This is a genomic window from Mucilaginibacter sp. (genome assembly GCF_041088075.1).
Lineage (GTDB): Bacteria > Bacteroidota > Bacteroidia > Sphingobacteriales > Sphingobacteriaceae > Mucilaginibacter_A.
This window is the reverse complement of record NZ_JBGCVY010000014.1, coordinates 53955-155545: the sequence shown is the minus strand read 5'-3', so window position 1 is coordinate 155545 and position 101591 is coordinate 53955. Positions and strand designations below refer to the sequence as shown.

General features: G+C 41.7%; 92 protein-coding genes, 1 tRNA gene and 1 pseudogene (1 of these 94 only partly in view). 35 read left to right on the top strand and 59 right to left on the bottom strand.

Annotation, left to right across the window (positions count from 1 at the left end; all coding sequences use genetic code 11):
* From V5804_RS02735 to V5804_RS02720, 4 genes and pseudogenes are all read right to left on the bottom strand, one after another.
* Positions 1–264, bottom strand: a pseudogene (locus tag V5804_RS02735) (hypothetical protein); the annotation flags it as partial.
* A gap of 158 nt (positions 265–422) precedes the next feature.
* Entirely contained in the window at positions 423–1439 is a 1017-nt protein-coding gene (locus tag V5804_RS02730) for a LamG domain-containing protein (protein ID WP_369589832.1), read from the bottom strand.
* Between the two features lie 15 nt (positions 1440–1454).
* Positions 1455–2957, bottom strand: coding sequence for a RagB/SusD family nutrient uptake outer membrane protein (locus tag V5804_RS02725; protein WP_369589831.1), 1503 nt, complete (start codon positions 2955–2957; stop codon positions 1455–1457).
* A gap of 18 nt (positions 2958–2975) precedes the next feature.
* Positions 2976–6074, bottom strand: coding sequence for a SusC/RagA family TonB-linked outer membrane protein (locus V5804_RS02720; protein ID WP_369589830.1), 3099 nt, complete (start codon positions 6072–6074; stop codon positions 2976–2978).
* A gap of 851 nt (positions 6075–6925) precedes the next feature.
* Between V5804_RS02720 and purH the strand changes: the two genes are divergently transcribed.
* The 6 genes from purH (at position 6926) to rodA (ending at position 14234) form a co-directional block, all read left to right on the top strand.
* Positions 6926–8452 (top strand): bifunctional phosphoribosylaminoimidazolecarboxamide formyltransferase/IMP cyclohydrolase, encoded by a 1527-nt coding sequence (gene purH / locus V5804_RS02715; RefSeq protein WP_369589829.1) that lies wholly within the window; start codon positions 6926–6928, stop codon positions 8450–8452.
* An 81-nt stretch (positions 8453–8533) separates the two neighbouring features.
* Positions 8534–9556, top strand: a complete 1023-nt coding sequence (locus V5804_RS02710) for a rod shape-determining protein (RefSeq protein WP_157565918.1) — start codon at positions 8534–8536, stop codon at positions 9554–9556.
* Between the two features lie 95 nt (positions 9557–9651).
* A complete protein-coding gene (gene mreC, locus V5804_RS02705; RefSeq protein ID WP_369589828.1) occupies positions 9652–10479 on the top strand; it encodes a rod shape-determining protein MreC in 828 nt (275 codons plus the stop codon).
* Complete coding sequence (locus tag V5804_RS02700; RefSeq protein ID WP_369589827.1) at positions 10476–10991, top strand: rod shape-determining protein MreD; 516 nt, start codon at positions 10476–10478, stop codon at positions 10989–10991. Before mreC ends, V5804_RS02700 begins: the two co-directional genes overlap by 4 nt.
* Entirely contained in the window at positions 10991–12979 is a 1989-nt protein-coding gene (gene mrdA / locus V5804_RS02695) for a penicillin-binding protein 2 (protein ID WP_369589826.1), read from the top strand. The genes V5804_RS02700 and mrdA overlap by 1 nt, the downstream gene beginning before the upstream one ends.
* Positions 12972–14234, top strand: coding sequence for a rod shape-determining protein RodA (gene rodA / locus V5804_RS02690; RefSeq protein WP_369589825.1), 1263 nt, complete (start codon positions 12972–12974; stop codon positions 14232–14234). Before mrdA ends, rodA begins: the two co-directional genes overlap by 8 nt.
* Positions 14235–14373: 139 nt before the next feature.
* Here the strand turns inward: rodA and V5804_RS02685 are convergent, their stop codons facing one another.
* Complete coding sequence (locus V5804_RS02685; RefSeq protein WP_369589824.1) at positions 14374–15393, bottom strand: hypothetical protein; 1020 nt, start codon at positions 15391–15393, stop codon at positions 14374–14376.
* Positions 15394–15445: 52 nt separating this feature from the next.
* Here V5804_RS02685 and V5804_RS02680 point away from each other — a divergent pair, with 52 nt between their 5' ends.
* Positions 15446–16036, top strand: a complete 591-nt coding sequence (locus tag V5804_RS02680; protein ID WP_369589823.1) for a thymidine kinase — start codon at positions 15446–15448, stop codon at positions 16034–16036.
* Positions 16037–16180: 144 nt separating this feature from the next.
* On the opposite strand, the gene V5804_RS02675 is transcribed toward V5804_RS02680, so the two are convergent.
* The 3 genes from V5804_RS02675 to mutS form a co-directional block, all read right to left on the bottom strand.
* Positions 16181–16630, bottom strand: coding sequence for a PA2169 family four-helix-bundle protein (locus tag V5804_RS02675; RefSeq protein WP_369589822.1), 450 nt, complete (start codon positions 16628–16630; stop codon positions 16181–16183).
* A gap of 234 nt (positions 16631–16864) precedes the next feature.
* Positions 16865–18001, bottom strand: coding sequence for a glycosyltransferase (locus tag V5804_RS02670; protein ID WP_369589821.1), 1137 nt, complete (start codon positions 17999–18001; stop codon positions 16865–16867).
* 419 nt (positions 18002–18420) lie between these two features.
* Entirely contained in the window at positions 18421–21006 is a 2586-nt protein-coding gene (mutS, locus tag V5804_RS02665) for a DNA mismatch repair protein MutS (protein ID WP_369589837.1), read from the bottom strand.
* Between the two features lie 253 nt (positions 21007–21259).
* On the opposite strand from mutS, the gene V5804_RS02660 reads away from it, so the two are divergent.
* Positions 21260–22411, top strand: coding sequence for a galactokinase (locus V5804_RS02660; RefSeq protein WP_369589820.1), 1152 nt, complete (start codon positions 21260–21262; stop codon positions 22409–22411).
* 37 nt (positions 22412–22448) lie between these two features.
* Positions 22449–23015 (top strand): RNA methyltransferase, encoded by a 567-nt coding sequence (locus tag V5804_RS02655; RefSeq protein ID WP_369589819.1) that lies wholly within the window; start codon positions 22449–22451, stop codon positions 23013–23015.
* 31 nt (positions 23016–23046) lie between these two features.
* On the opposite strand, the gene V5804_RS02650 is transcribed toward V5804_RS02655, so the two are convergent.
* Complete coding sequence (locus V5804_RS02650) at positions 23047–24231, bottom strand: DUF1624 domain-containing protein (RefSeq protein ID WP_369589818.1); 1185 nt, start codon at positions 24229–24231, stop codon at positions 23047–23049.
* Positions 24232–24535: 304 nt separating this feature from the next.
* Between V5804_RS02650 and V5804_RS02645 the strand changes: the two genes are divergently transcribed.
* Entirely contained in the window at positions 24536–25408 is an 873-nt protein-coding gene (locus V5804_RS02645) for an Rpn family recombination-promoting nuclease/putative transposase (RefSeq protein ID WP_369589817.1), read from the top strand.
* A gap of 23 nt (positions 25409–25431) precedes the next feature.
* Here V5804_RS02645 and V5804_RS02640 read toward each other — a convergent pair whose 3' ends face one another.
* The 4 genes from V5804_RS02640 to V5804_RS02625 all read right to left on the bottom strand — a co-directional run bounded on the left by V5804_RS02640 (position 25432) and on the right by V5804_RS02625 (position 28747).
* Entirely contained in the window at positions 25432–26088 is a 657-nt protein-coding gene (locus tag V5804_RS02640) for a hypothetical protein (RefSeq protein ID WP_369589816.1), read from the bottom strand.
* Between the two features lie 38 nt (positions 26089–26126).
* On the bottom strand, positions 26127–26795 hold the full coding sequence (locus V5804_RS02635; protein ID WP_369589815.1) for a porin family protein: 669 nt from the start codon (positions 26793–26795) through the stop codon (positions 26127–26129).
* 28 nt (positions 26796–26823) lie between these two features.
* A complete protein-coding gene (locus V5804_RS02630) occupies positions 26824–27456 on the bottom strand; it encodes a hypothetical protein (protein WP_369589814.1) in 633 nt (210 codons plus the stop codon).
* Positions 27457–27517: 61 nt separating this feature from the next.
* A complete protein-coding gene (locus V5804_RS02625) occupies positions 27518–28747 on the bottom strand; it encodes a hypothetical protein (RefSeq protein ID WP_369589813.1) in 1230 nt (409 codons plus the stop codon).
* 536 nt (positions 28748–29283) lie between these two features.
* On the opposite strand from V5804_RS02625, the gene V5804_RS02620 reads away from it, so the two are divergent.
* From V5804_RS02620 to V5804_RS02605, 4 genes are all read left to right on the top strand, one after another.
* A complete protein-coding gene (locus V5804_RS02620) occupies positions 29284–29418 on the top strand; it encodes a YdeI/OmpD-associated family protein (protein ID WP_369589812.1) in 135 nt (44 codons plus the stop codon).
* 309 nt (positions 29419–29727) lie between these two features.
* A complete protein-coding gene (locus tag V5804_RS02615; protein WP_369589811.1) occupies positions 29728–30105 on the top strand; it encodes a BlaI/MecI/CopY family transcriptional regulator in 378 nt (125 codons plus the stop codon).
* 7 nt (positions 30106–30112) lie between these two features.
* Positions 30113–31864: a M56 family metallopeptidase gene (locus tag V5804_RS02610; RefSeq protein WP_369589810.1), complete on the top strand. Its 1752-nt coding sequence runs from the start codon at positions 30113–30115 to the stop codon at positions 31862–31864.
* 149 nt (positions 31865–32013) lie between these two features.
* Complete coding sequence (locus tag V5804_RS02605) at positions 32014–33432, top strand: alpha/beta hydrolase-fold protein (protein WP_369589809.1); 1419 nt, start codon at positions 32014–32016, stop codon at positions 33430–33432.
* Positions 33433–33756: 324 nt separating this feature from the next.
* Here the strand turns inward: V5804_RS02605 and V5804_RS02600 are convergent, their stop codons facing one another.
* The 8 genes from V5804_RS02600 to V5804_RS02565 form a co-directional block, all read right to left on the bottom strand.
* Entirely contained in the window at positions 33757–34257 is a 501-nt protein-coding gene (locus V5804_RS02600; protein WP_369589808.1) for a peptidylprolyl isomerase, read from the bottom strand.
* 79 nt (positions 34258–34336) lie between these two features.
* Positions 34337–36331 carry a thioredoxin domain-containing protein gene (locus tag V5804_RS02595; protein WP_369589807.1) on the bottom strand — a complete coding sequence of 665 codons (1995 nt, stop codon included), beginning with the start codon at positions 36329–36331 and terminating at the stop codon, positions 34337–34339.
* Positions 36332–36765: 434 nt separating this feature from the next.
* Complete coding sequence (locus V5804_RS02590; protein ID WP_369589806.1) at positions 36766–37107, bottom strand: YMGG-like glycine zipper-containing protein; 342 nt, start codon at positions 37105–37107, stop codon at positions 36766–36768.
* Positions 37108–37234: 127 nt separating this feature from the next.
* Positions 37235–37957: a hypothetical protein gene (locus V5804_RS02585; protein WP_369589805.1), complete on the bottom strand. Its 723-nt coding sequence runs from the start codon at positions 37955–37957 to the stop codon at positions 37235–37237.
* 25 nt (positions 37958–37982) lie between these two features.
* Positions 37983–38702 (bottom strand): dienelactone hydrolase family protein, encoded by a 720-nt coding sequence (locus V5804_RS02580; RefSeq protein WP_369589804.1) that lies wholly within the window; start codon positions 38700–38702, stop codon positions 37983–37985.
* 90 nt (positions 38703–38792) lie between these two features.
* Entirely contained in the window at positions 38793–39092 is a 300-nt protein-coding gene (locus V5804_RS02575) for a HigA family addiction module antitoxin (protein ID WP_369589803.1), read from the bottom strand.
* A 69-nt stretch (positions 39093–39161) separates the two neighbouring features.
* Entirely contained in the window at positions 39162–40070 is a 909-nt protein-coding gene (locus tag V5804_RS02570; RefSeq protein WP_369589802.1) for a beta-1,6-N-acetylglucosaminyltransferase, read from the bottom strand.
* 382 nt (positions 40071–40452) lie between these two features.
* Complete coding sequence (locus tag V5804_RS02565; RefSeq protein WP_369589801.1) at positions 40453–41697, bottom strand: alpha/beta hydrolase family protein; 1245 nt, start codon at positions 41695–41697, stop codon at positions 40453–40455.
* A gap of 221 nt (positions 41698–41918) precedes the next feature.
* On the opposite strand from V5804_RS02565, the gene V5804_RS02560 reads away from it, so the two are divergent.
* The 3 genes from V5804_RS02560 (at position 41919) to V5804_RS02550 (ending at position 45484) form a co-directional block, all read left to right on the top strand.
* Positions 41919–42824 carry an ABC transporter ATP-binding protein gene (locus V5804_RS02560; RefSeq protein ID WP_369589800.1) on the top strand — a complete coding sequence of 302 codons (906 nt, stop codon included), beginning with the start codon at positions 41919–41921 and terminating at the stop codon, positions 42822–42824.
* An 11-nt stretch (positions 42825–42835) separates the two neighbouring features.
* On the top strand, positions 42836–44164 hold the full coding sequence (locus V5804_RS02555; protein ID WP_369589799.1) for an ABC transporter permease: 1329 nt from the start codon (positions 42836–42838) through the stop codon (positions 44162–44164).
* Between the two features lie 396 nt (positions 44165–44560).
* Positions 44561–45484: an exopolyphosphatase gene (locus V5804_RS02550; RefSeq protein WP_369589798.1), complete on the top strand. Its 924-nt coding sequence runs from the start codon at positions 44561–44563 to the stop codon at positions 45482–45484.
* Between the two features lie 50 nt (positions 45485–45534).
* On the opposite strand, the gene V5804_RS02545 is transcribed toward V5804_RS02550, so the two are convergent.
* The 13 genes from V5804_RS02545 to V5804_RS02485 all read right to left on the bottom strand — a co-directional run bounded on the left by V5804_RS02545 (position 45535) and on the right by V5804_RS02485 (position 55266).
* Complete coding sequence (locus tag V5804_RS02545) at positions 45535–46107, bottom strand: nucleoside triphosphate pyrophosphatase (RefSeq protein ID WP_369589797.1); 573 nt, start codon at positions 46105–46107, stop codon at positions 45535–45537.
* Between the two features lie 123 nt (positions 46108–46230).
* Entirely contained in the window at positions 46231–46746 is a 516-nt protein-coding gene (locus V5804_RS02540) for a KdsC family phosphatase (protein ID WP_369589796.1), read from the bottom strand.
* 117 nt (positions 46747–46863) lie between these two features.
* Positions 46864–47106 (bottom strand): Fe-S cluster assembly protein IscX, encoded by a 243-nt coding sequence (gene iscX / locus V5804_RS02535; RefSeq protein WP_299289765.1) that lies wholly within the window; start codon positions 47104–47106, stop codon positions 46864–46866.
* Positions 47107–47120: 14 nt separating this feature from the next.
* Positions 47121–47453 carry a 2Fe-2S iron-sulfur cluster-binding protein gene (locus V5804_RS02530; protein ID WP_369589795.1) on the bottom strand — a complete coding sequence of 111 codons (333 nt, stop codon included), beginning with the start codon at positions 47451–47453 and terminating at the stop codon, positions 47121–47123.
* 25 nt (positions 47454–47478) lie between these two features.
* A complete protein-coding gene (locus V5804_RS02525; protein ID WP_369589794.1) occupies positions 47479–48255 on the bottom strand; it encodes a Rossmann-like and DUF2520 domain-containing protein in 777 nt (258 codons plus the stop codon).
* Positions 48256–48300: 45 nt separating this feature from the next.
* Complete coding sequence (locus V5804_RS02520; RefSeq protein ID WP_369589793.1) at positions 48301–48750, bottom strand: RES family NAD+ phosphorylase; 450 nt, start codon at positions 48748–48750, stop codon at positions 48301–48303.
* Positions 48751–48752: 2 nt separating this feature from the next.
* The gene (locus V5804_RS02515) at positions 48753–49220 is read right to left on the bottom strand and encodes an antitoxin Xre/MbcA/ParS toxin-binding domain-containing protein (protein WP_369589792.1); all 468 of its coding nucleotides are present in this window, start codon (positions 49218–49220) and stop codon (positions 48753–48755) included.
* A 95-nt stretch (positions 49221–49315) separates the two neighbouring features.
* On the bottom strand, positions 49316–49735 hold the full coding sequence (locus V5804_RS02510) for a nuclear transport factor 2 family protein (RefSeq protein WP_369589836.1): 420 nt from the start codon (positions 49733–49735) through the stop codon (positions 49316–49318).
* Between the two features lie 32 nt (positions 49736–49767).
* A complete protein-coding gene (locus tag V5804_RS02505) occupies positions 49768–52230 on the bottom strand; it encodes a heme lyase CcmF/NrfE family subunit (RefSeq protein ID WP_369589791.1) in 2463 nt (820 codons plus the stop codon).
* Positions 52231–52239: 9 nt separating this feature from the next.
* Positions 52240–52653 (bottom strand): cytochrome c maturation protein CcmE, encoded by a 414-nt coding sequence (locus tag V5804_RS02500; RefSeq protein ID WP_369589790.1) that lies wholly within the window; start codon positions 52651–52653, stop codon positions 52240–52242.
* A 157-nt stretch (positions 52654–52810) separates the two neighbouring features.
* Entirely contained in the window at positions 52811–54247 is a 1437-nt protein-coding gene (locus tag V5804_RS02495; protein WP_369589789.1) for a Glu/Leu/Phe/Val dehydrogenase, read from the bottom strand.
* A 137-nt stretch (positions 54248–54384) separates the two neighbouring features.
* The gene (locus V5804_RS02490) at positions 54385–54594 is read right to left on the bottom strand and encodes a CcmD family protein (protein ID WP_369589788.1); all 210 of its coding nucleotides are present in this window, start codon (positions 54592–54594) and stop codon (positions 54385–54387) included.
* A gap of 9 nt (positions 54595–54603) precedes the next feature.
* Positions 54604–55266, bottom strand: coding sequence for a cytochrome c biogenesis protein (locus V5804_RS02485; protein ID WP_369589835.1), 663 nt, complete (start codon positions 55264–55266; stop codon positions 54604–54606).
* A gap of 288 nt (positions 55267–55554) precedes the next feature.
* Between V5804_RS02485 and V5804_RS02480 the strand changes: the two genes are divergently transcribed.
* From V5804_RS02480 to V5804_RS02460, 5 genes are read left to right on the top strand one after another with little or no spacing between them, the layout of a single operon-like run.
* Complete coding sequence (locus V5804_RS02480; RefSeq protein ID WP_369589787.1) at positions 55555–56487, top strand: glycosyltransferase; 933 nt, start codon at positions 55555–55557, stop codon at positions 56485–56487.
* A gap of 23 nt (positions 56488–56510) precedes the next feature.
* On the top strand, positions 56511–58385 hold the full coding sequence (locus tag V5804_RS02475) for a glycosyltransferase (protein WP_369589786.1): 1875 nt from the start codon (positions 56511–56513) through the stop codon (positions 58383–58385).
* A gap of 17 nt (positions 58386–58402) precedes the next feature.
* Entirely contained in the window at positions 58403–58573 is a 171-nt protein-coding gene (locus tag V5804_RS02470; RefSeq protein ID WP_369589785.1) for a hypothetical protein, read from the top strand.
* A complete protein-coding gene (locus V5804_RS02465; protein WP_369589784.1) occupies positions 58551–59126 on the top strand; it encodes a D-glycero-alpha-D-manno-heptose-1,7-bisphosphate 7-phosphatase in 576 nt (191 codons plus the stop codon). Before V5804_RS02470 ends, V5804_RS02465 begins: the two co-directional genes overlap by 23 nt.
* A gap of 3 nt (positions 59127–59129) precedes the next feature.
* Positions 59130–60197, top strand: coding sequence for a glycosyltransferase family 9 protein (locus tag V5804_RS02460; RefSeq protein WP_369589783.1), 1068 nt, complete (start codon positions 59130–59132; stop codon positions 60195–60197).
* 142 nt (positions 60198–60339) lie between these two features.
* Here V5804_RS02460 and V5804_RS02455 read toward each other — a convergent pair whose 3' ends face one another.
* The 8 genes from V5804_RS02455 to V5804_RS02420 all read right to left on the bottom strand — a co-directional run bounded on the left by V5804_RS02455 (position 60340) and on the right by V5804_RS02420 (position 66812).
* Positions 60340–60651: a hypothetical protein gene (locus V5804_RS02455; RefSeq protein ID WP_369589782.1), complete on the bottom strand. Its 312-nt coding sequence runs from the start codon at positions 60649–60651 to the stop codon at positions 60340–60342.
* Between the two features lie 85 nt (positions 60652–60736).
* Complete coding sequence (locus V5804_RS02450) at positions 60737–61456, bottom strand: pirin family protein (protein ID WP_369589781.1); 720 nt, start codon at positions 61454–61456, stop codon at positions 60737–60739.
* 113 nt (positions 61457–61569) lie between these two features.
* Entirely contained in the window at positions 61570–62151 is a 582-nt protein-coding gene (locus tag V5804_RS02445; protein ID WP_369589780.1) for a Crp/Fnr family transcriptional regulator, read from the bottom strand.
* Positions 62152–62300: 149 nt separating this feature from the next.
* Entirely contained in the window at positions 62301–62582 is a 282-nt protein-coding gene (locus V5804_RS02440; protein WP_369589779.1) for a GNAT family N-acetyltransferase, read from the bottom strand.
* Positions 62583–62634: 52 nt separating this feature from the next.
* Positions 62635–63501 carry a glucose-1-phosphate thymidylyltransferase RfbA gene (rfbA, locus tag V5804_RS02435; RefSeq protein WP_369589778.1) on the bottom strand — a complete coding sequence of 289 codons (867 nt, stop codon included), beginning with the start codon at positions 63499–63501 and terminating at the stop codon, positions 62635–62637.
* A gap of 30 nt (positions 63502–63531) precedes the next feature.
* A complete protein-coding gene (rfbD, locus tag V5804_RS02430; RefSeq protein ID WP_369589777.1) occupies positions 63532–64392 on the bottom strand; it encodes a dTDP-4-dehydrorhamnose reductase in 861 nt (286 codons plus the stop codon).
* Between the two features lie 145 nt (positions 64393–64537).
* Complete coding sequence (locus V5804_RS02425; RefSeq protein WP_369589776.1) at positions 64538–65344, bottom strand: SDR family NAD(P)-dependent oxidoreductase; 807 nt, start codon at positions 65342–65344, stop codon at positions 64538–64540.
* Positions 65345–65435: 91 nt separating this feature from the next.
* On the bottom strand, positions 65436–66812 hold the full coding sequence (locus V5804_RS02420; RefSeq protein ID WP_369589775.1) for a dipeptidase: 1377 nt from the start codon (positions 66810–66812) through the stop codon (positions 65436–65438).
* A gap of 278 nt (positions 66813–67090) precedes the next feature.
* Between V5804_RS02420 and V5804_RS02415 the strand changes: the two genes are divergently transcribed.
* Complete coding sequence (locus V5804_RS02415) at positions 67091–68050, top strand: GDSL-type esterase/lipase family protein (RefSeq protein ID WP_369589774.1); 960 nt, start codon at positions 67091–67093, stop codon at positions 68048–68050.
* Between the two features lie 52 nt (positions 68051–68102).
* Here V5804_RS02415 and V5804_RS02410 read toward each other — a convergent pair whose 3' ends face one another.
* Positions 68103–68255, bottom strand: a complete 153-nt coding sequence (locus tag V5804_RS02410; RefSeq protein ID WP_369589773.1) for a hypothetical protein — start codon at positions 68253–68255, stop codon at positions 68103–68105.
* 138 nt (positions 68256–68393) lie between these two features.
* Here V5804_RS02410 and V5804_RS02405 point away from each other — a divergent pair, with 138 nt between their 5' ends.
* The 4 genes from V5804_RS02405 to murA all read left to right on the top strand — a co-directional run bounded on the left by V5804_RS02405 (position 68394) and on the right by murA (position 74331).
* Positions 68394–69845, top strand: coding sequence for a tetratricopeptide repeat protein (locus tag V5804_RS02405; RefSeq protein ID WP_369589772.1), 1452 nt, complete (start codon positions 68394–68396; stop codon positions 69843–69845).
* Between the two features lie 82 nt (positions 69846–69927).
* Positions 69928–72201, top strand: coding sequence for an ATP-dependent helicase (locus tag V5804_RS02400; protein ID WP_369589771.1), 2274 nt, complete (start codon positions 69928–69930; stop codon positions 72199–72201).
* Between the two features lie 88 nt (positions 72202–72289).
* Complete coding sequence (locus V5804_RS02395) at positions 72290–72997, top strand: DUF4290 domain-containing protein (RefSeq protein WP_369589770.1); 708 nt, start codon at positions 72290–72292, stop codon at positions 72995–72997.
* A 29-nt stretch (positions 72998–73026) separates the two neighbouring features.
* Positions 73027–74331, top strand: coding sequence for a UDP-N-acetylglucosamine 1-carboxyvinyltransferase (gene murA / locus V5804_RS02390; RefSeq protein ID WP_369589769.1), 1305 nt, complete (start codon positions 73027–73029; stop codon positions 74329–74331).
* A gap of 144 nt (positions 74332–74475) precedes the next feature.
* Here murA and V5804_RS02385 read toward each other — a convergent pair whose 3' ends face one another.
* From V5804_RS02385 to V5804_RS02335, 11 genes are all read right to left on the bottom strand, one after another.
* The gene (locus tag V5804_RS02385; RefSeq protein ID WP_369589768.1) at positions 74476–75837 is read right to left on the bottom strand and encodes a pyridoxal-phosphate dependent enzyme; all 1362 of its coding nucleotides are present in this window, start codon (positions 75835–75837) and stop codon (positions 74476–74478) included.
* Positions 75838–75983: 146 nt separating this feature from the next.
* Positions 75984–76823 (bottom strand): GIY-YIG nuclease family protein, encoded by an 840-nt coding sequence (locus V5804_RS02380; RefSeq protein WP_369589767.1) that lies wholly within the window; start codon positions 76821–76823, stop codon positions 75984–75986.
* 139 nt (positions 76824–76962) lie between these two features.
* Positions 76963–77826 (bottom strand): AMP nucleosidase, encoded by an 864-nt coding sequence (locus V5804_RS02375; RefSeq protein WP_369589766.1) that lies wholly within the window; start codon positions 77824–77826, stop codon positions 76963–76965.
* 71 nt (positions 77827–77897) lie between these two features.
* Positions 77898–79142: an ATP-dependent Clp protease ATP-binding subunit ClpX gene (clpX, locus tag V5804_RS02370; protein ID WP_369589765.1), complete on the bottom strand. Its 1245-nt coding sequence runs from the start codon at positions 79140–79142 to the stop codon at positions 77898–77900.
* A 12-nt stretch (positions 79143–79154) separates the two neighbouring features.
* The gene (gene clpP, locus V5804_RS02365) at positions 79155–79856 is read right to left on the bottom strand and encodes an ATP-dependent Clp endopeptidase proteolytic subunit ClpP (RefSeq protein ID WP_369589764.1); all 702 of its coding nucleotides are present in this window, start codon (positions 79854–79856) and stop codon (positions 79155–79157) included.
* A gap of 75 nt (positions 79857–79931) precedes the next feature.
* Positions 79932–81278: a trigger factor gene (gene tig / locus V5804_RS02360; protein ID WP_369589763.1), complete on the bottom strand. Its 1347-nt coding sequence runs from the start codon at positions 81276–81278 to the stop codon at positions 79932–79934.
* Positions 81279–81348: 70 nt separating this feature from the next.
* Positions 81349–81430, bottom strand: a tRNA-Leu gene (locus V5804_RS02355).
* A gap of 425 nt (positions 81431–81855) precedes the next feature.
* A complete protein-coding gene (bshA, locus tag V5804_RS02350; protein ID WP_369589762.1) occupies positions 81856–82995 on the bottom strand; it encodes an N-acetyl-alpha-D-glucosaminyl L-malate synthase BshA in 1140 nt (379 codons plus the stop codon).
* Positions 82996–83058: 63 nt separating this feature from the next.
* Complete coding sequence (locus V5804_RS02345; protein WP_369589761.1) at positions 83059–83544, bottom strand: hypothetical protein; 486 nt, start codon at positions 83542–83544, stop codon at positions 83059–83061.
* Between the two features lie 211 nt (positions 83545–83755).
* Complete coding sequence (locus V5804_RS02340; RefSeq protein ID WP_369589760.1) at positions 83756–85585, bottom strand: serine hydrolase domain-containing protein; 1830 nt, start codon at positions 85583–85585, stop codon at positions 83756–83758.
* Positions 85566–87242, bottom strand: a complete 1677-nt coding sequence (locus V5804_RS02335) for an amidohydrolase (protein ID WP_369589759.1) — start codon at positions 87240–87242, stop codon at positions 85566–85568. The genes V5804_RS02340 and V5804_RS02335 overlap by 20 nt, the downstream gene beginning before the upstream one ends.
* Positions 87243–87415: 173 nt before the next feature.
* On the opposite strand from V5804_RS02335, the gene mutL reads away from it, so the two are divergent.
* From mutL to V5804_RS02305, 6 genes are all read left to right on the top strand, one after another.
* A complete protein-coding gene (mutL, locus tag V5804_RS02330; protein WP_369589758.1) occupies positions 87416–89275 on the top strand; it encodes a DNA mismatch repair endonuclease MutL in 1860 nt (619 codons plus the stop codon).
* 30 nt (positions 89276–89305) lie between these two features.
* Entirely contained in the window at positions 89306–90019 is a 714-nt protein-coding gene (locus tag V5804_RS02325; RefSeq protein ID WP_369589757.1) for a rhomboid family intramembrane serine protease, read from the top strand.
* A gap of 199 nt (positions 90020–90218) precedes the next feature.
* On the top strand, positions 90219–91073 hold the full coding sequence (locus V5804_RS02320; protein ID WP_369589756.1) for a rhomboid family intramembrane serine protease: 855 nt from the start codon (positions 90219–90221) through the stop codon (positions 91071–91073).
* A complete protein-coding gene (locus V5804_RS02315; RefSeq protein ID WP_369589755.1) occupies positions 91048–92175 on the top strand; it encodes an endonuclease/exonuclease/phosphatase family protein in 1128 nt (375 codons plus the stop codon). The genes V5804_RS02320 and V5804_RS02315 overlap by 26 nt, the downstream gene beginning before the upstream one ends.
* A gap of 33 nt (positions 92176–92208) precedes the next feature.
* Positions 92209–93669: a cysteine--tRNA ligase gene (gene cysS / locus V5804_RS02310; RefSeq protein WP_369589754.1), complete on the top strand. Its 1461-nt coding sequence runs from the start codon at positions 92209–92211 to the stop codon at positions 93667–93669.
* Positions 93670–93899: 230 nt separating this feature from the next.
* Complete coding sequence (locus tag V5804_RS02305) at positions 93900–94754, top strand: hypothetical protein (protein WP_369589753.1); 855 nt, start codon at positions 93900–93902, stop codon at positions 94752–94754.
* Positions 94755–94825: 71 nt separating this feature from the next.
* Here the strand turns inward: V5804_RS02305 and V5804_RS02300 are convergent, their stop codons facing one another.
* Together V5804_RS02300 and V5804_RS02295 are read right to left on the bottom strand one after the other, a co-directional pair.
* The gene (locus V5804_RS02300) at positions 94826–95788 is read right to left on the bottom strand and encodes an AAA family ATPase (protein ID WP_369589752.1); all 963 of its coding nucleotides are present in this window, start codon (positions 95786–95788) and stop codon (positions 94826–94828) included.
* Position 95789: 1 nt separating this feature from the next.
* Positions 95790–97154 carry a peptidylprolyl isomerase gene (locus tag V5804_RS02295; RefSeq protein WP_369589751.1) on the bottom strand — a complete coding sequence of 455 codons (1365 nt, stop codon included), beginning with the start codon at positions 97152–97154 and terminating at the stop codon, positions 95790–95792.
* A gap of 169 nt (positions 97155–97323) precedes the next feature.
* Between V5804_RS02295 and V5804_RS02290 the strand changes: the two genes are divergently transcribed.
* Together V5804_RS02290 and rdgB are read left to right on the top strand one after the other, a co-directional pair.
* The gene (locus V5804_RS02290; RefSeq protein WP_369589750.1) at positions 97324–97839 is read left to right on the top strand and encodes a hypothetical protein; all 516 of its coding nucleotides are present in this window, start codon (positions 97324–97326) and stop codon (positions 97837–97839) included.
* A gap of 8 nt (positions 97840–97847) precedes the next feature.
* Positions 97848–98429, top strand: a complete 582-nt coding sequence (gene rdgB, locus V5804_RS02285) for an RdgB/HAM1 family non-canonical purine NTP pyrophosphatase (protein WP_369589749.1) — start codon at positions 97848–97850, stop codon at positions 98427–98429.
* An 83-nt stretch (positions 98430–98512) separates the two neighbouring features.
* On the opposite strand, the gene dnaK is transcribed toward rdgB, so the two are convergent.
* From dnaK to V5804_RS02270, 3 genes are all read right to left on the bottom strand, one after another.
* On the bottom strand, positions 98513–100432 hold the full coding sequence (gene dnaK / locus V5804_RS02280) for a molecular chaperone DnaK (protein ID WP_369589748.1): 1920 nt from the start codon (positions 100430–100432) through the stop codon (positions 98513–98515).
* A gap of 303 nt (positions 100433–100735) precedes the next feature.
* On the bottom strand, positions 100736–101296 hold the full coding sequence (gene rplQ, locus V5804_RS02275; protein ID WP_369589747.1) for a 50S ribosomal protein L17: 561 nt from the start codon (positions 101294–101296) through the stop codon (positions 100736–100738).
* 101 nt (positions 101297–101397) lie between these two features.
* On the bottom strand, positions 101398–101591 hold the 3' portion of the coding sequence (locus tag V5804_RS02270) for a DNA-directed RNA polymerase subunit alpha (RefSeq protein WP_369589746.1). The gene runs 799 nt beyond the window's last position; only the last 194 of its 993 coding nucleotides appear in the window; the start codon falls outside the window, past its right edge; it ends in the stop codon at positions 101398–101400.

Genomic DNA, 101591 nt, shown 5'->3' with positions numbered 1-101591 from the left:
GTATAAAACCACAACTTTACCATTGATAATTGCTGCTGCCGGGTTAAAAGTATCGTTGGATTCCCAGGCAACGGCTTTTTTCAGGATCGGGTCCATAAACATGGCGCCGGGATCAGGGGAGATTATCGGGTTTATGCCGGCCGGCCTTTTAAAACCGCCAAAAGCCCAAGCCGGCAAAACATTAGCCTTTTGGTTTTGGGCAAATGCAGTTACAGCGGTAAACAACAGGAATAAAATTTCGATTGCTGCAATCTTTTTTTTCATCAACATTTGTTTCTTTATTATTATCCGGTCAATTTATAACTTAAAGTGATACTTCTTTTATCACCTAAAAATCAGTCTCTGTAAAATAAAAAATATTCCTTGATTGTGGATGAATATTTTATTGTAGATAGCAAAATGCTTCTTTTACCACATAAAAATCAAGGTTGCTCGGTAGTGTAAATGGAAAGTACTTCGGCATCGGTTAAAGCGCGGCTGTAAAAACGGATATCATCCATCGAACCTTTAAAATAAGAGGAACCAAACTGGCTTTTTGGTAAACTTTGCCCGATAACCAGGTTTACCGGAGAATCTAAAGTAACAGGTGTACCGGTTACGGCGGCAGTTTTTACTAATTTATCATTTACATAAAATTTCATGGTGCCGTTGGTGTAAGATGCAGCAATAAAAGTCCATACATCTGCCGGTACTACGCCTGGGTTGCTGTCCACATCATGATAACCGTTATCTGCATGGATGGTTAAAAACAGGAAGTTGGCGCCTTGCAACTGAAATTTAAACCCATTGTAAGTGTTTAGGGAAAACATGTAATTATCAGGATTGGTTTCATGGCGTTTTACCCACATGCTTATCGTAAACTCTTTAGGGTTTAGATCTATGGTGTAAGGCACTTCAATGTTGGCACCGTTTTGAAAATTGTAAGCGCTGTTGGCCTGGTTAAACCGGTCATTAATTAATTGCGGAAGCGTATTGCCATCAACAGGTGAAGAACCACTGCTGGTATAGCCGGTCATCAAAGTTCCGTTGTGGCCGTGGCCGGATGCGTCGTTTGCATTTCCGGAAAATTTCCATTGTGCAATCAGGTTAGCGGCAGAAACATCCTGTATCAGCCTGGATTGAAAAGCTATGATTGCACGGCGCAGGTTAGCGGTTGCGTTATCTACTTCCTGCTGACTGTATTGAGCCGAACCTTTTACAGCAGTGGCCAGATCAATAGCTGTTTTTAGGTCTGTACGGGAACCTACAGAATAATTGCCGGCCCTTTTACCTTCTACAGAACTGGTATAAAATGTAGTGGCCGAATCAACAGTTTTACTGATACTGCTTTTATCGGCATTAAAACTTACCTGGTTGGTGCTTTTTTTACAGGCAAAAAAACTGAATGAAAGCACGGCCGCCAACATTAAAAAACTTAAATATTTGATATCAATCTTCATGGCTTATGAGTTTAATTATTTGCCTAATAACTTGTTTGTAGAACGCTCGCTTTGCGGGATAGGGAAAAACTTGTTGTTGCTGAAGTTGAAGTTAGGCTGGTCTTTTAAAGCGGTTGCCGCATAAGCACTGCCATAACGGATGATATCAAAGAAACGCCCAAACTCTAACGCCAATTCAGATCGTCTTTCCCGGCGGATAATATCCCGAAGCAGGGTTTGGCTGGTAGTTGTGATATCCGGCAGCAAACCAGTGGGCACAGTACCAAACCCGGTTAAAGAATTATCATACAAATAACTTTCGCGCGCGCGTTTTCTGATCCTGTTTAAAGGGGTTAAAGCTGCTGCACTATTGCCAGCTTCGTTAAGTGCTTCGGCTTCTATCAGTAATACATCAGCAAACCGGATGGCTTCAACATTTAAGTTGCCATCGCCTTTAACAGATGTAGGGATTTCAGAAATCGGTTGTATCTGTTTTTTGGTGAGATATCCGGTAGCGGTCCAACTTGGGTCAAACTGACTATCGAAGTACGGGTGGCCGGAACGGGCAACGGTATAATACAACCTTGGATCATCAACCCCTGCTGCTGATTTTTCAAAGTTATCAACCAAACTTTGCGTAGGCTGAAAAAAACCATAACCATTTAGCGTTCCTCGTGGCGCAAATGCCTGGTTCATGGCATTTCCTTGTTTAGGGCTTAAACCTGTAGTATGCCAGATGGAAAAGATGGCTTCTTTATTTGTTTTTGTACCGGCATTAAAGTTATCGGTAAATTTAGGCGTCAGGTCATAAATACCTAATGCCTCAACCTGTTGTGCTGTTTGCGCAGCTAATGCATATTTTGCTTCAAACAAATAAGTTTTGGCAAGTAAAGCTAATGCAGCACCTTTTGTGGCACGGCCGAGATCTGCACCAGTCCAGGTTACGGGAAGTGCCGCTGCCGCATCTGTACAATCTTTTTCTATCTGTGCAAAAATTTGTGCCTGCGGTACTGCCGGTGCCTGCAAATTATCAGCAGTGGCAACGGCTAAGCGTAAGGGAATATCGCCGTAACTAATAGTAAGCTGAAAATAATAGTACGCCCTTAAAAACTTAGCCTGCCCGTTGATAGCCGCTTTATTTGCATCCGGTACTGCTTTGTTTTCATCAGTTAATCCGCTCAGTACAAAATTAGCTTTAGAGACACCATCGTAATACCTGCCCCAAACGGCTTCAACAGCAGCATTACTGGTCAGGATATTAAACTTGTCAATGTTATCAATATCTGCCTGGTCTCCGGGTAAACCGCCTTTAACAGCATCGTCAGAAGCAACATCGCCAAGCACCCAAATTTCGTTGGCAAAAGCATCTGTAAAAGTTAACGGAACATAGGCTGCGTTTACTGCCGCATTTGCATTTGCAACAGAAGTAAAATAATTACTTGCCTGATAAGTGCCAAGCACCGGTTGTACCAATGCTTTTTTGCAACCAACAAACAAAAAAAGTAAGCTGCCTGCTATCATTATATGTTTCTTTATCATTTTTTAAAGTTTTGGAGGTTAAAAATTTGCGCTGACACCGGCTGTAATGGTACGGGCAGAAGGATAAGTTCCCCAATCAATGCCCACAGCCCTCACACCATCGCCGCTGGAATTACTGTTGGTATATATTTCGGGGTCAATGCCTGTATATTTAGTTACGGTAAATACATTTTGAGCACTTATAAAAAACCTGACCGAAGAGATTTTTAACCTTTTTACAAGCTGGTCTCCGATAGTATAACCTAACTGAACGTTTTTCAAACGGAGATAAGAGCCATCTTCCAGAAACCGCGTTGAAGGCCGCTTATTATTAGTTGCTCCATTCCAGGACAGACGTGGGAATTCATTGGTACTGCCTTCTCCGTTCCAACTTTCGGTTGCTGCCCTCTCTGTAATATTAAAAGCCCGGTAAAACCCTTCGATATCCGTGTTGACCTGGTTATAAAGTTTGTTGCCATACACACCCTGAAAAAACAGGCTGATGTCAAATCCGGAATAGGAAAGATTTGTAGTTAGACCATAGGTAAGTTTTGGAATAGGGCTGCCAACATAAGTACGGTCATATTCATCAATTATACCGTCCGGTTTTCCATTCGGGCCGCTGATATCTTTAAACATTACATCGCCGGGTTTTATACCCGGGCCCTGATAGGCGTGGGTGAAAACCTGCTGCGGGTTTTGAAAGATCCCTTCCTGCTGCAACAAATAAAAAGAACCAACTGGCTGGCCAACAGCAGTTTGGGTAGCGTAATAATTATTATCTATACGGCCACCCACTAAAGGAGAACCGCCAGCCAAAGAAGTAACCCGGTTTTTGATAGTGGCCAGGTTGCCAATAATAGCGTATTTTAATTTTTTACTGATGCTGTTCCGGTAATTGACCTCTAACTCAAAACCCTGGTTGCGCATAGAGCCGGCATTAACAAAAGCACTTGCCGCGCTTCCTGCACTGGTTGGCTGGGCAGGTTGCAACAACATGCCCGAGGTGTTTTTTATAAAGTAATCAGCCGAAATTTGTAAAGCGCTGTTAAATAGGCCCAAGTCTAAACCAACATCTGTTTGTGTACTGGTTTCCCACCTCACGTTGGGGTTTCCTAATGTATTGATTGCATTGCCCTGATTACCGGTTCCGTTAAAAGGATAATAACCGGCACTTGATATTAAAGTAGCATAACTATAGTTCCCGATTTCCTGGTTGCCCAACTGGCCAATACCGGCCCTTAACTTCAACAGCGAGATTGGCTTAACATCTTTCATGAATTCTTCCTGGTCAATTCGCCAGCCTAACGATCCGCCATAAAAATTTCCATACTGGTTGTGCGGGTCTAACCGGGATGAGCCATCGCGCCTGAAATTTACGGTGGCAAGATATTTATCGTTAAAAGCATAGTTAATGCGGCCAAATAAAGAAAATAATGCCCAATGTGTTTGGTTGCCACCATTTTGCTGAATCCCCAAACCATTGTCTAAGTATTGAAAAGTAGAACTTTGATCTGAATATTGGGTACGGGAAGCACCAAACGCCTGGGTATTGCTTTTAACCAGTTCTGATCCTGCTAAAAAAGTAAATACATGTTTTTCTGCAAGGGTAAGGTTATAAGTTGCGGTGTTTGTCCAGTTGTAATCAAACTGGTTGGTATTGGATTGTGCCAAACTGTTTGGCGAATTTAAAAAACGGTCAATCCCCCAGGTAGCAAAAAATTGTTTGTAGTCAGAAATCAAAAAGTTGGTGCCAAAATCACTTCTTATTTTTAAGTTTTTGATGGGGTTGATTTCTAAATAAACATTTCCTAATAACGAATAATTGTTAAAGTTGCGGTTATAATTATCTGCAAAACCAACCGGGTTTAATCCGTCACCAAAAAACTCAGGATGATTCGGAATATCCACATATTGGCCGTTCTGGTTAAAAACAGGTGTTGCGGGGGTTCTGAACAAAGCATAACGAACTACACTTGCACCGGGGTTTCCTGCCCCAAAACCATCACCGGATGTACCGACCTGGCGGTTTTTAGAATAACCCAGGTTTATATTTGTGCCGACCGTAAATATTTTAGATATGTTACTGTTAATAGCTGTACGCAGGTTAAGGCGGTCAAAAGATGAATTTTTTATTAAACCGTTTTGTGCGAAATAATTTGCAGAAACAATGTAAGTTGTATTTTCACTTCCGCCGCTTATGCCAAACTGTATGTTGCTGATCGGAGCTGGTTTTAATACTTCTTTTTGCCAGTTTACATCAGGCAGGCCGGCTATTACACTTGCCGGTATTTGTGCCCTTCCGTCTGCTGTTGCAGCAGTATTATATGCGGCAACATACTGGCTGGTATTGGCCATTTTTATCAAATGCTGAGAAGTTTGCACACCCGAATAAGCGTTTAAAATTACTTTCGGCGGACCGGTTTTACCTTTTTTAGTGGTAATAATAACAACCCCGTTTGCCGCCCTTGCACCATAAATAGCTGCTGAAGATGCATCTTTTAGCACACTAATGTTTTCAATGTCATTAGGTGATATTTCGTTTATGCCATTTTGGGTAGGAATGCCATCAATAATATAAAGGGGATTATTGTTGTTGATGGTCCCAACACCACGTATCCGCACATTAATGGCATCGCCCGGCGCACCTGTGGATTGTGTAACCGCTACGCCTGCCGCCTTTCCCTGCAAAATCTGGTCGGCTCCTCCTACCGGTAAACTTGCAATATCACTGCTTTTTATGCTGGATACGGCACCTGTTAAATCTGCTTTCCGTTGCGTTGCATAACCCACAACCAATACTTCGTTTAAGGCAGTATTTGTTGGGCTTAATTTGATAAGCATTGGGCCACTCAAATCAACAGGTACTGTAACCGTTGTATAACCGATACTTTTAACTTCGAGCAAAGCGCCTTCACTTGCTTGGATCGAAAAGTTTCCATTCAAATCGGTAGCGGTGCCTGTTGTTGTACCTTTTATTTGTACAGTTGCACCGATAAGCGTTTCATTGCTTTTGCTGTCAATTATTTTACCGGTAACAGTTTTGCTCTGTGCATTGCTTCTAAATGTGATAAATAAAAAAAGGAAAATGCAGGTTGTTACAGCTTTCCATTTTGTAAATAATGTAAAATCTAGCATAAAAAATCATTTATAGTATGTTGAATATTAAATAGCGTTCAGGATATTGGACGCCGAACAGTCCCTTCCTTTTGCATCAATAACTATCCGGGAAATTTGAATTGAAACCTGAGGTGTAAGTTTTTGTAAATAATTAAGATACGGACAAGGTGCCCGATGGCAAAAACAGTAAATCATGGCTTAGAAATTAATTGGTTATCCAAACCTACAAACACTAAACTGTTTTAGCAAATTTTTTAATATTTTTTATGATGCTTTTCAAGTTCGGTTGACTCTTTTTCAATATTTTTTTCTAATACTTCAATAATCAATATTTAAGCTTAATAATCAGCTCGATGCTTTTTCCTTCTGTATTAAGGGCTTGTTTAAATTTTGTCATGTCAGGTTTATTTTCTATGCTTCTTTTACCACATAAAAAGCATCGAACCTCCATTTGCTTTTTGTATCAGTATAAAATGCAAACACAGATTTTATAGGCATAAAAGAAGTATTATAAATTTTTTTGGCAGAAATTCAAACTGGTCCTAATTGCTTTTCAGGCTATTATAGCCAGGAAAGCAAAATCATTAATTGTATCAGTATTACTTTAACTGATTAAACAGGTGTTGAAGAAGCCGAAGCAAGGCCATGCTGTTTTTAGGGTGATAAAAACAGTATGGTAAAACTAAGCTTTAGAATTTGTGATTAATCTTTTTGAATTATAGCTTAGCAAGCCTAAGAAGTCAAACGGTTCGCAGTTTTTTTCATCTATAAAAACCCCTGTACCAATCTCCCCCATACTTCTTTTATCGCCCTAAAACCTTTAACAAAACATTAAAATTTTTACCTTTGCGGCTCATTTTACTGTTTCCATGAGCCAGCCCGTTAAAATTAAAAATGCATTAATTTCTGTTTATTACAAGGATCACCTCGAACCGGTTATCCGGGAACTAAACCGTCTAAACGTACAGATTTACAGCACCGGCGGCACAGAAACTTTTATCAGAAATTTAGGTGTTGAGGTTGTTCCGGTAGAAGATTTAACCTCTTATCCATCCATTTTGGGCGGACGTGTAAAAACATTGCACCCTAAAATTTTTGGCGGCATTTTAACCCGGCGTGAACACGAAGGCGACCAGCAGCAAATCGCGGAATATGAAATCCCGGAGATTGATCTGGTGATTGTGGATCTGTACCCTTTTGAAGAAACCGTTGCTTCCGGCGCTTCCGAGGCCAACATTATCGAAAAGATTGACATCGGCGGCATTTCCCTTATCCGCGCAGCAGCAAAAAACTTTAAAGATGTTACGATCATCACCTCCAAAAACGACTACAACGAACTTGAAAATATTTTAAAAACACAAAACGGAGAAACGACTTTGGCACAACGTAAAGCGTTTGCACGCAAGGCTTTCCATATTTCTTCGCATTACGATTCGGCCATTTTCAATTATTTTAACAGGGAAGAACCGCTTCAAATTTTCAAACAAAGCATCGAACCGGCGCAAACGTTGCGCTACGGCGAAAACCCACACCAGCAAGGCGTTTTTTACGGCGATTTAAACCAGCTTTTTGATAAATTAGGCGGCAAAGAGCTATCGTACAATAATTTGGTAGATGTGGATGCCGCCGTTGCTTTGATTGATGAATTTGAAGAGCCAACCGTTGCCATTTTAAAACATACCAACGCTTGTGGAATTGCCAGTAAAAACAGCATTTCGGAAGCTTGGGAAGCTGCTTTGGCCTGCGATCCGGTTTCTGCTTTTGGCGGCGTGATTATTACCAATGGCGAAGTGGATGCGGCAACGGCAACAGAAATCAACAAATTATTTTTTGAAGTTTTAATTGCGCCGGCATACCAGGAAGAGGCTGTAAAAATCTTAACTTCAAAAAAAAATAGGATCATTTTGCTGCGTAAACCAATCGAACTTCCTTCAAAATTATTTAAAACACTTTTAAACGGTGTGATTGAGCAGGACAAAGATTTGGTGATTGAAGGCCCGCAACAAATGCAAACCGTTACCGAAATACAACCGACAGAACAGCAACTGAAAGATCTATTTTTCGCGAATAAAGTTGTGAAACACACCAAATCAAACACAATTGTACTGGCTAAAAACAGTATGCTGCTAACCAGCGGCGTTGGCCAGACATCGCGTGTGGATGCGTTGAAACAAGCGATTGCGAAGGCTGAAGCTTTTGGTTTTGATTTGCAAGGTTCTGTGATGGCTTCAGATGCGTTTTTTCCTTTTCCGGATTGTGTGGAAATTGCAGCCGATGCAGGGGTTGCAGCCATTTTACAACCCGGCGGTTCTATCAAAGACCAGGATTCGATCCAAATGGCCAATCAAAAGCACATTGCAATGGTAACTACGGGCGTACGTCATTTTAAACATTAATCCCCACGATAAAACTGTTCACACATTCTTTTATAGCACATTTTTTCGTAAACTTTGCAGCTAATACTGATTTAAAAACAAATGGGTCTATTTAACTTCTTTACGCAGGAAATTGCCATTGACTTGGGCACTGCAAATACCCTGATTATACACAACGACAAAGTGGTGGTGGACGAACCTTCCATCGTTGCTTTTGATCGAACCACCAACAAAATAATTGCTATCGGGCGCCAGGCCATGCAAATGGAAGGCAAAACCCACGATAATATCCGAACCGTCCGCCCGCTAAAAGACGGTGTAATTGCTGATTTTAATGCTTCGGAACACATGATCCGCGGTATGATCAAGATGATCAACAAAGGCAAAGGCTGGTTTTTTCCTTCATTGCGGATGGTGATCTGCATTCCTTCCGGAATTACCGAAGTGGAAAAACGTGCCGTACGCGACTCTGCTGAAATTGCAGGGGCAAAAGAAGTATACCTAATTTACGAACCGATGGCCGCAGCCGTTGGGATTGGGATTGACGTGGAAGAACCAATGGGCAATATGATTATTGACATCGGTGGCGGAACAACGGAAATTGCCGTGATTGCACTTTCGGGAATCGTTTGCGATCAATCTATCCGTGTTGCCGGAGATAACTTTGATTCAGACATCGTGCAATACATCCGCCGCCAGCACAACATCATGATTGGCGATCGTACAGCAGAAAAAATTAAAATTGAAGTTGGCGCCGCTTTACCGGAACTGGCAGATCCGCCGGCAGATTTCGCCGTTCAAGGCCGCGATTTAATGACCGGCGTGCCCAAACAAATCACCGTTTCTTATACCGAAATTGCACATTGTTTGGATAAATCAATTTCTAAAATTGAAGAAGCGATTTTAAAAGCTTTGGAAATTACGCCGCCAGAGCTTTCGGCAGATATTTACCAAACCGGCATTTATTTAACCGGCGGCGGTGCTTTGCTACGTGGATTGGACAAACGTGTGGCGGCCAAAACAAAACTGCCGGTACACGTTGCCGAAGACCCACTGCGTGCTGTAGTCCGCGGAACAGGAACGGCTTTAAAAAACATCGGAAGTTTTAAATTTTTAATGCAATAAAAGAAGTATTAAGTGATACGTTTTAAGTGATAAGTTGTCGGCTGCGTTCAACTTAAAACGTACAACTTAGAACTTAGAACTTAAAACTTATTTCCATGCGTAACCTCCTGATTTTTATTTCGAAGTACAACGCATTTTTTTTATTTATCATTTTTGAAGTTACTTCCCTGGTTATTTTTGTAAAGTACAACGACTTTCAAAAAGCTACTTTTATCAGTTCATCAAATGAAGTAATTGGCAATATTTACCTTAAAGCAGACCAGGTTACCGATTATTTTAAACTGGGCATCACCAATGATAGTTTGGCCAGGGAAAATGCCCGTTTGCGCAACCAGTTAAAATCCTCTTTTTATGTAGATTCTTCCTCGGTAAAAACAGTAGCGGATACCATTTACAAACAGCAGTACAGTTACATTGCGGCGCGGGTAATCAACAATTCTTTTAACCGAAGGAACAATTACCTCACCATCAACCGCGGCAGCAATGCCGGGATTACCAAAGGAATGGGCGTGATTAGCAGTTCGGGCGTGGTGGGTATCGTTATCAATACCGGCCCTAATTTATCAACCGTACAATCGCTGCTGCATGAAAATACCCGCATCAGTGCCATGCTTGCCGATTCTAACAACGTGGGTTCTTTAATTTGGGACAATAACCTCGACCCTACCAAAGCCATGCTGATTAACATTATGAAGCAGGTGAAAATAAAAGTTGGGATGCCGGTGGTTACGTCCGGTTACTCGCTTTTCCCGGAAGGGACGATGCTTGGCCATATCAGTAGGCTGGATGCCAAAAACAGCAGTAACGTAACAGGTTTTGAGGTCAACTTGTCTGTCAACTTTAGCAACTTGCAATACGTATATGTGGTTACCAATAAACTGGCGAAAGAACAAGAAGCATTGGAGGCGCAGGAAAAGCAATGAGCAGGACGATCATTTACAACCTGCTGCGTTTTATCGTGCTGGTATTTATACAGGTTTTTTTGCTGAAAAACATATCGCTTTATCAGGTGGTAACGCCCTATTTTTATATTTTGTTCATACTTCTTTTACCGTTCAATATTCCAAATTTCCTGTTGTATGCACTCGCTTTTATATTGGGCATTACCATTGATGCTTTTTACGATACGCCGGGCTTGCATGCGGCTTCCTGCGTGCTTCTGGCTTATGTCCGTATCATTTTTATCAGCATCACCGTACAAAAAGAAGGTTTTGACAACGAGCCGGAACCAACTTTAGGCTTAATGGGTTTCCGCTGGTTTTTTTTATATGCTTTGATCCTGACGTTTTTGCACCACTTTTTTCTGCTTAACCTCGAATCTTTTCATTTCTCGCAAATCCTGTTTACGTTGACGAGGGTTGTTTTCAGTACAATATTTACGGTACTTTTAATGTTAATATCCGGTTTAATGTTTTTCAAAAAGAAAGTACGTTAATGAATAGTTTTTTCGAAAGGCGCTACGTAGTTATGGGCATTTTCATCGTGGTTATGCTCATGCTGATTGGCCGTCTGTTTTACATCCAAATTATTGATGATAAATACCTTGCTTTTGCACAAAACAATGTGATCCGAAGGTTTGTAAAATTTCCGGAACGTGGGGTGATATTGGACAGGCACAACAAAATTTTAGTGCAAAACGAACACGTTTACGACATTTTGGTGATCCCGAAACAAGTACATGATTTGGATACGCTGCAATTTTGCAAGTTGCTGCAACTGGACAAAAAAGAATTTGACCAGCGCTGGGAAAAGGCTAAAACTTACTCTTATTTCCGGCCGTCAATTTTTGAAAAGCAGGTTTCGGCAAAATTGTACAATTCTTTTCAGGAACACTTATTTGAGTTTCCGGGATTTTTTGTGCAACAGCGTTCGGTTCGCACCTATCCTGATTCTTGTGCCGCACAATTTCTGGGTTACATCAGTGAGGTGAACGATAAGATCATCGAAAAATCCAACGGTTATTACAATCCCGGCGACTACATTGGTTTTAGCGGGGTAGAAAAAGCATACGAAAGTGTTTTGCGTGGACAGCGCGGTGTAGAAAATTTACTGGTTGATTCCCGGAATATACCTAAAGGGAAATACATGAACGGCCAATATGACACGGCAGCCGTGGCCGGAGAAAGGCTGATTTCTTCTTTGGATATCCGCATCCAAAAGCTGGGCGAAAAACTGATGCAAAACAAAGTAGGCAGTATTGTTGCGATTGAACCTTCAACCGGTGAAATCTTGGCTTTTGTAAGCAGTCCGACTTATGATCCAAATGAATTGGTAGGCCGCGAACGGGGAAACAACATTTCGGCAATGTACAAAAACCCTTATAGCCCGTTGTTGATCAGGCCGATCCAAGCTTACTATCCGCCCGGCTCTTCTTTTAAACCGTTAAGTGCTTTGATTGCCTTGCAGGAAGGGATCATCACGCCACAAACTACTTTTTTTTGTGCTGGCGGCTATCAGGCGGGCGGCCATTGGGTAGGTTGCACCCATCACCATGGTGTTACCAATTTAAGTTACGGGATCGAAGGTTCCTGCAACACTTACTTTTGTAATGTTTTTAACAAGCTGATCAATCAAAACGGTGCCAATAAAACTACGGCGACTTATTTAAGCTGGAAAAACGAGGTCAATAAATTTGGTTTTGGTGTAAAACTGGATGTTGACCTGCCAAATGAAAGAAAAGGATTGGTACCTGCCCCGGCACGTTACGACCGTATTTACGGTAAAAACCATTGGCGCGCAAACACCATTATTTCGCTGGCTATCGGCCAGGGCGAGTTGCTGGCAACGCCGCTGCAAATGGCCAATATCGAATGCACCATTGCCAACCGGGGTTTTTATTACCGCCCGCATTTAATTAAAGGTATTGGCGATAATGACGTTATCAAACCAGAGTTTAAAGAGAAAATTAACGTTGGTATAGATTCCATTTATTACGAACCGGTTATCAACGGGATGCAGGCCGTGGTAGATCGCGGAACAGCAGCAGCTTCACGCATTCCTGGAATTGTAATGTGCGGCAAAACCGGAACTGCGCAAAACCCGCATGGCGAAAACCACTCTGTTTTTGTTGCTTTTGCCCCGCGTGATCATCCTAAAATTGCCATTGCTGTGGTGGTAGAAAACGCCGGGCAAGGCGCCTCCTGGGCCGCACCCATTGCTTCTTTTATCGTAGAAAAATACCTGAAAGACACACTGAGCCGCCGCCCTTCCGGCATCAACCCTAAAAAATACATGGAAGCCAGTTTAATGCCCCCGCTCCCTGGCGCTATCCAAAAGCCAAATAATAAATTGCTGCCCAAAGATTCGCTGAAAAAGAACCAGATTGATAGCAATAAAAAAAGCATCAAACGCGACAGCGGCAAAAAACCATTGCCAAAAATCCATTTAGCCGCCCTGACCATCAAAAGAAAGGAAAATGAATAACCAGCGCAGCTTCTTTTTTAATGTTGATTGGTTTACGGTTGCGCTTTACCTTACCCTTTGCATCATCGGTTGGTTCAATATCCATTCGGCCATTTTTGATGAAACGCATCCCAGCATTGTTGACCTAAGCACCAACTACGGCAAGCAGTTTATTTACATCATTTCGGCTTTGGTGCTGGCTACCGTTATTTTGCTGATGGAAAGCCGCTTTTTTAGCGCCCTGGCCCCGGCTGTTTATGGCATTGTTGTGCTGTTGCTTGTTTTGGTTTTGGTGATTGGAAGAAACGTAGGCGGAAACCAGGCTTGGATTTCCCTCGGCGGAGGATTTCGTTTGCAGCCTTCCGAATTTGCCAAATTTGCCACCTGCCTGCTATTGGCACGTTACCTCAGCGGAACCAACATCCGCGTAACCGATCCCAAATCGTTTTTTGTTGCTGCCGCCATCATCGTTTTCCCGATGGTCCTCATCATTTTACAACCTGATGCCGGCTCAACTTTGGTTTTTTGTTCGCTTATTTTCGTACTGTACCGCGAAGGTGTTTCGCCGCTTTTTTTGATAACTGCCGCAGTGGTTATTGCTTTGTTTATCCTTACTTTATTGGTCAGCCCCACTTATTTAATCGGCGTTTTGGTCATCATTGCCGCTTTTTTGATTTATTTTTTTAAGCGGAACCAAACTATGATTATTACCGTTGCAGTCGGTTTTGTGCTGTCTGTTGTTCTCATTTTCAGCGTGAATTTTTTGTACCACAAAGTGCTGAAACAACACCAAACCGTACGTATTGATGAATGGCTGGGCATCACAACTGATCTGCGCGGCATTGGCTATAACGTAAACCAATCTAAAATTGCCATTGGTTCGGGCAAACTGTGGGGAAAAGGTTATTTAAAAGGCACGCAAACTAAGTTTTCTTTTGTGCCCGAACAAAGTACCGATTTTATTTTTTGTACCGTTGGCGAAGAATGGGGTTTTGCCGGAACCCTGACCGTTTTGCTGATTTACCTCACTTTACTTTTTCGGATTATTTTTATTGCCGAACGGCAGCGGTCCAACTTTTCCCGGATTTATGGCTACGGTGTGGCTTCCATCATCTTTTTCCACGTTTTTATCAATGTCGGCATGACGATTGGCCTGGTACCGGTTATCGGAATCCCTTTGCCATTAATCAGTTACGGCGGATCATCGTTGTGGAGTTTTACGATTTTGATTTTTATCCTGCTCAAACTGGATGCCAACCGGATGGGGATTATCTAATTTTTGCCTGGTAAAAGAAGCATTGAACTCTTATCCTGAACATGTTTCAGGATCTCTTATGAAGGTAAAACCAATCATGTGGGATGCCGAAACAAGTTCGGCATGACAAAACCGGCTCGAAGCATTGGGCTTAGTTTTTTTACGAAAACCTTTTCCGCAACAATTCATAAAACCTTTCCGAAGTTGCAGGTTTGTCTTTCCAGTTGTTTTTCCCGGCATAATTTGTTTTCAAAAACTGCTCCGCCTGCTCAAAATTAGTGTAACGGTTTAAAATGTTAATTGCTTCGGCATAAGCCAAATTGTATCCGTTAAACAATTCCTTTATAAAAAGCAATTTATCATTCAAACTAATTAACGCTGGCAAATCCTGAACTGGTTTTCCTGCAAAACCTGATTTTGCTGTTGGTTGTGTTATTCCGTTTTGGGCTGCAATGCGCTGTTTTAAAGTTAAAACTGGTTCTGGCTTTACAGGTTCTGGTTCGATAACTGCTTGCGGTATCGGTTCCGGTTTTGCAGGCTCCGGTTTTGCTTCTTCCGCAAAAAACAATTCGGGTTTTGGGCTTTCTGGATGTTGTTGGGTTTCCGGTTCGGTTTCTACCGCGTTTACCGGCTCAACTTCGGCTTCTGCAAAAGTATTTTCAACTTCTTCCTTTTCTACCGGCAATGATTTTTGTGTGGTAAAAGAAGTATCGGCAATCATAAAAGGTGCAGGTTTTTCCATTTCCGGTTGGGCTTCCGGTGCTAAAAAAGTTTCGGCCAGTTCTGTTTCTGTTTCTGGTGGCACTTGCTCCTGCCCTGCTTCTTTTATCGGCAAAAAATCGTTTAGTTTTTTTAACAACGGATCTTCCGCAAAAGGCAAATGTTCTTCTTCACTAAAATAATCCAGGACGATAGGCTTTGTCGGGTATAGTTTTTCCGGCGTTTCAACAATTGCCGCAGCAGGTTTTGCCTGGCCGTGTATCTTTTTCAAAATTTCAATATGGTCGGTCAAAAAATTGGCATTGGCCATAAAAAGCTCCAGTTCCAAATCATTAAAACTGCTGCCGTTTGCTTCGAGGTACGTGTGCTGCTCTTTCAACTCAGCAATAATCCCACCTATTTTTCTTAATATTTCCTGCTGTTTCATCGTCCGAATTCCATGAAGATGTTGATAAATCAACGTTCAAAAATAGGATTAAATTCTGATATTGGGCACCCAACCAAAGCGGCAGATGTTATTCAACGAAGATGTTTTTAAGCGAAAAAACGAACACGGCGGCAGTATTGAAGTAATTTGCGGTTCGATGTTTTCCGGAAAAACCGAAGAACTGATCAGAAGGCTTAAACGCGGACAAATCGCCAAGCTTTCCATCGAAATTTTTAAACCGAAAACAGATACCCGGTACGATGAAACCGCAATTGTATCGCACAATGCCAACTCGATCAAATCAACACCGGTAGAAAATTCTTCTTCTATTTTGCTGTTGGGCGGCAATGCTGATATTGTTGGCATTGATGAAGCACAATTTTTTGACGAAGGGTTGCCGGAAGTTTGCACCAAATTGGCCAACAAAGGCATCCGCGTCATTGTGGCAGGTTTGGATATGGATTATACCGGAAAACCTTTTGGGCCGCTGCCTGCAATTATGGCCATGGCCGAATCGGTAACGAAAGTGCATGCAGTTTGTGTAATTTGCGGAAACCCGGCCTTGTATTCGTACCGGTTGATTGAAAACGACACTAAAATCTTATTGGGCGAAAAAGAAAGCTACGAGCCGCGCTGCCGTAGATGCTTTCGTTTAGGCAAAAGCGTAAGTGCTTAAAACCAGTTCAAGGTTTTGCCATAAAATTCATAATGCTTCTTTTATGCCATCAAATTTTGTTTTGATATAAACACAACGGGTCAATGATTTTTATGTGGTAAAAGAAGCATTGAAGAATTTCCAATCAGACCATTAAGCTTACAATTATTTATCCTGTAAATAAAGTTCCAGGTTTTTCAAATCGGATTGAATAGCTTCCAAATGATCCGTCAATAATTTTCGCAAATCATGCGGCAGGTTGTCTTCTTTCAAAATATCCTGGTACGCCTCGATTGCAGAGCGATCGCCTCCAACACAACTGGAAACCACTACCGTATCGCTTCGGTTAGACAGCGTTCCTTTTATATCCAGCCAGGCCCGGTGCAAAGCACCACCAAAACCCCCTTCATGTTCCGGCTTTGCCACACCGTTATCGCCCAGGTAATTCCTAATGGCTTCTGCCTGTATATTTCGGCTGGTTGCAGCTTGCTCAAATTCTGTCATCAAATTTTTGCTGCTTACCATTTCTGCCGCTTTGGTATAACCCTCTTCCCCATCAACACCAATGGTAACTAAATGCTGTAAACTGCTAATTAACTTTTGATCTAAACTCATAATTTTTTATGTTGATAACGATTACAATATCCATTTCAACTACAAACAACCGTTTTGGTTTGGATAAGAAAAGATTTAATTTGTTATTTAAAATTGGATGCTAAATGTTCTGAAACCAAACAACAATTACGCATACTTCTTTTATGCCTATAAAATCAGAAAAGTTAAAACATAAAAAAAGTACCAATCATACAATTGGCACTTTTATAATTTAATATATTTATTTTACAAGTATCAACTTGCAATAGAAATTTTGTGTTTGTCTTTGATTGAATTTTTGATGCAAGTCAGCATACTTTCGCAAGTATTGTCCCAAGAATTTTTCAACAAGAAAGCATCAACTTTGGCCAACCATTCTTTTTTGTTCTTGTTGTTCAGTTCCAGTTCAATTGCATCAATAAAATCTTCGGCTGTATAACCAATATGTACCAATTTATTTTTGGCATAAGGGTTAACCACATCGCGGATCGCAGTTGATACAACCGGTTTGCCTGCCGATAAATATTCCGGTGTTTTTGTCGGGCTGATAAATTTAGTTGAATCATTCAACATAAAAGGAATTAAAGCAACATCCCAACCTGATAAATAAGCTGGCAGTTGTTCGTAACTTTTTTGTCCCAAGTAATGGATGTTTTTATTTTTTGGCAAATGTGCCTTGTTGATTTTTAGAACCGGACCAATCAGCATGAAATTCCATTCCGGCCTTGCATCTGCAACTGCTTTAATTAAATTGATATCAAAACGTTCATCAATAACACCATAAAATCCAAGTTTGATGCCTTCAACTTGTGCCTGGTCTGCTGGCTGTACTTTATTAGTCCGCGCTTTTACAAAGTGGCTTTTATCAATGCTGCTTGGAAAAGGGAACATATTGGCGTGTTGTTGTTTTTTTGCTTCGTACAAAGATTGTCCGCCGGTAAATACCACATCAGATTTTGCAATCAACCTTTTTTCAAGGTCTTTTAGCTCAGCGGGAGCGTTTTTGAACAACGAAAGCTCGTCCATGCAGTCGTAAACGGTTAAAGCAGGGCTTAACTGCTCTGTAAAAGACAAAGCCATGGGCGTATAATACCAGAAAAGAAAATCTTCGCTGTCTTCTTTTTCCATAAATTTATCCATCAATTGTTTCATCATCAGCTTTTCTTCAAGCTTGGACAAACCTTTTGGAATATGTGGCACAACTACCCAAAGATTAGGCAACCGGTTTGATAAATGCAGGTACGCGCCATCTGTTGCGTCTTGTATGGGCTCTTCTAAAAAATAAGTTTTAAACATTTCCGAAAACCTTGTTAACAAGTGTTGCGGACGCTGATAAACAAAATCCCATCTTAGATGTGAAAGACAAAGCAGTTTGGCGGGTAATTTTTTCATGTTGTGTATGGTGATAATGATAAGATTAACATATTTAAAATTCTATTGTTTTACATCCGGTAAAAAAAATTTACAGGCTGATTTAAACTACACAAAATATATGCATATCAAATATGCAAGTGAACAGGTTTGTGTACTGTTTTTAGCAATGAAAAATTTGCTTTTGCGATATATAAAAAACGCAAAAATTACAGAGTCGAACAATATACAACTTTTTTTTGAATTGTCGTATATTTCAAGGTTACACAACTATAATATTTGGATTTTTACAGCTATCCAATGTTTGTAATAATTTCAAGACAATTTTCAACTTTGTTTTGAGTTAAAAAAAATTGGATTAATTATTTTTGAAGAAAAGAATCAGGTGTTGCGCGAAGGAAAAATTGTCGGCTTTATTTTTTCAACTTGTTTAAACAGTTTTAACTTTTTCCGCCTTTAATCAAACGTTGGATTTCATCCAATTTCATCAAAGCTTCTACCGGTGTAAGCGTGTTTACATCCAAAGCATTCAGTACATCCCGAATTTTAATTAATACGGGATCGTCAATTGAAAACATCTGCAATTGCATGGCTTGCTTTTGCACTTTTTTGATGCTCTCTTTGATGTTTTCGCCGCCTGTTCGTTCTGCTTCCAGCTTCTTTAAAATTTCCTCTGCACGGGATAAAACTTTTGGCGGCATCCCGGCCAACTTGGCCACGTGGATCCCAAAACTATGCCCGCTTCCGCCCGGCACCAACTTCCGCAGAAAAATAATTTTTTGCCCGGTTTCTTTTACCGCCACATTGTAGTTTTTGATGCGGTAAAAAGAGCTTGCCAATTCGTTCAATTCGTGGTAATGCGTGGCAAACAAGGTTTTGGCTTTGGCCGAAGGATGGTTGTGCAAAAACTCGGCGATTGACCAGGCGATGGAAATGCCATCATAAGTGGAAGTGCCGCGGCCAATTTCATCCAGCAAAACCAAACTGCGGTCAGAAATATTGTTGAGGATGCTGGCCGTTTCGTTCATCTCTACCATAAAAGTTGATTCGCCGGAAGTGAGGTTGTCCGAAGCGCCAACGCGGGTAAAAATTTTATCCACCAAACCAATGCGTGCTTCTTTTGCAGGCACAAAACAACCCATTTGCGCCATTAAAACAATCAAGCCGGTTTGGCGGAGAATGGCAGATTTCCCGGCCATATTTGGGCCGGTTATCATGATGATTTGTTGACTGTCCGAATCCAAAAATACATCGTTGGTGATGTATTCTTCGCCCAAAGGCAAATTGCGCTCAATAACCGGATGGCGGCCGCCTTTGATGTCAATTTGTTCATCCAAACTAATGGTTGGTTTGCAATAGCTGTTTTTACGGGCAATTTTTGCGAAACAAAGCAGCACATCCAGCCTGGCCAAAATGCGCGCATTGAGCTGGATGGGTTTGATGTACGAACTGATGCCATGCAGCAAATCGTTGTACAAACGCGTTTCGATGGCGAAAATCTTTTCTTCCGCACCCAAAATCTGTTCTTCGTATTCTTTCAGTTCGGGCGTGATGTAGCGCTCGGCATTTACCAGCGTTTGCTTCCGGATCCAGCCCGAAGGAACTTTATCTTTGTGCGTGTGCGTAACTTCCAAATAATAACCAAAAACGCTGTTGAAAGCTACTTTTAACGACGGGATACCGGTTTCTTCGGCTTCGCGGCGTTGTATTTCCACCAAGAAATCTTTTCCGCCAAAAGCTATTTTCCGCAGATGGTCCAATTCTTCGTCCACGCCATCGGCAATTACTTCGCCTTTGGCCACTTGCACAGGCGGTTCCGGTCGCAATTCTTTTTCAATTTTTTCGCGGATCAACTGGCACGGGTTTAACTGTTCGGCCAATTGCTGCAAAAATAAATTTTCGGACTGGCCGCAAAGTTTTTGTGTTTCGGCCGTGGCCAGCAATGCTCTTTTTAGCTGTATAATTTCGCGCGGATTGGCTTTTTGCAAGGCAATTTTAGAAATTAATCTTTCCAAATCGCCAATCTGTTTTACCTGCTGCAAAAGCTGTTCGGCCAATGCTTCTTTTACCTGCAAAAAATCAACAACTTCCAGCCGTTCTTCAATCGGTTTCAATTCTTTCAGCGGCATTAAAATCCACTTCCGCAGCAAACGTGCGCCCATGGGCGAAGCGGTTTGATCGAGCACATGAAAAAGCGTAATGGCATTTTCATTCGCCGAATCCAGCAGTTCCAAATTCCTCACCGTAAACCGGTCCAGCCACATGTATTTTTGATGTTCAATCCGGCTCAAACCCGAAATATGCTGCAAGTTGCGGTGCTCCGTTTCGTTGATGTAATACAGCGTTACGCCGGCCGCAACAATCGCCAAAGGCAAACGGTCAACACCAAAACCTTTTAAGTTTTTCACTTCAAAATGTTTGAGCAAAGTTTCTGAAGCAAAATCGAAGGTAAAAGCCCAATCGTCCAACGTATAAGTGTAAAAGCCGCTGCCAAAAGTTTCGGCAAAATCTTTTTGCTTTTGTTTGGAAAAAACCACCTCGTTGGGCCGGTAACTTTGCAGCAACTGGTCAATGTATTCGGCATCGCCCTGCGCAGCCAAAAACTCGCCGGTAGAAATATCGAGCAAAGCCAGCCCGATCAAATTTTTGTCAAAATGCAGCGCGGCCACATAATTATTGGCTTTTTGGTTGAGGATGTTATCGTTGTAAGAAACGCCAGGCGTAACCAGTTCGGTAACGCCTCGTTTGACGATGGTTTTGGTGGCTTTTGGATCTTCTAACTGGTCGCAAATGGCCACACGCTGGCCGGCGCGGACTAATTTTGGCAGATAAGTATCCAAAGAATGGTGCGGAAAACCGGCCAGCTCGATGAAAGTGCCCGAACCGTTTGCGCGTTTCGTCAGGATAATCCCTAAAATGCGGGCAGTGGTAACGGCATCTTCGCCAAAAGTTTCATAAAAATCGCCCACCCGAAACAACAGCAGCGCGCCCGGATATTTGGCCTTGATCTGCCCGTGCTGCTGCATTAAAGGTGTTTCTGCCGAAATCTTCTTTCCCAAATCTAAATTTTTATTGAAAGGTAAAGTTAAGCGATGAAAAGGTTTTTACGGCAGATGTTAAAAAATAGGTGGTAAAAGAAGCATGGCCTGTACTTGGTTCAACCATACCAATTTTTACCCGATAAAAGAAGTATGCCGTATTTCTAAAAAGGACAAAACACTAGCCAAGAAAAACAAATTAACCATCAATCTAATCTATTATTATTATCATATTTGAACCATGAAACCTGACCTTTCACAAAAATTCTCTAAGCTGTTTGGCCAACCTGCAACGGCTGCTTTTTTTGCGCCCGGACGCGTAAACCTAATCGGCGAACATATTGATTACAACGGCGGCCTGGTTTTGCCTTGTGCCATCACTTTTGGCACCGATTTGCTGGTTGCCGAAAACAAGGAAGGAATTTTCCGTTTCAGAAGTTTGGATTTTGAGGATCAACTGGACATTCCCGTTCAGGACGGCTACACCAGAAAAGGCAAGGAATGGTACAATTATCCGCTTGGCGTGATGCAGCAGTTTTTGCTCAACAATAAAAAAATTATGGGTTTGGATATGCTGTTTAAAGGCGATGTGCCGGTTGCTTCCGGCCTTTCATCTTCGGCTTCCATCGAAATTGTTACGGCTTTTGCGTTGAACGAAACTTTTAATTCCGGCTTTACCAAACTTGAACTGGTGCAGTTGGGCAAAAAAGTGGAGAACGATTTTATTGGCGTGAACAGCGGCATTATGGACCAGTTTGCGGTTGCTTTTGGCGAAAAAGAAAAAGCCATCGAACTGAATTGCGATACGCTGAACTACAAAATTGTGGACTGTAAACTGCAGGATTACGTGCTGGCGATCATCAACACCAACAAACCGCGCCAACTATCCGAATCTAAATACAACGAGCGCGTGGCCGAATGCCAGACGGCTTTGAAAGATTTGCAAAAAGAACTCAAAATAGATTATCTGTGCGCAATTGATACGGCAACTTTTAACAAATACGAACATTTGATTGAAAACGAAACCGTAAAAAAACGCGCCCGCCACGTGATCGAAGAAAATGACCGGGTAAAAGAAGCAACGCAGGTTTTGGCCAGCGGCGATCTGACCCGTTTTGGCCAGTTGCTTTATGCTTCGCACGCTTCGCTAAAAGATTTGTATGAAGTAACCGGAAAAGAACTGGACACGATTGTTAATTTCTGCAAAACGCAAAAAACAGTAGCGGGCGCAAGGATGACGGGCGCAGGTTTTGGCGGTTGCGCCATTGCTTTGGTTAAGCACGATGCTTTTGATGATTTCTCAAAAAACCTCATAAAATATTATACCGAAAAAGTAGGTTACGAATGTGCCGTTTATAATTCTTTAATTGGCGATGGGGTGAAAAGGGTTTGAAGAACGGCAATCAGCTTTTAGCGATCAGCCTTCAGCCATGAACGATGAACTAAAACCTATGAGCACTCCTTTTACCAAACTCAAACTGGAAGAATTAGGTCGGGTTGATGTTGAAACTTTTCGGGAACAGGAAAAACTGCAGGTAACCGTTGTGTTGGATAATGTCCGGAGTATGCACAACATTGGTTCGGTTTTTCGCACTGCCGATGGTTTTGCAGTCGAGCAAATTATCCTTTGCGGCATCACGGCACAACCACCTCACCGCGAAATCGAGAAAACGGCGTTGGGCGCTACGCAGTCCATCAACTGGACTTATTTTAATGGCATAAAAGAAGCATTGCAGCATTTACGCAACCAAGGTTACCAGGTCATCGCTGTAGAGCAGGCGGAAAACAGCATCAACCTAAACCAATTTCAACCCAAAAACAACCAAAAATACGCTTTGATTTTTGGCAATGAAGTGAACGGCGTAAGCGAAGAAGCGATGGAAATGGTTGACGGCTGTATCGAAATCCCGCAGTTTGGCACCAAGCATTCTTTTAACATTGTGGTTTCGGCAGGTATTGTTTTGTGGGATTTTTTTGCAAAACTGAATTTCAAGTAGTTCTTTTTTCGACAATAAATTCCATTTTAAATTACAAATACTGAAGTATGCGGTTGCTTTTATGCTTCTGTTTGTATTTTCCGTACCACTTACAAACAGGGAATAAAAACAGCACAACAGCGATCCAAATTAGATAGACAGTTCCCAGTTCAACTCCCGTGCCTTCCGGCCTTCCGTTACGCAGCAGCCCAAATTTCAGGTCGGCAAAAGTATGTCCTTCCACAAAAACCATCAGCAGCGTTAACAGGTGGATAAGGTACAAGTGAACGATAAAATAGAACAACGGCACCTTGCCATAAACACGAAGAACCTTAATTAACGGATTGTTTTTGCCTTCCAAAAGCCAAAGAACGATAAATAGCACGCTCAGCATCAGCAGTATAAACAGCAGCGAAGGCGGATATTTGGTTACGTTGATAAAAGACAGAAAAGTGAACAGCGAATTTTTTTGTACCGACCAGGGCAAAGGATCGCCGTAAAAGTTTAAACCGCGTATTAAAACAAACAGGCAAAAAACGCCGGCCGCTATCTGCAAAAACCTTTTCTTTCGCACCGGTTCTGGCAATTTAAAAAGTTCGCCAAAACCAAAACCCGTTAAAATAACGCCCAGCCAAGGCAAAAGCGGGTAAGCCGTGATAAAAGCAAAGCCGGGTTTAGGCGTAAAAAGGCTTTGACGGAAAAACACGGCGAAAATAAAATCGAGTGTAGGATTATTTTTGAAAGTTAAGCCCTGGAACAAATTGTGGCTAAAAATAATCAGGATACCTGCCAGGCCAATAGCGCGTGCGGGCAGTTTTAGCAGCAAAGAAATGACCATTAAACCAAAACCGATGGCAAAAACCACTTCCATAATTACGGTATGTAGCTGTACATCAAACCACAGCGCAAAATTGATAACGGTAAGGTCAATGAACATCAGCCATAAACCGCGGTTAAACAAAAACTTTTTCCGGGATGAATCCGGAGAACTGTTGTAAAATAAATACGCGGAAACGCCTGATAAAAACACAAAAGTAGGCGCACACAAATGCGTAACCCATCGGGTGAGAAACAAAGCGGCAGTTGTGGTTTGTAAATTGGTTGGATCCTGGGTGAGCGAAGTAACGTGCATAAAATCGCGGACATGATCTAAAGCCATTACAATCATTACCAAGCCCCTGGCAGCATCAATACTGCCGATACGGTGGTTGTTTTCTTTGGTTTGAAGTTCTGCCATGTGTGTTAATTTTGGTTTGTAAAACAGTTGTATCTTCCTCAGCCTCTTTTTAGTCCATGCTTCTTTTAGCACATAAAAATCAGTGGCCAATTGTACTTTTTGTACTAATATAATAGCCAGGCACCAAATTTATAGGCATAAAAGAAGCATTATAAATTTTAATGGCCTAAATTTAAACAGGCCCAACTATTTTAAGGATATGAATTTGGAAGATACAAACCCAAAATAGGTGTTTTTACAGGAACTGTTAACCACTCTTCCGTCTTTTAAAATTTGTAAATTTGCTACCATTCCATTTTAAAAAATGAAAGCAAAATACATCAACCCGTTTACCGATTTTGGCTTTAAAAAGATTTTTGGCGAAGAAGCCAGCAAGCCTTTGCTGATTGATTTTTTGAATGCGCTTTTGCCTTTGCACAATCAGGTTGCCAGCCTTTCTTTTAAAAATACCGAACAGCTTGGGCAGACCGACTTAGACCGGAAAGCCATTTACGATATTTATTGCGAAACCGGTAAAGGCGAGAAATTTATTGTTGAACTGCAAAAGGCCAAGCAAAACTATTTTATCGAGCGCACGGTTTATTACTCTACTTTCCCAATCCGCGAGCAGGCCGAAAAAGGCCAGTGGAACTACAATTTAAACGCGGTTTATTGTATCGGCATTTTGGATTTTACTTTTGATGATTACGAAACCGTATCCGAAAAAAACGAAGTGGTGCATACCATCAAACTGAAAAACCAGCACGGCAAGGTTTTTTATGATAAGCTGACTTACATTTATTTAGAAATGCCCAACTTTAAAAAGCCTGAAAACGAACTGGAAACCCGTTTGGACCAATGGCTGTACTTCATCAAAAACCTGGAAGATTTTCAAAATATCCCAACCATATTTAAAGACGAAGTATTTGCCCAGGCCTTTGAAAAAGCCGAAATTGCCAACTTTAAACAAGACGAATTAGACCGCTACGAATACAGCCTGAAAGCCTTTCGGGACAACAAAGCAACTTATGATTACGCCATTGAAACAGCTTATGATGAAGGTAAATCCGAAGGCATAAACGAAGGGATATCTCAAGGAATTCTAAAAGTTGCAAAATCCCTAAAAGAAAGCGGGCTGTCCACAGATTTAATTGTAAAAGCAACTGGTCTTTCGGCAGAGGATATTGAAAAACTTTGATCTCGAGAATAGAAAAAACCTGTTTAAAATTTATAAGCAACGCTTGGTGTTAAGGTAACCGCTTCAAAACTCCCTAAAGATACCATGTAGTAAACCCGGGCTTTTATACCAAGTTCAAACCTCTTTTCAATTTGTTTAGTGTACGAAAACCCTCCAAAAACACCGCCTTCCATTAAACCAGAATTCCTACTGTTTCTCTCTTGGATGTTAATTTCATTTGCGTAGTTTTCAAGTGTTATTTCCTGTTGTTGCGATGTCATAATTGTTACGCCAAAATGGTAACGAAAGGCAGGTTTTGCTTTTATAAAATTCCGCTCATATCCTAATATAAAAAAATCATCGTTATGGCGGATATTAAAATCAGTAATATAAACATTTACGCCATTAAAATCCCCTTCAAAGTTTCTTGCCCTTTTATTGGTACTTCTGGCATAAGCTAAAAATAAATTGGCGTTTCTTCCATATCTGTATTTTAATTCAAGCCCGCTTATTGTGCCTAATAAATTCTTTTTGTACAAGTAAGTTTTAACTGGGGCCGGACTGTAATCTTCATCATAAGAACCCACAAAAAAATTAGCATTTAAACCAAAATTAGCTTCTAAACTAACCCTGCTTTGAGCTTGCGCACGAACAAATTCGACAGAAAAAACAATAACAAGTAAAAGAAGTATTCTTTTCATTTTTGGAATAATTAAGCTTTTGATTTAGAAAAGTAAGACTAATGCAGATAATAAGAAACCGTAACCAACGCATATTCATAATGATGGTCGTTTTTGTATTGCAACTGCGCTTCCAAAAAATGGTAGCGGTAGCCGGTTCCAAAACTAAAACCGGTCAGGTTTACTTCGCGATCATTAGCGAGGTATAAGCGTTGCTCATAAGGTTTTAAACCAGGCGTTGCCGGGTTAGGGAAAACAGTTTTACCGCTTAAAATAAAGGATTGGTACAAACCAGTTGACACAAACAAGCTATTCTCTGCTTTTTTAAAAAAACTATAACTAACAGAAACTGGTATATCCAAGTAATCTTTTCTAAATGTCGCTTGGTAAACTGCCGGCTGGGAAACCAATTGGGAACTTTTTTCTTTGTAGCCCTTTTGGTTATACAATAAACCGACTGTTACATTTATTTTGTTGCTAAAAACAGCATGTTGCACAAAGGCACCGACAGCAAAGTTATCAGTTTGAAAAGTTTCGCCATATATATCTCCGCCGGGACGTTTGATCCGGTTATAAGGATAAGGATCGTACAGATCGTAATACTTTGGGTCGGAAATTTGGAGGCTGGCAGTAAAGCCGTAATTAAACTTTTTAGATACTTGTGCTTTGGATATTTGACAAAGAAGAAATGAATACAAAAAAGCGGAAAGTAAAAGTTTTATTTTCATACAAAGAAGTTAAGTGTTGTCTAAACCTTTACAATTTAAAAACAGCATTGATGCCGGGCATAAAATGTTCTAAAAAGATTGCGTGTGAATAAGTATCCAAGAAAATACCTACTCTAAGCTTATCAGTTATTTTTGCATCAAAAGATACGCCGGCATAATAAGATATGTTGAAACCTTTCTCATAATAATATTGTACTGACCCTGGCATAACTTCGCTGTGTCCATCAGGATAAACACGCTCTTGATAAAACTTTAAAATTTTATCGTTTTGATACTTTAAGGAAGGCCCTATTTTAATGGAAGCATTTAAAAAAGACTTTTTGCTGCCAAACGTGTAATTTATATCTGGCGTTAAAAACACGGCATGATAATATCTGTCTTGCCCAACTAAACCTGTCGGCCTATCCTTATAAACATTATATAGAGCGGTAGTAAAAAGTGTAAGGCCGCCTTCTAAAAACAAATGCTTTTTTATAGGTTTTGATAGAGTTGCACCGCCAAAAAAAGCCGTGTTTCCCCAGTTATTTTCTGTACCATAACCAACGAAGGTATTTAAGTATAAGTTGTTTTTTGTTTTTACAGAATTTTTTTGTGCGAATAGAGAAGTATTAACAAATGTTAATATTATGATTAATATCTGTGAGGGGAAGTATAATTTCATGATTTCCGTAATTAGTAAATAAAGAAATAAGAGGGGGAAGTACTTCCCCCTCTTATTTCTATTATGGAATTAATGTTTTGTCTGGCATCGTAAAACTTACTCCACCATTTTCATCATATACTAACCATCCGTTATATGTTGTCCCTCCTCCTGCGCCTCTATTTAATGGGAAAAAAGAAGCGTATTTATGATTATTTTGTCTAATAATCTCATCAAGTGATTTGTAAGTTAATGTTCCCCCAACTGTGCCTGTTTGTTTTTGGCCGCCAACACTAACTGTTGTACCTATTGACAAAGATAAAGTTGAAGTAGCTGCATTATCATCTTCATATATAGCCAGGTTTTGTTCTAAGTTGGCTGGCTCCCAATCTCCATCCCATGTTGCGGTAAAGTCAACCCATTTTTTATTTTTAATATGCCACCTACTGATGTATGGATTGCCATTGATAACAAAAACATCTGCAGCTTGTACCTGTCCGTCAATCTGTTTTAGATAACCATCAGCACGGGTAAAACGTATTTCTAAACCTCCACCATTACCCGTAAAACTAACAAAATGATCATATTGATGACCATTAACTCTCACATCACCCACATAAACCTGTTTGACTTCCCTTGGAAGACCAGGAGCTTGAACAGGAGGTCCGGGAGGAAATGTTAAAATTGCAGGAATACTATAATCAACCGGTTCTATACCATTAATGCCAATAATAAGCGTAGGGTTTGCATAAGCATAATCATCGTTGATTACCACTTGTGTATAGCCCATGTTTCCGTTATTATCATAAACTGGTTGCCAACCGTAACCTTCGTCCGCTTCTGCAGTTGCAGTCATCACCGAAGTTGACGGCGAATAGTTGCCGGAATTGTCAAAAGGGCTGATGTATTGCTCAGCATAAGGATAGTACAGGCTTACATCACCATCAACACTTTGATATTGCTCCTGTAGAAGTTTGTTTGCTTTAACATTCTGTCCACGTTTTTGGTCTTGTTTCAAAGCTTCTGTTTTGCCAGGTTTTATCCCTGCTAAAAAAGTAGAAAAATCAGAATCATTTTTTTTGCTTACCAATGCCCAAAATTCATTAGAGAAGGTGCCTTGCTGGACATTTAGCTTAGTTGTTAATGCTTTAAAGGACTTGGATGCAGGCAACAAACCTTCGTTTGGATAGATCATGTCTTTTAGCAAAATGGACTGATCTGTATAAATTTTGGCAATAATGGCAGCATTTACCTCTTTTATTGCCTCTTTGTTTTTGTACACCTCTTTTACAATTTCTGTAACTTTTTCCAAATTGGCCACCAGCTTCTTTTCCTGATCGGTAGTAGGTTTATAAAAAACTAATTTTGGTTCAACTGTTGTTTTTTTAGTAGAAATTATTCCACCCCCCCAATTTACTTTCTTTTTTACATGAAGAGATAGAAAAAGCGACCAATAACGCCATCATTGCACCGGTAAAAATTTTAGATTTCATGTTTTTAAAAATTTAGTAGATTTTTTAATACGTTCTTTAATTTTTTGTTGTGGTTTTTTAGTTTTCTTTTATTGTCATACTTTTCCTCCTTTCTTTGGCAATTTATAACAGAAAAATTACAAATCAAATAATAATTAAAAATTTATTAAATTTTTAATACCAAATGTAAAATACTTAAAAACTATTTTATTCTTAAGCAATATGCAACCACCAGCCCCAACCCAACCCGCCAAAAAACTACTGGTAAAAACAGTATAAAACTGGCTGTCTGTAAACGCACCGGAAGGGTTTTTATAAAGATTTGCCTTATTAAACATTGAAATAAAAACTGATATTCTTGCGAAAGAAAAGTTAGATGATATTCTGTTTTTATAAAAACCGGATTGTGCATTTGCCGGATGACGTAAAGCAGGCTTTGGAACAGCAACCGGCCGCTTTTGCAAAATATCAGCAGTTGGCCTACAGCCACCAAAAAGAATATTTGGTTTAGATATTGACAGCCAAACAAGAAAAAACCCGGGCTGACCGGGTTCAAAAAATGTTGGAAAAATTGCTAAAAATAAAATGAGTTTAGATGCTTCTTTTATCGGCATAAATCTGGATTGATTGGAGAAAGGGCACGGCCTTTTTGCTGTAAACTACAAATGCTTTTTTTATCGGCATATCTAAAACTTTAAGCATACTTCTTTTACCGATTAAAAAATCTGCTTACTCCTCTCCCAAAAAATTTTTTAAAAAATATTTGGTTTATACGAAACCCTTCGTACATTAGTGCTACGAAAATATTCGTAATAAAAAAATGGGCATTAAACCAACGGAAAGCGAACTGGAGATTTTACAGATTTTGTGGCAGCAAGGCAAGGCTACGGTACGGGAAGTGAACGAAGAATTGAGCAGGCTGAAACAAACCGAAATTGGCTACACCACTACCTTAAAACTGATGCAGTTGATGCACGAAAAAGGTTTGGTAGAACGCGATGCCAGCAACCGGACGCATGTTTACAAAGCTTTATTGAACCAGCAAAAAACGCAGAAAAGTTTGGTGAACAAACTGATTGACAGTGCTTTTAACGGTTCGGCCTCGCAATTGGTGATGCAGGCTTTGAGCGGCCATAAATCATCGCCAGAGGAACTGGAAGCGATTAAAAAATACTTAGACCAACTTAACCAAAAATAAAAAACGTATGGAAACCAGCTTGTTCATCCTTGCCCTGAGCAAAACACTTCCCGAATCGTGCCTGCAAGGCATCATCGTTTACCTTGTGTTACAATTGTTGCTTGCCGTTTTTAAAAAAAGCACATCGTCGTTTCGCTTTAACTTGTTTTATGCAGCTTCTGTACTTTTGTTTGCTGGCTTTGTTTTCAACCTTTTCCAACATTACAACCAAGTGCGTGCAAGTGCTGTTGCCGATAATTTGATGTCCAGCCCAAGCCCCAAATTTGCAATTACCAATACAGTAAAATTGGATTGGTGGCAGCAATTAACTTTTTGGACAAACCACTACGCTTATACCATTACCGGCTTGTATTTAATTGGATTGGCATTTTGCGTATTACGGTTGACACTTGGATTGATCAATATCAACTGGTTTAAACGGGACAAGCATTTGCAACAACAAGCAATTTGGACAGAGAAGACTAAACTTTTGGCCACACAATTTAACCTGCTAAAAACAGTATCGGTATTTTTATCAAACAAGATCCAAGTGCCGCTTACCATTGGGTTTTTTAAACCGATCATTGTGTTTCCAATTGCACTCATCAACCAATTGTCTATCCAACAAACGGAAGCCATATTACTGCATGAACTAGCGCATATCAAACGTGCCGACTACTTGCTCAACATTGTGTTAAACATCATCCAATCCTTTTTATTTTTTAACCCGATGATCTGGTTGTTTAGTCGTGAAATCAACAAGTACCGTGAGCAAAGTTGCGATGATTTGGTGCTAAACAAAACAAACGATTCCATAGCTTATGCACAAGCTTTGCTCCAGATTGAACAATTCAGAAGTTCACAACTAACACTTGCATTGGCCGCCAACGGCAAAAAATACACTTTGTTAAACCGCATCAAAAGAATCACCAATATGGAAATCAACAACCCTTCGCCACAAAACAAACTCCTAATTTTACTGCTGGCTTTAACCACCATCGGCCTATCTGTTGCCTGGAATATGCCGGCTAAAAAAGTATTGAAACATGTAATCGCTACGCATTTTAAGGGGATAAAAGAAGCATTGGACACGACTAAATCTAACTCGATTATTGGCACCGCTACAATTACTGAAAACGCCAAAGCGATTCAACATAAAACAAAACCTGTTCAGGAAAAATCAGCACTTCAGGCTAAAAATAACGTCAATAAAAATTCAGACATTGTAGGCACGGCAACTGTTTTTAATGTGAAAGCGGATACTTCCATCAAAACTAAAAACAAGTTTAAAATTGTGTTGGAAGATTCTGTAGGAAACAGAAAAGAATACAATTCGATAGAAGAATTGCCAGCGGAAGCACGAAAAGAGTTTTTAAAAGAAAATGGAAAGTTGAACCAGTTTCAATTCCCAGATTTTAAATTCTTCTCTAAATTTCCAGATTCTAATAAATTAACTTTTAATAATAAGCTTTATTCCAGCCCGCAATGGAAAAAGCAAGCCGAAGCAATGCGCAAACAAGGCGAAGCAATGCGCAAGCAAGGCGAAGCAATCCGCAAGCAATTTAACAGCCCGGAATGGAAAAAACAGCAGGAAGAAATCCGAAAACAAGGCGAGGAAATCCAAAAGCAGTTTAACAGCCCGGAATGGAAAAAACAGCAGGAAGAAATCCGCAAACAAGGCGAAGAAATCCGTAAACAGGCCGAAGAAATCCGTAAGCAATTCAACAGCTCCGAATGGAAAAAACAGATGGAGGATTTGCGGAAACAGGATGCAAATTAAACAAGCAATTTAACAGCAAAAAATGGAGGCAACACATGGAAAAATTGCGCCAGAATTCACTGAAATATCGTGTGCCGGAGTTGGCGGCAATTTTTTAGTGGGTCTGTAAATGACGATTTCTATACCTTTTAATTTCAATATTTGAAAAAATGAAAAATTTTTTAGTTGTTCTATTTGTGTTCTCCTTGTTTCCGACTTTTGTAAACTCGCAAACTCTCGTTACAAAGAAAATTTTTTCTACTTATGTAAATGATAGCGTTCCTGTTAAAATATGGTTACCAAAAGACTATTCACAAGCAGAGCGGTATCCAGTTATTTACGAATTTATTTATGACCATACCAATTACATTGCAGCAACTGCTAGTAATATTTGGGATATTCCTAAGGTAATTGTGGTTTGGGCTGAAATTGAGGGCGGAAATGAACATTATAGCAGTCCCAACTTAAGTGATAAGGGAGAAAAATATTACAACTTTGTTAAAAATGAGCTTAGTAATTACATTTCTAAAGAATATAATACAGCAAACCTTAGAATAGCTATAGGTCTTTCTCAAGGAGCAGATTACGTTAATTATATTTTGCGTAACGACCCATCTCTATTCAACTCATATTTAATTTTCTCAACTGAATACCCAATCAAGTATACGCCAAACTTTTCATCATATACAGCAAAGATAAAAGATTCTATTTCTTATTTTATTGCAATTGCGAATGATAAAAAAGAGAGAATGGAATTCGCAAACCAATTATATGATTCATTAAAGGCTTGCCCATATATCCAAATCAAAAAGGAATATTTTGCTAATGCCTCTCATCCTTATAGCATTCTATACGCTTTGCCTGATGCGCTATTATTCACTTTCAAAGATTATAATCTAGTGAGACGAAAATTGCCAGAGGAAACTTTAGTTTCATATTATAACTCTACTCTAAAAGAAAAAAAAGAAAAATTTGGCAACATCAATTTTCATGCATTTATTAATCAAATTCTGCAATCATCTGATATAAAAAATTTCTCTGTTGATGATATAAACAGCTTTATTGATAGCGTATATTCCTTAAAAGAATCAATGGACATTGACTTATTTAATATTGGATATGCCTTAAGAACCAAAGGACTATATCAAAGTGCAGTAAAAGCCTATCAAATGGAAATATTAAAAAAACAAATCACAGGTAAAACAGCAATGGATGAAGTGTCTGTTTATTTTCAGCTTTTTAAAACTTATGATTTAGATGGCAAACCAGATGAAGCATTAAAAGTTTTACAAGATGGCTATGAAAAAACAAAAGCCAAGGACGAAAGTCTACTTTACACGATTGGATATTACTATATTGACAAACACATTGACATTAAAAAAGGCATAGAAATATTACTGTCAATGGAAAATGAAAAACATACAGTTTCAATTCACTCTACTAAGCCAAGTGATGAAGTTTATGCAAAAATTGCAACTGGTTATTTGGAATTAAAAAATAAAAAGCAGGCAAGAATTTATGTAAACAAAGCATTAACAGTAAACCCTAAGAACGAAACTGCCTTAAAGTTGAAAGCCTCAATCAAATAAAACTACCGCCAACAAAAGGTTTGGCAATAGGCTGGCCGAAGGAATAATATTCGGCTGTAGTTCTCTATCAGCAATAGTTTCAGCAGACGAACAAATATCGGCTTTTTGTATTTATCTTCAGCTTTAGTTTTTCAATCGGCTGACGTTCGGACGGAAAGTTATAAAATGCCAGCCCATTGCCAAGCCTTAAACGAAACCCGAAGCGCCAGAAAAACCATCAAGCCAGAAAACTACCAAATCTATCAACACAAAAAATCCCGATCAAAACTGACCGGGATTTTTTGTTTACTAATTTTTATGTGCTAAAAGAAGCATTGCGTTTTCTTAATGACCAGCATCTCCATCCGCACCATGTGCATGTCCATGTGATAATTCTTCTTCATTTGCCGGGCGAACGTTTAAAATTTCGCCTTTAAAATGCAAAGCCTGGCCGGCCATCGGGTGGTTTAAATCAACAATTACCGCATCTTCTGCAACAGAAACCACTTGTCCCTGCAAACGGTTTCCCTGGTTATCCTGCAAAGGCAGCATCGTGCCAACCGCCGGGATTTCTTCCGTTCCAAACATTTCTTTTGGCAAACTGGCAACGGCTTCATTGTCGTATTCGCCGTAAGCGTCATCGGCCGTTAACCGGAATTCGTATTTGTCGCCAGTGCTTAAACCGCTCAGATGCTCTTCAAATTTAGGCAGCATCTGGCCCGCGCCGTATATAAATGTTAAGGGCTGCTCCTGGGTGGCACTTTCTACCAAACCCTCTTCGCCGTTTTCCTGGTCTACGTACAGATCATAAGTTAATGATACAACGTGCTGTGGTTCAATTTTCATTTTTTTAGGGTTGAGGTGAGAGGTATGAGGTTTGAGGTTATGACGCTGATTTTGCCTCGAACCTCACACCTCTCACCTATTAATCAATTTGTTTAAACGCTTCTGCTACTTCGTTCACCGGCAACTGGCAGGTTTTGTCTTTGCAAACAAAAATGCTGTTTTTACCGCCGGTTTTATCCTGCAACAAAGGTAAAGTTCCTTTTGTTCCGCCCAGGATGATTTTATTTGGCAGGTATTTATTCTCGAAAGCTTTTCTTTTTTCTTCGGCTTCTTCGCCCACGATCACGATTTCGTACACGCCAAAAACCTCTTCTAAAAGCAGCATCGCCCAGTTGGAAAACGACGAACCGTACGGTGCCATGTTCTTTTCCACGTTGCGTAAAAGCTGCGCCGAAAGTTCGAGGTATTCCTGGTGATCGAAAAACAAACCTAATTTTTTGAGGTTTCGGGCCATGACAGAATTGGAAGCCGGAATCACATTGTCCATCACTTCTGTTTTCCGGGCGATGAGTTGCGCGTCTTCATCCGAAGTGTAAAAGAACATGCCGCTCGATAAATCGTAGAAATGATCCAACGCGTAATCGTTGATTTTTCGTGCTTCCTGCAGCCAGTTTTCCTCAAAAGTAACTTCGTACAAACTGATCAACGCTTCGGCAACCAACGTATAATCATCTAAAAAAGCTGGCGAATCATTACCGAAAACACGTTTCAGTTTTCCGTTTCCGTTGGACAAATTTTGCAGGATAAAAGAAGCATTGCGTTTGGCGGTTTCCAAATATTGCGGCTCGTTCAAGGCGCGGTAAGCATCGCAATAACCTTTTAACATCAAACCGTTCCAGCCAGCCAAAATTTTATGGTCTAAACCCGGGCGAACGCGCATGCTTCTTTTATCGAGTATTTTTTGGCGTGATTGGTTTATTTTAGCTTGCAATTCGTCCGGAGAAAGCCCGAAACGTTCGGTCAGTTCATCCACATCATCTTTGCGAAAGAATATATTGGTTTGCTCCTCTTCCCAGTTTCCTTCTTCGGTAACGTGGAAATAAGTATTGAAAAGTTCGGCATCTCCACCTAGAATCGCCTCCACTTCGGCTTTTGTAAAAGTGTAGAATTTACCTTCCACGCCTTCGCTGTCCGCATCCAAAGCCGAATAAAAACCACCTTCGGGAGAAGTGAGTTCGCGTTCGATAAAAGTCAACGTTTCTTCGATAATTTTTGGATAAAGCGGATCAACGGCCCAGGTAAAAGCCTCGGCATAAAGACTGACCAGTTGTGCGTTATCGTACAACATTTTTTCGAAATGCGGCACGTGCCATTTTCCATCCACAGAATACCGCGCAAAACCGCCGCCAATTTGGTCATAAATCCCGCCAAAAGCCATTTTTTCTAAAGTTACGCGCACGCTCATGTTTACCGCTTCGTCTTTCATCAAATACGCGTAACGCATCAAAAACTGCCAGTTGTTGGGCATCGGGAATTTTGGCGCACGTTTCAGGCCGCCATCTACCATATCAAAGTTGCGTTTCCAAGGCGTTACAATCGCTTCCAAATCAGCTTTTGAATATGCTTTTGCTTCTTTTACAAACTCAAATTGTTCGTACTGGTGGATGCCTTCGGTAAGGCGGACGGCGTAATCTTCGGCTTCTTTGGGCTTTTCTTTCCAGAAATCGGCCAGGCTGACCAACACGTTTAGCCAGTCTTTTTTGGGGAAATAGGTGCCGCCGTAAACCGGGCGTTGATCGGGCAAACAGATGCAGTTTAACGGCCAGCCGCCCCGGTTGGTCATCAGTTGCACGGCGCTCATGTAGATTTGGTCAACGTCCGGCCGTTCTTCCCGGTCCACTTTAATGCACACGAAAAAGCGGTTCATTACTTCGGCAACCTGCTCATCTTCAAAGCTTTCGTGCTCCATTACATGGCACCAGTGGCAGGCCGAGTAACCGATGCTGATGAGCAACAACTTATTTTCGTCCTTTGCTTTTTGCAGCGCTTCCTGTCCCCAGGGAAACCAATCCACCGGGTTGTTGGCGTGCTGTAGTAAATAAGGCGAAGTGGAATTGGCGAGGCGGTTTGGCATGATGCTGTTTTTATGGGTATAAAATTGGTGTTGGTGATACTACCAAAAAAACAGGAAATTGGTTTGCCTCGCCCTAAACCCCTCTCCAAAAAAGAGGGGTTTTGAAAAGTCTGCCGCTTTGTCTCCCTCTCCCCCGAAAAGGGCCGGGTGTGAAGCTTTTGACTTTTTTTAAACAATAAAAACCCGGTACTAGTTGCAACATTAAAAACCGGAACATGGCAGCAGTTAAAGTTTATGCCGAACATGGCATTACCTGAGATGTGAAAATGATCAAAATTGACCAGATAAACGAAGCATACGAGCGCACGCTGAAAGGCGATGTGCATTACCGCTTTGTGATTGATATGGCTTCGTTAAATTAAAACACCAAAAAATAGGGCATAAAAAAAGCATGTCTCCGTTGGACATGCTTTTTTTATGCAGTAAAAATGAGGTTAGTTAACCACTTTGCGTTTGTAAACCGTATGGCCTTGCGCACGTGATTTTCCCTTATCAGTCTCGTTGCCAACAACATAACCGGCACCGGCACCAAGCGCACCGCCAATTAATGCGCCTTTAACACCATGGCCAATCAAAGCACCGCCCAATGCGCCGGCACCACCGCCAATCAACGCACCTTTTGCACGTTTAGACATTCCCCTGCGCGTTTTAGTGGTGTAAACATACTTTTTACCATGCTTGTAATAAGTGTTTTTAACACTTTGGGCCTGTACAAAAGTCCCGGTAACAGCAGACAGCGTAAAAAATACGGCAAAAATCAAAATCAGTTTTTTCATGAGTTAGTTTGTAATTTCTTTTAAATGATAGCAGGATAAACAAATACCTTGCCTGTTTAACGTAAAACATTTGTCAAGGTTTAGCAGTTGTAGCTTTTGCACCAATTTTATACCGGTAAAAGAAGCATCAGCTTAAACCCTGCCTGTCTTCGGCAATCCGTTTTAAAAAAACAAACATTAAAGCGGTAGCAATTACACCGAAAACATGCCACAAAAAATGCGTGCCGACCGGAAGCAAAGCCCAGCCATCGGCAATACGGAAAAACAAGGCAATCCCGAAGGAAACCAAAGCAGCAACAATAAATTGCCAATTGTGCCCTTTCATTTTAACCAGCAACAAAACCAAAGGCAACAAAACCATCAGCACCATGGCGGCATAATTTACATTGATAAAAATCTGCACGTTAACATTACGCAAAGATGAACGTATTAAATTTTCAACCCCGCTAAATACCAACATTAACCAAAATCCTTGATACCATTTGCCCGAATATTTGTACCAGAAATATCCGTTTGCAAGCAAACAAAGAATTGTAATGGGCAGCCAATCCATCATAATAAAAACCGGGTAACGGCGCAAACCATGGTAAAGTGTGCCGCCGATACTGCCGATCAGTAAGATCCAGGAAGCAATGCTGAGGAAAACATAGTGTTTGGAAAAGCCCTTTAACCGGAAAATCCAGTAAAGGGCTAGTATGAAAAAGAAGCCGGAAGTAATGGTGTTCAAAGGTTCGGGAAAACGGTGGCTTAAATTGGTTTCCGTATAAACCATTCCCCCATCGCCTGGCCTTTTCAGTTGCCTGTTTTCAGTTGCGGGTTGCCAGTTACCTTTTGCCTCTAAACCTTTCACCTCTTCATTTCTAACCTCTTCACCCCTAAAGCTTCATTTTCTGTATAAAAAACTCCAGCGTTAAGCCCCAGGCCAGTTCGGCGGCATCGGCATTAAAACTGGCGCGTTCATCACAAAAGAAACCATGATCGGCATCAGAAAACTCGACATTGATAAACTGCTTGCCAACTTTTGTCAGCTCGTTTTTAATGGTTTCGATTTGTTCTTTCGGGATGTGCTGGTCTTTTCCTCCCCAAAAAAACAAATGCGGCGCGTTGATGGCAGCGGCCCTTTTAATGAGATCAGGAACAATGCCGGCACCATAATAAGAAGCAACGGCTTTAAACGGAAGCATGGTATTGGCCAAAAAACTAACACGCCCGCCCAGGCAATAACCGGTAGCCACAATTTTTCCGTTTTCTACCTGCGAGTGGTTTTCCAGCCAGTCCCAGGTTGCCTGGACATCAGCCTCCAGCCCTTCGGTTGTTAAAGCCCGCATGTGCGGCATTGCTGAATTGAAATCGGTATAATCAATTTCAATCCCGGGTTTGGCGGTACGGTGAAAAAGCTCCGGTGCGATAACGAAATAACCTTCATCGGCAAAACGGTCGGCCAGTTTGCGGATGTGGTGGTTTACGCCAAAAGCTTCCTGAAATAAAATTAAGCCCGGAAACGGGCTTTTGCCATGCGCCGGAATGGATGTATAAGCTTGCATAGTTGTTCCGTCGGCAACCGGTAACTGCACAAAATTTTGTAATCCTGACATTGTTTTTTTATTGATAAAAGAAGCATCAACCGCAAAAAGTTTTAGGCATGCTTCTTTTATGACCAAAAAATCAGGATTGAAAAAGATTATCTACCCTGCAGGTTCAAGTGCTATCCGCCGGATTCCTTGCACGCGCCCGCTTTGTTTCACTTTCCAAATATCATGGGCCTTTTGCATATCCAACCAAAATTCTGCCTTAACACCAAAAGCACTTTCCAAGCGCACGGCCATTTCTGCCGATATTGAAGCCCCTTCATTTACAACCTCAGAAAGTTGTTTCCGGCTCACTTGCAAATTTTCTGCTGCTTTGGTAACGGACAGCTTCATTTCCTTTAAAATATCTTCCCGCAATATTGCACCAGGATGAATCGGAGGCATTTCAGTTTCCATGATTTCTTCTTTTAGTGATAATCTAAATAATTGCAATCCTATAATGATAGCAATTAAAGGCCGTATTGTTTAAGAAACCTCCAGTTCCCGGTCCGCAAACAAAACTTCCTGATCAATCAAATCCATAATCTCCGTATCCACGTTTTCATCAAACTTGCGGGCAAACAAATCTTCCGAAGCCAAAATCGCCTGCAAATCGTTTTTGCCCAAAATTTTTGGGTGCGCGCTGTTTGCTTTCGGCCAGATGGTAAACCGTTTTTCGCTGTTTTCGATGCTGTTTAAAAGGCGTTCGTCTTTGCTGTTGCCGATAATCATTTGCACAAAAAGCTCATCGGCCACAAATGTGTTGCGGTGAAAATGCAGGTATTCGGGATGCCGGTCGTTGTAATCCAAAATATAATCCAGCGCATAGTTATCCAAATTCCACCAAGTTTGGCCGGTATAAGGGTGCATTCCGTTTGGCATTTTCCTCCTCAAAAAAGGCAGGTAAGTAGAAAGCAAGTTCATGGATTTGGAACCGAAGAACTCGTACCATTTGTTGCCGAAATAATATTTATCAACCCGGTACCAGCCGCCGCGGTCGCCGCCCGGCCATTTCTCATAATTGGGGATCGGAAAATAGTTGATGAAATTGGAATGCTTGCTGTTTTTAAAAAAACGGTCAATCTGCGCGTTGCTTTTGATGGGATAATCCTGGCCGCTCAACAACATAATGCGGTCAAACTTGGTGGAAGAATCACGAACAGCTTTCATTCCCGCCAGGTAAGGTTTAATCAATCCCAAACCTCCCCAGGTAGCATCAAACCGTTTTATAAAATGCACTGCTTTGCCAAATTCCTGTACGTTTGCAAACGCTGCTAAATCTGCTTTTAAATCAATATGGATAAAAAATTCTGAATTGTCGTCGTTCAACCGCGAGACCAAACGGAACAATTGGTTTGGGCTTTTATGGGCCATGATGATGTATGCCTTGTTCATTCCTTAATAAAGTTTAATGTTTAATTGTATCAACTGATGACTTTGTGCTTGTTTAAAATTGAAGCTGTGTTGATTAATGCTTCTTTTAGCAGGTAAAAAACAGGAAGGGCTACATGTTAGATATACGAAATACTGTTGACAGGGATTTTTTCGGTAGCCGGTTTTTAAACAAAACCAATGTTTTAATTTTTGAAAAAATGATTGGAAAATAATTTGATCGGGAAATACAACCTTGTTTGGCGATTGCTTTTAGAAATTCTGACTTGCATAAATTTTATAAACCTGACATCAATTTTATGCTGGTAAAAGAAGCATTGGTGGGAAATGGTTTTGGGGAAGTGTTGGTTTTTTGTCGAAGAAAAATACATTTTTGATTTGTAATTTACTTTAAATGAACATACTCAATTTCCTGATCCTTGGTTGGGCGATTAAGTAGCGAAGCAGGTTTCCCTTTCAGGTAAACGTCAAAAAAAGTGCTGATGTAATGTGAAGTTAAGGTTATTTGGCGGCGTCCATCAATATGCACAATTCCAAGTATCCGCAGCATACGCATCATTAGCGGACTCATCAACATTGCCCCACGGTCGCTAAACATGAAATGATTTGAACCTTTAATTAAAATATGCAACCTTTTATCAGCAGGAAGTTTATTATAAATGGATCGAATATTTGCCAGAACAGGGCATGTTTCTGTACCGGGTTCGTTGCTATGGTCGCTCATTAAAAACATAAATGGTTGCTTAATTCCTTCATTAACCACGTTTCCAAGAGGAGCTCCATCCACGTCGATACCTGCTTTGCACCGGGAATCATCATGGCAAAACTGCAAAGCTGTAGCACCGCCTAAGGAATGGCCAAACACGCCAACCCGCTTTAGATCCAGCCGACCTGAAAATCTGCCAGAAGTATCAGACGAGTTAAGGCGTTCCAAATGATCAAGGGCAAAGCTCATATCACTTGCCCAAGCTTGAACGAGGTGTTTTGCCAAATCCTCCTGCTCATTTCCGCCAACAAGATCCGCATTGTTTTGAGGTGCCCTCGTAATTACCTTTCCATTTGATAAGACAACAACAGTGGTTCGATAAGGTGCATCGAAACCTACCACAACATAACCATGACTTGCAATATCTTCGGCAAGAGCTGTATAATCAGTGGTTAAGGCAGCAAGTCCGGCCCGCATCAATATTACAGGATAGGAATGCTGTTGAGGAGATACTTCCCCATTGTAAATACTATGCGCTTTTACCTTTGATAAATCTCGTGTTATAAATTTTGTTAACAGCACGCCAATCTGATTTTCAAGTGCCAATCGCCAGGGAGCGGGTAAATATTCAACCGGCCGGGATAGTTTTTGAGGCACTGCGGGATACCAAATCCAGGCAAAAACTTCCCGCCTTGTGTTTGGTTTCGGTGCCATTATTTCCTGTTGTTTTGTATCACTCCAAATGTATGTAGTGCGACCAACTGCGAAAGGGCCGGTTGGCATAGGAAGCATGGTTTCTCTGCTATGATCTACCCACATTAGGGCAAGGACAACCAGGAGGCTGCTGATACCAGCCACGAATACTTTTAGTAGAATCTTTCCAAGTGATTTAAGTATTTGAAGCAATTTTGAATATCGTAACATAACTACAAATGGTTGTTTTTTAGTTTTCTTCCTTAAATCCTTTTCTTCCCTTAGCCATAATTTTTAACCTTGATCTTTAAACTTAAGATTTTAATTCAATTATTTACCACGATTTATTTTAACCTCAAAATTCTTCCCTTTTTCCTCTTTTTAATATTTACATTGCCGTAACATTTCTACCTTCAAACTTCTCTAACCAAAAAAACACCGATAAAAGAAGCATGCTAAGTATCCGCAATATTGTGAAACAGTACGCCGGGCACCGGGCGTTGGATGAGGTGAGCCTGGAAGTTGAAAAAGGGAAAATCTTTGGTTTGCTTGGCCCGAACGGTGCTGGCAAAACTTCGCTGATCCGCATCATCAACCAAATTACGGCACCGGATGCGGGCGAGGTTTATTTTAACGGCGAAAAATTGAACCAGTCGCACATTGAACGCATCGGTTACATGCCCGAAGAACGCGGTTTGTACAAAAAAATGGAGATCGGCGAGCAGTTGGTTTACTTAGCCCGGCTAAAAGGTTTGGAAAAAGCCGATGCCGAACGCCGCATCAAAACTTGGTTTGAGAAGCTGGGCATGGGCGATTGGTGGAACAAAAAAATCGAAGACCTATCGAAAGGCATGCAGCAAAAAGTGCAGTTTGTAAGCACTGTTTTGCATGATCCGGAACTGATTATTTTAGATGAGCCTTTCAGCGGTTTTGACCCGGTGAATGCCGAAATCATCAAAGATGAAATTTTAGAATTGAACCGAAAAGGAGCCACCATTATTTTTTCTACGCATCGAATGGAATCGGTGGAGGAATTATGCGACTCGATTGCCTTGCTCAACTTGTCGCACAAAATTTTGGACGGGCCGGTAAGATCCATCCGCAATTCGTACCGCAACAACACGTACCAAATCGAGTTTTCGGGAAAACTGGATTTCGACGGAACGGAACCTTTTGAATTGCTGCAACACATTCAGGGAGCGGAAAGCAATTCAATCCGAATCAAACTCAAAGAAAAACATACGGTAAACGAAGTATTGCAATACCTCATCCCGAAAGTGGGCATCCAAAAATTGGAAGAAGTGATCCCGACGATGAACGAAATTTTTATCCAGAAAGTAAATCAAAACCGCAAATAGCAATTACCGCCATGAACAAAACTTTACTTATCATCCAGCGTGAATATTTGGCGCGGGTAAAAAAGAAATCGTTTATCCTGATGACTTTTTTGGTTCCCGGATTGATCCTGGCCATGTACGCCGTCATCTACCTGATTGCGGCCAACAGCGACAGTTTAAATAAAGTCCGCGAAATTAAGGTGATTGATGAAAGCGGTGTTTTTGCCGGGAAATTGAAAGACCATAAAAACATCCATTTCAGTGTTTTAAGTCAATCGTTGTCCGAAGCCAAGAAGGCTGCGAAAAAGAACGAGGATTTGTTTGTCCTATTCATCCCTAAAGATTTAACGGCTAAAAACAGCGTCCAGATTTTCTCCAAAAAGAAGCCCAATTTTGCTTTGGTAAACGAAGTAGAAAACCAATTGAACACCGTTGCAACCGGCAACAACATGGCGGCGGCCGGTATTGATGTGGTAAAACTAAGCGGCTTGAAAAGCAATATTTCCGCAGAAACCAAACAACTGACCGACGACGGCGAGAAAGACAGCAACTTAGCTTCGGCTTACGGCATCGGTGTTGCTTCGGCTATTTTGATCTACCTTTCGCTGTTTATTTACGGTGCCCAAGTGATGCGCGGCGTGATCGAAGAAAAAACCAACCGGATTATTGAAGTGATTGTTTCTTCGGTGAAACCTTTTCAACTGATGCTGGGCAAAATCCTGGGCGTGGGCTTGGTGGGTTTAACGCAGTTTTTGCTGTGGATCGTCCTTTCCACCACAGTTACCAACATCGCCGAAAAAGCTTTTACCAAACACGAAACTGCCACCGAACAAAGCAATCAAACCCAAATTAAAGGTGGTAAAAACAGTACGGCGCAAGCGCAACCGCCCATTGGCAACCCGGTGATGAGTTTTTTAAACAGCCTGAAAGGTGTCAATTACCCGTACATCATCGGCTGTTTTATCTTTTATTTTTTGTCGGGATACTTGCTTTACAGTGCCTTGTTTGCGGCCGTTGGTTCGGCGGTGGACAGCGAAACGGAAACGCAGCAGTTTATGTTCCCCATCACGCTGCCGCTGTTGTTTACTTATATTTTATCGTTTGCTTTTTTGGTTAACAACCCCGACAGTTCACTTGCGTTCTGGCTTTCGGTTATCCCGTTTACCGCGCCCATTGCCATGATGGTGCGCGTTCCGTTTGGCGTGCCCGGTTGGCAACTGGCTTTATCCATGGTGATGATGATTGCCGGGTTTTTGTTTACCACCTGGGTTGCGGCGCGGATTTACCGCGTTGGCGTGTTGATGTATGGGAAGAAAGCAAGTTATAAAGAGCTGGCGAAGTGGTTTTTTTATAAAGAGTGATACTGTTTTTAGGGGGATAAAAACAGTATGTTAATTTGATTTAACGTTCTTTTTGCTTGAACAAAAAGAACCAAAAATTCAAGACAAACCCGATCCCTCCGGGCGCTTTGCCGGCCTTTCCGCTCCTGGGCGGCTACCTGCCACTTTGGAATATCCGGTTTACAATCTTGCACTTGTTGAACAATTTTTTTAGATGCTTCTTTTATCGGCACAAATTAGGTGAATGAAAAGAAGAAAGTTTTTGTTTTTCTATCGTTGTCAGGGTCGCTTGCAGGTATGCGCCCAGGCGCGTGGGGCTGAATGCCGCCCGGAGGCGATCCGGCATTCTTGATTTCGTTGGTTCTTTTTGATCAAACAAAAAGAACGGACAAGAAAAAATTTCGCCATCTTCGGTTTATGAACCAACGCATCGCCGTGATGGACCTCGGCACCAACACCTTCCATTTGCTGATCGCAGAAAAAGCGGAAACGGGTTTTAAAGAAATCCTGCACATGACAGAAGCCGTAAAGCTGGGCGAAGGCGGCATGAAAGACGGCCTGATTACTGCCGAAGCTTTTGAACGCGGCGTAAAAACCATGCAGCTTTTTGCCGAAAAAATAGCGGTAAAAGAAGCATCGCGGGTTCGGGCGGTGGCAACTTCGGCTGTGAGAAGCACCAAAAACGGACTGGATTTTATCAACGAAGTAAAAGCCAAAACCGGGATTGAGATTGAAGTGATTGATGGTTTGCAGGAAGCGGAACTGATTTACAAAGGCGTAAAAAGTTCGGGGATTTTATCGGCAGAAAAAGCGTTGATTTTGGATATCGGCGGCGGCAGCGTGGAGTTTATTTTGTGCGATGAACAGAAAATTTTTTGGAAACAAAGCTTTGAAATTGGCGCGCAAAGGTTGCGGCAGCTTTTCCATCAAACCGATCCGATAACCGATGAAAATATTAAAAAGCTGAACGATTACCTGGAAGAACAATTGCAGGTGCTGTTTTTATCGGTCAAAAATCAGGATGTGCAGGTTTTAATTGGCTCGTCCGGATCTTTTGAAACGTATGCCGAAATGATTGAAACAGAAAAAGGAAAACTGTTTAACATCCAAAAAATCAAAACTTATGATTTTAAAATAAATGAATTTAATGCAATTGCAAAGTGGTTAAAGCAATCCAGCCACCAAAAAAGGGTGGCTAAAAGAAGCATTATTCCCTTGCGTGTGGATATGATTGTGGTGGCTTCTTTGGTTACTTCTTTTGTCGTGCAAAAATTAGAAATTCAAAAATTAAGCATGACTACTTATTCTTTAAAAGAAGGTGTTTTGGCGGAGATGAAATAACAGTTTTCAGCTATGAGCTTTAGCCGCTTGCAAAAGCTAACTGCTGAAAGCTACTGGCTTATCGCTATCAATTGCTGATACAATTTCTCTGTAGGCAAACCAACCACATTGGTATAAGAACCTTCGATGCGCTGGATGCCAGTTAAGCCAATCCATTCCTGAATGCCGTAAGCGCCGGCTTTGTCCATTGGGCTGAAGTTTTCTACATAATACCGGATTTCCTCGTCTTTCAATGGACGAAAAAGCACTTCCGAAACATCAAAAAAAGTGTTCTGCCGATGTTGGTACAACAAACTTACGCCGGTAATGACCTGATGTTTCCGACCGGAAAGCAGTTGCAGCATGGCAATGGCATGTTCCGGTGTTTCGGGTTTTCCTAAAATCTGGTTTTCTACCGAAACGATGGTATCTGCGGTGATCACGATTTCATCATCCACCATTTCATCAAAAGCGGCTGCCTTTTTTTGGGCGATAAAAACAGCAATCTCTTCGGGCGATAAACCTTGAGGATAAGATTCGTCCACGTCCTTTAAAACAATGCGGAAATTGAAATTCATCAAACGCAACAGTTCCTGTCGCCGCGGCGATTTGGAAGCAAGAATGATGGGTGGGAATTTTTGCATAATATTTTTTAGCCTCACCCCAACCCTCTCCAAAAGAGAGGGAGACGTGGCGGATACCTTTTAATTTTTACCTTTTTGATTTTCTCCTTTTACCTTTCAACCCTTTGCCTTTCCGCCTCTAACCTAAAAACTCGTCGCATTTTCCTTCATCCATTGATCCTGCATTTTCAATACTTTCTCGATCACATCACGTACGCAGCCTTTGCCGCCCATGATAGGCGAAATGTATTCGGCAACCGCTTTTACTTCTTCGCAGGCATCGGCAGGGCAAGTGGGCAAACCTGCTTTTTTTAGTACATCCAAATCCGGAATATCATCGCCCATATACAAAATCTGTTCGGGCTGCAGTTGCATATCCGCCACAACGCGGTCGTAAACTTCCAGCTTGTGGCTGATGCCGAGGAAAACATCTTTCACACCCAAACCCGTTAAACGCGACATGACGCCTTGTGAGCGTCCACCAGAAATCACTGCTATATAATAACCGGATTTGATGGCGTGGTTAATGGCATAACCATCCTTTACGTTAAAGTGCCGCATCTGGTCGCCGTTCTCCGCCACGGTAATATCGCCATTGGTTAAAACGCCATCCACATCGAGGATAAAGGCTTTGATGTTTTTTAGTTTTTCGAGGTACATGAGGAGGAAGTATTGAGTAGCAAGTAGCAAGTATCAAGACAAAGCGAAACAAAGCCAGTAATCAGTATTACTTGATACTTGATACTTGATACCTGATACTAATTACTTAATACTTTTTTACTGGTTATCGCGCCATTCGTAAGCCCAAGCGGTTTGGATTTGCTCTAAATGGCCTTCGTTGCTTTCTTCGCGTTTACCTACAAAATTGGGCAGCGTGAGTACCCATTCCAACAAATCGGTAAAGCGCACACGGTAAATTTTAGAATCGTTAAAATCATCGCCAAACTTTTCGTACAAACTCATGGCAATGTCTTCGTAATCGTTCCAATGAATGGGCAGGGCAAAATCTTTATCCAACATAATTGATTTGAGGTTTAATGGCCCAGAAATTGGGACTGGTCTGGAATGGTAACTTCAATGTCGCCGTCAATCATCACACATTGGCAACCCAAGCGCGACGTGATGCGCGGGTTTACGGCGCGGTCTATAAAATCTTCTTCTTTGTCGGATATTTCCTGCACCTTATCCATGCCCTTGTTCACATAAATGTGGCAGGTGCTGCAGCCGCAAACGCCGCCGCAATTGTGTTGCAGGTCAATGCCGTTTTCCAAACAAACATCCAATACAGATTCTCCTTCGGCAATCGGCAATACTACAGATTGCACTCCTGCTTCTTCAAAGTTAATCCTGACGTTATAAATTTCCATTGCACGCAAAAGTAATAATTTTAGTTCAGGCTGAAGGCGGTTCGTCCATTTTGATAATACCCTGACTGAGCAACGTGTACAACTGCTGCCATTCCGGATATTGCTGTAACAATTCTAAATGCGCCGCCATGGTTTGCCCATCGCGCCTTTTGGCTGGCCCGGTTTGTACTTCTTGCGGTAAAAAAGATTGTACTTTGGATGCTGTTTCCAGGATCAAAGGTTTTATCAAACCAAAATCCATTTGCTGTTTCGAAAGAAGTTCCGCAGCAACGGCATATAAATAATTTGGGAAATTGCAGGCAAAAACCGCAGCCAAGTGCAAGGTTTTACGCTGTGCCGAATCAATATAAGTTACGTTATTGCTGATACTTCTTCCAAGATCGAGCAACCGCGCCGTACTGTTTTTATCGGTACTTTCTATGCAAAGCGGAACGGAACGAAAATCCAGTTCGCGCGTTTTTGAAAAGGTTTGCAACGGATAAAAAACGCCGCAAGTATCAAAATACTTTTTCAAAGTTTGCAAACCTACCGAGCCGCAAGTATGCACTACCAATACATTTTTTATAGGGATAAAAGAAGCAACCGTTTCCACCGCATCGTCTTTTACGGAGATAACGATTAGGTCTGTTTCCGGGCGGATTTCACTTAAATCATCAACCGGTTCTGCTTTAAGATGATAAGCAAGCAAAGCCGCGTTTTGCAAATCTCTGCTCCAAACCTGCGCAATACGATGGCCGGCATTTACCAAAGCTGCACCCAAATGTGTGGCCACATTGCCCGAACCAACTAAAGTGATGCGCATATCAAAGTAATGAGCTTGTCGAATTTTTATATGGTAAAAGAAGCATTACAATTTTATTCTTTGGTCAAACACAAAAGAGTCTGTTTTGATGAGTTCAATCCACTTAAAATCAACGTGATTAGGATTGATTAAATAATTTACCTCTTCTTCAATAATTGAAGAAGGAACTTCCAGAACTGCAGTTTTATTCGTTTTGATCCATTGCCCGCCAAGCGTTTGGGTAAATGGCATCTGGTCAAATTCTTTCCAATCCTTTGGCAAGTCGTTTAAACCTATTTTTCCCTTTTCAATCTGGTCATCTATTTCGATGGTCATGATACTAAAAATTTGGCTTAAACCTAATTGGCCACGGTGTACAACGTTTTCTAAGCAAGCCAAAGAACGGTTAGAAGTCGTATAAATCATCTCGGTTTTATTTGGGTTCCACCTTGCCGCCCTGCCCGATGCTTTCAATGCATTCGCATAAACACTCAACGTAATCCTGTAAACCAACATCTTTAGGCTAAATCGCCATAAGCGATGCGGATCAGTTCGTCTTCGATCAAACCAATCCCGGTTATGGTGTCCATCATTTCAACCGGAACCTGGTTTCCTAAACCGTAAGCTGATACGTGAAGCCAATCATGAAAGGCTTTTGCCGAACCAAACAATTCGATGCCTTTTTCAAATAAAGCAAACGATTTAAGCAGTTTCTCACTTAATGCAGCATCCAGTTTCAGTTCTTGGCGATCATAATTTTGAATCGTTTTGATCGTGGTTTTAAAAGTATCCTGAAATTCATCGGCACTAAAACCAGACAAATCAAGAAAATCTAAGGCAGCTTTGGCAGCAAGCCCTTTTTTAGAACCGGTTAATAAACTGACTGGGTTGGCATACAAAGGCTGGTAAACTGCACAAGCTTCCTGGAGTATGCTTTGCGGATTTGTTCCGGTAGCTTTTTTTGATGTTGTTTTCTCTTTAGACATCGCCTTTTATTTAAATCAAAAATACGGAAATATTTCTTTGAGAAACAGAAATATTTCCAGAAATGTTTAAATAATTTGATGCGATAAAAGAAGCATTACAGTTTAAAAGCTTGCCGTCCCAACAATTTCCAGTTGCCTTTTTCTTTCACCCAAACCAGCATTACGCCTAAATTTACGTTTCCCGGTTTTCCGCCGTCGTTGGTTTGTGCCGAAAGTTTGTGCCGGACGATAGCCGTTTTATCTTTTACGACGATGGTTTGATCGGTTAGATTGATCGTTACAAAGTCTGATTGTCCGCTTACGATCGCTTTCACAAAAGCAGCTTTGTCCTGGATTTTTCCGCTGGAATGGCCGTAACTCAACGCATTAGAACTGATGTTTTCTAAAGCCGTTTTGTTGCCGTCAATCATCGCTTTGATTAGCATTTTAACTGCGGAGGCAACCTGCTTTTCTTCTTTGCTTTGTGCGATTACAGAAATGGAGAAAACATTTAGAAATAGTAAAATCAAGCCCACTGTTTTTTGCATAGTAAAAGAAGTATGGCAGTTTATGCCGTTTTCAGTTCCTTGTTTCTGCGGAAGATAGAAAGTAAAAAGCCAATTACCATGATTATGGTTCCGGACCAGAAGAAATTGATGGAAGGAAACTCAATTGCTTTCATCACAATGTATGGTTTTTCGCCTTCCGGTTTCACATAAGTGGTGATTTCTAATTTTCCTTTTTCGGGCAAAATGTTAGAGAAACGCACTTTCAAATCGGCACTGTCTACCTTTTTACTAAAATCAAACTTGTTGCCGCCTTTGATCATAAAGATCGGTTCGGTTGTAAAAACCTTGCCGTTGCTTTGCACTTCCAACTGTGCGCCAACCGAAACATCGTTTTTGGCCAACGGAATGTCGCGCACTTTGGCATCTTTGTTCAACGCTTTTAAAATGATCAACCCGGCGCGGTAACGGATGGTATCGCCGATGTTCATTTCGTGTATGACTGGTTTGGCGTACGCTTTATCTTCGTTGGCTTCGCCGTGGCCTTCGTTTTCTGCAGTTTGATCGTCCTGAAATTTCATTGGAAATGCGATACTGACATACGAATACATGTCTTTAAAAACGTAATGGCGTGTATCCGGCGAAGAAACCAAACCCATTTTGGGGTTGGCCTGCGCATTTGGCAATAAGTTGAAATTCTCGGTTACTTTGCCAGTTTTATCATCAATGCGTTTGTAATTTACTTTGAAATAATGGTTCGGCCCGTTTAAAGAATCGCCGACATAAGTTGCCGTGTAAGGGCCGATTTTGGTTGGCGTATTAAAATCCAAACGCAGGTTTTCACGCGAGTTGCCGACCTTTTCAAACTCCGTCCCGAAACCAACGCCGCTGTCATTAATGGTGATAACACGGCTTGTTCCCGAAGAAATAACCGCGCCAACCAGCAACAACGCAAAGCCAATATGCGCCACCGCCGAACCAACTAACTTTGTTTTGCCTTTAAAAATATCGGCCAGGTATTTGGTATTGGCCAGCACAGCATAAACCGAACCGAAAATAACCAGCATGTAAACCAAATGCGTATGGTAAAGGCCGGAAGCCCAAATGATGATTCCACTTATTAAAGCAGCAAAAACTAAGTAAACCATAGAACGGATCAGAAAAGTGGTGGCATCCGAACGTTTGTATTTCAAAAATTGCGCAAAACCCATCAGCAGCGTAATTACAACGGCAAAAGAAGATTGCACGATGTTGTACAGCTTTACCGGTTCTGTTGGCGGTGCAGTTTTTGTTCCGAAAATTGCATTCCAAACCGGGATGGAAGTAACAATCACCAATTGCAGGCAAGATAAAGCCAAGAAAACTGCGCCAACAAACATCCAAAACTCGCGGGAATAAGTTTCTTCATCTTTTTTGGTAATTGGCATTTCTTTCCAACGCGTAACAAGCAGCCAAACCGAAATCGCAATAAAAGCAAACATGAAAACCAGCAATTGCCCGCTCATGCCCAAATCGGTAAAAGCATGGACGGAAGTGTTGCCGAGAATTCCGCTTCGCGTTAAAAAAGAAGCGTACAAAACCAGTATGAAACTGATGATGACCAGGAAAGCAGCCGTAAAATAAGAATGGCCGGTATTTTTATAAACGATCAAAACATGTACGCCACCGATCAGCGTTAACCAGGGGATAAAAGAAGCATTTTCCACCGGATCCCAGGCCCAAAAACCGCCAAAGTTCAGTGATTCGTAAGCCCAAAACGAACCCATGATGATGCCGGTCCCTAAAACCATCACCGCAAAAAGCGAGTAGGAAATAGCTGGTTTGATCCAATCTTTATACCGGCGTTGCCATAAACCGGCAATGGCGTAAGCAAAAGGGACCACCATCGAAGCAAAACCTAAAAACAACGTTGGCGGATGGATAATCATCCAATAATTTTGCAGTAAAGGGTTTAAACCGTTGCCGTCCTTGATATAAGTTAAGTAATCTGGGCGACTGAAAATTGGCCCTTCTACCGCATTACGCAGCAAAATAAATGGCGAACTGCCTATACGCGTTCCGAACATTTCTACCCCAATCAGCATCGAAGTAATAAATGCCTGTGATAAAGCCACAACAGCCATTACCGGGCTTTCCCAGGATTTCGCTTTCCAGATTAGTATGTTTCCCAGTACGGCTTGCCAAAACCCCCAAAGCCAGAAACTGCCCTCCTGCCCATCCCAATAACTGGAAATGATGTAGTAAACCGGCAATGTGCGCGATGAGTGCGCCCAGGCATAATGGTACTCGAACAGGTTGGTGTAAATGATGTAAAACAAACAGGCACCAATACCAACAACCGAAAGCGTGTTGATAAAATAGCCGTAACGGGCCATTTTTTTCCAACTATTATCGAGCTGGTTTTTGTTTACGGTTGCAAAATAATAACTGATAGCAGAAAAAAGCGCCGAGCCAAATGCCAGAATAATAAATAACTGGCCGAGCTGCCCCGGCAAAAGGTGCTCTCCTTTAAATTGAATGTCCATTAAAGAAATTTAAATTGAAGCTTGTTTGGTTGCGTTTGCCTCGGTAACTTCCACTTTGTCCTGGGTGTATTTGGAAGGGCATTTCATCAGAATTTTTGAGGCATGAAACTCGTTGCCCACCATTTGCCCGGTCAACACAATCTGTTCCGACCGTTCAAAATCCTGCGGTTTGGTGCCGGTAAACACAATTTTGCACTCCTCGCCTTTGTTGTCTTTCATAAAGAAAGAAAAATAATTGGCGTCTTTTTTGGCGTCGTAAATCAACTGTTTATCTTTATTAAGATGGCCTACCACGTGTAGTTCGCTATGTGTGTTTTTGGCTTCGTTAAAAGAACCGTACGTGCTTGTATCTGCATAAGTACTAATGATGATACAAATGGCAATGGCAATAATAACGATACCTAATATTGAACTTTTTTTCATCTGGAGAAAACTTGGTTTTAATAAGCATACAAAAATACAAAACAAAATTTGTAATACTTTTTTTAGGGTTCCTATCTCGTATTTAGAATCGTTCTAAACAAAAAGAAGCATTCCCCATAAAAAGAGGAATGCTTCTTTTACCACCTAAAAATTGGTGTTATGGCCAAATACCCAGGTTTTTGTACGAAACCGCAATTTTGTTGATGGCAACCACAAAAGCGGCAGTCCTTAACGTATCAATTTTGGGTGTTTGTACGAAAGTTTCACGGATTTCGTGGTACGAACGGATCATCGTATCTTCCAGTCCGGAGTTTACCAGTTCCAGTTCTGATGCCCCTTTTACAATGGTAGAACGCTGCATGGGCGTTAAAGCCACGCCTGTAATCCCTTCTACCATATTGACCAAATTGAGGCTGGCGGTTTCTTCAAAACGACGGTTGATACGGCCAAAAGAAACATGCGACAGGTTTTTTAACCATTCAAAGTAAGAAACCGTTACACCGCCGGCATTGGCGTACATATCCGGGATGATGATGCCGCCGCGTTCTGTAAAAATAGCTTCCGCCTCAGGTGTGGTTGGGCCGTTGGCTCCTTCGGTAATGATTTTTGCCTGGATGCGGCGGATATTGTCCACCGTAATTTGGTTTTCCAATGCGGCCGGAACCAAAATATCGCAGGGCTGCTCCAAGCCTTCCATCGAGTTTTTAAACTCTTTGGTGGCCAAAGGATAGCCTAAAATTGAACCGGTTGCTTTCCGATGCTCAAAAACAGTATTCACGTCCAGGCCGTCTTCGTTGTAAATTGCACCTTCGTACTCGCAGATACCAACGATCAACGCACCAAACTCTGCCAGAAACTTAGCGGAATAAAAGCCAACGTTTCCAAGCCCTTGCACAATGACGCGTTTTCCTGAAATGCCCGGCAACAAACCGATTTTTTTCATGTCTTCGGCCACGCTTACACATTCGCGCGTGGCAATGGCAACGCCACGGCCGGTTGCTTCGCGCCTTCCGGCAATGCCATGCAGAGCAATTGGCTTTCCGGTAACGCAACCTAAAGCATCTCCCTGGCCGGGGTTCATGGTGGCGTAAGTATCTGCAATCCAACTCATTTCGCGTTCGCCCGAACCATAATCGGGAGCGGGAACGTCAATACTTGGGCCGATGAAATTCTTTTTGATCAACTCAACCGTGTAGCGGCGCGTAATATTTTCCAACTCCTGCTCGGTATAATTTTTCGGGTTGATTTTGATGCCGCCTTTTGCACCGCCAAACGGCACGTTTACGACGGCACATTTATAAGTCATCAAAGCGGCCAAAGCCATAACTTCGTCTTCGTTTACCATTTCGCTGTAGCGGATGCCGCCTTTGGTGGGCGATTGGTGGTGCGAATGTTCTACGCGCCAGGCATCAATTACTTCAAACCCCTTGCCTTTGCGGATGGGGAAACGGAAACGAAAAACGCTGTTGCAGGATTTAATCTGGTCCAATAAACCGGCATCGTGGTTGGTAAACTGGGCTGCGTGATCAAAAAACTGACAAACATCACCAAAAAAGTGTTGCTCAGTTTCTGAGAGAACAAGTGAATTACTCATAATAAATGTTGTTACGTTAACTGGTTTTATAAAAGGTATGCAAAGTTGAATGAAATTATTTCAATTACACAAATTCTTTATCGCCAGCGTATACGTCTCGTCATTCAGTATGGTTAATGGTTTGCTGTTTTTAGGGGTTAATTTTCGCGTTCGATCTTTTTTAAACGGCGATCTATAGTGAAAAGGTAAATGGCCAGGCCGATAAATACGATCACAATGGTGGCAATTACCACATAAATTTTCCCCGAACTCCGCATCTGGTCGGCCATTTCCACGCCGTTATTTGTCTGGGCAAATAAAAAGGTGGATAAAAACAGCATCAAAACGGACAACAATATTTTTTTCATCGGGGGGATTTATAAAGTATTTCTTTTGTTTTCGATCAGGCGGATGCGGTAACGCAACGTGGCAATCCAAACGGCAATCAACGGCCAGGCAATAAAAGCGGGATATGCTACTATCCGCATGTGATTGACCATACCTAACTTACCAAAGGCAGGATTTCCTCCATTTCCAGGATGAAGCGAATCCGTTAGACGCGGCAGGATAAAAATTAGCACAAGCATAATTGGGAAAGCAAAAATATTGTACACCGCAGATATTTTGCCTCTTTTCTGATCTTCGTCAATAGAATTTCGAAGGACTAAATAAGCGCAATACAGCAAAAAGGCGATGGCTGCGCTGTTTTGCTTCGGGTCATTACTCCAAAACTCACCCCAGGTATATTTTGCCCAGATCATTCCGGTAACCAAACCAAAAATAAAAAACACCACACCCGTGTTTACACATTCAACCGCAACTAAATCGTATTCTTCTTTGCCCGTTCGTAAATATTTGATGCTGTAAAAGACCGAAATACTGAAAATAACCAACATCGCCATCCACATCGGAACATGGAAATAAAGGTTACGGATGGTTTCGTGCAAAATCGGCAGAGCAGGAACACGGAAAAGCAAACCGGCAACCAGCGTGTAAATAATGGTAACAACAGCCAGCACTTTCCACCAGCTTTGATAAATAAATTTCATTTTAAAAATTGTTGCGCAAAGGTAGCACTTATCCGCATTTCTAAATAATTTACTATTTTACGTGCCTAAATTTTGACCGGTAAAAGAAGCATTACTGTTTTTAGCGGCAATAAATTATGCACATCGCAAACCAAATAAAATAATATAGTGTTAGCAATTACAAAAAAACAAAGCGCGCGCTTTACAAATTATCAACATTTTATTTAAAGCAGGGCTTTTGATTAAAATAATTAATTACTAAAAGATAATTTAGCCGATAATTTGAACCAATAATTTTACATGGACCAACAATATAAAATCTTTACGTGGCCGGTGCAACAACAATATTTGTTGGAGCTGGCGCAGGGAGGTTTTGAAATTTATATTCCCGAAGGCCAAAGCGAAAGCTTCAGGAACCTTTTTGCTGCTCAAAAAAACGTGATTGAAACAAATGTTGCTGCAATTAAAGATTTGCAATTGGATTGTATTTTATTTCAGGACGAACACAGTTACCAAACCGCCCAATACGAGGTTTTATCGCCGCAGCAACGCGAACTCCCGAAGATTTATTTAGAACACCACCCGCCAAAACAGCATCCAACCAATGCTAAACACTGGGTAGAAGATGTTGATGTTCAGTTAGTTCATGTAAACCATTACAACGCTTTGATGTGGAACAACAACGGCCTTCCTGTTTCGGTGATTGAAAATGGCGTACCGGAAAGCGATGCTTCTTTTACCGGCATAAAATCATGCGGCGTAGTAGTTTTAGAAGAAAACCCGGCCGAAGACCGCGTAACCGGAATGGACATTTTTAGGCAGGTAAAAGAAGCATTGCCGCTGGAAGTGATCCAGATCGGAAAAAAAGGTATAACTTACCAAAACTTAGCCGAAAAAATTAGCCCATACCGTTTCCTGTTTTGCCCCGATCGTTATGCCAGCCCCGGTTTTGCCGTTCAGCAGGCCATGATGATCGGGATGCCTGTTGTTGGTTTGGCCACTACGGATTTGCCGACGATCATCAGCAATGAATTTTCCGGTTTTGTGCATTCCGATCTGCAGTATCTCATCAAAAAAATGCAGCAATTAATAACAGACCCGCAGTTAGCCGCTCAATTAGGTGCCAATGCCCGTTCGTTTGCAATAAAAATGTTTAGCTCAACCCGTTTTTTAGCCGATTGGAAGCAGTTGATCCAAAAAACTGTAACCAACTCTTTACTTACCAAAATTTAGCTCATTGAACCAAAAACCTAAATATGAAAAACAGGATAGCCTTTATCAGTGAACATGCTTCTCCGCTGGCTATGCTTGGCGGTGTAGATAGCGGCGGACAGAATGTTTATGTGGGAGAACTGGCCAAGCATATTGCACAATCCGGGTACGAAGTTGATATTTTTACCCGCCGAGACGATACGCGTTTCCCCGAAATCGTTAGCTGGGTGCAGGGCGTCCGCATCATCCACGTTACGGCCGGCCCGGAAAGTTTTATCCCGAAGGAAAGCCTGCTGCAATATATGCCCGATTTTACTTCGGAAATGATTGCCTTTATTGCCCGCGAAAAAATAGATTACGCGCTGGTTCACGCCAATTTTTGGATGTCTGGACTGGTGGCCTGCAATTTGAAAGCAAAACTAAAATTGCCTTTTGTGATCACTTACCATGCTTTGGGGAGAGTTCGGCAAATCCATCAAGGCGACCAGGACAAGTTTCCGAAAGAACGTATTTTAATTGAAGAAGATATTGCCCGGCAGGCCGATCAAATTGTGGCCGAATGCCCGCAAGACCAGGAAGACCTGATCAATTATTACAACGCCGACCCGGCAAATATTACCATCATTCCTTGCGGTTTTTGTCCAACCGAGTTTTATCCGATTGATAAAAAACTGGCACGGATGATACTCAACCTCGAGTCGAACGAAAACATCATTTTACAATTGGGCCGGATGGTTCCGCGGAAAGGGATTGACAACGTGATCCGCGCTTTGGTAAAAGTAAAAAAGACAGACACACCTTTGCGCCTGGTGGTTGTTGGCGGCGAAAGTGATAACCCCGACACCGACCAAAACCAGGAAATGCTTCGCCTTAAAAAACTGGCGGCAGACCATGGCGTTTCGGCCGATGTTACTTTTGTTGGCCGCAAAAACCGCGATATATTAAAATATTATTACGCTGCGGCCGATATTTTTATCACCACGCCCTGGTACGAGCCTTTTGGCATCACGCCTTTGGAAGCGATGGCTTGCGGCACGCCCGTTATTGGTGCAGACGTTGGCGGCATTAAACACAGTGTGGCCGATAAAAAAACAGGTTTTTTAGTTCCGCCGAATGATCCTGATGTGCTGGCGCAACGTGTTTTTCAGTTGATCAGCAACAAAAAGCTGTTGAATGATATGCGCGATAATGCCATCCGCCGGGTGAATGCTTTGTTTACCTGGCATAAGATCTCGGAGATGGCCATCAGCATGTACGAGAAAATCATTCATGGCAACGCTTTCGGCAGCGAAGAAGACAACGAACTGATGCTGATTGACCAGGCTTTTGATAAAGCCGCCGACACTTTTTTACGTGCAAAAAGAGCATTGCGCATTCCGGTTGCACAGGCGGCAACTTTAATCAGCAACGCTTTGGCCGCTGATAAAAAGCTGTTGGTTTGCGGCAACGGCGGCAGCGCGGCCGGAAGTTTGCACTTTACATCAGAAATGATGAATTACTTTGAAAGTTCGGAAAGACAAGGTTTGCCGGTGATTTCGCTTGCCGCGGATACTTCGGTGCTTACCGGTTTTGCCAACGATATTGGTTTTGATGATGTTTTTTCCAGACAGATCGAAACTTATGGCAAAAAAGGCGACATTTTGCTTTGCATGAGCACCAGCGGCCAATCGGTAAACATTGTAAACGCGATAAAAGTTGCCCATAAAAAACACATGACCTGCATTGCCTTGCTTGGAAAAGGCGGCGGCGATGCAGCAACTTATGCGCACTTAAATATCATCGTGCCTTCCAACAGCCCGCATCGCATCCAGGAAATTCATTTGCATCTTTTACATACTATTTCCCGTTTGGTAGAAAATCATTTATCTTCCAAAAAAAGCAAAACAACTAAAATAACCAAAACAGCTTCAGTAAAATAAACACTGATTTTATAGGGATGAAAGAAGCATTTGCCGGGCTGCGTTTTTCTGTCATTTCGACAAACGGGAGAAATCTTCTTCAAATAAACCAGATTTTCTCTGTTGCTTTGAAGAAGATTCCTTCTAACGTCGGAATGACAGAATGGACAACCAATATTTTCCAAAATGAACAAAGCCATTTTTATTGATAAAGACGGAACGCTGATCCCGGATATTCCTTACAACATTGACCCTGAAAAGATTACGTTGCAGGAAGGCGTGATCGAAGGCTTAAAGTTGTTGAAAGCGCAAGGCTATATTTTCATCATGATTTCCAACCAATCTGGCGTGGCACGTGGTTTTTTTGAAGAAGAAGCTTTGAACGGCGTAAAAGATAAAATTCAGGCTTTGCTTGAAAAAGACGAAATCCAATTTCAGGATTTTTACTGGAGCTTTAACCATCCGCAGGGAACAGTTGAAAAATATGCAGTCGAATGCAACTTTCGCAAACCAAAACCTGGGATGCTTTTGCAGGCAGCAGAAGAACATAAGATCGACTTGCAGCAATCCTGGATGATCGGCGATATTTTAAACGATGTGGAAGCCGGAAAAAGGGCTGGCTGCCAAACCGTTTTGATTGACAACGGCAACGAAACAGAATGGGTTTCGGGCGAATATCGCACGCCGGATTACAAAGCGAAAAACTTTTTCCAGGCAGCTGCTTTTATCACCGACGTTCATTCTACCGATCTGGGCATTTAAACCATGGAAAATCCCTGGAAAAACTGTAAAAAAATTCTGGTAATCCGGTTGGACAATATGGGCGACCTGCTGATGTCAACGCCAGCCATCCGCGCTTTAAAAGAAACTTTCAACAGCCGGATTACCGTTTTAACTTCTTCCATGGCTGCCGGAATTGCCCGCCATATTCCTGAAATTGATGAAACTATTACATTTGACGTTCCCTGGGTAAAAACTAACCATGCTTCTTTTAGCACCACTTTTTTGATCTTGACGGAGGTTTTAAAGCAAAAACAGTTTGATGCAGCGGTTATTTTTACGGTTTTCAGCCAGAACCCGATGCCTGCCGTGATGCTTGCTTATCTCGCTGATATTCCGCTGCGTTTGGCTTATTGCCGGGAAAATCCTTATCAGTTGTTAACGCATTGGGTTCCTGATCAAGAACCATATACATTCATTAAACATCAAGTTGAGCGGGACCTGGATTTGGTGGCAACGGTTGGTGCGAAAACTTCTGACAATTATTTAAGCCTTCAAATTCCTGATTTATGGGAATCAACCCAAAAAGAGCTTGATAAAAACAGTATTGATTTGCAAAAACCCTGGCTCATTTTGCATCCGGGCGTAAGCGAATTGAAGCGGCAATATCCAACCGAAAATTGGATCGAATTGGGAAAGAAATTGGTTGCTGATTTTGGCTATCAACTTTTGCTGACAGGTTCCGCTTCCGAAAAGCAACTGACGGACGAAATCCGGCAAGGCATCGGCACAAACGCTTTTTCTATTGCCGGTTTGTTGGCTTTGGATGAATTTATTTGCCTGATAAAAGAAGCACCGCTTTTGCTTTCGGTTAATACCGGCCCGGTGCACATTGCGGCGGCAACGCAAACGCCGGTTGTAGTTTTATATGCGCAAACCAATCCGCAGCATACGCCTTGGAAAACGCCAAATAAGATTTTATTTTTTGAAGTGCCCGAAGCGCTGCAAAGCAAAAACGAAGTTCTGAAATTTGTACAGCAGCATCAGGAAAAAGCACCGGAAACAGTTGCCGTGGAAGCTATTATAGAAGCGGTTTTGTCATTTCGACCGTAGGAAGAAACCTTATTCAAAGCGATAGTATTGACCAGTTTTAGACCGATAAAAGAAGCATTTGATTTTAAGAAGATTTCTCCCTACGGTCGAAATGACAGCGAGCGAAACGCGCACAATTAAAGCAGAACCGGCAACTAAAACGCTAATGCCCTTGCTTGGCCAGCGCTTCGTAAATTTCGGCAGTTAACAAACCGCTGCCACCGCCGTAATGCTGCAAAAATATAGGCGAAGGGTTTTGCCTGCTAAAAACAGCTTTCAGGTTTTCTTCGCTTTCCGAATCAATCCCGGCACAAAACAAAACGATGCCAACGGGCTGCCGATAAAACATTTCGACCGCTTCTTCATCCGAAGTAGAACCAATGCCGTTCCAATGCTCATTCGTATTGATCAACCTTAAAACAGTTGCCAAAATTTTGGTGTCTCGGTGGATAGCCAGGATATTTAAACGGTGCATAATTTCAAAAACGAAAGAAGCCGGAAGATGTTTTTTTCATCGTTCCGGCTTTGGTGAAGTAAAATAAATCAAAAGGAACGGAAGGTTAAAATTCCATCGGAACATCCATCAGCAACACTTCTGCATCGGCAGAATCAGCTTTAAAACTAAGTTGATCGGTGTCCCAAATACCCAAACCATCGCGGCGGTGCAAAGCTTGTCCGTTTATCATAACATCGCCTTCCAAAACAAAAGCATAAACGCCGTTTCCCGGTTTTTTAATTTGATATTTAGTCTGAAATCCTTCGTCGAATTTGCCCAGACTAAACCAGGCATCCTGCTGCACCCAAACGCCTTCATCATCCGGGTTGGGCGAAAGTATCTGCTGGAAATTATTGTGCCGGTCTTTCACATCCAATGAAACCTGATCGTAACGCGGCGCGCCATTTAATTTATTCGGGTACAACCAAATCTGCAAAAACTGCACTTGCTGGTTCGGGTTTTTATTTTTTTCGCTGTGAAAAACACCTGTTCCAGCACTGATGATCTGCACATCGCCTTTTTTGATGACGGCAACGTTTCCCAAATTATCTTCGTGTTCCAAATCGCCTTCCAACGGAATGCTGATAATTTCCATATTATCGTGCGGATGGCTGCCAAAACCTCGTCCTCCCGAAACGGTATCATCGTTTAATACACGTAATGCGCCGAAATTCATCCTTTCGGGACTATAGTAGTTTGCAAAACTAAAGCTGTGGTAACTGTCCAACCAGCCGTGGTTTGCATGTCCGCGGCTTTCTGCTTTATGAAAAATTGTGTTTGCCATACTGTTTTTACCGTTAGTTTTTTAGTGTCCATCAACTTTAAATTGACGGGCTAACAGTACAAATATCGGCAACAATTGCAGCAGGTTATGTTGATGCAGGTTAAGAAAAATAGCTACTTTTTTCGGGTAAGCGTGGCTTTGATGCGGCTAAGTGCTTCGGGCGTAATGCCGAGGTAAGAAGCGATTTGGTACTGCGGAACGCGTTGCAGCAGGCCGGGATATTTTTTGATGAATTGCAAATAACGGTCTTCCGCCGAATCGGTAATCCCGGTAAAAAAACGGTTTTCTAAAACCGCATAAGCACGTTGCACCAGCAACCTGAAAACGCGCTCCAGCTTCGGCAATCTTTTAAAAAGCAGTTCTTTGTTTTGATAATTGATTTGCAAAAGCTCGGTGTCTTCCATCGTTTCGATATAAAAACGGGAGGGCATTTGCTGGCAAAAACTGGCAATATCGCTCACCCACCAATCTTCAACGGCAAATTGTAATATGGTTTCGTCGCCGTTTTGGTCAATGTAATATCTTTTGATACAGCCTTTTAACAAGTAAGCCTCAAAATTGCAAACCTGGCCAGCTTTCAATAAAAATGTTTTCTTCGGATAGGTTTTATGCTGAAAATGCTGATGGACAATTTCCAATTCCTGCTGCGAAAGGTCAACATGCAATCTTAGGTTTTTATCGAAAGCCTGAAACATGAAGTGCTGTTTAAGTTTGCAAAAAATGCCGATGCTTCTTTTACCGTATAAAAATTGGTGTACGTATCAATTCAAATAAAATCAAATATCCACTGATTTTTAGGCGGTAAAAGAAGCATCAGGCTTATCAAATAAATCCAAAACAAGCTTTACGGTTTCACGATCAAATCCTGATATTCGGGATGGCGCTGCAAATACACTTGCACAAAACGGCAGTAATTCTTCACTTTTAGGTCGTTTTTGCGCGCATAATCCAACGCAAACTTTGCCAGATCAGAACCAATACCTTGCCCTTCCTCCGCTTCAGGCACTTCGGTATGCAGAATTGACATCGTGTTTACATCCAGCTCGTAGGCAATTAAGGCCGTGCCTTCCGGCGTTTGCATTTCAAACTGGTGGCTTTCTTCGTTTACCGTAATTTTATTTTCCATGATTTCAAATAAAATAATACCATAAACGAAGCATAAAGTTTGTTTGCTGCAATCAGTTTTTGTTAAGCAGTTTTAGCAGGTAACTGCCGTAACCGCTTTTGCGGTAACGTTCGGCCATCATGCGCAACTGCTCTTCGTTCATAAAACCTCTGCGAAAAGCAACTTCTTCGATACAACCAATTTTGGTGTCCTGGCGTTTTTCGATCACGCGGACAAACTCCGTGGCATCACTTAAAGAATCAAAAGTCCCGGTATCCAGCCAGGCCGTTCCGCGGTCCATTACGCCCACGTGCAGCTTTTTCCGTTCCAGATATACTTTGTTTACATCGGTAATTTCGTACTCGCCGCGCGGCGAAAGCGGGATGTCTTTGGCAATTTGCACCACATTGTTATCGTAAAAATACAATCCTGGCACAGCGTAATTGGATTTTGGCTGCAACGGTTTTTCTTCGATGGAAAGTGCTTTAAAATCCGCATCAAACTCCACCACGCCGTAACGTTCCGGATCCGAAACCTGATAGGCAAAAATAGCAGCACCATCCACTTCGTTGTATTTCCGCATCAAACGGCCAAAACCGGTTCCGTAAAAAATATTATCGCCCAAAATCAAGGCCACTTTATCATCGCCAATAAATTCTTCGCCGATGACAAATGCCTGCGCCAGTCCGTTTGGTTTTTCCTGAACGGCAAATTCAAAACGGCAGCCTAACTCGCTTCCGTCGCCCAGCAAACGTTTAAAACTGCTGCTGTCTTCGGGCGTGGTAATGATCAAAATTTCGCGGATGTCCGAATGGATCAAAACCGATAACGGATAATAGATCATCGGTTTATCGTAAATCGGCATCAATTGTTTACTGATGGCTTTGGTGATCGGATAAAGGCGCGTGCCGGAACCGCCGGCCAGGATAATTCCTTTCATACTGTTTTTATGGATGTAATTTTAGGTTGTTTATTGATTTTGTAAAGCTTTGATGCAACGCTCCAAACTGTGGCGCCAATAAGGGATTTCGATGCCGAAAGTTTTTTTGATTTTGGCCTTGTCCATCACCGAATAAGCCGGGCGCGTGGCTTTGGTCGGATATTCCGAAGTACGGATGGGCAATGCTTTTACCTCCGTTTTGCTGATGTCGAAAATGCCCTGCGCAAAATCGTACCAGGAAGTAACGCCTTCGTTGCTGTAATGATAAATACCGTAAGCCTGGCTGCCCGATTCGATGATCTGCAAAATGGCCGAAGCCAGGTCAATGGCGTAAGTTGGCGTACCAACCTGATCGGCAATAATTTTCAGTTCGTCGCGCTCTTTGCCCAGCTTCAGCATCGTTTTTACGAAGTTGTTGCCGTGTTCCGAGTACAGCCAGCTCGTCCTCAAAATGAAATATTTTTCGGTGTGCAGCGGGATTACGTGCTCGCCTTCCAGCTTCGTCAATCCGTAAACGCTGATCGGTTCGGCCGGATCGGTTTCGGTTAAAGGGTGTGGCGTGTTGCCGGCAAAAATGAAATCGGTAGAAACCTGCACAAAAGCAGTATCAAATATTTTGCACAAAGCGGCAATGTTGTCAACGCCGGTTTTATTGATTTTTCGCGCCAAATCCAATTCGTCTTCTGCTTTGTCAACCGCTGTATAAGCCGCGCAGTTGATGGCATATTTAGGCTGATGCTTGTCGAAAAGCTCCTGCAAAGCATCCGGGTTTAAAATATTGGCTTCCGTTTCGTTGGGGAAAGCAATATCGGTAATATCCATTTCGGCAGCAACCTGCTTTAAACACTGGCCCAACTGGCCGGAAGCGCCAAACACAATTATTTTACTCATTTTTTATATTGATAAATTGTTTCGTGCAATGCCGAAGCCAATACTTTTATTGACCCTGGTGATTAATACTTTTTTCATGATTGTTCCTTTTTTATTAAATTAATAGGAGTAGGAATACTGAAAGGGATGCTTTCAGCTTTACAGGTTACCACGGAATAGGCGTGTTTTCCCAACGAGTGAAAGTTCCTGAAGCGTCATTAGGGCCAAGCAGGGCAACGCGAACCACCTCGCGAGCACCTTCCTCGACAGTTCCAGTCCCCCCATAATTGTTGAGGTTGGTCTTGATGAAGCCCGGGGAGACGGCGTTAACTTTGATTCCCTCCGGCTCCAACTCAATTGCCATGGCGATTGTCAATGCGTTGAGAGCCGTCTTGGATGCGGCGTAAGTGGGGCCAAATAGCGAGCGTCCGGGGTGAGCGGGATCCGAGTTCCTTGCCAGCGATCCAGCACCGCTCGACACGTTGACAATGCGGGCATTAGGCGATTCGCGCAGGAGCGGCAGCATCGCCTGGTAAACGGCGAGAACCCCAAACACGTTCGTCTCCCACACCGCGCGCATCTCATCGAGCGATACAATACTTGGGCGGGTTGTCTTCGCGTGGTCTTCGACGGACTGGCCAGGCAACCTGCTCGTGTTCGAGATAGCTGCGTTGTTGATAAGTAGGTCGAGACGGCCAAACTCGTTGCGGATGCGTTCTGCCGCTGCGGCGATAGAAGCGTGGTTTGTTACGTCCAGTTGGAGCGCGATAGCGCCCGGTCCGATATCGCTGGCCGCAGCCTCACCCCGTGCGAAATTGCGCGAACCAATCAGCACAGTGAGGCCGTTTGCCACTAATTCTTTTGCAACCTGTAGGCCCACTCCCTGATTAGCACCCGTGACAAGGGCGACACGATTTTGATTTTGATTATCTTTTGCCATAATTATCATAAAATTTATGGGTTGTGTTTTCAAATAATTGTTTAAACGGCATTGTGCCCAATCAAGTTACTGCCGACAATCATAACATTAATTTTTATATGATAAAAGAAGCATCAATCGAACTTTAGTTTTCTGCCGATAAAGCTGCAAAATATTTATAGAACAACGGAATTGTTTCGATGCCTTTGTAATAATTGTAAATATCGTACTTCTCGTTGGGCGAATGCAAAGCGTCGCTGTCCAGGCCAAAACCCATCAATACTGTTTTTATGCCCAATTCTTTTTCAAACAAAGCCACAATCGGGATGCTGCCACCGCCTCGCGTTGGGATTGGTTTTTTGCCGAAAGACTCTTCAATTGCTTTTTCGGCTGCTTTAAAAGCTGCGCTTGAAGTTGGCGTTACCACAGGCTCGCCGCCATGGTGTGGCGTAACTTTTACCTTGACATAAGGCGGCGCGATGCTTTCAAAATGTTTGGTAAAAAGTTCGGTAATTTTTGCCGAAGTTTGATTTGGCACCAGCCGCATCGAAATTTTTGCCGAAGCTTTGGAGGGCAAAACCGTTTTCGCGCCTTCGCCGATGTAGCCACCCCAAATGCCGTTTACTTCTAAAGTTGGGCGCGTGCCGGTGCGCTCCAAAGTGCTGTAGCCTTTTTCGCCCCAAAGTTCGTTGATGTCTAAATCTTTTTTGTAAGCTTCCGCATCAAACGGTGCTTCGTTTAAGGCCTGTTTTTCGGCATCGGTCAGTTCGATAACATCATCATAAAAACCGGGAATGGTGATGTGGTTGTTTTCATCGTGAAAAGAAGCGATCATTTTTGAAAGGATGGTGATCGGGTTGGCAACCGCGCCGCCATAAACACCCGAATGCAGATCGCGCGAAGGCCCGGTTACTTCGACTTCCAAATAAGACAATCCACGCAAACCGGTTTCCAACGAAGGATTTTCCATGCTAAGCATTGAAGTATCCGAAATCAAAACCACATCCGCTTTGAGCTTTTCTTTGTTTTGCTGAACGAAAATTCCCAGGTTATCCGAACCGACTTCTTCTTCGCCTTCAATCATAAACTTGATGTTGCAAGGAAGCGTTCCGGTTTGCATCATCAGTTCAAAGGCTTTAATGTGCATATAAAACTGGCCTTTGTCGTCGCAAGCACCGCGGGCGTAAATTTTGCCATCCCGAACCGTGGGTTCAAAAGGAGGTGTTTTCCAAAGTTCTAAAGGATCGGGCGGTTGCACATCGTAATGGCCATAAACCAAAACGGTTGGTTTTGTTAAATCCATGATTTTCTCGCCATAAACCACTGGATAGCCTGCTGTTGCACAAACTGCTACGTTTTCGGCGCCTGCTTCGCGCAGCTTTTCGGCCACAAAATTGGCCGCGTTTAAAACATCGTTTTTATATTTCGGGTCGGCACTTACCGAAGGAAAACGGAGCAGGGCAAAGAGTTCGTCCAAAAAACGGTCTTTGTTGGCTGCCACGTAGTTTTTAATTTCTTGCATCAATTTTTACTTTGAAACAAATATAGAATTTTTGATGCAGCAGGAAAGAAGCGTGATAAACAGGGCATACTGTTTTTACCGGCCTTTTTTTAGTGCCGGATTAAAAAAAATGCAGGTAAAAACAGTATGTCAAAAATGGCTGTCAATGGTGGGTTTAATTACCTGAAAACCAAAATTTGTCATAGTTTATCCATTATTTTTTTTCTATAAAAAACAGGGGATTTAATTATATATTCGTTTAAATTTTTTAATTCTTAATCAACAAAAACAAGTGTTAAATGGCTCATAGGTCGGTAAGTTTTTTGCTGCTGCTTACGGTATGTTTAACCTCTGCCATTGCTTTCGGGCAAAAACCAAGTTGTTCTTTATCGTCAAAATTGTATGCCAAAGACAGTATTGAGATCACGACGTTTGGCGCAAGTACGGTTGCCGGCATCAACGGACTGCAATTTCAGCCTTATTTAAAGGCAGATTTTGAGGCATGCTATCCCGGCAAAACGGTAATTGTTGGCAATTACGGCATCCCCAGCCAAACTACAACCCAAGGCTTGGCACGTTTTGAACAGACGATTAAAGATAAAAAAGGCTTTGTATTGATTTTAATAGGCCTAAACGATGCATTGGCCATTGTGGACGGCAAAATGAAAATTGCCGAAACACAAAGCAACATGAACAAAATGGTAGAACTGGCTTTGGCATATAAGCTTACGCCTATTATCGGAACCCTTCAGTTTTTAAACCCGGCCAACAATAAGCGCAACCAAAATGCTAATTTCGTGATCCGGCAGATCAATACGATCTATAAAAGGATTGCGGCCAATAGAAAAGTTTATTTTACCGATATCAACGCTGTTATGGGCAGGGACTTTAAAAACCTGTACCAGGACAGCACGCACCCAAATGCACAAGGCAACATGCGCATTGCCTATGCCTTGTTTGATACCATTAACACGGTTATCGAGCAAAAGCTGTTGCTGTCCGGTTTAAGCCAAAACTATCCCAACCCTGCTGCCGGCAGCACCACCATCGGGTTTAGTTTATCAAAATCAAATAAAGTTGTTTTAACCTTGTACAATACAGCAGGCGCTGTGGTAAAAACGCTGACCAATTCTTATTTTAATTCCGGTTATCACGAAATTTTATTCCCAACCACTGATCTTGCGCCCGGCATTTATATTTATGCTATGCAAACGCCAACCGAGCAATATGTAAAAAAAATGGTTGTTGTAGGCCGGTAAAAAAACTGTTTGTTGTATAATTTTTGCCATATTTGCTAATTATAATTATCAGTTAATCCATAGTTCCACTTGGCCTTTTATCCCCGCCACCGCTTTTCATAAATTCTTTTTTAACCAAATGGGTTTCCGGGTTCACATTTTCTTTTTTGCAAGATACGGTACAAAGCGTTGCCACAGCAACTACTAATAGTGCTAATTTTTTCATTTTTTTTAAACTTTAATAGGTTTTCATGCCGGTTTACGTTAAATTTATAGCTGAGGTTACGTGGTAAAACTTTTATAACAATTAACCTCTTTTTTTAATCTGAAAAAATAGCTTTACTTCTATTAAAACCCGTACAGCATGATGCTTAAAGCTTTAATTACTAATGCGTTGATGCTGCTCCTGTTTAAAAGCACAACTTTTGCATTATGGCAACCTGTTGGAGGGCCAGCATTGCAGCATGATGTAGATTCTATAAACAAACTGGCTTATAATTACCGTTTAAAGGATCCTGAACAAACTATTAAATATGCAACAACAGCATTTAATCTGTCTAAAAAATTAAACTATTTAAACGGCCAGGGAGAAGCATGCCGTGTAATAGGGATTGGACAATCCTATTTAAGTAAATACGATGAAGCTTTGGATAAATATTTAGAAGCGATTTCGTATTTTGAACAAAACAATAATCTTAAAGGGATAGGCAAAGTTTACAACAATATTGGTAATCTTTATTCACCTAATGATTATAACAAAGCTTTAGAGTATTACAACAAATCCCTTTTGGTTGCAAAAAAGTTTAATGCTAAACCGGAAATTGCATCATTATATGTAAACATTGGCCTTATTCAAAGTAAGAAAAAAAAATTTAAGTCAGCTTTAGAAAAATTTCAAATTAGTATGAATTTGTTCCAGCAATTAGGTAATCAGGAATTAATCATCCAATGCCTGCAGGATATGGGAGAAGCTTATAATGGTTTAAAACAATACCAAAGTGCAGAAAACGTACTTAATGAGGCGCTTACAAAAGCAAAGGTGAGAGATATGAACTATACAATTGCCAGCATAGAATTAGCTTTGACAAACGTATATCTTAACCAAAATAAATTTGAGCAGGCAAAAGAAGCATTAAAAAATGGTCTTGAATATGCTAAATCCTTAAACAATAGGGATTTACAAAATGATTATAATTATGCGTTTTACCAGTTAGAATACAAAAGGAAAAATTACCAAGCCGCATTAGGTTATCTCAAACAAAATTATACGCAAGACAGTGCTTATTACCGTCAATCATTTTCTAACAGGATTACCCTTGCTTCGGATCTGTTTGACCAGTTGGAAAACAGGACGAAAAACGAACGTATTATCGCCCGGCAAAAATATGCAACTACGTTATTTTGGGCGAGCACAACGGTGGCAGCTTTGTTATTTGCCCTGGTTTTTTTACTGGTGATCAACGTTAAAAGAACAAATAAAAACAACAAGGAACTCACCCGGTTGAACCAGGAAGTTTCCAGAAAAAAAGAAGACTTGGACCGCGTCAATCATAATTTAGAAAATATTATCGAAGCGCGGACACAGGATTTAAAGGTCAAAAACAAACGCCTTTCTGATTATTCCTTGCATTTATCACACGAAATCCGCGGCCCGATCGCTACTTTAAAAGGCATCGTTTACATTCAGGAAAACAACCTGATCAACAAGGATGAATGTATTGAATTGATAAAAAAATGTGTTTTTAATATTGATGACGAAATCATCAGCATGAGTAAAATGTTGAACGAAAGCGTTGAGCCAAACCCGAAAGAATAAATTTAGGCAGATAAAAGAAGCATTGCTGCGCTAACTCAGCTTAGGATTTTTAATTTTGCATTTCAACTAAGAGGAGAACGTTTTGGAATATTTACAAGGGCTAAACCCTTCGCAACGGGCAGCGGTAGAATGTGTAAAAGGGCCGGTGATGATTATTGCTGGTGCCGGTTCGGGCAAAACACGCGTGATTACATATCGGGTGGCGCACCTAATCCGCAAAGGTGTTGATGCTTTTAACATTTTGGTTTTAACTTTTACCAACAAAGCCGCGCGAGAAATGCGCGACCGGATTGTAGCCGTAGTTGGCACAGAAGCAAAAAATATTTGGATGGGCACTTTCCATTCCGTGTTTGCCAAATTGCTGCGTGTTGAGGCTGATAAAATCGGTTATCCTTCCAACTTCACCATTTACGATACCGACGACAGCAAGAGTTTGCTGCGTGCCATTTTGAAAGAAATGAACCTGGACGATAAGCTGTACAGTGCCAACTTCGTTTATAACCGTATTTCTGCTGCCAAAAACAATTTGATTTCGTGGCAGGAATACCAGCAGAACGACCAGATCCAGGCGGATGATTTTTCGGGCGGCCGCGGACAATTGGGCAAAATTTACGAAACGTATGCAGTTCGTTGTTTCCGCGCCGGCGCGATGGATTTTGACGATCTGCTTTTCAAAACCAACGAACTTCTCAAGAAAAACCCGGAAGTACTGTACAAATACCAAAACAAGTTTAAATATTTGATGGTGGACGAGTATCAGGACACCAATTATTCGCAATACCTGATCGTGAAAAAATTGGCCGCCATCAACGAAAATATTTGTGTGGTTGGCGATGACGCACAAAGTATTTATGCTTTTCGCGGCGCCAACATCCAGAACATTTTAAACTTTGAAAAAGATTATCCGGATTTAAATGTTTTCAAACTGGAGCAAAACTACCGATCAACCCAAAACATTGTAAACGTTGCCAACAGCATCATCGCCAATAACAAAGACCAGCTTAAAAAAACAGTTTATTCGGAGAAAGAGCATGGCGATAAAATAAAAGTGATGCGTGCCTTCAGCGATAACGAAGAAGGCAAAATGGTTGCCGAAGCCATCCATCAGGAACACGCGGGCAAAGGTTTACGCTGGAAAGATTTTGCCATTTTATATCGAACCAACGCACAATCGAGGGCAATGGAAGAAGCATTGCGTAAGCTCAATATTCCTTACAAAATTTATGGCGGTTTGTCTTTTTATCAGCGTAAAGAAATCAAGGATCTAATTGCTTATTTCCGCATGACTTATAATCCGCACGATGAAGCCGCTTTAAAACGCGTCATCAATTACCCTAAAAGAGGCATCGGCGATACCACGATTGACCGTTTAATTGTAAGCGCCAACCAGCATCAGGTGAGTTTATGGGAAGCATTGACCGAGCCGGGCAAATATCTGGACGGCAAAACGGCTTCTACCGTAAACAATTTTGTAACGATGATCCAAAGTTTTCAGGTCATCACCCAAACCATGACGGCTTACGATGCGGCTTTGCATATCGCCCAACATTCAGGTTTGTTGAAGGATTTGTATGAAGATAAATCGGTAGAAGGTTTAAACCGCCACGAAAATATCCAGGAATTGTTGAACGGTATCAAAGAGTTTTCGGAACGGGAAGACATCGAAGAAAAAACGCTGGATGTATTTTTGCAGGACATTGCCTTGCTCACCAACGACGATAACGACAAAAATACCAATGCAGATACGGTTTCGATGATGACGATACATTCTTCAAAAGGGTTGGAATTTCCGCATGTTTTTGTAGTTGGGTTGGAAGAAAACCTTTTTCCTTCGCAATTATCGTTAAATTCGAGAACAGATTTAGAGGAAGAACGCCGCTTGTTTTACGTTGGCGTAACGCGTACAGAACATAAACTGACTTTAAGTTACGCAACTTCGCGGTTTAAATTTGGCACGTTGATCAATTGTGAACCAAGCCGGTTTTTAGATGAAATAGATGCCAAATTCCTGGAACTGGATTACAGTGCTAAACCGGCAGGAAGCGGCAATCCGTTTTTTGATGACGAGCAATCTTCCGGTCGGAATAAAGATGCTTTCTCCAAACCAAAACCGGCTACTACAAGCGTTAAAACCACTTCTGTTTTGGCCAAAGCACATGTGCCAACGCCGGGTTTCGCGCCTTCTGACATGAACAAACTGCAAGTTGGCATGGAAGTGGAGCACGAGCGTTTTGGTTTCGGCAAAGTCATCAACCTGGAGGGCAACAAACCTGATATAAAAGCAACAATATTTTTTAAAGAGCTTGGCCAAAAGCAATTGTTGCTTAAATTTGCCAAACTTCGCATTGTAGAATAGCTTCTTTTATACTATTTAAAGTATATTCACGCTTTAAATACAAATCCTTCCGTATAAAAGAAGGTAATTACCTGTTTAATATTGAAACATGAATTTTGATTATAATACTTCCCGCAACAAATTAATTCTTTCTGAGTACGGCCGCAACGTGCAGAACATGGTTAAATACATTGTTGCGCTGCCCACCAAGGAAGAACGCAACCGATACGCGCAGGTGGTGATTGATTTGATGGGGTTTTTAAACCCGCACTTGCGCGATGTTGCCGATTTTAAGCACAAATTGTGGGATCACCTCAACATCATTTCCGATTTTAAGATTGATGTGGATTCGCCTTATCCGAAACCTACGCCGGAAATGATCCACTTTAAACCGGCGCCTTTAAAATATCCTCAGGACAAAATCAGCTTTAAACATTATGGCAAAACGATTGAACTGATGATCGAAAAAGCCAAAACAATTGAAGACGAACCGCGCCGGAAACACATGGTTCAGGCCATTGCCAACTTTATGAAAATGGCTTACGTAACCTGGAACAAGGATTCTGTTGCCGATGAAACCATTTTAAATGATCTAAAAATTTTATCAAGAGGTGCCTTGCAGTTGGAAGAAAACATCAACCTAAACCGGGTGGAATACCGTACGCCGGTTGCGCAAAATACAAATCGTCCGCGCGGCGGAACCAACAACAACCAAAACAACAAAGGCCGCCAAAATAACAACAACAATCCGCGGCACGCGCAAAACAACAACAACCGAAACCGAACCAACAATAATAATCCCGGCAGAAAATTCTGATGCTTCTTTTACCGGGCAAAAATTAACCTATGAGCGCATTTGAAATTTGGGGCGGCAAACCCTTAAAGGGAGAAATTATACCCCAAGGTGCCAAAAACGAAGCTTTACAAGTGATTTCGGCCGTGCTGTTGACGGAAGAAAAAGTTACGATCAGCAACATCCCAAATATTGTTGATGTGAATAAACTGATCGAGCTTTTGGGTGATATGGGTGTTAAAGTGAAACAAACTGCGCCTGATACTTACGTTTTTCAAGCCGATGACATCAACCAGGATTTTTTTAAATCGGATGCTTTTAAACAAAAAGGCGGAAGTTTAAGAGGTTCCATCATGATTGTTGGCCCGCTTTTGGCACGGTTTGGAAAAGCCTCCATCCCAAAACCTGGTGGCGATAAAATTGGCCGCCGACGTTTAGACACGCATTTTTTAGGCTTTGAAAAATTAGGTGCCCGTTTTGAATACAGTGCCAGCGACGAGTTTTTTGACGTAGATGCCACCAATTTGCAAGGAACGGATATTTTGTTGGAAGAAGCATCCGTAACCGGAACGGCAAACGTGGTGATGGCCGCCGTTTTAGCGAAAGGAACCACGACGATTTACAATGCTGCTTGCGAACCTTATTTGCAGCAACTCTGCAAAATGCTAAATCGCATGGGCGCAAAAATCTCCGGTATCAAATCCAATCTGTTAACGATCGAAGGCGTGGAACAATTAGGCGGAACAGAACATCGCTTGCTGCCGGATATGATCGAAATTGGTTCTTTTATCGGACTGGCTGCCATGACGGAATCAGAAATCACGATCAAAAATGTGCAGTTTGAAGAATTGGGCATTATCCCGAATACTTTTTCCCGTTTAGGCATTCAATTTGAATTGCGCGGAGACGATATTTACATTCCCGCACAAGAACATTACGAAATTGATACTTTTATTGATGGTTCCATCCTCACCATTGCCGATGCGCCCTGGCCGGGTTTTACGCCCGATTTGCTCAGTATTGTTTTGGTGATTGCTACGCAAGCCAAAGGTTCAGTTTTGATCCATCAAAAAATGTTTGAAAGCCGTTTGTTTTTTGTGGATAAACTGATTGACATGGGCGCGCAAATTATTCTTTGCGATCCGCACCGTGCCACCGTAATTGGCTTGGATAAAAAAGTGCAGTTACGCGGCATCGAAATGACTTCCCCGGATATTCGCGCCGGTGTTTCTTTGCTGATTGCGGCTTTATCTGCAAAAGGCAAATCGGTTATCAGCAATATCGAACAGATAGAACGCGGTTACCAGCACATTGATAAACGCCTGATTGCTTTGGGCGCCGATATCAAACGCATTTAAAACACACCAATTTTTAGGTGGTAAAAGAAGCATTGTTCTGAAAAAACAATTTCAATCAATTACACAACACTGATTTTTAGGTGGTAAAAGAAGCATTATCCGTGAAAGGGCGATGCTTCTTTTATCGGCATAAATTCTGTATGACTAAGCCGAAATCGCATTGATAATATCATACTGCGTAATGATCTTGAACTTGCCGTTTTCAGCTTCCACCAAAACCGCTGTGTTATCTTTGTTAATTAAGGAAGAAATTTTATCAATCGAAGTATTCAAATCCACAAAAGGGAAAGGCGTGGTCAAAATATCTTTAACTGGATGCGATTTTAAAGCCGGATTTTCCAGCAGCGCATCCAAAATATCGCTTTCGGTAATTTTGCCGATGATCATTTCGTGCTGCGTAACCGGGATTTGAGAAATATTTAAAGCTTTGATCGTGTTGATCGCTTTTAAAATACTTTCTTCACTGTCAATCGTTACAATTTCCTGTCCGGCCTGCTTGCCGATGATGCTTCGTGCCGTCAGCTTTTCGTCTTTCAAAAACCCGCGTTCGCGCAGCCAGTCTTCGTTATACATTTTGCCCATGTAGCGCGAACCATGATCCGGAAAAATAATCACCACCACATCGCCTTCTTGAAAACGGTCTTTCATTTGCAGCAAACCAGCCACCGCAGAACCGGCAGAATTTCCTGCAAAAATGCCTTCTTTACGGGCAATTTCCCGCGTCATCAGCGCGGCGTCTTTATCGCTTACCTTTTCAAAATGATCGATCACATCGAAGTTGACGTTCTTCGGCAAAAAATCTTCTCCAATACCTTCAGTGATGTATGGATAAATTTCGTTCTTGTCCAAAATCCCGGTTTCCTTGTATTTTTTAAAAACGGATCCGTAAGTATCAATCCCTAAAACCTGGATGGCCGGGTTTTTCTCTTTCAAATATTTTCCCGCGCCCGAAATCGTGCCGCCTGTTCCGGCGCCAACAATTAAATGGGTTATTTTCCCTTCGGTTTGTTCCCAAATTTCCGGCCCGGTTTGCTCGTAGTTGGCTTGCGTATTGGATGGGTTATCGTACTGGTTTGGCTTCCAGGAATTCGGAACTTCGCGTTCCAAACGCGTTGAAACGGAGTAGTAAGAACGCGGATCTTCCGGGTCAACATTCGTCGGGCAAACAATCACTTCGGCACCAAAAGCCCGCAGCGCATCCACTTTTTCTTTTGATTGTTTATCCGTGGTGGTAAAAATACATTTGTAGCCTTTGATCACGGCCGCAATGGCCAAACCCATCCCGGTATTGCCCGAAGTTCCTTCAATAATCGTCCCTCCCGGTTTCAGCTTTCCGTTTTTTTCGGCATCTTCAATCATTTTCAAAGCCATCCGGTCTTTAATGGAATTACCTGGATTGGTCGTTTCGATTTTGGCCAAAACCGTTGCTTTGATGTCTTTCGGGATGACGTTCAATTTCACCAGCGGCGTGTTACCGATGGTTTCGAGGATATTATTGTACCACATATTTTTGTTATTGTTATAAACTGTTTAGGAATTAACGTAGGTGGCGTTTTTAGCACTAAAGTTCATTCGAATCACGCCAATCATATCAAAAATTTAATCTTCGGTTCAGACTTCTTTTATGTCGTCAAGATGCCGTTAATTGTAATTTAGTTTTTGTTGTATCCAAATTGTCCTCTTGTTAATAACACTTCTTTCCAATAAGATTCACGGTTAATTATGATGTTATCATCTATTCTCATAGAACGATATTCTAATAAACTAAATCTGAAATTTTGTCTTGCGTAATCAATTCCATTCTTTGAAATAATTTTTGTTAGTTCATCATTAAAACCATGTCCTGTTCCAATATAAACAGCCCATCTTGACCAAATGCCAAAATCACCGTATGCTGAACCAACATATTTTTTTCCGTTAGATTTGTCAACGATAACGTAAACACCTTTTACATTTTCCAAAGCGCCTTTCCAGTCATTTTTTTGATATTTGAAAACAGTTTCTAAATCTGGAAAGTCAAGATGTATATTTTCGTAACCAGGGAAATTAATACCGTCAAAAGGTTTTTTAAGAATTTCTGAAACAACAAAATCTTTATAATAACTTTCAAGTAAATATGAACGTCCACGCATTCCTTGATAACGGAAAAAGTCAATTACTAGTCGTCCAATTAACTCTTTATGTAAATCAACTAATTCCAGTTCATAACCAACTTTAGTGTCAGCGTAATTTTCAAGCCTTTTCACAACTCTAAAAATTCCACCAAATAACCACTTATTGGGTTCATGATAAAATTGAATTAAACTGAAAATGTATTGTCGATTGAAGTCGTTTTTATTTCGCCGCCACTCGTTCCAGCCAACCCACTTGTCCCAACCTTGCAAATACACGTTCAAAGGTTGTTCGTGTCCGCTCTTACAGGCAAGATGCAATTTGTAAAGTTGCAATTCGCCGTTATTAAGTTTTAAAATATTTTCTGTTTTAATTGTCATTCGTTACTGTCGTATTGGTATCGCCTGACTTCTAACTTTTGTATCACTTCGATGCTTCTTTTATGCACCTAAAATCAGCAAACAAATTTAGGATACTTGGCTGATGCTGTTGTAATGATTTAAGAAATAAGCGGAGTTTTTAAAAATGCAAATGCTTAACCGTAAGCCCGTGGTTAATGAGTTGTTTTAACGAATCAATGCCAACCCGCAAATGCGTTTCTACAAATTTTTCGGTTACGTTGGAATCACTTTCGGCCGTTTTTACACCTTCCGGAATCATGGGCTGATCGGAAACCAGCAACAAAGCGCCAGTTGGGATTTTATTGGCAAAACCGGTGATGAAAATAGTGGCTGTTTCCATATCAACCGCCATGGTGCGGATGCTTTTTAAATATTTTTTGAAGCTTTTATCATGTTCCCAAACCCGGCGGTTGGTGGTATAAACTGTACCGGTCCAGTAATCGCGGGAGTGGTCTCGGATGGTTGTGGAAATGGCTTTTTGTAAAGCAAATGCCGGCAAAGCTGGAACTTCCGAAGGCAGATAATCGTTGGATGTTCCTTCGCCGCGGATGGCCGCAATTGGCAAAATCAAATCGCCAACGTTGTTATTTTTTTTCAAACCGCCACATTTACCTAAAAAAATAACCGCTTTTGGGTGGATGGCCGTCAGCAAATCCATTACGGTAGCAGCCAAAGCACTGCCCATTCCAAAATTGATAATGGTGATGCCATCGGCGGTAACGCTTTGCATCGGTTTATCCAGACCCATAATGGGTGCATTGTTATGCCATTCGGAAAAAAGCTGTAAGTATTTAGAAAAATTGGTGAGGATGACGTATTCTTTAAAATCGTCCAGTGGCCGGCCGGTGTAGCGCGGCAGCCAATTTGCAACAATGGCTTCTTTTGTTTTAAGGCCTGATTTTACCGGGCTTTGAACTTCTTTTATTTTGTTGGATTGCTTTACAATTTCTGCGTCTTTCTTTACGTCTTTTTCTTCGTTCATAATGATGCTTCTTTTATCACCTAAAAATAAATGTACAAAAAAACCCCGGCTTTAAAAGGCCGGGGCTTTTGTTATGCTGCTTTCAGCTTTTTCAAATCTGATTTTTCAAATTTCTCCCTGGCGTAGTTCAGCGTAATGTCCAAGTGTTTTTGATGCTCTTTTTGCGAGGGAATTTCAAACATGGCATCAATCATAATCGCTTCACAAATGGAACGCAAACCTCTCGCACCAAGCTTAAATTCCATGGCTTTATCCACCACGTAATCCAAAACTTCCTGATCGAAATGCAGTTTCACATCTTCGTATTCAAACAGTTTGTTATATTGTTTGATGAGCGAGTTCTTAGGCTCGGTCAGGATCATCAGCATCGCTTCCCGATCCAACGGTTTCAAATAAGTGAGCACCGGCAAACGGCCAATCAGTTCCGGAATCAACCCAAAAGCTTTTAAATCCTGCGGGGAAACGTACTTGTACAAGTTCTTCAGGTCAACTTCCTGGTCTTCGGCTTTCAACTTGTAACCAACAGTTTGGGTACGCATCCGGTTGGCAATCTTTTTTTCGATGCCATCAAAAGCGCCACCGCAGATAAACAAAATGTTGCTGGTGTTTACCGTAATCATTTTTTGGTCGGGATGTTTACGGCCACCTTGCGGCGGAACGTTCACCATCGTGCCTTCCAAAATTTTAAGCAATGCTTGCTGCACACCTTCCCCGGAAACATCACGCGTGATGGAAGGGTTATCGCTTTTGCGGGCAATTTTATCTACTTCATCAATGTAAACAATGCCGCGTTCGGCCAAAGTAACATCGTAATCGGCAGCTTGCAGCAGGCGCGTTAAAATACTTTCCACGTCTTCGCCAACGTAACCGGCTTCTGTTAAAACCGTAGCATCGCAAATGCAAAAAGGCACGTTCAAAACTTTGGCAATGGTTTTGGCCAGTAAGGTTTTTCCGGTTCCGGTTTCGCCAACTAAAATAATGTTCGATTTTTCGATGTCAACTTCGTCTTTGCCTATTTTCTGGTTCAGCCTTTTGTAGTGGTTATAAACCGCAACCGATAAAACCTTTTTGGCATCGTCCTGACCGATCACATATTGATCAAGATGCGCTTTAATTTCGGCCGGTTTTAAAATAGCAGACGAAGTTTGCAACGGCGATTTTACTTTGCGCAATTTCAATTCTTCAGCCAAAATATCGTTGGCCTGGTTAACGCATTTATCGCAAATATGAGCGTCCAGTCCGGCAATTAGCATTAACGAATCCTGTTTACCGGCACCACAAAATGAACATTTGATATCTTTGCTGGTTTTGCTCATGGCTTTTCTGAGTTATTTATCGGCTTTATTACTACGCAATATTTCATCAACCATTCCAAATTCTTTGGCTTCGTCTGATGACATCCAGTAATCACGGTCTGATGATTTTTCTACCCAGTCATACGATTGCCCGGAGTGTTTAGCAATTATATCGTATAATTCTTTTTTTAGTTTCAACATTTCACGCAGGTTGATTTCCATATCCGAAGCAACACCTTGTGCGCCACCGGATGGCTGGTGGATCATGACACGAGAATGCGGCAACACGGCACGTTTGCCATTAGTACCAGCGCAAAGCAAAACGGCAGCCATGGAAGCAGCCATACCGGTACAAATGGTGGCCACATCGTTGGAAATAAATTGCATGGTATCATAAATACCTAAACCTGCATAAACGGATCCGCCAGGGGAATTAATGTAAATCTGGATATCCCTTTTTGCATCGGTAGATTGCAGGAAAAGCAATTGCGCCTGGATGATGTTGGCATTTTGATCCATTACCGCATCGCCTAAAAAGATGATCCGGTCCATCATCAAACGCGAAAACACGTCCATTTGGGCTACGTTTAGCTGGCGTTCCTCAATAATATATGGCGTCATCGCAGTTGGCAGATTGGCTTTTTCTACGCCTGCTATAAATTTATCTACATAAATGCCATTTAAACGGTGGTGTTTAACGGCATACTTTCTGAACTCATTTTTATCTATTTGCATATCTCTATAAAAAAACAATGGTTATCCAATTGCTTATAAAACCGGATAACCATTAACTTTAATATTTGTTAAAGATTATTCCAGTTTTTTAAACTGATTATTATCTATTTCTTTTTTATCTAAAGTAACAACTGTTTTTAGGTAATCAAAAACTTTCAGTGCTTTTACTTCTTCAAAAATCTTGTTGGCGTTGTCTTTGTTTTGTAAAAATTGTACGGTGTATTGGCCTAACTGCTCTTCGTCCAAAGCTTGCTGGCTGTACATTTTAAACTGTGCATCCAAGCGTTGCTTTGCGGTCTGGAACACATCTTCGTATTTAATTTCGATGTGGTGGTCTTTAACAATCTTGTTTTCGATCAGCGTCCATTTCAGGTTTTTGGCAAAATCGTTGTAGCCTTCTTCCAGTTCCTGGTCGCTCAATTTTTCGTTGGTTGCTTTCAGCCATCTTTTCAAAAACTCATTCGGCAGCTCGAAGTTTACTTTTTGTGTAACGTATTGATACAAATCGTCTTGCAGTTTGCGTTCTGCGTCCTGCTGCATCATCGCTTCCAGTTCTTCGGTGATTTTTGTCCTGAAATCTTCTTCGGAATGAACCACATTCGGCCCGAAAACTTTATCAAAAAACTCCTGGTTTAAATCAGATTCTTCCAAACGGTTTACATTTTTTACCGTTAATTGAAAGTTTGATTTTAAATCCGCTGCTGTTTCTTCGTCAATTTTCAACAAACCGGCAATTTTCGCTGTATCGTTTCCAAATGCTTTGTTTAGGTCTATCGTTACCACATCGCCTTTTTTCAGGCCAAGCAAAGAACTTTTTACTGCTTCGTCCATAATCTGGTCTAAACGAACCGAAGCCGTATTGGTTATGCCACCTTCAAAAACAGAACCATCCGGCGAAAGCTGCTTCAATTCGGAATACAACACATCATCATCTGCCGATACGTCAGGGTTTGTCATCTTTCCATAGCTTCTGCGGATATTTTTAATGCGCGATTGCAGCGTTTCGTCATCAATTTTAATGACATAATGCGGAACGTGATCGGCAGCAGAAAAATCTAAAGAAAATTCGGGCGCCAAGCCCATTTCGTAGTTAAACTCGTAATCTTCGGTAAAATCCCAGTTGAATTGCTTGTCGTCGTCCGCTTTTGGCAAGGGCTGGCCCAACACTTCCAATTGGTTTTCGGTGATGTAATTATTTAAAGAATCGGAAAGCAGATGGTTGATTTCGTCAACCAAAATACTTTTGCCATACATTTTTTTGATGTGTGCCGCCGGAACCATGCCCGGGCGAAAACCCGGCAGCTTTGCTTTTTTTGCCTGGTCTTTGATCGCTTTTTCAACGCGCGCCTGATAATCTTCCTGATTGATTTTGATGGTTAAAACAGCGTTTAGATCATCTATTTTTTCCTGGGTGATATTCATTGTTTTTTAACTGTTTTTACGTGATAAAAAAATTCCTCCGTCATGTTTTAAAACGACGGAGGAAACCTTGTGCGGAAGAAGGGACTCGAACCCCCACGCCTCGCGGCGCCAGATCCTAAGTCTGGTGCGGCTACCAATTACGCCACTTCCGCTTTTATAGAATTATTTTTTGCAAAAGTAACTTAAAAATACAAATTACAAAATGTTAGGTTGATTTACTTTTGGTTTAAATTAGCGATACCAATTTTTAGGTGGTAAAAGAAGCATTGCTGTTGTTGTAATCAAATATGTTTTAACAAAACCAGGATTGGCAAAACAACTTTATCATTTCGACCGCAGGGAGAAATCTTATTTCAAAACGCCAAATTAACTGATGCTTCTTTTATCGGGCAAAAGTTGGTGGCTTTGTTATTTCGACGGAATGGAGAAATCTTATTTCAACGATCAATACTTCTTTTACCACCTAAAAATTAGGCTTTGGGTTTGAAGAAGATCTCTCCCTGCGATCGGGATGACAAAACGATCACGATGACAACACGACCGAGATGACAACCATGCTTCTTTTACCACCTAAAAATCAGGCTGTTACTTTTGAGCGTTCGATGACTTCGCGGTAATAGTCTTCATACAAAGGCAAGATCAGGCTCAGGTCAAACTCTTTGGCGCGTTCCAAAGCGTTCTCTTTAAATTGTTTTAAGCGTTCCTCGTCTTCCAAAATATAAATACACCGTTCGGCCAAAGCTTCCACATCGCCAACAGCTGTCAAAAACCCGGTTACGCCTTCTACGTTTAATTCGGGGATGCCGCCGGTATTTGAACTTACCACTGGCACTTTGCAGGCCATCGCTTCCAGCGCAGCCAAACCAAAACTTTCGGATTCGGACGGCATTAGGAAAAGATCGGCAACGGATAAAATTTCTTCCACGGCATCCTGCTTGCCCAAAAAACGCACATTATCGCACACGTTTAAATCGCGGCAAAGCTGTTCGCACATCGAACGTTCCGGCCCGTCGCCAACCATCAATAATTTGGAAGGCAATTTTTTGTTTACGATTGCAAACAGCTTGATCACGTCTTCTGTCCGTTTTACTTTACGGAAGTTAGAAGTATGCACCAATATTTTTTCGCCCGAAGGCGCAATGGCTTTTTTAAAATGGTCTTTGGCTTTTTTGCTGAAACGTTTTAAATCAATAAAATTCGGGATGACACGGATTTCATTTTCGATATCAAAAAAATCGAGCGTGTCTTGCTTTAGGTGATGCGAAACTGCGGTAACCCCGTCGGACATGTTGATCGAAAAAGTAACAACCGGTTTAAACGTACGGTCTTTGCCAACCAGCGTAATATCCGTGCCGTGCAAAGTAGTTACAAAGGGAATGTGGATGCCGTAAGTTTTGAGGATTTGCTTGGCCAGGTAAGCAGCCGAAGCATGCGGAATGGCATAATGTACATGCAGCAAATCCAGCTTTTCAAAACGCGCCACGTCAACAATTTTGCTGGTCAAAGCAATTTCGTAAGGTGCGTAATCAAACAAAGGGTATTTGGAAACGGCAACTTCGTGGTAAAAAAGGTTCTCGGAAAAAAAATCTAACCGTGCCGGCTGGTTATAGGTTATAAAATGTACCTGATGGCCATGATCTGCTAAAGCTTTTCCTAATTCGGTGGCAACAACACCGCTGCCACCGAACGTTGGATAGCATACAATACCTATTTTCATTAATCTGATTTATACACAAATCTATATGTTTATAAATTGCAGAATCTGATCTTTATGTAATAATTAAGGCGTAGTTGTGGTACTTGTACTTTGGGCAGCCTGGCCTGATGCCGACCGTGCAGCAGTAAGTTTGGTTTGCAGTTCCTGTTGCTTTTTTTGCTTTTTAGCGATCTCTTTATTCAGGTCCTTAACCTTATTGTTTAAATCCTTTACATCAGAATTTTCGTCTTTTGCATCTGCTGATTTGTTTGCTGCACGCCTGGCTGCCTTTTGTGCTTTCCTGGTTTTGCTATAATCTGCATCGGTGGCACTTTGCGCCTGGCTGCTGCTTTGCTGTGCGGCTTGTTGCGCATCCTGGGTGGCACTTTGTGCTTTTGCCTGCTCGGTTGGCAGCTTGCTTTGTGCATCCTGCAACTTAACCTGCAAATCAGCAATATCCTTGGTTACATCTGCATATTGCTTACTCAATTTAAGGGTGTCTGTTTGACAAAAAGCCTGCGTACTAAAACCTAATACGGCAATTACTAATACTAAAATAATTTTTTTCATAGATAAGATTAATTTTTTTCGTCTCAATTACAAAAACCATGCCTTTTAGAGCTTGTTTAAATTTATATTATGAAAAACTACCATGCTTCTTTTATGCCCATAAATTTTGTATTGGGTTTTTTATCGGTAAAAAACCACAAAAAGACAATGATTTTTAGGTGGTAAAAGAAGCATGGCAAATAAACCGGATAAAATCTAAACAGCCTTTTTGTTATTGCACGCCTTTTTGTATCGCTTCGTAAACAGCATCCTGTACCCTTCTGCGGATGCCCAATGAGGATAATTTTTCGGTAACTTTTGGATTGACGCGGTTGGAAAGAAAGATATAAACCAGGTTATATTTCGGGTCAACCCAAAAACAAGTGCCCGTATAACCGGTGTGGCCATAAGTTTGATCGGAAGCCAGAACCGAAGGATATTTGGTATCGCGGTTCGGGTCCCAACGGTCAAAACCTAAACCACGGCGGCTTACGTCCGATTGTTTGGAAGTAAAAAGATCAACCGTTTCCGGCTTAAAATACTGCGTGCCGCCATAAGTTCCGCGGTTCAAAAGCATCTGGTACAAAATGGCCAAATCATTGGCGCTGGCAAACAAACCGGCATGACCGGAAACGCCGCCCAGCAAACCTGCGCCCTGATCATGCACATAACCAATCAACAACTGGTGCCGGAAACCGATGTCGTTTTCGGTAGGCACAATTTGATTTTTTGAAAAACGGTTCAACGGAAGAAAACCGGCGGTTTGCATGCCCAGCGGCGAATAGAAATTTTGCTGCACAGAAACATTAAGCGGCGTTCCGGAAATGGTTTCTACAATTTCTTTCATAAAATACATGCTCAAATCGCTGTACACATATCTGCCGCGTGTTTTGATGGGCGATTTCAACATATCCGGCCAGATCACATTTTTAAAATAATCTTTTTTGAGGTAAAAATGATCGGCAACTTTGGTTGGAAAAGTGGCGGAAGAATCTGTGCTTCGGTCTATCGCTTTTAGTTTTTCCCAAGTGATGATATCCGGAACCATGCCTGTTTGGTGCGTTAAAAACTCACGGACTTTCAAATCATCTTTGTTGGTGTTTCGGGTGGAAGCCAGATAAGTGCCGGCGGTAGAATCCAAATTCAGCTTTCCCTGATCGTACAAACGCATCGTTTCCATTGTGGTGGCCGAAACTTTGGTTACCGATGCCAGGTCAAAAATATCCGTGATTTTGTCCTTTAAAGTATCGTTGTAATTATGGCTGCCGTAAGCTTTGTTAAAAATCACTTTTCCGTTCCGGGCCACCAAAACCACCGCGCCTGGTGTTGCCTGTGCCCTAATCGCTTCGGCAACAATGGCATCAATTGCGCTATTTAAATTATTTGCGTTGATGCCAGCTTCCTCCGGGACAGAATAAGCCAAACGGGTTTGCGTGGTCGTAAACCCTGCTCCTTTTTTATACTTCGCCGAAACGTCTCCTGTTAGTTTTTGGTTTGATGCCACGCCGCCAAAAATCAATTGTGCGGTAAAATTTGCGGCAACAGGCGAATTGAAAGCCGACCAAACCAATGCTCCTTTTAGCACATCAAATTGGGTGGGCAAAATTGGCGTGCCAAAACAAACCACGATCAGGTTTTTATGCTGATCCAAGTTGGTTAAAAAAGGAATCAAAGCCGGGTTGCTCAAATCAGTTCTATTTAATGGAACAATGACGGTTTGAAAAAACTTCAAATCAAACAACAAGTTGTTCAACGTTTTGTCCGCATCGTAATTGGCCGAATTGAAAGACTGGACTTTGGTATATTTATTTAGCAAACTATCAAAAACAGAAGCGTTTTCAAAACCAAAATGTACGCTGGCAAACTTTTGCTGGTCCAGGTTTTTTATCGGCACCAACTGATTTGGGTTGTTCAGCAAAACGGTGGAAGTTTCAATGCTTCTTTTAGCAGCTAAAAATTGCTGGTTTTGCTGGTGCTGGTCTTGCGCACACGCCGAACTCAGCGCAATCATCACCCAAAAAATCCCGGCTAAACACTTTCGGTTAAGGCTTTTTATATACATTTTCTCCGTTGATATAAGTTTGAAGTACTTTCACTTTTGGCAGTTCGCTGCCTTTTACTGTCATTAAATCTTCGTCCAGAATCACAAAATCGGCAAACTTGCCCGGCTCCAAACTTCCTTTTTCATGTTCCTGGAAGTTGGCTTTTGCCGCCCAAATTGTCATTCCTTTAATCGCTTGTTGGCGTGTTAACGCATTTTCTTTTTGAAAACCACCTTCGGGCAACCCTTTTAAATCTTTTCGTTCCACAGCAGCATAAAAGGTGTAAAACGGACTGATGTTTTCAACCGGAAAATCAGTTCCCAACGGCAGCCAGCCGTTTTGCTGCAACAATTGCTGGTAAGCGTATGCTGTTTTTAGCCGTGTTTTTCCTAAACGCTGGACGGCCCAGCTCATGTCTGAAGTGGCGTGTGTGGGCTGGACAGATGGAACGATGTTGTTCTCGCCAAAATACTTAAAATCCGCCGGATCAATGATCTGGCTGTGCTCAATCCGCCAGCGGCGATCGTTTTTTCCTTTTAAAACCGAAGCATAAATCTTCAGCATCACACGGTTGGCCGAATCGCCGATAGCATGGGTACACATTTGGAAACCTTTTTTTTCTAAAAGTTCTGCTATTTCCTGAAAATGCTTTTGCGGACTACGCAAAAACCCGTTCCATTTGGGCTGATCGGAATACGGTTTTAGCAAACAAGCACCTCTGGAACCCAAAGCACCATCCGCATAAACCTTGACCGAACTGACGTTTAAACGTGGCGTTTTGATGGCACCATTCCGAAACAACGCATCTAAATTTCTTGGATTATCGGACAGCATCACGAATAGCCGCATCTTTAAATCGCCGCGGTTTTGCAATTGGCGGATGGTGTTCACCAAAGGAAAATCCAGCCCGCAATCATCAACCGTAGTTAAACCCACGGCAAAACAATTTCGCTGCGCCTGCAACAACGCGTTTTGCGATTGTTCTTCGGTTGGTTCCGGGATTTTATGCGCAACCAGATCTACTGCATTGTCCAGCAAAATCCCGGTCAGTTTGCCTTTTATCGTTTCAATTGCCCCGCCAGCAACCTTTTGGTTTGGTTTGATGCCTGCAATGTTCAACGCCGCCTGGTTTGCGATGGCCGCGTGTCCGTCAACCCGCGTTAGCACAACCGGCCTTTCGGGAAACAAACTGTCCAGCTTCAGCTTGTTTGGAAATTGCTTAGTTTTCCAACGGTTTTGGTCCCAGCCGTTGCCGATGATCCAGCCTTCGGTATTGTTTTTCGCATAACTTTTCACCGAATCAACCGCCACATTCCAGCTTGGCAAATCTTTTAAATTGACGGTTTGCAAACCCATTCCATATTCGTAAAAATGCGTATGTGCATCAATAAAACCCGGAAAAACTGCTTTGCCATGTGCATCAACTACTTCTTTTGCGGTATATTTTTTTTCGAGGTCGGCCGTTTTTCCAACTTCCAGGATTTTTCCGTCCCGCACCGCAAAAGCTTCGGCAATGGCAAAACGGTTATCAATGGTGTAAACCCGCGCATTTTTAACCAGCAGGTCGGCATTGTTTTCTTTTTTCTGATTGCAAGAAAACACCGATAAAAGAAGCATCAGGCACCATACTGTTTTTATGCCTATAAATTTGGTGAAAGGTTTTGCAGAAGTGGCCATCAAAATTTTATCATGTTGTTTAGTTCAAATTGTCGTTCTTTCATCCGAAGCTGCAAAAATATTATCAGTAAACCATCATTTTAAATTTCGCAAAGCTACATCGGCCCGGTAAAACTGCGAAGTTATGCGATCAATTTTTTAATTTAGCATCGAAATAGAATTGAGGAAGATTAATGTCTGATATTATCCATCTTTTGCCTGATGCCGTTGCCAACCAAATTGCCGCAGGTGAAGTGGTACAACGACCGGCATCGGCCGTAAAAGAACTATTGGAGAACGCGATAGATTCCGGCGCGGATAAAATTCAACTGATTGTAAAAGAGGCTGGTAAAGCGTTGATCCAGGTGATTGACAATGGTTGCGGCATGAGTTTTACCGATGCACGGATGTGTTTTGAACGACACGCCACTTCCAAAATCCGCAAAGCCGATGACCTTTTTGCCATTCGCACAATGGGTTTTCGTGGTGAGGCTATGGCTTCGATTGCCGCGATTGCGCAAGTGGAGTTGAAAACGAGGCGGCACGAAGACGAGTTGGGAACAGAAATTTGCATCGAAGCTTCCACCATAACCAGTCAGGAACCTTGTGCTACCGCTGCCGGAACTTCGGTTTGTATTAAAAACCTTTTTTACAACACGCCTGCCCGCCGCAATTTTTTGAAAGGAAACTCGATAGAAATGCGGCATATTATTGATGAGTTTCAACGCGTTGCGTTGGCTTATCCGCAGGTATTTTTTACGCTGCATCACGATGGGCAGGAGGTTTTTCATCTGCCTTCAGCTTCGCTAAAACAACGCATCGTTCATCTTTTCGGCAATAATTACAAAGAGAAATTGGTGCCGGTAAAAGAAGATACCTCGATCATCAAGTTGGATGGTTTTGTAGGAAAACCGGAATTTGCCCGTAAAACACGCGGCGAGCAGTTCTTTTTTGTGAACAACCGTTTCATCCGCGATAATTATTTAAACCACGCCGTTTCTTCGGCTTTTGAAGAATTGTTGCAGGACGACAGCTTTCCGCTTTACGTTCTTTTTATCACGATTGATCCGGCCAAGATAGACATCAACGTTCATCCAACCAAAACCGAGATCAAATACCAGGACGAAAAAGCGATTTACGCCATTATCCGTTCGGCTGTAAAACGTTCTTTGGGTCAGTACAACATCACGCCAACGCTTGATTTTAACCAGGAAACCGGTTTCGATCAGATGATTAGTCATAAACCTTTGGATCAAATCGTTCCGCCGGGCATCAACTTCAACCCGGATTACAATCCATTTTCTAACGAGGTAAAAACAGCATCGGACACTTCTGTTTTACGTCATTCTGCCGAAAGGCGCAAACCGGATTTTGTACAAAACTGGGACACACTGTACGAAATAACGCAGGGAAAAATCGCGCAGCAACACGAAATCGAGATGCAGCAGCGCGAAATTGCGGTGGATAACCAGCAGCTAACAAAATCGAGCGAGCGGCAACTGTTCCAAATCCATAACCGGTTTATTTTATCGCAAATAAAATCGGGTTTTATGCTGATTGACCAGCAGGCCGCGCATGAACGGATTTTGTACGAACGCTTTTTGGTGCAGTTGGAAAACCATACCGGCGTTAGTCAGCAAACTTTATTTCCGCAAAGCATTACGTTAAGCACTCCGGATTTTGAGCTGTTAAAAAGCTTGTTCAACGATGTGCGCGCTTTAGGTTTCGACATCCGCGAATTCGGAAAAAACACAATCATTGTAGAAGGCGTTCCGGCAGAACTGACCAATGCCATCGAAAGCGAAATGCTGGAAAAACTGTTGGAAGGTTTCAAAAACAACCAATCCGCTTTAAAACTCAGCAAACACGATAATTTAGCGCGAACGCTGGCGCGAAATGCAGCCGTGAAACCAGGAACGCGTTTTTCGCTGGAGGAAATGAACCAATTGATTGATCAACTGTTTGCTTGTCAGCTTCCCAACGTTTCTTTAAGCAGCAAACCCGTTATCATTACTTACACTTTAGAAGAGCTTTTTCAAAAATTTGATCGATAAAAGAAGCATCGTACCGCTTCTGTAAAAACCATGAATTTATTCGGACAATCGCCTTTAGCCAACCTTACGCCCGTTGTAAAAAACCTGCTGATTATCAATATCATTTTCTTTATCGCCACTTTGGTTTTTCAAAGTATGGGCATCGAACTTGCTTTTCACCTCGGTGCTTTTTACTTCAATTCGCCGCATTTTAGGGTTTGGCAAATCATCACCTACATGTTTATGCACGGTGGCTGGGCGCACATTTTCTTCAATATGTTTGCTTTGTACATGTTTGGCCCGGCAATAGAAAATTACATGGGTTCGAAGCGTTTTTTCAACTATTATTTTATTACAGGGATTGGTGCTTTAGCTTTGCAAATGCTGGTGCAGGCGATAGAAGTGCATGGCATTTTGGGCAGCTTTACTTTTGACCCGGCCATGAATTACAACATCACGCCGGAAGATGTAGGCAGGCTCCGGGCAATTTATGCCGAACCAATGGTTGGCGCTTCGGGCGCGCTGTTTGGGATTTTGGTTGCGTTTGGCGTTTTGTATGCCGAAACCAATTTGTATATTATGCTGATCCCAATTCCAGTAAAAGCAAAATACGCTGTAATTGGTTATATTGTGGTAGAATTATATTTGGGTTTAAGCCAGCACCAAGGCGATTCGGTAGCGCATTTTGCCCATTTGGGCGGTGCACTTGTTGGTTATATTTTATTAAAAATTTGGGGGATGCATCGTACAAACGATTTTTATTAATGTACCGTTATTACAATGAGGTTGTTTAATTTTTTTTGCTGATGCTTCTTTTACCCTATAAAAATTGGTGTTAGTATCAACTTAAACAAATCAAAACAAATTGTACATTGATTTTTAGGCGGTAAAAGAAGCATGGTATAAAGCACAAAGGAATAAGTTTGAACAAGTTCAATGAAAATCTTTTAAACTGATAATTTTTATGTGGGAAGAAATTCGTACACAAGTGTTTCGTTCAGGAAACCGGTTAAATATGCTGATCGGTATCAACGTGATCGTTTTTGTATTTTTAAGCCTGCTTGGCGTGGTAGAAATGCTGACGACGCGCAACGCAGTTATTTCGGCAACGATCAATGACTATTTAGCCGTTCCTTCGTACCTGCCAAAATTATTGATCCGTTTCTGGACACCTTTAACCTATATGTTTTTGCACAGCGGGTTTTTCCATATCCTGTTCAACATGTTGTGGTTTTACTGGATGGGTGGCATTTTCCAGGAATATCTGGGCGGAAAAAAGCTGGTTGACCTGTACATTATCGGAGGCTTAGCCGGCGCATTTTTATACGTACTGTTTTACAATGTCTTCCCGCTTTTTGCCGATGTAAAAACAGTATCCACCACCGTTGGTGCTTCGGCTGCGGTAATGGCCATCATCGTGGCAACCGCAACTTTACTGCCCGATTATACCATCCAACTGCTGTTTTTAGGTTCGGTAAAATTAAAATGGATCGCGTTGTTTTATGTTTTGTTTGATCTGATCAGCATTACCGGGCCAAATGCCGGCGGCGAAATTTCGCATATCGGCGGCGCAATTGCGGGCTTCTTTTACATCAAACATATACAAGGCAGTACGGCGCTCGGCCGCGCTTTCGAACGTTTTTCAAAACCTAAAACGCTGCACGTCGTATCAAAGAACTATGCTAAAAACAGCACGGTCAGGCCAAAAGAAGAAGAAATAGATTCTATATTAGACAAAATTTCGCAGTCGGGCTACGCAAGCCTCACCAAAAAAGAAAAAGAGATCCTGTTCAATGCCAGTAAAGACGAAACCAGTTAGAAAAAAGAAAACCTACTTTTTTGATTATGTGGTTTTAGTTTTTACCATTGTAGCTTCCGCTTCTATTTTATTGAGCTTATTGGCCAGTTTAATTGATCCGCGCACTTGCTGGCAGCTTGTTTTTTTTGGTTTGGCTTATCCGCCGCTTTTAATTGCCAATATTATTTTGGCTTTATATTGGCTGCTCCGTTTCAGCAGGTTTATTTTCATCCCAATTCTGAGTATTTTAATTGGCTGGAGTATTTTTGCCAAGAGTTTTAATTTTAGTGCTACTGTTCCCGACGGGCCAAAAAAATCGGCTGATTATTTAAGGCTGATGACTTACAATGTGCATAGTTTTCAAGGTGTTGGCGCCAATGCTTCAAAACCAACCCGAAAAGAAATTTTGCAACTAATTAAAACCGAGCAGCCCGATGTACTTTGCATCCAGGAATTTTTCAGCCGGAAAAAAGGGGAAGCTGCCATGGTTGATTCGATCAAAAAAGCTTTGCACACGCCTTATTTCTACCGCTTTACCGTCAACAATATTGATTACGAAGGCAATGGGATTGCTGCTTTTTCAAAATTCCCAATTATTAACAAAGGTTTGATTCCGCTTGCGGATAACAACAGCACCAACCAGTGCATTTTTATTGATATAAAAAAAGCAAGCCAAACTATTCGGGTTTACGCCGTGCATTTGCAATCCATCCAGTTTATGCCCGAAGATTACCAGGTGATTGATAGCGTTAAAAAAGCCGAAGAAACAAACCTGCATTCGTACAAACGCATTTTAAGCAAGCTAAAAAAAGCCTTTTTAAAACGCAGTGAACAGGTTTACTTAGTGAAAAACCACGCCGCTACCTCGCCTTATCCTTTTATTATTGCCGGTGATTTTAACGATACGCCTGCTTCTTTTGCCCTCAATAAAATGTCGGAAGGGTTGGTCAATGCTTTCCGGGAAAAAGGGAACGGTTTTGGCGCTACTTACAACGGCGATTTCCCCAATTACCAGATTGATTACATCCTGGCCCAGCCTAAATTTGAAGTGATCAATTACATCGTGCTCAAGAAAAAGCTTTCCGACCATTACGGCATCCGCGCCGATTTGCGTTTGAAGTAGGCAATAAACCGCCTTTTTGTCTAAATTTGCCCGATGCAGCAAAAGCTTTTTATTTACAACACTTTATCGCGCAAAAAAGAAGAATTTAAAGCCATTGACCCGCCGCTGGTTGGCATGTATGTATGTGGGCCAACCGTTTACAGCGATGTGCATTTGGGCAACTGCCGCACGTTTATTTCTTTCGACCTTATTTTTCGATACCTCACGCATTTGGGCTATAAAGTCCGCTACGTCCGCAATATTACCGATGCCGGCCATTTGGAAGGCGATACGGATGAAGGCGAAGATAAAATCTCTAAAAAAGCAAAACTGGCGCAGTTGGAGCCGATGGAAATTGTGCAGAAATATTCGGTTGATTTCCATGACGTGATGCAGATTTTCAATGTAAAACCGCCAAGCATCGAGCCAACGGCAACCGGCCACATCATCGAACAAATTGAACTGGTAAAAACAGTATTGGAAAAAGGTTTTGCTTATGAAGTAAATGGTTCGGTTTATTTTGATGTTGAAAAATACAACCAGCACCACAATTACGGCATTTTAAGCAACCGCAATTTGGAAGACATGCTGAACAACACGCGCAATTTGGGCGGCCAGGAAGAAAAACGCGGCAAGCTGGATTTTGCGTTGTGGATAAAAGCCAAGCCCGAACATTTGATGAAATGGCCTTCGCCCTGGAGCAGCGGTTTCCCCGGTTGGCATTTGGAATGTTCGGCCATGAGCAACAAGTATTTGGGCGAGCAGTTTGATATCCATGGTGGCGGAATGGATTTGGCACCAACGCATCACACCAACGAAATTGCACAAAACGAAGCTGCTTGCGGAAAAATGCCGGCCAATTATTGGATCCATACCAATATGCTGACGGTGAACGGGCAAAAAATGTCGAAGTCTTTAGGCAACAGTTTTTTGCCGCAGGAATTGTTCAGCGGCAACCATTCTTTGTTGAACAAAGGTTTTAGTCCAATGACCGTGCGCTTTTTTATGTTGCAGGCACATTACCGCAGCACGCTGGATTTTTCAAACGATGCGTTGGATGCATCCGAAAAAGGCTTTAAAAGATTGATGAACGCTTTTGCATTGGCACCAACTTTAAAAGCATCTGCCGCAGGGGAAATAGAAATAACGCCGTTGCAGCAAAGGTGTTACGAGGCGATGAACGACGATTTTAACAGCCCCGTTTTAATAGCCGAACTGTTTGAAGTTTGCCGTTTGGTTAATTCTGTTCACGATCAAAAATTGAAAATTGACCAGCCAAACTTGGAACTTTTACAGCAGTTGTTACAGCATTTTGTGATAGATGTTTTGGGTTTGAGGGACGAATCTGCCGCATCCGATGAACTGCCAAAAGTGCTGGATTTTGTCATCAACCTGCGTAGTCAAGCAAAAACCAACCAGGATTACGCCACTTCGGATAAGATCAGGAAAGGTTTGCAGGAAATTGGTTATCAGCTTAAAGACAGTAAAGAAGGCACAAGCTGGACAAAAATTTAGGTGATAAAAGAAGCATTGTTCAAAAACCACTGTTGTTCTCAAGATAATAAAGCAACGCGAATACAGTTAAACTTTAGCTGCTTCAATTTATCAAGCTTACATTGTAATTGATTATAACAGGATAAAAAACAATAACTTGCAGCCAGATTTTCCTTGTGATAAAACGGCCAGAAAAAGCGGGCACTTAAATAAAACCTTGTTCTAAATTCACAACAAAACCAAGAATACCAATGAAAAAAATATGCACTGCTTTTGTAGCTTTTTTATGCTTTAACGGACTGGCTTCGGCACAAAAAATTACACAGGTAAAAGAAGTATTGGATGCAGAAAAAGAATATAACCGTGTAACTGCCCAAAAAGGGATACGCGATGGCATGCTGGCCGTTGCAGACCCGGAAGCAATGGTGTTTAAGCCAGAGCCGGTTTTAGCTAAAACGTATTATGCCGAAAGCGGAAAAATAGCAGGCAAATTAACTTCTGTCCCTAAGATTGCCCGTATCTCTGCCAACGGCGACCTTGCTTTTACGGCCGGTCCTTACACGCTTAAAAATGGTACAGACGATGTTACTTTCGGCGAGTACCTTTCCATCTGGCGTACCGATTTATCAGGTAAGTTAAAGCTGCTTTTCAACATCAACATGGAACACCCGGAACCGAAACAGGAGCAAACGGTTGATTTTAAAGATGCTGCCACTTCGCCCCGCATTCAAAGCAAAGACCCTTTTAACGGTCGCACTATCATTACTACTACCGATAAACTGTTTAATACTTCGCTGGGTTTTTCGGCCCTTTCTGCTTACAAAGAGTTTTTAAGTTTAGATGGGCGCTATTATTTCCCGGGATTTGAACTCCTTATTGGCCAGGACAAAATCCTGCAATTTATTGGCAACCAAGCCATTTCAATCGAAGCCTTAAATACCGGCTCCGGACGTGCCGTTAGCGGTGATTTGGCTTACAGTTATGGCAAAGCAAAAATCAAGAAAGGTACTGTTACCAACAACTACAACTACATCCGTATTTGGGAACCGGACAAATCCCACAAATGGAATATTTTGGTAGAGATATTTTCGCCCATTGAAAAATAGGTGGTAAAAACAGTATCAACAATAAAGGCCGCTGGATTAAGTGGCCTTTATTGTTGATATAAAAATTCTTCTTAAAACAACTGTTCGATAATTTGGTCGGCAGATAAACCTTCTGCTTCAGCACGATAATTCCGTACAATGCGGTGGCGTAAAATGGCTTTGGCTACGGCCTGCACATCTTCTATATCCGGCGAATATTTTCCGGAAATAACGGCATGGCATTTCGCCCCTAAAACCAAAAACTGCGATGCCCGTGGCCCTGCGCCCCAGCTTAATAACTGGTTTACTTTCGGTGTAGCCAAAGCGGTATTCGGACGTGTTTTTGCTGCTAATTTTACCGCATATTCCAATACATGGTCTGTAATCGGAATGTTCCGCACCAATTGCTGGAAGTAACGTATTTGTTCGGCATTCAGCAACTTTTTAATCGTGTTGATTTGGTTGCCCGTTGTATTTTTAACAATGTTCAATTCTTCCTGCCAGGAAGGATAATCTAAAGAAATATTAAACATAAACCGGTCCAACTGCGCTTCCGGCAAAGGATAAGTCCCCTCCTGCTCAATCGGGTTTTGTGTGGCCAACACAAAAAAAGGTTTATCCAACTGGTGCGTTACACCGGCGGCAGTAACTGCTTTTTCCTGCATGGCTTCCAACAAGGCAGCTTGTGTTTTGGGCGGCGTGCGGTTAATTTCATCTGCCAAAATAATGTTAGAAAAAACCGGCCCTTTAATAAATTTAAAGTTTCGGTCTTCGCCTAAAATCTCAGAACCGATAATGTCAGAAGGCATCAGATCCGGCGTAAATTGGATGCGGTTAAAGCTTAAATCCAGTACTTGCGCCACCGTTTGCACCAGCAAAGTTTTGGCCAGCCCCGGAACGCCAACCAACAGGCAATGGCCATTGCTAAAAATAGCGATCAAAACAGATTTTACAACTTCATCCTGGCCAATGATAATTTTGCCAATCTCTGCTTTAACTTCCCGGTACGATGCAAACAAGGCATCAGCAGCTTCTACTTCCGAAGTATGATGCATATTATTTTGCCTGTGCTATGTTAACAACCCAGGATTTAAGCTGATCACAAGTTTGATACTCCGGGTCAATATTAATGTACGTTTCTTTGCGGCGTTTTTCAAACCAATTGCTTACTGTTTTATTGATTTTAGTTTCAGAGGCAGCATCCTTCAATTTCGGAAAATCTTGCGCCAGGTTGGCTTTGTGTGCATCGGTTTTTGATTTCAGGTACAATATCTTATAAACCTTGGCATTTTTTTGGGTGGTAAACAAAGCAGGTGGCGCCATGCTTCCAACTTTCATTGTATCTACCACCAAAGCAACTTGCGGGTCTAATTTATCTGTCGGGATAAAAGTTGAACGGTTTTGAACATCTTCTGCATTCAACAGCATACCGCCGTTATACTTGGTTTCGTTATCATCAGAAAATGCAGAAGCAGCCGCTGAAAAGTCAATTTTATTGGTTTTGATTACTTTGTAAATACTGTCGGCTTTAATTTTGGCGCGGTCCAAACTAGCTTGTGTTATTGCCGGTATAATCAAAATATGCCTCACGTGCACTTGTTCGCCGCGGCGTTCAATTACTTGCAAAAAGTGAAACCCAAACTCTGTTTCAAAAACCGGAGAAATTTCCCCTGCTTTTAACTTAAAGGCCATGGCCGTAAATTCTTTGGCCATCATATTTCGATCAAAAAAACCTAAATCGCCGCCTGCCGGTGCTGATCCCGGATCTTGAGAATATAAAGTTGCCAGCGTGCCAAAATCTTCTCCGTTTTTAATCCGGGTACGCAGTGCTTCTGCTTTATCGCGCGAAAGTTGTTTTTCTTCTTTCGTCAGTTTTGGGTTAAAAACAATTTGTGCAATCTCCACCTCTTTGTTGATAGAAGGCAAACTGTCTTTCGGGATCGAGTTGAAATAATTTTTTACATCCTGCGGCGTAACACTAACTTTCTCGGTAATTTTTTGCTGCATCCGTTGCGCAGTCAACAACTCTCGAATGTCCGGCCTAATTTCATCTTTGTATTGAATTATAGACTTTCCAAGAAACGCTTCCAGCTTGTCCTGCCCGCCTGCGTTTTGGATAAACCTTCGCATCCGCCGGTCTACCTCGTTGTCAACTTCGTCGTCTTTTACAATCACACTGTCTATAACGGCTTGTTGTGTCAGCAACTTTTGAGTTAATAATTGCTGCAAAACCTGACATTTTATTGTCGGGTTTGGTTGATTGCCCTGAAGTAAATAATTATCGTATTCGTGTTCAATGTCTGAATTCAAAATAATACTGTTTCCAACTACGGCCGCAACTTTATCTAACGATTTTTTTTGACCCAAAGCTGTAAACACGCTCATCACAAAACACAGGATCAAAACGGTAAATTTTCTCATATAAAAATTATTCTCTTAAAAATACACCTACTGTTTTTATCGTGCATAATTTGGTTAAATTTCGGAAAAATTATCCGTACCTGCACAAATTATACAACATAACTTAACGGCAATATTCCTTAAATTATATGGAAGCCAAAAACAGTTTAACTAATTTTAACCAAAATTGATGATGCTAACCGAAGAAGCAGCCGCCTTACAGATTTTGATGAACGAAGATTTGTACCTTACCAAAAATGATTTGGTATGGGAAGAAAAGCCCATGGAACTCATCTCGCCTGAAAAACCGGTTGCAGAATTACCAAAAAAGACAAAAACAGAATTTATTTTCATCGGAAAAAACCTAAAAAACTTTTTGATTTTGACCGATCATAAACTGAACGACAACCAGTTGAAAGCTTTGGAAAATACGCTGGCGCGAAAGCAAATGAGTTTTGATGATGTGGCGATTGTTGATTTTTCGGCTTATCCAAATATTAGTTTCGAAGAATTGCATGTTTCTTTTATGCCACTAAAATTGGTGTGTTTTGGGTTGAATCCAGAAGATTTGGGTTTGCCGCAAACAACTTTGAATGAAATCCATCAAGAGCCAAATTATCAAATTTTGTACACCTACAGTTTTACCGAAATGCTGGGCAACAAAGACAAAACCAAAGCTTTTTGGGAAGCGATGAAAATGTTATGATTATGATTATGATTAAAGAACTTGTTTTTGTAACCAACAATGCGCATAAAGTTGAAGAAGTTGCACACGCGGTTGGCAACCGTTTTAAAATATTAAGCCTGAAAGATTTGGGTTTTGAAAAAGAAATTGAAGAAACCGGAACCACTTTTAAAGAAAATGCTTCGATCAAAACACAACGGATTTATCAGCAGTACAATTTAGATTGTTTTGCTGATGACAGCGGCTTGGAAATTGCAGCTTTAAACGGCGATCCGGGTGTTTTTTCTGCGCGATATGCTGGCGAACACGGAAACCATCAGGCCAACATCGAATGTGTTTTAGAGCAAATGGAAGACATTACCGACCGAAAAGCGCAATTCAAAACCGTTATTTCTTTGATTTGGAAAGGCCGCGAACATTGGTTTGAAGGCGTGGTTACGGGTACAATACGTACAGAAATTTCCGGAAACAGTGGTTTTGGTTACGATCCGATTTTTCAGCCTGATGGTTATCCGGTAACTTTCGCCGAAATGCCTTTATCAGAGAAAAACAAAATCAGCCATCGGGGAAAAGCCATGGCGCAACTGATTACGTTTCTGCAACAACAGTAAAACGCCATGCTTCTTTTACCGACATAAAAAAAGCACTTTCGGGAAAATCCCAAAAGCGCTTTTCAATTTATAACAGTTCAAACTTATTTTACTTCTTCAAAGTCAACATCAGTTACAGAATCAGCTTCGTTGGCAGCAGTTTGTCCTGCGTTTGCGTTGCCATCGGCAGTTGGCCCACCTTGCGCACCTGCGCCTGCATCTTGCGTTGCTTTATACATTTCTTCTGATGCAGCGTTCCATGCAGTTTGCAGTTCTGTTTGGGCTGCATCCATATTTGCATAGTTTTTAGCGGCAAAAGCTTCTTTTAGCTTGGTTAAACCAGCTTCAATTGGCGCTTTTTTATCAGCAGAAATTTTATCGCCGTATTCTTTCAGTTGTTTTTCGGTAGAAAAGACCAAAGCATCGGCAGCGTTTAGTTTTTCAACCTCTTCTTTTGCTTTCTTATCGGCTTCGGCGTTTGCTTCAGCTTCGTCTTTCATTTTCTTAATATCAGCATCAGTTAAGCCGGAAGAAGCTTCGATACGGATTTTCTGCTCTTTGCCGGTTGCTTTATCTTTTGCAGATACGTTCAAGATTCCGTTTGCATCAATATCAAAAGTTACTTCAACTTGCGGAATGCCACGTGGCGCAGCAGGGATTCCATCCAAGTGGAAACGGCCGATGGTGCGGTTTTGGGCAGCCATTGGGCGTTCACCTTGCAAAATATGGATTTCTACCGATGGCTGGTTATCAGAAGCCGTAGAGAAAGTTTCTGACTTTTTAGACGGAATGGTTGTGTTTGCATCAATCAATTTCGTCATCACGCCACCCATTGTTTCGATGCCCAAAGAAAGCGGGGTAACGTCCAGCAACAATACGTCTTTTACTTCTCCGGTTAATACACCGCCTTGGATTGCAGCACCGATCGCCACCACTTCATCCGGGTTTACACCTTTTGAAGGCGCTTTTCCGAAGAATTTTTCAACAGCTTCCTGAATTGCAGGGATACGGGTCGAACCACCCACCAGGATAATTTCATCAATATCGGAAGTGCTGTAACCAGCATTTTTTAATGCTGTACGGCAAGGCTCAATCGTTCTTTTAATCAAGGGATCAGCCAATTGCTCAAACTTTGCGCGGGTCAGGGTTTTAACCAAGTGCTTTGGCATGCCATCAACAGCAGTAATATAAGGTAAGTTAATTTCGGTTTGCGTAGTACTTGATAATTCAACTTTGGCTTTTTCAGCAGCTTCTTTTAAGCGTTGCAAAGCCATTGGGTCTTTACGCAAATCTATGCCTTCGTCGCTTTTAAACTCGTCAGCAAGCCAGTCAATAATTACCTGGTCAAAGTCATCGCCACCTAAGTGTGTATCACCGTCAGTTGATTTTACTTCGAAAACGCCATCGCCTAATTCTAACACAGAAACGTCATGCGTACCACCACCGCAGTCAAAAACTACGATTTTCATGTCTTTGTGTGCTTTGTCCAAGCCATAGGCCAAAGCGGCGGCAGTTGGCTCGTTGATGATACGGCGAACTTTTAAACCAGCAATTTCGCCTGCTTCTTTCGTAGCCTGGCGTTGTGCGTCGTTAAAATATGCAGGAACGGTAATAACCGCTTCTGTTACTTCGGTCCCTAAAAAATCTTCAGCCGTTTTCTTCATTTTTTGAAGGATCATTGCTGAAATTTCCTGTGGGGTATAATTACGGTCTCCGATAACGATTCTTGGTGTGTTACCATCACCTTTAACCACTTTATACGGAACACGTTCGATTTCTTTGGTAACTTCGTTAAACTGGTTTCCCATAAAGCGCTTAATCGAAGAAATGGTTCTTGTAGGGTTTGTAATTGCCTGGCGTTTAGCAGGATCGCCTACTTTACGTTCGCCATTATCTACAAAAGCCACAACGGAAGGTGTAGTACGTTTACCTTCACTATTAGCAATAACAACAGGTTCGTTCCCTTCCATTACTGCCACGCAGGAATTTGTTGTTCCTAAGTCAATTCCAATAATTTTAGCCATAATATGATTGATTTTTATTTTGATTCTCGCTTAATAATTCAAATCTTATTCAACAAGCCATGTGCCAAGCAACATAATTATTCTTAATTAGTATTTGCTGACAGGTTTTTACTTAAATTTAACACATAAGAAGGATTTTCAGAATGACATCCTGTCATATTTATTATAACCTTTTGTTAATTACATGTTATACAATGATTTTTATGTGGTAAAAGAAGCATTTTGCCAATGCTTCTTTTACCACATAAAAAAAGCCCTGATAAAAATCAGGGCTTTTTATCCATTAATCAGGACAAATTTTATTTACAATTCTTCATCTGGTGCTAAAGGTTCACCTGCTGAAGTTGAATCCGGAATTGTGGTAGCCGGTGTGCTTTGATCTACCGGAGAATCAATACCGCCTTCTGCTGCGTTAACATTTCCGTCAGCTTTGTTGCCACGGCCAGAACCACGACGACGGGTTGATTTCTTTTCGGTTGCTGCTGCATTTCCTTTGGTATAAACAGTATTGTAATCAACCAATTCGATAATGGCCATTTCAGCATTATCGCCTAAACGGTTTTCCATTTTTACAATACGCGTGTAACCACCTGGGCGGGTAGCAATTTTCTCGGCTACTTCGCGAAATAAAACGGTTAACGTTTCTTTATCTTTTAGATAGCTAAAAACAGTACGACGGGAATGTGTGGTATCGTTTTTGGATTTTGTTAATAAAGGCTCCACATACATACGCAAAGCTTTTGCTTTTGCCAATGTTGTGGTGATGCGCTTATGCAAAATAAGCGAAGAAGCCATATTTGCCAGCATCGCTTTGCGATGGCTGTCGGTGCGGCCTAAATGGTTTACTTTTTTTCCGTGTCTCATTTTTTATTTGTTTTTTGCACGTGCATACCGTTGGGCGATGGTTCAAACCCGCGGAATTATGCCAATGAATTATCTAATCCGTTCCTTTTCAGGAACCGGTTTTATTCTTCGTCTAATTTGTATTTTGAAAGGTTCATACCAAAAGAAAGTCCTTTTGATTTCACCAAATCCTGGATCTCGGTCAGTGATTTTTTACCAAAGTTTCTAAACTTTAACATATCAGCAACATCGTAAGAAACCAATTCGGCCAAAGTGCGGATGTCTGCTGCTTTTAAGCAATTTAAAGCCCGAACAG

Coding starts and splice junctions, on each gene's coding strand:
- V5804_RS02730 (WP_369589832.1), bottom strand. CDS start 1,439: ATGAAGATTGATATCAAATATTTAAGTTTTTTAATGTTGGCGGCCGTG.
- V5804_RS02725 (WP_369589831.1), bottom strand. CDS start 2,957: ATGATAAAGAAACATATAATGATAGCAGGCAGCTTACTTTTTTTGTTT.
- V5804_RS02720 (WP_369589830.1), bottom strand. CDS start 6,074: ATGCTAGATTTTACATTATTTACAAAATGGAAAGCTGTAACAACCTGC.
- purH (WP_369589829.1), top strand. CDS start 6,926: ATGAGCCAGCCCGTTAAAATTAAAAATGCATTAATTTCTGTTTATTAC.
- V5804_RS02710 (WP_157565918.1), top strand. CDS start 8,534: ATGGGTCTATTTAACTTCTTTACGCAGGAAATTGCCATTGACTTGGGC.
- mreC (WP_369589828.1), top strand. CDS start 9,652: ATGCGTAACCTCCTGATTTTTATTTCGAAGTACAACGCATTTTTTTTA.
- V5804_RS02700 (WP_369589827.1), top strand. CDS start 10,476: ATGAGCAGGACGATCATTTACAACCTGCTGCGTTTTATCGTGCTGGTA.
- mrdA (WP_369589826.1), top strand. CDS start 10,991: ATGAATAGTTTTTTCGAAAGGCGCTACGTAGTTATGGGCATTTTCATC.
- rodA (WP_369589825.1), top strand. CDS start 12,972: ATGAATAACCAGCGCAGCTTCTTTTTTAATGTTGATTGGTTTACGGTT.
- V5804_RS02680 (WP_369589823.1), top strand. CDS start 15,446: ATGTTATTCAACGAAGATGTTTTTAAGCGAAAAAACGAACACGGCGGC.
- V5804_RS02675 (WP_369589822.1), bottom strand. CDS start 16,630: ATGAGTTTAGATCAAAAGTTAATTAGCAGTTTACAGCATTTAGTTACC.
- V5804_RS02670 (WP_369589821.1), bottom strand. CDS start 18,001: ATGAAAAAATTACCCGCCAAACTGCTTTGTCTTTCACATCTAAGATGG.
- mutS (WP_369589837.1), bottom strand. CDS start 21,006: ATGCAGCAGCACGGGCAGATCAAGGCCAAATATCCGGGCGCGCTGCTG.
- V5804_RS02660 (WP_369589820.1), top strand. CDS start 21,260: ATGAAACCTGACCTTTCACAAAAATTCTCTAAGCTGTTTGGCCAACCT.
- V5804_RS02655 (WP_369589819.1), top strand. CDS start 22,449: ATGAACGATGAACTAAAACCTATGAGCACTCCTTTTACCAAACTCAAA.
- V5804_RS02650 (WP_369589818.1), bottom strand. CDS start 24,231: ATGGCAGAACTTCAAACCAAAGAAAACAACCACCGTATCGGCAGTATT.
- V5804_RS02645 (WP_369589817.1), top strand. CDS start 24,536: ATGAAAGCAAAATACATCAACCCGTTTACCGATTTTGGCTTTAAAAAG.
- V5804_RS02640 (WP_369589816.1), bottom strand. CDS start 26,088: ATGAAAAGAATACTTCTTTTACTTGTTATTGTTTTTTCTGTCGAATTT.
- V5804_RS02635 (WP_369589815.1), bottom strand. CDS start 26,795: ATGAAAATAAAACTTTTACTTTCCGCTTTTTTGTATTCATTTCTTCTT.
- V5804_RS02630 (WP_369589814.1), bottom strand. CDS start 27,456: ATGAAATTATACTTCCCCTCACAGATATTAATCATAATATTAACATTT.
- V5804_RS02620 (WP_369589812.1), top strand. CDS start 29,284: ATGATATTCTGTTTTTATAAAAACCGGATTGTGCATTTGCCGGATGAC.
- V5804_RS02615 (WP_369589811.1), top strand. CDS start 29,728: ATGGGCATTAAACCAACGGAAAGCGAACTGGAGATTTTACAGATTTTG.
- V5804_RS02610 (WP_369589810.1), top strand. CDS start 30,113: ATGGAAACCAGCTTGTTCATCCTTGCCCTGAGCAAAACACTTCCCGAA.
- V5804_RS02605 (WP_369589809.1), top strand. CDS start 32,014: ATGAAAAATTTTTTAGTTGTTCTATTTGTGTTCTCCTTGTTTCCGACT.
- V5804_RS02600 (WP_369589808.1), bottom strand. CDS start 34,257: ATGAAAATTGAACCACAGCACGTTGTATCATTAACTTATGATCTGTAC.
- V5804_RS02595 (WP_369589807.1), bottom strand. CDS start 36,331: ATGCCAAACCGCCTCGCCAATTCCACTTCGCCTTATTTACTACAGCAC.
- V5804_RS02590 (WP_369589806.1), bottom strand. CDS start 37,107: ATGAAAAAACTGATTTTGATTTTTGCCGTATTTTTTACGCTGTCTGCT.
- V5804_RS02580 (WP_369589804.1), bottom strand. CDS start 38,702: ATGTCAGGATTACAAAATTTTGTGCAGTTACCGGTTGCCGACGGAACA.
- V5804_RS02575 (WP_369589803.1), bottom strand. CDS start 39,092: ATGGAAACTGAAATGCCTCCGATTCATCCTGGTGCAATATTGCGGGAA.
- V5804_RS02570 (WP_369589802.1), bottom strand. CDS start 40,070: ATGAACAAGGCATACATCATCATGGCCCATAAAAGCCCAAACCAATTG.
- V5804_RS02565 (WP_369589801.1), bottom strand. CDS start 41,697: ATGTTACGATATTCAAAATTGCTTCAAATACTTAAATCACTTGGAAAG.
- V5804_RS02560 (WP_369589800.1), top strand. CDS start 41,919: ATGCTAAGTATCCGCAATATTGTGAAACAGTACGCCGGGCACCGGGCG.
- V5804_RS02555 (WP_369589799.1), top strand. CDS start 42,836: ATGAACAAAACTTTACTTATCATCCAGCGTGAATATTTGGCGCGGGTA.
- V5804_RS02550 (WP_369589798.1), top strand. CDS start 44,561: ATGAACCAACGCATCGCCGTGATGGACCTCGGCACCAACACCTTCCAT.
- V5804_RS02545 (WP_369589797.1), bottom strand. CDS start 46,107: ATGCAAAAATTCCCACCCATCATTCTTGCTTCCAAATCGCCGCGGCGA.
- V5804_RS02540 (WP_369589796.1), bottom strand. CDS start 46,746: ATGTACCTCGAAAAACTAAAAAACATCAAAGCCTTTATCCTCGATGTG.
- iscX (WP_299289765.1), bottom strand. CDS start 47,106: ATGTTGGATAAAGATTTTGCCCTGCCCATTCATTGGAACGATTACGAA.
- V5804_RS02530 (WP_369589795.1), bottom strand. CDS start 47,453: ATGGAAATTTATAACGTCAGGATTAACTTTGAAGAAGCAGGAGTGCAA.
- V5804_RS02525 (WP_369589794.1), bottom strand. CDS start 48,255: ATGCGCATCACTTTAGTTGGTTCGGGCAATGTGGCCACACATTTGGGT.
- V5804_RS02520 (WP_369589793.1), bottom strand. CDS start 48,750: ATGTTGGTTTACAGGATTACGTTGAGTGTTTATGCGAATGCATTGAAA.
- V5804_RS02515 (WP_369589792.1), bottom strand. CDS start 49,220: ATGTCTAAAGAGAAAACAACATCAAAAAAAGCTACCGGAACAAATCCG.
- V5804_RS02505 (WP_369589791.1), bottom strand. CDS start 52,230: ATGGACATTCAATTTAAAGGAGAGCACCTTTTGCCGGGGCAGCTCGGC.
- V5804_RS02500 (WP_369589790.1), bottom strand. CDS start 52,653: ATGAAAAAAAGTTCAATATTAGGTATCGTTATTATTGCCATTGCCATT.
- V5804_RS02495 (WP_369589789.1), bottom strand. CDS start 54,247: ATGAGTAATTCACTTGTTCTCTCAGAAACTGAGCAACACTTTTTTGGT.
- V5804_RS02490 (WP_369589788.1), bottom strand. CDS start 54,594: ATGAAAAAAATATTGTTGTCCGTTTTGATGCTGTTTTTATCCACCTTT.
- V5804_RS02480 (WP_369589787.1), top strand. CDS start 55,555: ATGGACCAACAATATAAAATCTTTACGTGGCCGGTGCAACAACAATAT.
- V5804_RS02475 (WP_369589786.1), top strand. CDS start 56,511: ATGAAAAACAGGATAGCCTTTATCAGTGAACATGCTTCTCCGCTGGCT.
- V5804_RS02470 (WP_369589785.1), top strand. CDS start 58,403: ATGAAAGAAGCATTTGCCGGGCTGCGTTTTTCTGTCATTTCGACAAAC.
- V5804_RS02465 (WP_369589784.1), top strand. CDS start 58,551: ATGAACAAAGCCATTTTTATTGATAAAGACGGAACGCTGATCCCGGAT.
- V5804_RS02460 (WP_369589783.1), top strand. CDS start 59,130: ATGGAAAATCCCTGGAAAAACTGTAAAAAAATTCTGGTAATCCGGTTG.
- V5804_RS02455 (WP_369589782.1), bottom strand. CDS start 60,651: ATGCACCGTTTAAATATCCTGGCTATCCACCGAGACACCAAAATTTTG.
- V5804_RS02450 (WP_369589781.1), bottom strand. CDS start 61,456: ATGGCAAACACAATTTTTCATAAAGCAGAAAGCCGCGGACATGCAAAC.
- V5804_RS02445 (WP_369589780.1), bottom strand. CDS start 62,151: ATGTTTCAGGCTTTCGATAAAAACCTAAGATTGCATGTTGACCTTTCG.
- V5804_RS02440 (WP_369589779.1), bottom strand. CDS start 62,582: ATGGAAAATAAAATTACGGTAAACGAAGAAAGCCACCAGTTTGAAATG.
- rfbA (WP_369589778.1), bottom strand. CDS start 63,501: ATGAAAGGAATTATCCTGGCCGGCGGTTCCGGCACGCGCCTTTATCCG.
- rfbD (WP_369589777.1), bottom strand. CDS start 64,392: ATGAGTAAAATAATTGTGTTTGGCGCTTCCGGCCAGTTGGGCCAGTGT.
- V5804_RS02420 (WP_369589775.1), bottom strand. CDS start 66,812: ATGCAAGAAATTAAAAACTACGTGGCAGCCAACAAAGACCGTTTTTTG.
- V5804_RS02415 (WP_369589774.1), top strand. CDS start 67,091: ATGGCTCATAGGTCGGTAAGTTTTTTGCTGCTGCTTACGGTATGTTTA.
- V5804_RS02410 (WP_369589773.1), bottom strand. CDS start 68,255: ATGAAAAAATTAGCACTATTAGTAGTTGCTGTGGCAACGCTTTGTACC.
- V5804_RS02405 (WP_369589772.1), top strand. CDS start 68,394: ATGATGCTTAAAGCTTTAATTACTAATGCGTTGATGCTGCTCCTGTTT.
- V5804_RS02395 (WP_369589770.1), top strand. CDS start 72,290: ATGAATTTTGATTATAATACTTCCCGCAACAAATTAATTCTTTCTGAG.
- murA (WP_369589769.1), top strand. CDS start 73,027: ATGAGCGCATTTGAAATTTGGGGCGGCAAACCCTTAAAGGGAGAAATT.
- V5804_RS02385 (WP_369589768.1), bottom strand. CDS start 75,837: ATGTGGTACAATAATATCCTCGAAACCATCGGTAACACGCCGCTGGTG.
- V5804_RS02380 (WP_369589767.1), bottom strand. CDS start 76,823: ATGACAATTAAAACAGAAAATATTTTAAAACTTAATAACGGCGAATTG.
- V5804_RS02375 (WP_369589766.1), bottom strand. CDS start 77,826: ATGAACGAAGAAAAAGACGTAAAGAAAGACGCAGAAATTGTAAAGCAA.
- clpX (WP_369589765.1), bottom strand. CDS start 79,142: ATGAGCAAAACCAGCAAAGATATCAAATGTTCATTTTGTGGTGCCGGT.
- clpP (WP_369589764.1), bottom strand. CDS start 79,856: ATGCAAATAGATAAAAATGAGTTCAGAAAGTATGCCGTTAAACACCAC.
- tig (WP_369589763.1), bottom strand. CDS start 81,278: ATGAATATCACCCAGGAAAAAATAGATGATCTAAACGCTGTTTTAACC.
- bshA (WP_369589762.1), bottom strand. CDS start 82,995: ATGAAAATAGGTATTGTATGCTATCCAACGTTCGGTGGCAGCGGTGTT.
- V5804_RS02345 (WP_369589761.1), bottom strand. CDS start 83,544: ATGAAAAAAATTATTTTAGTATTAGTAATTGCCGTATTAGGTTTTAGT.
- V5804_RS02340 (WP_369589760.1), bottom strand. CDS start 85,585: ATGTATATAAAAAGCCTTAACCGAAAGTGTTTAGCCGGGATTTTTTGG.
- V5804_RS02335 (WP_369589759.1), bottom strand. CDS start 87,242: ATGGCCACTTCTGCAAAACCTTTCACCAAATTTATAGGCATAAAAACA.
- mutL (WP_369589758.1), top strand. CDS start 87,416: ATGTCTGATATTATCCATCTTTTGCCTGATGCCGTTGCCAACCAAATT.
- V5804_RS02325 (WP_369589757.1), top strand. CDS start 89,306: ATGAATTTATTCGGACAATCGCCTTTAGCCAACCTTACGCCCGTTGTA.
- V5804_RS02320 (WP_369589756.1), top strand. CDS start 90,219: ATGTGGGAAGAAATTCGTACACAAGTGTTTCGTTCAGGAAACCGGTTA.
- V5804_RS02315 (WP_369589755.1), top strand. CDS start 91,048: ATGCCAGTAAAGACGAAACCAGTTAGAAAAAAGAAAACCTACTTTTTT.
- cysS (WP_369589754.1), top strand. CDS start 92,209: ATGCAGCAAAAGCTTTTTATTTACAACACTTTATCGCGCAAAAAAGAA.
- V5804_RS02305 (WP_369589753.1), top strand. CDS start 93,900: ATGAAAAAAATATGCACTGCTTTTGTAGCTTTTTTATGCTTTAACGGA.
- V5804_RS02300 (WP_369589752.1), bottom strand. CDS start 95,788: ATGCATCATACTTCGGAAGTAGAAGCTGCTGATGCCTTGTTTGCATCG.
- V5804_RS02295 (WP_369589751.1), bottom strand. CDS start 97,154: ATGAGAAAATTTACCGTTTTGATCCTGTGTTTTGTGATGAGCGTGTTT.
- V5804_RS02290 (WP_369589750.1), top strand. CDS start 97,324: ATGATGCTAACCGAAGAAGCAGCCGCCTTACAGATTTTGATGAACGAA.
- rdgB (WP_369589749.1), top strand. CDS start 97,848: ATGATTAAAGAACTTGTTTTTGTAACCAACAATGCGCATAAAGTTGAA.
- dnaK (WP_369589748.1), bottom strand. CDS start 100,432: ATGGCTAAAATTATTGGAATTGACTTAGGAACAACAAATTCCTGCGTG.
- rplQ (WP_369589747.1), bottom strand. CDS start 101,296: ATGAGACACGGAAAAAAAGTAAACCATTTAGGCCGCACCGACAGCCAT.